The sequence below is a fragment of the Pantoea sp. RIT413 genome (genome assembly GCF_003057675.2).
GTDB classification, from domain to species: domain Bacteria; phylum Pseudomonadota; class Gammaproteobacteria; order Enterobacterales; family Enterobacteriaceae; genus Pantoea; species Pantoea eucrina.
This window is the reverse complement of sequence record NZ_QBJB02000008.1, coordinates 1-115,343: the sequence shown is the minus strand read 5'-3', so window position 1 is coordinate 115,343 and position 115,343 is coordinate 1. Positions and strand designations below refer to the sequence as shown.

Annotated in this window: 99 protein-coding genes, 1 other RNA gene and 1 pseudogene (1 of these 101 running past the window's edge); 46 read left to right on the top strand and 55 right to left on the bottom strand. The window is 56.1% G+C overall.

Annotated elements, in window-relative coordinates; genetic code table 11:
* Positions 1-565, bottom strand: partial view of a DUF3750 domain-containing protein gene (locus DBY66_RS12115; protein ID WP_039379583.1) — the 5' portion only. Its footprint begins 212 nt before the window's first position; 565 of the gene's 777 nt are visible here — the first part of the coding sequence; it begins with the start codon at positions 563-565; the stop codon falls past the left edge of the window.
* A gap of 292 nt (positions 566-857) precedes the next feature.
* The gene (locus DBY66_RS12110; protein WP_108569449.1) at positions 858-4,193 is read right to left on the bottom strand and encodes a VPA1262 family protein; all 3,336 of its coding nucleotides are present in this window, start codon (positions 4,191-4,193) and stop codon (positions 858-860) included.
* A 410-nt stretch (positions 4,194-4,603) separates the two neighbouring features.
* Here DBY66_RS12110 and DBY66_RS12105 point away from each other — a divergent pair, with 410 nt between their 5' ends.
* Complete coding sequence (locus DBY66_RS12105) at positions 4,604-8,443, top strand: SIR2 family protein (RefSeq protein WP_158531832.1); 3,840 nt, start codon at positions 4,604-4,606, stop codon at positions 8,441-8,443.
* A 256-nt stretch (positions 8,444-8,699) separates the two neighbouring features.
* On the opposite strand, the gene guaA is transcribed toward DBY66_RS12105, so the two are convergent.
* Both guaA and guaB read right to left on the bottom strand, forming a co-directional pair.
* Positions 8,700-10,280 (bottom strand): glutamine-hydrolyzing GMP synthase, encoded by a 1,581-nt coding sequence (gene guaA, locus DBY66_RS12100; protein WP_108569447.1) that lies wholly within the window; start codon positions 10,278-10,280, stop codon positions 8,700-8,702.
* 72 nt (positions 10,281-10,352) lie between these two features.
* Positions 10,353-11,819, bottom strand: coding sequence for an IMP dehydrogenase (gene guaB, locus DBY66_RS12095; protein ID WP_071667901.1), 1,467 nt, complete (start codon positions 11,817-11,819; stop codon positions 10,353-10,355).
* 169 nt (positions 11,820-11,988) lie between these two features.
* On the opposite strand from guaB, the gene xseA reads away from it, so the two are divergent.
* The 3 genes from xseA to DBY66_RS12080 all read left to right on the top strand — a co-directional run bounded on the left by xseA (position 11,989) and on the right by DBY66_RS12080 (position 14,796).
* A complete protein-coding gene (gene xseA, locus DBY66_RS12090; protein WP_104085285.1) occupies positions 11,989-13,362 on the top strand; it encodes an exodeoxyribonuclease VII large subunit in 1,374 nt (457 codons plus the stop codon).
* A gap of 97 nt (positions 13,363-13,459) precedes the next feature.
* A complete protein-coding gene (locus DBY66_RS12085; protein WP_039379600.1) occupies positions 13,460-14,473 on the top strand; it encodes a M4 family metallopeptidase in 1,014 nt (337 codons plus the stop codon).
* On the top strand, positions 14,470-14,796 hold the full coding sequence (locus DBY66_RS12080; RefSeq protein ID WP_104085286.1) for a protealysin inhibitor emfourin: 327 nt from the start codon (positions 14,470-14,472) through the stop codon (positions 14,794-14,796). The genes DBY66_RS12085 and DBY66_RS12080 overlap by 4 nt, the downstream gene beginning before the upstream one ends.
* 40 nt (positions 14,797-14,836) lie before the next feature.
* Here the strand turns inward: DBY66_RS12080 and DBY66_RS12075 are convergent, their stop codons facing one another.
* The 10 genes from DBY66_RS12075 to ndk all read right to left on the bottom strand — a co-directional run bounded on the left by DBY66_RS12075 (position 14,837) and on the right by ndk (position 27,242).
* A complete protein-coding gene (locus tag DBY66_RS12075; protein WP_108569446.1) occupies positions 14,837-17,281 on the bottom strand; it encodes a glucose/quinate/shikimate family membrane-bound PQQ-dependent dehydrogenase in 2,445 nt (814 codons plus the stop codon).
* A 295-nt stretch (positions 17,282-17,576) separates the two neighbouring features.
* Positions 17,577-19,061 (bottom strand): ribosome biogenesis GTPase Der, encoded by a 1,485-nt coding sequence (der, locus tag DBY66_RS12070; RefSeq protein WP_039379608.1) that lies wholly within the window; start codon positions 19,059-19,061, stop codon positions 17,577-17,579.
* Between the two features lie 174 nt (positions 19,062-19,235).
* A complete protein-coding gene (bamB, locus tag DBY66_RS12065; protein ID WP_071667898.1) occupies positions 19,236-20,417 on the bottom strand; it encodes an outer membrane protein assembly factor BamB in 1,182 nt (393 codons plus the stop codon).
* 19 nt (positions 20,418-20,436) lie between these two features.
* Complete coding sequence (locus tag DBY66_RS12060) at positions 20,437-21,054, bottom strand: YfgM family protein (protein WP_039379613.1); 618 nt, start codon at positions 21,052-21,054, stop codon at positions 20,437-20,439.
* A gap of 39 nt (positions 21,055-21,093) precedes the next feature.
* The gene (gene hisS / locus DBY66_RS12055) at positions 21,094-22,368 is read right to left on the bottom strand and encodes a histidine--tRNA ligase (protein WP_039379615.1); all 1,275 of its coding nucleotides are present in this window, start codon (positions 22,366-22,368) and stop codon (positions 21,094-21,096) included.
* 107 nt (positions 22,369-22,475) lie between these two features.
* Entirely contained in the window at positions 22,476-23,597 is a 1,122-nt protein-coding gene (gene ispG / locus DBY66_RS12050; protein ID WP_039379618.1) for a flavodoxin-dependent (E)-4-hydroxy-3-methylbut-2-enyl-diphosphate synthase, read from the bottom strand.
* A 38-nt stretch (positions 23,598-23,635) separates the two neighbouring features.
* Positions 23,636-24,658, bottom strand: a complete 1,023-nt coding sequence (gene rodZ / locus DBY66_RS12045) for a cytoskeleton protein RodZ (protein ID WP_108569445.1) — start codon at positions 24,656-24,658, stop codon at positions 23,636-23,638.
* Positions 24,648-25,382, bottom strand: a complete 735-nt coding sequence (pilW, locus tag DBY66_RS12040; protein WP_108569444.1) for a type IV pilus biogenesis/stability protein PilW — start codon at positions 25,380-25,382, stop codon at positions 24,648-24,650. The genes rodZ and pilW overlap by 11 nt, the downstream gene beginning before the upstream one ends.
* A 72-nt stretch (positions 25,383-25,454) precedes the next feature.
* A complete protein-coding gene (locus DBY66_RS12035) occupies positions 25,455-26,624 on the bottom strand; it encodes a bifunctional tRNA (adenosine(37)-C2)-methyltransferase TrmG/ribosomal RNA large subunit methyltransferase RlmN (protein WP_039379627.1) in 1,170 nt (389 codons plus the stop codon).
* Between the two features lie 186 nt (positions 26,625-26,810).
* Positions 26,811-27,242, bottom strand: coding sequence for a nucleoside-diphosphate kinase (ndk, locus tag DBY66_RS12030; RefSeq protein ID WP_039379630.1), 432 nt, complete (start codon positions 27,240-27,242; stop codon positions 26,811-26,813).
* 314 nt (positions 27,243-27,556) lie between these two features.
* Between ndk and sseA the strand changes: the two genes are divergently transcribed.
* Positions 27,557-28,399 carry a 3-mercaptopyruvate sulfurtransferase gene (gene sseA, locus DBY66_RS12025; RefSeq protein WP_108569603.1) on the top strand — a complete coding sequence of 281 codons (843 nt, stop codon included), beginning with the start codon at positions 27,557-27,559 and terminating at the stop codon, positions 28,397-28,399.
* A gap of 143 nt (positions 28,400-28,542) precedes the next feature.
* Here the strand turns inward: sseA and sseB are convergent, their stop codons facing one another.
* The 5 genes from sseB to trmJ all read right to left on the bottom strand — a co-directional run bounded on the left by sseB (position 28,543) and on the right by trmJ (position 33,438).
* Positions 28,543-29,310, bottom strand: coding sequence for an enhanced serine sensitivity protein SseB (sseB, locus tag DBY66_RS12020; protein ID WP_039379633.1), 768 nt, complete (start codon positions 29,308-29,310; stop codon positions 28,543-28,545).
* A gap of 51 nt (positions 29,311-29,361) precedes the next feature.
* Positions 29,362-30,648 (bottom strand): aminopeptidase PepB, encoded by a 1,287-nt coding sequence (gene pepB / locus DBY66_RS12015; protein ID WP_108569443.1) that lies wholly within the window; start codon positions 30,646-30,648, stop codon positions 29,362-29,364.
* A gap of 60 nt (positions 30,649-30,708) precedes the next feature.
* Positions 30,709-31,878, bottom strand: a complete 1,170-nt coding sequence (locus DBY66_RS12010) for an IscS subfamily cysteine desulfurase (protein WP_108569442.1) — start codon at positions 31,876-31,878, stop codon at positions 30,709-30,711.
* A gap of 178 nt (positions 31,879-32,056) precedes the next feature.
* On the bottom strand, positions 32,057-32,554 hold the full coding sequence (iscR, locus tag DBY66_RS12005; RefSeq protein ID WP_039379638.1) for a Fe-S cluster assembly transcriptional regulator IscR: 498 nt from the start codon (positions 32,552-32,554) through the stop codon (positions 32,057-32,059).
* A gap of 140 nt (positions 32,555-32,694) precedes the next feature.
* The gene (trmJ, locus tag DBY66_RS12000) at positions 32,695-33,438 is read right to left on the bottom strand and encodes a tRNA (cytosine(32)/uridine(32)-2'-O)-methyltransferase TrmJ (RefSeq protein WP_039385614.1); all 744 of its coding nucleotides are present in this window, start codon (positions 33,436-33,438) and stop codon (positions 32,695-32,697) included.
* 121 nt (positions 33,439-33,559) lie between these two features.
* Here trmJ and suhB point away from each other — a divergent pair, with 121 nt between their 5' ends.
* On the top strand, positions 33,560-34,363 hold the full coding sequence (gene suhB, locus DBY66_RS11995; RefSeq protein ID WP_039379640.1) for an inositol-1-monophosphatase: 804 nt from the start codon (positions 33,560-33,562) through the stop codon (positions 34,361-34,363).
* Between the two features lie 45 nt (positions 34,364-34,408).
* On the opposite strand, the gene DBY66_RS11990 is transcribed toward suhB, so the two are convergent.
* The 3 genes from DBY66_RS11990 to DBY66_RS11980 all read right to left on the bottom strand — a co-directional run bounded on the left by DBY66_RS11990 (position 34,409) and on the right by DBY66_RS11980 (position 37,206).
* Positions 34,409-35,422 carry a TIGR04086 family membrane protein gene (locus DBY66_RS11990; RefSeq protein ID WP_108569441.1) on the bottom strand — a complete coding sequence of 338 codons (1,014 nt, stop codon included), beginning with the start codon at positions 35,420-35,422 and terminating at the stop codon, positions 34,409-34,411.
* Between the two features lie 192 nt (positions 35,423-35,614).
* Complete coding sequence (locus DBY66_RS11985) at positions 35,615-36,589, bottom strand: nickel/cobalt transporter (protein ID WP_108569440.1); 975 nt, start codon at positions 36,587-36,589, stop codon at positions 35,615-35,617.
* Positions 36,580-37,206: a DUF1007 family protein gene (locus DBY66_RS11980; protein WP_094112081.1), complete on the bottom strand. Its 627-nt coding sequence runs from the start codon at positions 37,204-37,206 to the stop codon at positions 36,580-36,582. The genes DBY66_RS11985 and DBY66_RS11980 overlap by 10 nt, the downstream gene beginning before the upstream one ends.
* Before the next feature lie 158 nt (positions 37,207-37,364).
* Between DBY66_RS11980 and csiE the strand changes: the two genes are divergently transcribed.
* Positions 37,365-38,633 carry a stationary phase inducible protein CsiE gene (gene csiE, locus DBY66_RS11975; RefSeq protein WP_071667892.1) on the top strand — a complete coding sequence of 423 codons (1,269 nt, stop codon included), beginning with the start codon at positions 37,365-37,367 and terminating at the stop codon, positions 38,631-38,633.
* Here the strand turns inward: csiE and DBY66_RS11970 are convergent.
* Positions 38,615-39,763, bottom strand: coding sequence for a 3-phenylpropionate MFS transporter (locus DBY66_RS11970; protein ID WP_108569439.1), 1,149 nt, complete (start codon positions 39,761-39,763; stop codon positions 38,615-38,617). The two genes, csiE and DBY66_RS11970, sit on opposite strands and share 19 nt — an antisense overlap.
* A gap of 166 nt (positions 39,764-39,929) precedes the next feature.
* A complete protein-coding gene (glyA, locus tag DBY66_RS11965) occupies positions 39,930-41,183 on the bottom strand; it encodes a serine hydroxymethyltransferase (RefSeq protein WP_039379655.1) in 1,254 nt (417 codons plus the stop codon).
* Between the two features lie 323 nt (positions 41,184-41,506).
* On the opposite strand from glyA, the gene hmpA reads away from it, so the two are divergent.
* Positions 41,507-42,691, top strand: a complete 1,185-nt coding sequence (hmpA, locus tag DBY66_RS11960; protein WP_071667890.1) for an NO-inducible flavohemoprotein — start codon at positions 41,507-41,509, stop codon at positions 42,689-42,691.
* A 58-nt stretch (positions 42,692-42,749) separates the two neighbouring features.
* Here hmpA and glnB read toward each other — a convergent pair whose 3' ends face one another.
* The 5 genes from glnB to purL all read right to left on the bottom strand — a co-directional run bounded on the left by glnB (position 42,750) and on the right by purL (position 51,062).
* Positions 42,750-43,088 carry a nitrogen regulatory protein P-II gene (gene glnB, locus DBY66_RS11955; protein ID WP_007886217.1) on the bottom strand — a complete coding sequence of 113 codons (339 nt, stop codon included), beginning with the start codon at positions 43,086-43,088 and terminating at the stop codon, positions 42,750-42,752.
* Between the two features lie 81 nt (positions 43,089-43,169).
* Positions 43,170-44,501 carry a two-component system response regulator GlrR gene (gene glrR / locus DBY66_RS11950; protein ID WP_108569438.1) on the bottom strand — a complete coding sequence of 444 codons (1,332 nt, stop codon included), beginning with the start codon at positions 44,499-44,501 and terminating at the stop codon, positions 43,170-43,172.
* On the bottom strand, positions 44,498-45,169 hold the full coding sequence (qseG, locus tag DBY66_RS11945; RefSeq protein ID WP_039379666.1) for a two-component system QseEF-associated lipoprotein QseG: 672 nt from the start codon (positions 45,167-45,169) through the stop codon (positions 44,498-44,500). Before qseG ends, glrR begins: the two co-directional genes overlap by 4 nt.
* Entirely contained in the window at positions 45,166-46,596 is a 1,431-nt protein-coding gene (locus DBY66_RS11940) for a HAMP domain-containing sensor histidine kinase (protein ID WP_108569437.1), read from the bottom strand. Before DBY66_RS11940 ends, qseG begins: the two co-directional genes overlap by 4 nt.
* Positions 46,597-47,171: 575 nt before the next feature.
* Complete coding sequence (purL, locus tag DBY66_RS11935; RefSeq protein ID WP_108569436.1) at positions 47,172-51,062, bottom strand: phosphoribosylformylglycinamidine synthase; 3,891 nt, start codon at positions 51,060-51,062, stop codon at positions 47,172-47,174.
* A 270-nt stretch (positions 51,063-51,332) separates the two neighbouring features.
* Between purL and mltF the strand changes: the two genes are divergently transcribed.
* Positions 51,333-52,790, top strand: coding sequence for a membrane-bound lytic murein transglycosylase MltF (gene mltF, locus DBY66_RS11930; RefSeq protein WP_039379675.1), 1,458 nt, complete (start codon positions 51,333-51,335; stop codon positions 52,788-52,790).
* On the opposite strand, the gene tadA is transcribed toward mltF, so the two are convergent.
* On the bottom strand, positions 52,787-53,281 hold the full coding sequence (gene tadA, locus DBY66_RS11925; RefSeq protein WP_071667886.1) for a tRNA adenosine(34) deaminase TadA: 495 nt from the start codon (positions 53,279-53,281) through the stop codon (positions 52,787-52,789). The two genes, mltF and tadA, sit on opposite strands and share 4 nt — an antisense overlap.
* Positions 53,282-53,338: 57 nt before the next feature.
* Complete coding sequence (yfhb, locus tag DBY66_RS11920; RefSeq protein ID WP_094112077.1) at positions 53,339-53,977, bottom strand: phosphatidylglycerophosphatase C; 639 nt, start codon at positions 53,975-53,977, stop codon at positions 53,339-53,341.
* 200 nt (positions 53,978-54,177) lie between these two features.
* On the opposite strand from yfhb, the gene DBY66_RS11915 reads away from it, so the two are divergent.
* Complete coding sequence (locus DBY66_RS11915) at positions 54,178-55,017, top strand: MurR/RpiR family transcriptional regulator (RefSeq protein WP_071667885.1); 840 nt, start codon at positions 54,178-54,180, stop codon at positions 55,015-55,017.
* A 56-nt stretch (positions 55,018-55,073) separates the two neighbouring features.
* Positions 55,074-55,325 (top strand): YfhL family 4Fe-4S dicluster ferredoxin, encoded by a 252-nt coding sequence (locus DBY66_RS11910; protein WP_071667884.1) that lies wholly within the window; start codon positions 55,074-55,076, stop codon positions 55,323-55,325.
* An 11-nt stretch (positions 55,326-55,336) separates the two neighbouring features.
* Here the strand turns inward: DBY66_RS11910 and acpS are convergent, their stop codons facing one another.
* The 12 genes from acpS to DBY66_RS11850 all read right to left on the bottom strand — a co-directional run bounded on the left by acpS (position 55,337) and on the right by DBY66_RS11850 (position 65,790).
* The gene (gene acpS / locus DBY66_RS11905; protein WP_039379688.1) at positions 55,337-55,717 is read right to left on the bottom strand and encodes a holo-ACP synthase; all 381 of its coding nucleotides are present in this window, start codon (positions 55,715-55,717) and stop codon (positions 55,337-55,339) included.
* Positions 55,717-56,448, bottom strand: a complete 732-nt coding sequence (gene pdxJ / locus DBY66_RS11900) for a pyridoxine 5'-phosphate synthase (RefSeq protein ID WP_108569435.1) — start codon at positions 56,446-56,448, stop codon at positions 55,717-55,719. Before pdxJ ends, acpS begins: the two co-directional genes overlap by 1 nt.
* 70 nt (positions 56,449-56,518) lie before the next feature.
* The gene (recO, locus tag DBY66_RS11895) at positions 56,519-57,247 is read right to left on the bottom strand and encodes a DNA repair protein RecO (RefSeq protein WP_039379693.1); all 729 of its coding nucleotides are present in this window, start codon (positions 57,245-57,247) and stop codon (positions 56,519-56,521) included.
* Between the two features lie 3 nt (positions 57,248-57,250).
* Positions 57,251-58,156 carry a GTPase Era gene (gene era, locus DBY66_RS11890; protein WP_039379695.1) on the bottom strand — a complete coding sequence of 302 codons (906 nt, stop codon included), beginning with the start codon at positions 58,154-58,156 and terminating at the stop codon, positions 57,251-57,253.
* Positions 58,157-58,204: 48 nt separating this feature from the next.
* A complete protein-coding gene (gene rnc / locus DBY66_RS11885; protein ID WP_039379698.1) occupies positions 58,205-58,885 on the bottom strand; it encodes a ribonuclease III in 681 nt (226 codons plus the stop codon).
* 111 nt (positions 58,886-58,996) lie between these two features.
* The gene (lepB, locus tag DBY66_RS11880) at positions 58,997-59,968 is read right to left on the bottom strand and encodes a signal peptidase I (RefSeq protein WP_104085297.1); all 972 of its coding nucleotides are present in this window, start codon (positions 59,966-59,968) and stop codon (positions 58,997-58,999) included.
* Between the two features lie 9 nt (positions 59,969-59,977).
* Positions 59,978-61,777, bottom strand: a complete 1,800-nt coding sequence (gene lepA / locus DBY66_RS11875) for a translation elongation factor 4 (RefSeq protein WP_108569434.1) — start codon at positions 61,775-61,777, stop codon at positions 59,978-59,980.
* A 217-nt stretch (positions 61,778-61,994) separates the two neighbouring features.
* Positions 61,995-62,459 carry a SoxR-reducing system protein RseC gene (rseC, locus tag DBY66_RS11870; RefSeq protein ID WP_108569433.1) on the bottom strand — a complete coding sequence of 155 codons (465 nt, stop codon included), beginning with the start codon at positions 62,457-62,459 and terminating at the stop codon, positions 61,995-61,997.
* On the bottom strand, positions 62,456-63,412 hold the full coding sequence (rseB, locus tag DBY66_RS11865) for a sigma-E factor regulatory protein RseB (protein ID WP_071667883.1): 957 nt from the start codon (positions 63,410-63,412) through the stop codon (positions 62,456-62,458). Before rseB ends, rseC begins: the two co-directional genes overlap by 4 nt.
* Complete coding sequence (gene rseA / locus DBY66_RS11860; RefSeq protein WP_108569432.1) at positions 63,412-64,071, bottom strand: anti-sigma-E factor RseA; 660 nt, start codon at positions 64,069-64,071, stop codon at positions 63,412-63,414. The genes rseB and rseA overlap by 1 nt, the downstream gene beginning before the upstream one ends.
* Before the next feature lie 30 nt (positions 64,072-64,101).
* Positions 64,102-64,677, bottom strand: a complete 576-nt coding sequence (gene rpoE, locus DBY66_RS11855; RefSeq protein ID WP_039379714.1) for an RNA polymerase sigma factor RpoE — start codon at positions 64,675-64,677, stop codon at positions 64,102-64,104.
* A 363-nt stretch (positions 64,678-65,040) separates the two neighbouring features.
* Positions 65,041-65,790, bottom strand: coding sequence for a tRNA1(Val) (adenine(37)-N6)-methyltransferase (locus DBY66_RS11850; RefSeq protein ID WP_108569602.1), 750 nt, complete (start codon positions 65,788-65,790; stop codon positions 65,041-65,043).
* Positions 65,791-65,926: 136 nt separating this feature from the next.
* On the opposite strand from DBY66_RS11850, the gene srmB reads away from it, so the two are divergent.
* On the top strand, positions 65,927-67,255 hold the full coding sequence (gene srmB, locus DBY66_RS11845) for an ATP-dependent RNA helicase SrmB (RefSeq protein WP_039379716.1): 1,329 nt from the start codon (positions 65,927-65,929) through the stop codon (positions 67,253-67,255).
* Positions 67,256-67,439: 184 nt separating this feature from the next.
* On the opposite strand, the gene grcA is transcribed toward srmB, so the two are convergent.
* Positions 67,440-67,823 carry an autonomous glycyl radical cofactor GrcA gene (gene grcA, locus DBY66_RS11840; protein ID WP_108569431.1) on the bottom strand — a complete coding sequence of 128 codons (384 nt, stop codon included), beginning with the start codon at positions 67,821-67,823 and terminating at the stop codon, positions 67,440-67,442.
* 177 nt (positions 67,824-68,000) lie between these two features.
* Here grcA and ung point away from each other — a divergent pair, with 177 nt between their 5' ends.
* Positions 68,001-68,678: a uracil-DNA glycosylase gene (ung, locus tag DBY66_RS11835; RefSeq protein ID WP_071667882.1), complete on the top strand. Its 678-nt coding sequence runs from the start codon at positions 68,001-68,003 to the stop codon at positions 68,676-68,678.
* A 46-nt stretch (positions 68,679-68,724) separates the two neighbouring features.
* Here ung and grpE read toward each other — a convergent pair whose 3' ends face one another.
* A complete protein-coding gene (grpE, locus tag DBY66_RS11830) occupies positions 68,725-69,303 on the bottom strand; it encodes a nucleotide exchange factor GrpE (RefSeq protein WP_071667881.1) in 579 nt (192 codons plus the stop codon).
* 122 nt (positions 69,304-69,425) lie between these two features.
* Here grpE and nadK point away from each other — a divergent pair, with 122 nt between their 5' ends.
* The 3 genes from nadK to bamE all read left to right on the top strand — a co-directional run bounded on the left by nadK (position 69,426) and on the right by bamE (position 72,587).
* Entirely contained in the window at positions 69,426-70,304 is an 879-nt protein-coding gene (gene nadK / locus DBY66_RS11820; RefSeq protein WP_065648649.1) for an NAD(+) kinase, read from the top strand.
* Between the two features lie 85 nt (positions 70,305-70,389).
* The gene (recN, locus tag DBY66_RS11815) at positions 70,390-72,051 is read left to right on the top strand and encodes a DNA repair protein RecN (protein ID WP_108569430.1); all 1,662 of its coding nucleotides are present in this window, start codon (positions 70,390-70,392) and stop codon (positions 72,049-72,051) included.
* 185 nt (positions 72,052-72,236) lie between these two features.
* Positions 72,237-72,587, top strand: coding sequence for an outer membrane protein assembly factor BamE (bamE, locus tag DBY66_RS11810; protein ID WP_094111713.1), 351 nt, complete (start codon positions 72,237-72,239; stop codon positions 72,585-72,587).
* Positions 72,588-72,641: 54 nt separating this feature from the next.
* Here the strand turns inward: bamE and DBY66_RS11805 are convergent, their stop codons facing one another.
* Both DBY66_RS11805 and DBY66_RS11800 read right to left on the bottom strand, forming a co-directional pair.
* On the bottom strand, positions 72,642-72,935 hold the full coding sequence (locus DBY66_RS11805) for an RnfH family protein (RefSeq protein ID WP_190315027.1): 294 nt from the start codon (positions 72,933-72,935) through the stop codon (positions 72,642-72,644).
* The gene (locus DBY66_RS11800; protein WP_039379733.1) at positions 72,925-73,359 is read right to left on the bottom strand and encodes a type II toxin-antitoxin system RatA family toxin; all 435 of its coding nucleotides are present in this window, start codon (positions 73,357-73,359) and stop codon (positions 72,925-72,927) included. Before DBY66_RS11800 ends, DBY66_RS11805 begins: the two co-directional genes overlap by 11 nt.
* Before the next feature lie 160 nt (positions 73,360-73,519).
* On the opposite strand from DBY66_RS11800, the gene smpB reads away from it, so the two are divergent.
* The 7 genes and pseudogenes from smpB to DBY66_RS11760 all read left to right on the top strand — a co-directional run bounded on the left by smpB (position 73,520) and on the right by DBY66_RS11760 (position 79,682).
* On the top strand, positions 73,520-74,002 hold the full coding sequence (gene smpB, locus DBY66_RS11795) for an SsrA-binding protein SmpB (protein ID WP_065648644.1): 483 nt from the start codon (positions 73,520-73,522) through the stop codon (positions 74,000-74,002).
* A 43-nt stretch (positions 74,003-74,045) separates the two neighbouring features.
* Positions 74,046-74,408, top strand: a transfer-messenger RNA (tmRNA) gene (gene ssrA / locus DBY66_RS11790).
* A 286-nt stretch (positions 74,409-74,694) separates the two neighbouring features.
* A pseudogene (locus DBY66_RS17940) lies at positions 74,695-75,362 on the top strand (primase-like DNA-binding domain-containing protein); the annotation flags it as partial.
* Between the two features lie 215 nt (positions 75,363-75,577).
* Positions 75,578-77,131: an HD domain-containing protein gene (locus tag DBY66_RS11775; RefSeq protein WP_108569428.1), complete on the top strand. Its 1,554-nt coding sequence runs from the start codon at positions 75,578-75,580 to the stop codon at positions 77,129-77,131.
* A 156-nt stretch (positions 77,132-77,287) separates the two neighbouring features.
* Entirely contained in the window at positions 77,288-78,049 is a 762-nt protein-coding gene (locus DBY66_RS11770; protein ID WP_233499586.1) for a hypothetical protein, read from the top strand.
* A 495-nt stretch (positions 78,050-78,544) separates the two neighbouring features.
* Positions 78,545-78,901 (top strand): hypothetical protein, encoded by a 357-nt coding sequence (locus DBY66_RS11765; protein WP_108569600.1) that lies wholly within the window; start codon positions 78,545-78,547, stop codon positions 78,899-78,901.
* Between the two features lie 121 nt (positions 78,902-79,022).
* The gene (locus DBY66_RS11760; RefSeq protein WP_065648639.1) at positions 79,023-79,682 is read left to right on the top strand and encodes an epoxyqueuosine reductase QueH; all 660 of its coding nucleotides are present in this window, start codon (positions 79,023-79,025) and stop codon (positions 79,680-79,682) included.
* A gap of 14 nt (positions 79,683-79,696) precedes the next feature.
* On the opposite strand, the gene DBY66_RS11755 is transcribed toward DBY66_RS11760, so the two are convergent.
* Positions 79,697-80,374: an SDR family oxidoreductase gene (locus DBY66_RS11755; protein WP_108569427.1), complete on the bottom strand. Its 678-nt coding sequence runs from the start codon at positions 80,372-80,374 to the stop codon at positions 79,697-79,699.
* 155 nt (positions 80,375-80,529) lie between these two features.
* Positions 80,530-83,241, bottom strand: coding sequence for a magnesium-translocating P-type ATPase (gene mgtA / locus DBY66_RS11750; RefSeq protein ID WP_108569426.1), 2,712 nt, complete (start codon positions 83,239-83,241; stop codon positions 80,530-80,532).
* A 799-nt stretch (positions 83,242-84,040) separates the two neighbouring features.
* Between mgtA and DBY66_RS11745 the strand changes: the two genes are divergently transcribed.
* From DBY66_RS11745 to speG, 6 genes are all read left to right on the top strand, one after another.
* A complete protein-coding gene (locus tag DBY66_RS11745) occupies positions 84,041-85,609 on the top strand; it encodes an ABC transporter substrate-binding protein (protein WP_108569425.1) in 1,569 nt (522 codons plus the stop codon).
* Positions 85,609-86,661: an ABC transporter permease gene (locus DBY66_RS11740; RefSeq protein WP_065648635.1), complete on the top strand. Its 1,053-nt coding sequence runs from the start codon at positions 85,609-85,611 to the stop codon at positions 86,659-86,661. The genes DBY66_RS11745 and DBY66_RS11740 overlap by 1 nt, the downstream gene beginning before the upstream one ends.
* Positions 86,658-87,515, top strand: coding sequence for an ABC transporter permease (locus DBY66_RS11735; RefSeq protein ID WP_039379748.1), 858 nt, complete (start codon positions 86,658-86,660; stop codon positions 87,513-87,515). Before DBY66_RS11740 ends, DBY66_RS11735 begins: the two co-directional genes overlap by 4 nt.
* Positions 87,505-88,338: an ABC transporter ATP-binding protein gene (locus tag DBY66_RS11730; protein WP_108569424.1), complete on the top strand. Its 834-nt coding sequence runs from the start codon at positions 87,505-87,507 to the stop codon at positions 88,336-88,338. The genes DBY66_RS11735 and DBY66_RS11730 overlap by 11 nt, the downstream gene beginning before the upstream one ends.
* Positions 88,331-88,996 carry an ABC transporter ATP-binding protein gene (locus DBY66_RS11725; RefSeq protein ID WP_071668506.1) on the top strand — a complete coding sequence of 222 codons (666 nt, stop codon included), beginning with the start codon at positions 88,331-88,333 and terminating at the stop codon, positions 88,994-88,996. The genes DBY66_RS11730 and DBY66_RS11725 overlap by 8 nt, the downstream gene beginning before the upstream one ends.
* A gap of 105 nt (positions 88,997-89,101) precedes the next feature.
* Complete coding sequence (gene speG / locus DBY66_RS11720; protein ID WP_039379754.1) at positions 89,102-89,647, top strand: spermidine N1-acetyltransferase; 546 nt, start codon at positions 89,102-89,104, stop codon at positions 89,645-89,647.
* Positions 89,648-89,991: 344 nt separating this feature from the next.
* On the opposite strand, the gene DBY66_RS11715 is transcribed toward speG, so the two are convergent.
* The 4 genes from DBY66_RS11715 to DBY66_RS11700 all read right to left on the bottom strand — a co-directional run bounded on the left by DBY66_RS11715 (position 89,992) and on the right by DBY66_RS11700 (position 93,319).
* Complete coding sequence (locus tag DBY66_RS11715) at positions 89,992-90,414, bottom strand: hypothetical protein (protein ID WP_094111732.1); 423 nt, start codon at positions 90,412-90,414, stop codon at positions 89,992-89,994.
* Between the two features lie 99 nt (positions 90,415-90,513).
* On the bottom strand, positions 90,514-91,446 hold the full coding sequence (gene mmuM, locus DBY66_RS11710; RefSeq protein ID WP_108570362.1) for a homocysteine S-methyltransferase: 933 nt from the start codon (positions 91,444-91,446) through the stop codon (positions 90,514-90,516).
* Positions 91,436-92,848, bottom strand: a complete 1,413-nt coding sequence (gene mmuP, locus DBY66_RS11705) for an S-methylmethionine permease (RefSeq protein WP_039379760.1) — start codon at positions 92,846-92,848, stop codon at positions 91,436-91,438. The genes mmuM and mmuP overlap by 11 nt, the downstream gene beginning before the upstream one ends.
* 132 nt (positions 92,849-92,980) lie before the next feature.
* A complete protein-coding gene (locus DBY66_RS11700; protein WP_039379762.1) occupies positions 92,981-93,319 on the bottom strand; it encodes a DUF2002 family protein in 339 nt (112 codons plus the stop codon).
* 148 nt (positions 93,320-93,467) lie between these two features.
* Here DBY66_RS11700 and DBY66_RS11695 point away from each other — a divergent pair, with 148 nt between their 5' ends.
* The 12 genes from DBY66_RS11695 (at position 93,468) to emrB (ending at position 106,605) form a co-directional block, all read left to right on the top strand.
* A complete protein-coding gene (locus tag DBY66_RS11695) occupies positions 93,468-93,782 on the top strand; it encodes a DUF883 family protein (protein ID WP_039379764.1) in 315 nt (104 codons plus the stop codon).
* A gap of 262 nt (positions 93,783-94,044) precedes the next feature.
* On the top strand, positions 94,045-94,287 hold the full coding sequence (nrdH, locus tag DBY66_RS11690; protein ID WP_094111733.1) for a glutaredoxin-like protein NrdH: 243 nt from the start codon (positions 94,045-94,047) through the stop codon (positions 94,285-94,287).
* A 4-nt stretch (positions 94,288-94,291) separates the two neighbouring features.
* The gene (nrdI, locus tag DBY66_RS11685; RefSeq protein WP_039379768.1) at positions 94,292-94,696 is read left to right on the top strand and encodes a class Ib ribonucleoside-diphosphate reductase assembly flavoprotein NrdI; all 405 of its coding nucleotides are present in this window, start codon (positions 94,292-94,294) and stop codon (positions 94,694-94,696) included.
* Positions 94,675-96,813, top strand: a complete 2,139-nt coding sequence (gene nrdE, locus DBY66_RS11680; RefSeq protein ID WP_104085320.1) for a class 1b ribonucleoside-diphosphate reductase subunit alpha — start codon at positions 94,675-94,677, stop codon at positions 96,811-96,813. The genes nrdI and nrdE overlap by 22 nt, the downstream gene beginning before the upstream one ends.
* A 4-nt stretch (positions 96,814-96,817) precedes the next feature.
* Positions 96,818-97,780, top strand: coding sequence for a class 1b ribonucleoside-diphosphate reductase subunit beta (nrdF, locus tag DBY66_RS11675; protein WP_071668501.1), 963 nt, complete (start codon positions 96,818-96,820; stop codon positions 97,778-97,780).
* Between the two features lie 473 nt (positions 97,781-98,253).
* Positions 98,254-99,450: a glycine betaine/L-proline ABC transporter ATP-binding protein ProV gene (gene proV, locus DBY66_RS11670; RefSeq protein WP_108570363.1), complete on the top strand. Its 1,197-nt coding sequence runs from the start codon at positions 98,254-98,256 to the stop codon at positions 99,448-99,450.
* The gene (gene proW, locus DBY66_RS11665) at positions 99,447-100,613 is read left to right on the top strand and encodes a glycine betaine/L-proline ABC transporter permease ProW (protein WP_108570364.1); all 1,167 of its coding nucleotides are present in this window, start codon (positions 99,447-99,449) and stop codon (positions 100,611-100,613) included. Before proV ends, proW begins: the two co-directional genes overlap by 4 nt.
* Positions 100,614-100,676: 63 nt before the next feature.
* Entirely contained in the window at positions 100,677-101,672 is a 996-nt protein-coding gene (proX, locus tag DBY66_RS11660; protein WP_094111736.1) for a glycine betaine/L-proline ABC transporter substrate-binding protein ProX, read from the top strand.
* Between the two features lie 176 nt (positions 101,673-101,848).
* Entirely contained in the window at positions 101,849-103,027 is a 1,179-nt protein-coding gene (locus DBY66_RS11655) for an MFS transporter (protein WP_094111737.1), read from the top strand.
* Positions 103,028-103,201: 174 nt separating this feature from the next.
* Positions 103,202-103,732 (top strand): transcriptional repressor MprA, encoded by a 531-nt coding sequence (gene mprA / locus DBY66_RS11650; RefSeq protein WP_039379772.1) that lies wholly within the window; start codon positions 103,202-103,204, stop codon positions 103,730-103,732.
* A gap of 148 nt (positions 103,733-103,880) precedes the next feature.
* Complete coding sequence (gene emrA, locus DBY66_RS11645) at positions 103,881-105,053, top strand: multidrug efflux MFS transporter periplasmic adaptor subunit EmrA (RefSeq protein WP_094111738.1); 1,173 nt, start codon at positions 103,881-103,883, stop codon at positions 105,051-105,053.
* 16 nt (positions 105,054-105,069) lie between these two features.
* Positions 105,070-106,605, top strand: coding sequence for a multidrug efflux MFS transporter permease subunit EmrB (gene emrB, locus DBY66_RS11640; protein WP_039379775.1), 1,536 nt, complete (start codon positions 105,070-105,072; stop codon positions 106,603-106,605).
* A 39-nt stretch (positions 106,606-106,644) separates the two neighbouring features.
* Here the strand turns inward: emrB and DBY66_RS11635 are convergent, their stop codons facing one another.
* Positions 106,645-107,838, bottom strand: coding sequence for a tRNA/rRNA methyltransferase (locus tag DBY66_RS11635; protein WP_108570369.1), 1,194 nt, complete (start codon positions 107,836-107,838; stop codon positions 106,645-106,647).
* A gap of 156 nt (positions 107,839-107,994) precedes the next feature.
* On the opposite strand from DBY66_RS11635, the gene trxC reads away from it, so the two are divergent.
* From trxC to DBY66_RS11610, 5 genes are all read left to right on the top strand, one after another.
* Positions 107,995-108,414, top strand: a complete 420-nt coding sequence (trxC, locus tag DBY66_RS11630) for a thioredoxin TrxC (protein ID WP_039385620.1) — start codon at positions 107,995-107,997, stop codon at positions 108,412-108,414.
* Positions 108,415-108,490: 76 nt separating this feature from the next.
* Positions 108,491-109,195, top strand: a complete 705-nt coding sequence (locus DBY66_RS11625) for a tRNA-uridine aminocarboxypropyltransferase (RefSeq protein ID WP_108570365.1) — start codon at positions 108,491-108,493, stop codon at positions 109,193-109,195.
* Between the two features lie 86 nt (positions 109,196-109,281).
* On the top strand, positions 109,282-111,984 hold the full coding sequence (locus tag DBY66_RS11620) for a bifunctional acetate--CoA ligase family protein/GNAT family N-acetyltransferase (RefSeq protein WP_108570366.1): 2,703 nt from the start codon (positions 109,282-109,284) through the stop codon (positions 111,982-111,984).
* Positions 111,985-112,059: 75 nt separating this feature from the next.
* Positions 112,060-113,415, top strand: a complete 1,356-nt coding sequence (pssA, locus tag DBY66_RS11615; RefSeq protein ID WP_071668497.1) for a CDP-diacylglycerol--serine O-phosphatidyltransferase — start codon at positions 112,060-112,062, stop codon at positions 113,413-113,415.
* 4 nt (positions 113,416-113,419) lie between these two features.
* Entirely contained in the window at positions 113,420-113,740 is a 321-nt protein-coding gene (locus DBY66_RS11610; RefSeq protein WP_108570367.1) for a YfiM family lipoprotein, read from the top strand.
* Here DBY66_RS11610 and DBY66_RS11605 read toward each other — a convergent pair whose 3' ends face one another.
* Complete coding sequence (locus tag DBY66_RS11605) at positions 113,741-115,045, bottom strand: MFS family transporter (protein ID WP_108570368.1); 1,305 nt, start codon at positions 115,043-115,045, stop codon at positions 113,741-113,743. It lies immediately after the preceding gene.
* Positions 115,046-115,343: the final 298 nt, after the last annotated feature.

Below are 115,343 nucleotides of genomic sequence, written 5' to 3'. Positions count from 1 at the left end.
GGTAATCCTTGCCAACCGCGTTTGCCGGCAGGTCGAGCTTCAGCGCCGGCACTTCGCGACCAATGTGCGCCAGAAAGGTATTGCTGTTTGGCCCCGGCCAGGCGCGATAGGTGGCGGGCCACGGGTAAGAGCGGATTGCCGCCTCAATCTGCGGGATCATCGCCTGCGCTGCGGCCCCGCGGTGATCCACCAGCAGACGCGGACGGGCGCCATACCAGTAGCCATCCGGCAGGTTACGGTTACGCCGCACCTTGTCACCGCTGCCCCAGCTGATCACCTCATAGCGATTATATTGCGTCTCGCCGGCGCGCTTAAAGATGATCCACGGATGCACCGCCACCGCGCCTTTCCAGCCGTAAGTGGGAGCCGCATAGACCTGCACCACCGCTTCGCTGGCGTAGCGCTGCGGATCGGGCGCCAGTCCGGCGGAGTCGCGCCGCGCGGTGGCCCAGCCGCCCTGCCCGGTCTGCAGGTCGCCGCTGCGCGTCGCCTGCGCCAGGCTCGCCGCCAGCGACAGGATCACGGCACAAAGAAAAGTCAGCAGGATAAGTTTCACAGGCAGCATTCAGGGTATCCGGGGCAGAAAAAGAAGTGCGTTATTATGCAGCAAAACGGCGCCTGTTTATTCACCAACTATGCGCTGGCACGCAACGCGACGGCAGACCCATCATCGTGCGCTGCGGCTGCGGTTCAGCCATAAAAAAAGCCCGCATGCGGCGGGCTTTGCGTCAGGATGGGGTTATTCCCACTCGATTATAAATATAAAAAAAGTCAATTATTAACAATAATATACTGATTTTTATAGGTTGAGTGCCATAAAAATACCATTTAAATAATCATTCGGCCTTTGATCTAGCTTATTGAGAATCGCTTTTCAGCCTGCCGCCTTCAATCAAAAGCCTCTCGCCCTGCTCTAGGAACTTAATGAGTTCGCTCTGTATACCAACACCTTCAGATTGCCATTCTTCTTTCGATCTAACCATAGCAAGCCCATGTGCATCTCCTGTTAACCGTTCTAAGTTTTGATCGAACATACCTAGCGCACTTAGATAGAGCTCACTCCATTTAGCAAAAGCAAGTATCCATAATGACACTCTCAGCGCATCGTCCCATTGGCTCCAGTTCGACGTACTGGCGAGTGGTTGTTGTATGATTCGTCGCTGTCGCTTCAAGATTTGATTCATCATCTTCAAACTTAACTCTCGCTGAGAGGTGTTACTATTCGCGAAAAGAAACGAAGCAATGTTAGTCGCCTGCCCTTCACGGGTTCGTTCAAACAAGTGAGACTGATTGTTCAGTCTCGGCCCAAGCATGCTCACCAACTCCTGAACCCATATTTCACAAGCATCCTCAATGGAGGCACGGGCATTCTGCAATAATGGTAAGATCACATCTTGGAACAACCAAGGCTCAGCCCACGCTAATTGTTTCATATGCCCTCGCATGGAATCGACCAAGTATTGCAACTCCTGCGTAGGTATTTTCTCTGGTAGTTCCTCATTCAGAGCTTCTACCAAATCTTTATAAGTTTTCTCTTTATTAGGATCCCTGGCTGCATGGTTAATCATCCAACCTAAGGCGAGCACTCGTTCCTGGTGAGTAAGGGTTTCCAGACACGATAAGACTGACGTTAGTCCTGCAGGTATATCTAACTGTCGTTCTAGTGCATTAAATCCCAGCCATTTCAGTAATCCTTGGTTGCGATGGATAAGACTATCTCGCTGAATGATGCTGATATTGAACTGTATCGATAGGGAAACTTCGCTGACTATCTGGCTCAACAGAGACAACCGCATGACCTCCGACACTTCGTGCTCAATTTGCAGCCTAGAGATCTGTGCTTCGGCGATCGTCAACAAGCAATCCGGGGCATGACTCCATAAGATTTTGATGGCAAAATATTCTGACCAAGTGAGGGCTGCGTATTTTGTAGAATGGAATAGCTGTTCCGAGCGATAAGGGCTGTGCAGTAAGACTTCTACAGTTTTTCGAAAGAACCATATATCAACTACAGCCAGTTCCTTATCTGTATTTTCATGTAGGCGATCGAACGACTCAACAACAAATTGACTCAATAAGTTGAGAAAATCTTTTTTTGATTCAATAACACCCCATCCTATGTCCCCAGCGGGAGAATGTGCTAGCACTTCTCCCAGCACTCCCCAAGTTACATTAAAGTTCTTAGAGTTAATAACTTGTTTGTTATTTATGAAGTTATGTAGCCCATCGTGCAAAATAAGCGAGTTATCATTTAGTAAACCTAACGTCATCATCTGCGCTCTTAACTGGTCACCACTTAAGCCCTGCAATGACATTTCGCCGAACCACACACTTAGTACTTTACCCACTCCAGACCTTTCAAGAAAGTTTAGAGACTCATACCGTCGCGGTACAGCTGAAGTCTTACTAGAATCGAAAAGCAGTTGCATCATAGGATTCTCAACCTCATTTCCAATCCTAGTAACCATAGTCTCCTGTACCAGCGCAGATTTATATTTTTCTATTTGGAGTAAAACATCCGGAGGAATTGGGGTAATCAGTAATGGGTAATTTTCGGCTGCACTTTGAAACGAATTAGACAGATGGAATCCGGCAACCGGGAGACGATCTGACCCCATAATTAAGATATAACGATCATGTAGCCGTCCTTCTTTTAGGCCATAGATACGGAACTTTAAGCGACCTAGTAAGTGACTATTATGCTCACAGCTCGCTATTAAATTGTTCACTCGCCCCGAAGAAGCTTTTTCTGATTTATCTTGTATATATTCAATTTCTTTCGATATCTTTGGCAGCGACGTAAAAATGATATAATCGGATTTAATTTCTGCATTAATCAATATGAGCCCTAAACCAGCAGTTTCGAAGTAAGGATCGAAAATAACTATTTGATGCTGTTGATACTTGTCCAATAGTGTTCTAAACCACTCCACAAATTGTAATCGCCCTTCTCCATCCCCCATGCTCCATCTCTGAAAAAACTGCCCTTCTGACTTAGGCGGATGAAGCCGTGCAAAAAGAGACAGAAGTTCACGATTCACCGGAACCCAAGGATCTGCCTGCCGCCCACCGACGCTATTACCAAATCCCAAATTGCCTCGATTAACCGTAAGAGCAGCTTTTACACGCTCTGACATAGCTGGCTTAGTTGCTTTTTCAAGCCAGTCGAACTTGACGGAACTTGTCCCTTGCCCAACCACATGACCCTGAAAATTTACTTCTCGGATATATCCTATCCGCCACCGGCAGCAGAGTACTCCCTCATTAGGACGATCGTTTGAGAAACCAAAGATCTGCAGTTCTGTACTATCTGTCTTCTCACGCATCTCCTCGTTCAGTTTAAACACATATTCAAACACTCCATCGCCTTTACGATTTGCTGAAGCAATAGACGAGGAAATGATTTGGCTATCGTTTGTAATGCTTAAGTGGAACTGAAATTTATCAAAGTGCGGCACTTGTGTCGAAGCAAAGCAAACGGATAGAGCAGGTGATGAATCAATCCATTTAACACTTAGCAAGTTCTGCTCTAGATCATTAAGTGTAGGAAAGACCAATAATTCTAGATCGCCAAATCGCGTGGCATCTGCTTTACCAAAATCTAAACCAGTTTCCGCATTGAGCTGTTCAACTAACGAAGTAGTTAAGGAAGCGCTGTATTCCTCACTCAATAGAAATAACGCTTCCTTATTCATTTGAGTAATTGAAGCACTGAAAGCCCCGGCTACACTATGTGGGCTAGAAATTGACTGATGATCATACGCATCTCGGTTGAGTAGATAAGCAACTGGGCGATAGACCAGATTATTGGCCATAAGAGCAGCAGCACCGAACAGTTTCGTTAATTTCTTCGAACACTCAATTTTCAATATATCATTGATTGCTGAGATTGAGCGACCAGCAATTAATTGCCTTAAAAAATCTGCACAATGGATACTGTCTATATACAAGTTAAGGCGGGTAAACTTTGCCTTAATGTTTCCGAAAATAAGATAGTCATCGTTGTCGCTGAAGGACCAACTGTTACTCGAATGGCTGTATGGGAGTAGACGACCGTAGACTACGCGCATTTCAGTCGACTGCTCAGATTTAATCTGCAAGACCCATAACTGAAGCGCACAAGCAAGGTTTTGGTTAGAAAAAAGGCGTGTCAGTCGTTCGTCGCCTAAGAGGTCATCTAATGTAGTAGCCATTGAATTCTGTAATTTCCTTTCTAAATTTATATTGCACGACATCACGTACAACTCTGATCGTCCTTCACATTTTACACGTCATTATTTAATAGAACACAATAAAAAACATGCAAACATAGATAAATCTAATCAGCTATGAAAAAACTTACCCCTGCCTCATCTTTAAGAATAGAATCGATCAAATCTAATGAATATCACTGTGCACTGCGATAAAAACCTTGTTAGCAACTGGTTGCATTAGATAAAATTCTAACTTTTATGTTTATTTATTTTTTTACTTTCAATTGGATATACAAAAAAATTTCAGATAATGGTAAAGGTCTAGGTAGTAAAGGAGCTAATCAAAACTTTAACACTAAGAGGCAGTTTTTGATAGTTTAGACATATACGTAGATTGCGGAGAAAAAGAATTGCGATTTTTAGCCGATGGACCGTCAATCCCTGATGATCTTCTACTTGCCAGAGATCAAGGCCGTGTAATCTTCTTTTGCGGGGCGGGCGTATCCCGAGCGCGTGCTCAATTGCCTGATTTCTTTGGCTTAGCAAGTCAAGTTGTTGCTAGGCTTGGTGTCGATCAAAATAGTCCTGCCTATAGACTAATCCTTGAAGCTAGAGAGATTGACCAGCGTGTTGGCATACCCGGCGTCATATCTGCTGACCGTGTTTTCGGGCTTCTAGAAAGAGACTTTGCCTCACGCGATATTGAGGAGGCGGTTGCCTCTGCATTAAAACCACCTGCGGATTGCGATCTAACCGCACACAGGGTTTTGCTAGACTTAGCGACAACGCCACAAGGCACTGTTCAATTAGTCACAACGAACTTCGACAGATTGTTTAATGATTGCGGGCGCAATCTTCGCGTATGGCAACCACCCAGGTTACCAAACCCCTCACTACCAAATGAGATCAACGGTATAGTTTATCTCCATGGCCGCTCAACGTCGACCTATACAGCTGCTGAGAATGATGGCTTTGTTCTCTCAAGTTCAGAATTTGGTCGTGCATATCTCTCGGACGGATGGGCAACAACCTTCATTCGTGAAATACTTGGAAAATATGTTGTTGTATTTGTGGGGTATACCGCCGACGATCCGCCAGTTCAATACCTTCTTGAAGCTTTACGTAAAACCTCAGGTAACCGCGAAAACGCTTATGCTTTCCAAGGTGGCGACCATGATGATGCCGTTGCACGATGGAGGCACAAAGGTGTTGAAGCCATCCCATATAGTCCGGAAGATGCACATGCTGCATTATGGAAATCTCTTGATGCATGGGCTGAGCGAGCACGAAATCCTGACGCTTGGTTCACAAAGGTTATTGACGCATCAAAAAAAGGACCGACAGCACTTCAACCTCATGAACGAGGTCAGGTGGCGCATGTTATTTCGACCTACGAAGGCGTAAAGAAGTTCTGCGAGGGGGAGGTTATTCCCCCTGCTGAATGGCTTTGTGTGTTCGATAAACACAGACGATTCGCAAGGCCGAGTAATTCAATCTCACGTAGTAACAAAGAACCATATGTTGATCCATTTGATCTATATGGCCTTGATTCAGACCCCCTGCCGACTAAAACAGATCCTGAAAATAATTATGCCAAGCGAGAAACACCATCCAATGCGTGGGATGCCTTCGAACTTAATCATCTTGATAAAGCAGCGATCCGCGATGAAAATCTTACTGCGTTTCGCGGACATTGGGCTAATCACTTCCCACGTATTGTTCCGCGCATAGATAAACTGGGCATATGGCTCTCAAAAGTTTGCGACCAGCCTGCCGCTGTATGGTGGGCATCCCATCAGTCGTCACTTAATCAGAACATTCAACAGCTCATCTCTTGTGAGCTAGAGCGAAGCATTCACCCAATACGTCAGAACATTCGTAACTCTTGGCGTTTGCTTTTTGAAACTTGGAGCCATGTCGAAGACTTTCATCATGAGTGGTATACCCTGCAAGATGTCATTAAGGTTGAGGGATGGAGTCACGCTATAGTTAGGCGTTTTGGAGAGGTGCTCCGGCCTCACTTTTCTGCAAGGCCTTCTTCCAGGAATACACCGAATCCGCACGTAACAGGGACCGTTCAGGAAGATGAAGAACACTTGCTGTGGGTGGACGTGAAATATCCTGAAACGCACGAAAAAATTACTGTCCCCGATGAATGGTGTTCAGCACTTGTTAAAGCCCTACGACAGAATCTTGAACTGGCTCTTACACTTGAACAAGAAGTTGGTGGATATGACCTTAGATGTATAAGTCCATTAATTAAGGATGATATTGAAGATACCGATAACTATCATCGAACGCATGGACTTTCAGCTTTAGTTATCCAATATTCCGAGCTATTCACACAACTAGTTAAAACTAATAAATCAGCCGCAAAACGAGAATTTTTATCATGGTCTACGGAAGATGACACTATATTTGCTCGGCTACGAATATGGGCGTCAGGAAAAAGAAGCATTGTTTCAGATAATGAATTCGGTCAATTCATATCGTCTTTAAGCGATACCTCCTTCTGGGATAGTTATCATCAACGAGACCTTTTACTGATCATCGCAGAGCGATGGAAGAAACTCGGTGGAGCATCGCGCAAGTTAATTGAACAAAAGCTGTTGATGGGACCAAAGCGATGGCAGCGAGAGAAGATTGCAGCTTTTGATAGCAGACGAGCTTGGTTGATTTTGGATCGCATTCAGTGGCTTCAAAACTCAGAATGCAAGCTTTCAGCCTGCACCCGTAAACAAGCCAAGCTGCTCCATGTTGTTGTGCCCGACTGGAAAGAAGATGATGGTCAGAGAGCTGCTCAATCGTTGGAAAGTCGGTCTGGATTGATAAGGACTGACACCAGTTATGAGGCACTAGCAGATACCCCCCTTTCACTAATACTGTTGCGAGCGAAAGAACGGAGTGGTCGCTCAGACGATTTCCTCGTCGAGAACGATCCTTTTTCCGGCCTCGCGGCTCAACGCCCTGTGCGCGCTTTTGCTGCGTTAACCCATGCTGCCAAACAAGGAGATTTTCCAGAGTGGGCATGGCAAAGTTTCCTTACTTCAGAGGCACGGAATAATGACAAGGCAAGATTATCTCGGTTGATTGCCGAACGACTAGCTCGTTATCCAAACGCGCAGCTTGAAATGATTCTCCGCCCCACGACCGATTGGCTGAAAGATGCCAGTGCAAAGCTAAGCAAATACGACTCTCCTATTTTTGACCGCATTTTGAGGAAGCTGGTTGGCGTCCTCCGTGAATCGCCTAATGAAGGACGCTCGGGTATTATTCGGGGTTCAAAGGAACCAGACTGGACGATGGAAGCGATTAATTCTCCCACTGGTAAAATAGCTCAGGCGCTTTTTAATGATCCCCGCACCGATAATCTCAACAACAATCAAGGTATTCCTTCCGAATGGCTTGTTCACGCTGAGGCTCTATTGGCGCTTCCAGGCGACTTGCGCAGACATGCGATTGTGATCTTTTCCCACAACCTCACTTGGTTTTTCGCTGTCGATCCAAAATGGACAGAGCATTACTTGTTGCCTGTGCTTCAGGATAACGACAGGGGGGACCGCGACGCAGCATGGTCGGGATTCCTATGGAGGGCAAGAACTCCAAATCAAGAGCTCTTTATGCGGTTGAAAAATCACATGCTGCAGTTCGCTGTTAACCCTCTCCCATCACGACGCTCGAATGGTGAAATCATCGCAGATATGATCCTTGCCGGGTGGGGAACTATTGACAACATCACCGGCGAGCGTTGTATCTCCGATGAAGAGATGCGCAGCTTACTTTTAAAAGTCGATGACGGTTTTCGATCACGAACATTATGGCAGGCTCAACGATGGTCTGACGAGATAAAAGAAAACTCAAACGAACGATGGAAAGGACAGCTTTCCGAACTGCTGCACATTTGGCCGCGCCAACTTTCAGCCAGAACACCCAACACGTCGGCTCGCCTTTGCGAATTGGCTTTCTCTAGTGGCGATGAATTTCCTACCATAGCTGCATTGGTTTTGCCGTTCTTGGGTAAAATTGAGCGTGACCGTTTGATGCTGCCAAAACTTAGTGGATCAGGAGGTGACATAGTAAACAGTTACCCAGAACATGCGCTGGCTTTACTTCATGCCGTTCTACCAGACAACGCGCTGGCATGGCCATATGGAACAGAAAAGATATTGAAGCTAATAGAGGAAGCGAACAGCTCGCTAAATAGCGACAATAGGCTAATTTATCTGAAGCGACGATGGGACGCCAGGTGATGTGATGCATGACATTCCAACAAGATCCGCGAGGTGGGTTGAGATTTTGATGCCACGAACACTAAAATCCCCATGCCTCATCAGGAGCGGCTGATACGCTTATCCGATACCATGCCAGCATCATTTGGCTAGTAATGATATCTGCAATTTTTTCATGGCATGCCTCACACATGCCATGAAAAATATTGTTGATGATAGTGATAGATAGTTATTGAATCGAAATTATCACAGCTAAATCAATGAACTATATACAACCTCATTCCCACTCAATCGTCGCCGGTGGCTTACCGGAGATGTCATACACCACGCGGGAAATACCGTTGACTTCATTGATGATGCGGTTGGAGACGCGGCCAAGGAAATCGTATGGCAGATGCGCCCAGTGTGCGGTCATGAAGTCGATGGTTTCCACCGCGCGCAGTGAGACCACCCAGTCATACTTGCGGCCGTCGCCCATTACGCCGACGGAACGCACCGGCAGGAACACGGTAAACGCCTGGCTCACTTTATTGTAGAGATCCGCTTTGCGCAGCTCCTCGATAAAGATGGCGTCGGCGCGGCGCAGCAGATCGCAGTACTCTTTCTTCACTTCGCCCAGCACGCGCACGCCAAGACCCGGTCCCGGGAACGGGTGACGGTAGAGCATGTCATATGGCAGGCCCAGCTCAAGACCGATCTTGCGCACTTCATCTTTGAACAGCTCTTTCAGCGGCTCAACCAGGCCCATCTTCATCTCTTTCGGCAGGCCGCCCACGTTATGGTGCGATTTGATCACGTGCGCTTTACCGGTGGCAGAAGCAGCGGACTCAATCACATCCGGATAGATGGTGCCCTGCGCCAGCCACTTCACTTCGGTCAGCTTCAGCGCTTCTTCGTCGAACACCTCAACAAACACGCGGCCGATGATTTTACGCTTGGCTTCCGGATCGTTTTCACCCGCCAGCGCATCGAGGAAGCGCGCTTCCGCCGGTACGTGGACAATGTTCAGACCGAAATGGTCGCCAAACATATCCATCACCTGCTCCGCTTCATTCAGGCGCAGCAGACCGTTATCAACAAATACGCAGGTCAGGCGATCGCCGATAGCGCGGTGCAGCAGCATGGCGGTTACCGAGGAGTCAACGCCGCCGGAGAGGCCGAGGATCACGCGGTCGCTGCCCACCTGCTGGCGGATACGCTCAACGGCGTCTTCAATGATTTTCGCCGGCGTCCAGAGCGCTTCACAGCCGCAGATATCGCGGATAAAGCGCTCCAGCATGCGCAGTCCCTGACGGGTGTGCGTCACTTCCGGATGGAACTGCACGCCGTAGAATTTCTTCTCTTCATTCGCCATGATGGCAAACGGACAGGTTTCCGTGCTGGCGACGGTGACGAAGTCAGCCGGAATTGCGGTGACTTTATCGCCGTGGCTCATCCAGACATCCAGCAGCGGCTTGCCGGCGGCGCTGATGGCATCTTCGATATCACGCACCAGCGCGCTCTGCGTGGTGACTTCCACCTGCGCATAGCCAAACTCGCGCTCATTTGAGCCTTCAACCTTGCCGCCCAGCTGCATCGCCATAGTCTGCATGCCGTAGCAGACGCCCAGTACCGGCACGCCAGCGTTAAAGACGTACTCAGGCGCACGCGGGCTGTCCAGCTCGGTGGTGCTCTCAGGGCCACCTGACAGGATAATTCCGTTCGGGTTGAACGCACGGATTTGCTCTTCGGTGACATCCCACGCCCAGAGTTCGCAGTAGACGCCCAGCTCACGCACGCGGCGCGCAACCAGCTGCGTATACTGCGAACCAAAATCGAGGATCAGGATACGATGTTTATGAATATTTTCAGTCGTCATTGAGGCATTTCCAGTGGGATGGACTTAACAATAAAAGCGCCCGGCCAGAGCCGGGCGGGAAATCTTCAGGGATCAGGAACCCATGCGGTAGTTCGGTGACTCTTTGGTGATGGTCACATCGTGTACGTGACTCTCATTGATGCCGGCGCCGCTGATGCGGACAAACTCCGCTTTGGTGCGCAGATCATCAATGGTCGGGCAGCCGGTCAGGCCCATGCAGGAGCGCAGGCCACCCATCTGCTGATGGACGATCTCTTTCAGACGGCCTTTATAGGCAACGCGGCCTTCGATGCCTTCCGGCACCAGCTTATCTGCGGCGTTATCGGTCTGGAAGTAACGGTCAGAAGAGCCTTTGGACATTGCGCCAAGCGAGCCCATGCCGCGGTACGATTTAAATGCGCGGCCCTGATAGAGTTCGATCTCACCCGGAGACTCTTCGGTGCCGGCCAGCATAGAACCAACCATCACTGCGGCTGCGCCTGCGGCGATCGCTTTAGCGATATCGCCGGAGAAGCGGATACCGCCATCTGCCACGACCGGAATACCGGTGCCTTCCAGCGCCGCAACGGCGTCAGAAACAGCGGTGATCTGCGGAACGCCCACGCCGGTGACGATACGAGTGGTACAGATAGAGCCGGGACCGATACCCACTTTCACCGCGCTGACGCCCGCTTCAGCCAGCGCCAGGGCACCGGCGCCGGTGGCAACGTTGCCGCCAATGATTTCAAGGTCGGGGTATTTGGCGCGGGTTTCACGAATGCGCTGCAGTACGCCTTCGGAGTGGCCGTGCGAAGAGTCAATCAGCAGCACGTCAACGCCAGCGGCAACCAGCGCATCCACGCGCTCTTCGTTACCGGCGCCGGCACCCACCGCCGCGCCCACGCGCAGACGACCCTGCGCATCTTTACAGGCGTTGGGTTTACGTTCAGCTTTCTGGAAATCTTTTACGGTAATCATGCCCAGCAGGTGGAAGCTCTCATCTACCACCAGCGCTTTTTCAACGCGCTTTTCATGCATCCTCTGCAGCACCACTTCGCGTGCCTCACCCTCTTTTACCGTAACCAGACGCTCTTTCGGCGTCATAACCGCGGTAACCGGCAGCGTCAGATCGGTTACAAAGCGCACATCGCGACCGGTGATGATCCCCACCAGCTCGTTACCGGCGTTGACGACCGGATAGCCGGCGAAGCCGTTGCGATCGGTAAGCTCTTTCACTTCCGCCAGCGTCGTGGTTGGCAGCACGGTCTGCGGCTCTGTTACCACGCCGCTTTCATGCTTTTTCACCTTACGCACTTCATCAGCCTGACGCTCAATCGACATATTTTTATGAATAAAGCCGAGGCCGCCCTCCTGTGCCAGCGCGATCGCCAGACCCGCTTCGGTCACGGTATCCATCGCAGCAGAGAGCATAGGAATGTTCAGACGGATGTTTTTGGTCAGTTGGGTGCTGAGGTCAGCGGTGTTAGGCAATACAGTGGAGTGAGCGGGAACGAGCAGGACGTCGTCAAATGTGAGGGCTTCTTTCGCGATTCTTAGCATTGCAATATCTCCACCTGGGGGCGTTGAAAACAGATAAAATATTGCCGCGGCATTATACAGGACGAAACCGATTGCCTCTACTGCTTTTTCAGAAAAAGTCTTGATCCTGCGCAGCAGCCCTGTAGTATCGATGAATTAACCCTCTGATTTAAAATTTGATCTTCATCACATGTCGCTACCTGCAACCGCCAATATTTTTACCGTCAGCCGCCTCAACACCACGGTGCGCACGCTGCTGGAAAATGAGATGGGCCTGGTGTGGCTCAGCGCTGAGATCTCCAATTTCACGCAGCCCGCGTCCGGCCACTGGTACTTCACGCTGAAAGATGATGGCGCCCAGGTGCGCTGCGCGATGTTCCGCAACAGCAACCGGCGCGTGACGTTCCGGCCGCAGCACGGGCAGCAGGTGCTGGTGCGGGCCAGCGTCACGCTGTATGAGCCGCGCGGCGACTATCAGTTAATCATTGAAAGCATGCATCCGGCGGGTGAAGGCCTGCTGCAGCAGCAGTTTGAGCAGCTGAAAGCGCAGCTCAGCGCAGAAGGGTTGTTCGATCAGCAGTTCAAACAGCCGCTGCCCGATCCGGCCCGCCAGGTCGGGGTGATCACCTCCGCAACCGGCGCCGCGCTGCATGATGTGCTGCGCGTGCTGCACCGCCGCGATCCCTCATTACCGGTGGTTATCTATCCCACCGTAGTGCAGGGGGCCGATGCGCCGGCTGCTATCGTGCGTGCCATCGAACTGGCCAACCAGCGCAACGAATGTGACGTGCTGATTGTCGGCCGCGGCGGCGGCTCGCTGGAAGATCTCTGGTGCTTCAACGATGAGCGCGTGGCGCGTGCGATTTTTGCCAGCCGCCTGCCGGTGGTCAGCGCCGTGGGGCATGAAACGGATGTCACTATCGCCGATTTTGTCGCCGATCTGCGCGCGCCCACGCCCTCTGCCGCCGCTGAGATTGTCAGCCGCAATCAGGTCGAGCTGCTGCGGCAGCTGCAGTCACAGCAGCAGCGTATGGAGATGGCGATGGACTACTATCTCGCCGGGCAGCAGCGTTACCTCACGCAGCTTCAGCATCGCCTGCAGCAGCAGCATCCGCAGCTGCGCCTGGCACGGCAGCAGACCGCCCTGTTTCAGCTGCAGCGTCGCTTAGGCGCGGCCGCCGATCGGCAGCTGCGCAGCGCGCAGCGCCAGCAGGATCGGCTGCTGCAGCGGCTCAGTGCGCAGCAGCCACAGGGGCGCATCCTGCGCGCGCAGCAGCAGCTCGCGCACTGGCACTACCGTCTGCAGCAGGGCATGCAGCAGCAGCTGGGGCAGGATCGCCAGCGCTTTGGTACGCTGATGGCGCAGCTGGAAGGGGTCAGTCCGCTGGCGACGCTGGCGCGCGGCTTCAGCGTTACCACCGATGCGCAGGGCGAAGTTGTAAAACAGATCGCGCCGCTGCAGCCGGGCGACAGGCTGCGCACCCGGCTGGAAGATGGCTGGGTGGAGAGCGAAGTCACCGCCCTCACGCCGCTGAAACGCCGCCGTAAACCCCGCCAATCCTGACCAGCACGCAGGGAGATCCCCTCCCTGCCTGCACGTTTCCTGCTCTGCCTGACCCCGGTCTATACTCTTTGCATACCCATCACTCAGGGAGTCCGGCATGTCATACAGCGTAATTCCCCCCTATATCCTGCGTAACATCATCGACAACTGTGCAGGGCCGCAACAGGAGTCGGCGCGCCGCACGCTTACTCACGTTCAGCAGCTAATGGCGGAGCCGCACCGCGTCATCGCACCGGCGGATATCGCCCGGCCAGGCCAGGTGCTGCGCGCCATTTTTGATGCCAGAGAGAGTCAGACGCTGCCCGGCACGCTGATACGTCAGGAAGGTCAGCCTGGCAACGGCGACGTGGCTGCGGATGAAGCCTGGGACTATCTGGGCGTTACTTATGATTTTTTCTGGAACGTTTATCAGCGAAACTCGCTCGACAACAAAGGGCTGAAGCTGGACGGTACCGTGCACTATGGCCAGAATTATCAGAACGCTTTCTGGAACGGCCAGCAGATGGTCTTTGGCGACGGTGACGGCGAGATTTTTAATCGCTTCACCATCGCGATTGACGTGGTCGCCCATGAACTGACGCACGGCGTCACGGAAAGCGAAGCGGGATTGATCTACTTTCAGCAGGCGGGCGCGCTGAATGAGTCGATGTCTGATGTCTTTGGCTCACTGGTAAAACAGTATCAGCGGCAGCAGCGCGCGGAGGAAGCGGACTGGATCATCGGCGAAGGATTGCTGGCTAAAGGCATTAACGGCAGCGGTCTGCGCTCCATGTCAGCCCCCGGCACCGCCTATGATGACCCGCTGCTGGGTAAAGATCCGCAGCCGGCGGATATGGCGCACTATATCGAAACGCGTGATGACAACGGCGGCGTGCATCTCAACTCCGGTATTCCTAACCGCGCGTTTTATCTTGCGGCCACCGCGCTGGGCGGTTTTGCATGGGAACGCGCCGGTCAGGCGTGGTATGACACGCTGTGTGACAAAACCCTGCCGCAGGATGCTGATTTCAGCACCTTTGCCCGCTTTACCGTTGAGCATGCGGCAAAACGCTTTGATCGGCAGGTCGCGGAGCAGATCCAGGCCGCCTGGCAAGAGGTGGGTGTGAAGTGAACATAGAACTGACGGATGACGCCATTGTAGAGCTGGCGCGGGAGGGCGGCTTCGCCTTTATTCCCAAACTGCGTAAAGAGCGGCGTTTTGCGCTGGCCCAGCTGCCGGAACCGCAGAAACAGCGGGTCTGTCAGGTGCTGGAGCAGGCTCTGCCGCTCGGCGAGCAGGCGGAACAGGCTGCCTCCGCAGGCAGTGGCGATCAGCACTATTTCCGCATCCAGATCACCTACGCCACCCACCATGAGGCGGGTGCTATCGTGATTTACGTAGCGGAAAAAGATGCGCCGCCAGCGCTACAGGCGCTGTGGCAGAACGGAGAGTAGGCAAAAAAAAGGCCGGCATCCTCTGCCGGCCCTGCTGCTCTTACTTGCTGTCTGGCAGCGCGTAAGCAATCACATAATCCCCGCGGTCCGGCGACTGGCGTGCGCCACCGGCAGAGATAAGGATGTACTGCTTGCCATTTTTGGGCGAGACATAGCTGATTGGGCCACCCTGGCTGCCGACCGGCAGGCGCGCTTTCCACACCTCTTTACCGGTTGAGCTGTCAAAGGCGCGCAGGTAGTAGTCCTGCGTACCGGCGATAAACACCAGTCCGCCCTGCGTCGCCAGCGTACCGCCCAGCGTTGGCATACCTACCGGCATCTGCGCATGCATTTTGATACCAAACGGGCCGGTATCCTGCACGGTACCCACCGGCACCTGCCAGACAATCTGACGCGTTTTCATGTCGATGGCTGAAAGCGTACCAAACGGCGGGGCCTGACAAGGAATGCCGAGCGGCGACATAAAGCGGTTTTTATTCACTGCATACGGCGTGCCCTTAAGCGGTACGGCGCCCATGCCGGTGTTAACCGATTCACCGCCGTTGCTGCCGCGAGCCACTTTGCTGGTGTCCTGCGGGATCATCTGTACCCACAGGCCGAGGCGCATATCGTTGACGAACATATACTGATTGTTGGGATCAAACGAGATGCTGCCCCAGTTCATACCACCCAGAGACCCCGGGAAGCTGAGCGATTTGTCCGTGTCCGGTACGGTGAACAGACCGTCATAGCGCATGCCTTTAAACGCGATACGGCACGCCAGCTGGTCAAACGGCGTCGCGCCCCACATATCAGATTCCGTCAGCGTCTGGTTACCGATATTGGGCATCTCAACCGAGTGCGGCTGGGTTTTGGTGTACTGCTCGTTCGGGATGTGACCCTGCGGCATCGGCCGCTCTTCCACTTTGGTCAGCGGCTTGCCGGTCAGGCGGTCCAGCACCCAGATCATGCCGGTTTTTGCCCCGATGACCACCGCCGGTTTGGTGGTGCCATCCTTCATCGGGAAGTCGACCAGGCTTGGCTGCATCGGCAGGTCAAAGTCCCACAGGTCGTTATGAACTGTCTGATAGACCCACTTCTGTTTGCCGGTGGTGGCATCCAGCGCGAGGATAGATGCACCGTAGGTGTGATCGAGCTTTGTGCGATTCGCGCCCCACAGATCCACTGACGAGCTGCCCATCGGCAGGAACACGGTGTTCATCGCCGGATCGTAGGAGAGCGGCGCCCAGGAGTTCGGCGTGCTGCGGGTATAATCCTGGCCCGGCATCAGTACCGCATTCGGATCGTCGTTGCCTGGATCGAACGCCCAGCGCATTTTACCGCTGATCACATCAAAGCCGCGCAGTACGCCGCCTGGCATATCGGTCTGCACATTGTCCGCCACGCGACCGCCGACTACCACGGTGGTACCGGCAACCTGCGGTGCGGAGGTCAGCTGATAGAGCGGATCGGGCGCCTTGCCCAGCCCCTGCTTCAGGTCAACCACGCCGTTGTTGCCAAAGCTGGCGCAGAACTCACCGTTGTCGGCGTTAATCGCGATAAGACGCGCATCGATCGTGTTCATCAGGATACGGCGCTGGCAGCTGTCGCCTGCGGCCAGAACCGGTGCCGGCACTGGCGTGGAGCCTGGCTGCGTGGGCTGCGTCACCGGTTTGGTGGCGTCAAAATAGGCCAGACCGCGGCAGCGGTTCCACACTTCCGCCTGCGCATTGATTTCACGCTTCCAGATCTGCTTACCGCTGTCCGCTTCTACCGCAATCACATTGTTGTGCGGCGTGCAGAGATAGAGCGTGTTGCCAACCTGCAGCGGCGTCTGCTGATCTTCAGCGCCATTGCCGGTCGGGCTGAGCGGTGTGTCGCCGGTACGGAAGGTCCAGGCAACCTGCAGTTCATTAACGTTGTCACGCGTGATCTGATCAATCGCCGCAAAACGGTCCCCTTCCGGCGTGCGGCCGTAGCTGCTCCAGTCCTGCTGCGGTTTGCTTTTATCCACCGGGATCAGCGGCAGCTGCGAACCGGTAAAGGCCACGGTAGGATGCGGCTGAAACATCTGCACCACGGTGGCGATCATGCCAACCGCAATCAGCGCTGACAGTGCGTAAGAGAGCGTTGCCAGCGGCGCTTTGCCTTCGCTTTTGCGCAGCGCAGGCCAGGTCAGAAATGCGAACAGCATCAGCCCCGCCGGCACCATCAGCCGGGAAACCAGCGGCCAGAAGTGCCAGCCGGCATCCATTACCGCCCAGATCAGGGTTCCGATAAACGCCAGGACCAGCAGCGTCACCGCTGACGCTTTACGCCGCATAAACTGGACCGCCGACGCTATCATAACGATACCGGCAATCAGAAAGTATTTACTGCCATCCAGCGCCGCCAGTTTACCGCCGCCAATAGCGAAAAACAGGCCGATCGCCAGCAGCACCAGCCCGAACAGCACGGACCAGACGCTGAGTCCCCTGCCGGGGCGAGTGGAATGTTCTGCCTTCACACAAACTCTCCTGAAAAATAGTGCATGCCGCCTGTCCGGCTTCGTCGCGGGACACAGCAGCACCCTGTTTAATGACGAACCGCAAAGCAGTCCGCAACCGCGCACTCATGCATGAGAACGCGGCATATCAGGGCGAGCTCACCATAAGGCGGCAGGATTGTACCAGATGGTACAATTGAAAGTGAACGATCATAACGCAGGGTTTACCGGCCAATAGCATTTTTGCTACATCTGCCGGGCTAAGCCGCTGTTAAATCACAGGCAAAAAAAAAGAGCCCGGCGGGCTCTTTTTTACTTAACGCTTATTCTTTTTCAGGTGCGCCAGCAGACGCTTGCGCTTGCGCTGCTGCGTCGGCGTCAGCAGATTGCGTTTGCCGGCATACGGGTTATCACCCTCTTTGAACTGGATACGGATTGGCGTACCCATAACGTTCAGCGAGCGACGGAAGTAGTTCATCAGATAACGCTTGTAGGAATCGGGCAGATCTTTTACCTGATTACCATGGATGACCACGATAGGCGGGTTGTATCCACCGGCGTGCGCATATTTCAGCTTAACGCGACGGCCCCGCACCAGCGGCGGCTGATGATCTTCTGCTGCCATATTCATAATCCGCGTCAGCATGGAGGTGTTTACGCGTTTGGTTGAGCAGTCGTACGCTTCCGTTACGGATTCAAACAGGTTACCTACGCCGCTGCCGTGCAGCGCCGAAATAAAGTGTACGCGGGCAAAATCGATAAAGCCGAGACGATAATCCAGCGTCTCTTTCACTTCATCTTTTACTTCCTGCGACAGGCCATCCCATTTGTTGACCACAATCACCAGCGAACGTCCGCTGTTGAGGATAAAGCCCAGCAGGGAGAGATCCTGGTCGGAGATACCGGCACGCGCGTCAATCACCAGCATCACGACGTTAGCATCTTCGATCGCCTGCAGGGTTTTGATCACCGAAAATTTCTCAACGGTATCGGTGATCTTGCCACGCTTGCGCACCCCGGCGGTGTCGATCAGGACATATTCGCGCTCGTCACGCTCCATCGGGATATAGATGCTGTCACGCGTCGTGCCTGGCATGTCATAGACCACCACGCGATCTTCACCAAGAATACGGTTAGTGAGCGTTGACTTACCTACGTTAGGACGACCCACGATAGCCAGCTTAATCGGCAGGCCGGTCGGATCAAACTCCTCTTCCTCTTCCGCCTCTTCGCCACTCTCTTCTGCGGCTAATGCGGCCCAGTAGGCTTCGTTTTCATCCTCTTCGCTGACTTCCTGCGGGTCTGCCACGTCCATCCACGGCAGCAGCGCGGTTTCCAGCAGCGAGGTAACGCCGCGACCGTGCGAGGCGGCAATCGGATGAATATCACCCAGACCTAGCGCGTAAAAGTCCAGCACGGCGGCATCGGCGTCCAGGCCATCCGTTTTGTTCGCTACGAGGAACGTCGCTTTTTCACGGGAGCGCAGATGGTTAGCGATCTGCTGATCCGCCGGCATAACGCCTGCGCGGGCATCAACCATGAACAGCACCACATCCGCTTCTTCAATCGCCAGCAGCGACTGCTCCGCCATGCGGTTCTCTACGCCCTCTTCGGTGCCATCAATACCGCCGGTATCGATAACAATAAATTCGCGCCCTTCCACTTCGGCGCGACCATATTTGCGATCGCGAGTCAGTCCAGGGAAATCGGCCACTAACGCATCACGGGTGCGCGTTAAGCGGTTAAACAGCGTGGATTTCCCCACATTGGGACGCCCAACCAGCGCGACCACAGGTACCATAACACTTGCCTCAGTTTAAAAATGAATCGCCCGAATGGCGTGAGTATAACGACATTTGCCGCCCGCTTCAGGCTTAAGGCGCCTAGAATATCACGCCTGACAAAAAACAGAACGGCTCCTGACGAATCAGGAGCCGTAATTACTGACGGAAATCCATTCCCGCGCGCTCAGGACTTAACGGCTGATGGCGTAAACCTCGCCGCCTTTCGCCTGAATCAGCAGTCTGTCACCGGCCACAACCGGCTCGGTCTGGAAGCCGTCGCTGTCCAGTTTCTGCTGCGCCACAAAGCGGCCATCCAGCGTGTTGATCCAGTGCACGTAACCTTCGCTGTCTGCCACAACCAGATAACCGTTAAACAGCACCGGTGCCGTCAGATTACGGTGCAGCAGATCGCTCTGACGCCACAGCGCTACGCCGCCATCGGCGTTAAGCGCTATCACGCGGTCGTCCTGATCCACCAGATAGATGCGTCCGGCGTCGACAATCAAATCTTTAACGCCGCCGATTTCACGCTTCCACATAATCTGACCGGAACGCAGGTCGAGTGCGGTCAGGTTACCGTTGTACGCCAGCGCATAGACCACGCCATTAACGATAACCGGCGTGGTATCGACGTCACTCAGACGATCGATCTCCGTCGCGCCGCTCGGCTGTGAAATGCGCTGCTGCCAGATCAGCTGACCCTGGTTCAGGATCACCGCGCTGACGCGACCGTTATCACCGCCAACGATAGCGCCGCCAAAGGCGACCGCAGGCGCAGACTCACCGCGCAGCGAAAGCGCCGGCATATCGAGGTTCACGGTCCATTTTACCGCACCGCTGCTCTGATCCAGTCCCTGCAGCATACCGTTACTGGTGTGAACCAGTACCAGGCCATCGCTGACCACCGGACGGGAGAGCGCTTCACCGGCGACTTTGGTCTGCCACGCCAGCGAGCCGTCGCTGCTGTTGAGTGCAAATACCTGCCCGCGCTCGCTGCCAATATAGATCCGATCGCCGCTGGCGGTGACGCCGCCGGAGAGCAGCGCAGAGATGTTTTTCGAGAAGAAACCAGTCTTCTCAGAGAGATCGACTTTCCACTTCTCTTTACCGTTGCTGGCATCCAGCGCCTTTACCACGCCAAAACGGTCGGCAGCGTAAACGGTGCCGTCCAGCCATGCCGGATGCAGGTTGGAGTAGAAATCGCCAATGCCGTCGCCTACTGACGTGCTCCAGACAGTTTCCGGCGTGAACTGATTTTCCACTTTCGGCAGCGGAGCCATCTTCACTACATCTTCTTCGCCGCTGAATAGCGAGCAACCGCTGAGCAGAGTGACGGAAATCAGCCCTGGCAGCAGGTATTTACGTAATTCCATGTGCGCTCTCTTGTCTGGCTTAACTTAAGTTATCTATTTTCATCTGCAGCATCTGCTTCAGTGCCGGAGAAGCCTGCGAACCCGCGCCTTTACTCCAGGCATCGCGCGCGCCCTGCTTGTCGCCTTTGCTCAGCAATGCTTCACCGCGAATATCTGCCACAATCGCGCTCCAGCCGTCACCCTTAACGTTATCCAGGGTAGCCAGCGCGGCATCAGCCTGCTTCTGCTGCAGCTGAATACGCGCCAGACGCAGGTTGATAACCGCCTGCAGATTGGCATCTTTGGTGTCGTTTAGTCCTTTCTGCAGCAGCGCAATGGCTTTATCAAGCTGGCTGGTCTCAACGTACTGCTTCGCCAGGTCCAGCGCGGCCAGTGCACCGTAGGTATTGCTGTTTTCGCTGGCGAAGCTGGCAACGGCCTCCAGGCTTTCCGGTTTATCCGCCTGCATCGCGCTGGTGAGCTGCTGATACTCCGCAGATGCCGCTTTGCCTGAATTTTCCTGATGCGAACTCCAGTAGCGCCAGCCGCCCAGCGCCGCGATCCCTACTACCACGCCAATCGCCAGCGCTTTGCCGTTATCGGCGAAAAAGCGGCGCAGCGCATCAACCTGTTCATTCTCGTTGCTGTAAACTTCCACGCAATCCCTCTCCTTAAAATGGCTGTTGCCGCGTGCTGCTTACTGCAGCAGCGTCTGCAACGTCGCAGCGGCGTCCTGCTGAGCCAGCGTCTGCTGGTCGCCGGTGCGCAGATCTTTAATCACCACCTGGCCCGCTTTCACTTCATCTTCGCCGAGCACCAGCGCAATGCGTGCGCCCCATTTATCTGCACGGGCAAACTGCTTTTTAAAGTTGCCGCCGCCGAAGTTGGTCATCAGCTTCAGCGCCGGGTTGGCATCACGCAGCGTTTCCGCCAGCTGCATAGCCGCAGACTGAACGCCCTGCCCTGAAGCGATAACATAGACATCAACAACCCGCGTCGGTTCAAATTCAGGATTCACCGCCTGCACCAGCAGCACCAGCCGCTCCAGACCCATGGCAAATCCTACCGCTGGCGTGGCTCGTCCGCCCAGCTGCTCAACCAGGCCATCGTAACGCCCGCCGCCGCATACGGTGCCCTGCGAGCCGAGGCTGCTGGTGACCCACTCAAAGACGGTGCGGTTGTAGTAGTCGAGGCCGCGCACCAGACGCTGGTTGACGCGATAACGAATACCGGCATCATCCAGCAGCGCGCAGAGTCCGGTGAAGTGGGCGCGCGACTCTTCATCCAGGAATTCGCCCAGCGTTGGCGCATCATTCAGCAGCGCCTGAATTTCCGGATTTTTGCTGTCCAGCACGCGCAGCGGATTGGTGTACATGCGGCGTTTGCAATCTTCATCCAGCACATCCTGATGCTGCTCCAGAAACGCCACCAGCGCACTGCGGTAGTCCGCGCGCGCCGCCAGAGAGCCGATGGAGTTCAGCTCCAGTTCAACGTGGTCAGCGATGCCCAGCGCTTTCCACCAGCGCGCGGTCATCATAATCAGCTCAGCATCAACATCCGGCCCCTGCAGGCCAAACACTTCGACGCCCATCTGATGAAACTGACGATAGCGCCCTTTCTGCGGACGCTCGTAGCGAAACATCGGACCGACATACCAGAGGCGCTGCTCCTGGTTATAGAGCAGACCATGTTCAATACCGGCACGTACGCAGCCCGCCGTGCCTTCCGGGCGCAGCGTCAGGCTTTCGCCGTTACGATCTTCAAAGGTGTACATCTCTTTTTCAACCACATCGGTCACTTCACCAATGGCACGGCTGAACAGTGGGGTATGCTCGACGATTGGCAGACGGATTTCACTGTAGCCATAGCTGGCCAGCACCTGCTTCAGGGTGCCCTCGATACGCTGCCAGATTGCGGTGTCGGCTGGCAGGAAGTCGTTCATCCCGCGAATCGCTTGAATATTCTTCGCCACGTTAAAATCTCTTAATACAAAAAAACCTGTCCGGCATCATACCTTATGAGGATGAAACCGCACAGGTTCATTCATAAACTGGTACGCGCCGGGCGCGCACCGCCTGGTTATTTTTCCAGCTGCTGCACGCTGATTCGACGACTCTCATCCAGCATGGATGCCTTGGCACGAATGCGCGCTTCCAGCTGATCGATCATGTCATCGTTGTCGAGACGATCGCGTTGACGAACGCCATCCTCGTAGAAACCGCTTTTCTTGCTGCCGCCGGTAACGCCGAGCGTCGAAACGGTAGCCTCGCCCGGACCGTTGACTACGCAGCCGATAATGGAGACATCCATCGGCGTAATAATATCTTCCAGCCGTTCTTCCAGCGCATTCACGGTACCGATCACATCAAACTCCTGACGTGAGCAGGTCGGACAGGCGATAAAGTTGATCCCGCGCGAACGGATGCGCAGTGATTTCAGGATGTCATAGCCAACTTTTACCTCTTCTACCGGATCGGCTGCGAGCGAAATACGCAGCGTATCGCCGATGCCCTCTGCCAGCAGCAGACCAAGGCCGATTGCCGACTTCACCGCACCCGCCCGCGCGCCGCCCGCTTCGGTGATCCCGAGATGCAGCGGCTGATCGATCGCTTTTGCCAGCAGGCGGTAAGACTCTACGGCCAGAAACACATCAGAGGCTTTAACGCTGACTTTGAACTGATCGAAGTTCAGACGATCGAGATGATCGACATGGCGCATAGCGGATTCCAGCAGCGCCTGCGGCGTGGGTTCGCCATACTTCTCCTGCAGATCTTTCTCCAGTGAACCGGCGTTCACCCCGATACGAATCGGAATGTTGTAGTGGCGGGCGCAGTCCACAACCTGACGAATACGTTCGTTGTTGCCGATGTTGCCCGGATTGATACGCAGGCAGTCGACGCCATACTCCGCCACTTTGAGAGCGATACGGTAGTCAAAGTGAATATCCGCTACCAGCGGCACGTTGACCTGTTGCTTAATCAGTTTAAAGGCTTCCGCCGCGTCCATGGTCGGCACCGAGACGCGCACGATATCCACACCCACACGCTCCAGCGCGCGGATCTGGTTAACCGTGGCTTCCACGTCGGTGGTGCGGGTATTGGTCATGGACTGAACGGCGATGGGAGCACCATCGCCGACTGGCACCTTGCCGACGTAAATACGCGTTGATTTGCGACGGATAATGGGTGCTTCGTTATGCATATTTTCTCTCCACAATTCCCCGGAAAGCGCGCTGCGCGTTATTGCGCACCCAGCGTCAGACGGGCAACCTGGTTATTACGGATAAAACGACTTAAATCAACGGGCTGATTCTGATATTGCACGTCAACCGCACGCGGTGCGCCAATTTTCAGACGATACGGAGGCGTGCCGGAGAGGCTGAGCTTGCCACCGCTGCGCTGTATACCGCTGAACAGTTTTTTGCCAGTTGCATCGCTGACTTCCAGCCAGCAGTCGGCCTTGAAATTCATGACAACAGCGTTGGGATCGCCTGCGGGCTGGCTGACAGCCGCGCTCGCGGTTGGCATGCTGCCAGCTGCGACACTGTTGGCCGGTGCCGGTGAGGTGGCCGCTGGCGGCGCGTTATCAACCGGCGCCTGCGAAGGAGAAACGACCGCGTTATCACCAGAGGTGGCCGAAGAGGCCACCGGCGCGCGGCTGCTGTTATCCGCGCTGCCAGCGGTGCTGCTCTGTGAGGTCACCGCGCCGGCACCGTTATCAACCGGCGTGCCGGCGGCATTGGTGTCGCTGTCACTGGTGCTGTCGGTGCTGGTATCGCCCAGCGGAATAGACTGACCGCCGTCGCTGCTGCCGTTCTGATCGGCCATTGAGACCAGATCGTCCTGCGAAGCCTTGTGATTCTGCCACCACCAGGCGCCGGTCAGGCCAATAACAACAAACGCCACCAGCCAGGTAAAGATCATCAGCCAGCCATCGCGCTTTTTGCGGCGCTTGCCCAGCGAGAAGCTCTGCATCGGCGCGATTTTGGCCGCGCGCACCGGCGCCTGCTTTGCCATCATCGGCAGCAGATCGTCTTCCGGTACATGAACCAGGCGGGCATAGGAGCGAATATAACCGCGCAGAAAGGTCGATGCGAGATCGGCCGGCGACTTATCCTCTTCAATGTCACGCACGGTAGAAAGTTTCAGGCACAGGCGCTCAGCGACGTTTTGCTGCGTCAGCCCCATCTGCTCACGGGCCAGACGCAGGCGTTCACCTGTGGAATGTACTGCAGATTTTTCTTGAGTGGCTTCAGTATTCATTAGCTAAATAACGCTGGTACTGTATCGATTGTGGAAAACTTCGCGCCAACCGGTCGCCATAACGTGTAACGTCAGCAGCGTTTCCCTGTTGCGCGGCGAAACGTATCTGTAACCACAGACTCTCTGCCGTTGCGGGCAGACGCTGATGGTAGAGTTCTAAAAGCACGGGAAGCATTTTTCCTGCCGGCTGCACCAGCTGCCGTTCGCCCTCCTCCAGCAGCCAGTTTCCCTGCTCAGGTGCGGCTTCCAGCGCCTGCAGCAGCCGTTTGCGCCCGGCGGCCTCGTCGCCCGCCTGCAGATAACAATAGCCTGAAATCAGAAGGAGATCCTGACGGGCATCGCTCTCCGGCGCCGCACTTGCCAGCTTAAACTGTTGATGCGCTTCGCCATACTGCCCTAATCTGCAGAGAAACGCACCGTAATTGTTAGCGACATAACCATTAGCGGGCGCTAACTGTTGTGCCCGCTGGTAGTACCGGCGCGTCTGTATACTATTCTTCTGCGCCTGAGCGACCCGCGCCAGCGCCAGGGGCACGCGGTAATCTTCAGGAGCCACGCGCTGCGCCTGCAGCAGATTGCGTTCAGCAGCCGCTAAATTATTTGCGGCTAAATAGTGCAGTCCCAGCTGCAGACGAATATCCGCCGCACGATGTGATGACGGGCCGGTGACACACCCGGTTACAACAAAGCCTGCCGCAACGGCAATACCTAATCCTTTTAGCATAGCGCTCTCCCTGCGAATAAACCGGGAGAGTGCCACGCTTTACGCCCGCAGCGAATCGGCGGGCGTGCGGTTTCAGATCGCCTTCACAGAGATAGCGTCACCCGCCATCTTTTTACGCAGCGTACGCTTGGTACGGTCGATCACATCGCCTGCCAGCTGGCCGCAGGCCGCATCGATATCATCGCCGCGGGTTTTACGCACGATAGTGGTAAAGCCATAGTCCATCAGCACTTTGGAGAAGCGATCGATACGGCTGTTGGAGCTGCGGCCATAAGGTGCACCCGGGAAGGGGTTCCATGGGATCAGGTTGATCTTGCAGGGCGTATCTTTCAGCAGCGCCGCCAGCTCATGCGCATTGTCGGTGCTGTCGTTGATATGGTCCAGCATCACATACTCAATGGTCACGCGGCCCTGATTGGCATTGGATTTGCCGATATAGCGCTTCACCGCCGCCAGGAAGGTTTCGATATTATATTTTTTGTTGATCGGGACAATTTCATCGCGAATGGTATCGTTTGGCGCGTGCAGCGAGATCGCCAGCGCTACGTCAATCATATCGCCAAGCTTATCCAGCGCGGGCACAACGCCTGAGGTGGAGAGCGTGACGCGGCGCTTGGAGAGGCCAAAGCCAAAATCATCCAGCATAATATCCATCGCCGGCACGACGTTGTTCAGGTTGAGCAGCGGCTCACCCATGCCCATCATCACCACGTTGGTGATAGGGCGCTGGCCGGTGACTTTCGCGGCGCCAATAATTTTGGCCGCGCGCCATACCTGACCAATAATTTCGGAAACGCGCAGGTTGCGGTTAAAACCCTGCTGCGCCGTAGAGCAAAATTTGCACTCCAGCGCGCAGCCTACCTGAGAAGAGACGCACAGCGTGGCGCGCTCCGCCTCCGGAATATAGACCGTCTCCACCAGCTGATCGCCTACGCGAATCGCCCATTTGATGGTGCCGTCGCTGGAGCGCATCTCCTCCGCTACTTCCGGCGCGCGGATCTCTGCGCGCTGCATCAGCTTGCCGCGCAGCACTTTGTTGATATCCGTCATCTGCTCGAAATCGTCGCAGCAGTAGTGGTAAATCCACTTCATGACCTGATCGGCACGGAACGGCTTCTCGCCCATTTCGATAAAAAATTCACGCATCTGCTGACGATTGAGATCGAGCAGGTTAATTTTTTCGTTTTTAGGAGAAACCACGGCGGGGGACGCGTCAGCTGGCGTCACAATCTGTTCGGACATAATAATCTCTGGCCTCGTTGTTACACGTTACGGCTCTGGTTAGGAAGAAGAAAAAACAGCGCCCCGGCTGAGTCAGGCTCAACAGGGGCGCATTATTGTACTATAACTGCGGCACGATGCCAGGGTAACCGTTTTACGCCAGCGTAAAAGGTGTAAACTCCCCTGTCCGCTTCAGCCGCAATGCACTTAGCGGGTGCGCGCGCAGACTTCGTTTTCAGCGAAGAAGTAAGCGATTTCACGGGCAGCTGACTCTGCAGAGTCAGAACCGTGGGTCGCGTTTTCGGTGAAGCTGTCTGCGTAATCTGCACGCAGGGTGCCTGCCAGTGCGTTGTCCGGGTTGGTCGCACCCATCAGATCACGGTGACGCTGAACGGCATTTTCGCCTTCCAGAACAGAAACCACTACCGGGCCAGAGGTCATGAACTCAACCAGACCATCAAAGAATGGACGGCCTTTGTGCTCAGCGTAGAAGCCTTCAGCCTGCTCTTTGGTCAGGTGCAGCATTTTTGCGCCAACAATTTTGAAGCCCGCGCTCTCAAAACGGTTGTAGATAGCACCGATAACGTTCTTAGCAACGGCGTTTGGTTTAATGATGGAGAAAGTACGTTCGATTGCCATGATTACCTCTGAATTAGCATCCTGAATAAACCGGGAACCCTCTCCCGGTAAGAAAAACGCGCCGATTATAGGGAGATCGACGCGTGTTGCCTATGAGTGATTGGTGGAATTATTGAAAATAATTACTTTTTGCGGTGCAGGCTGCACCGTGACGCACCCGCCACGGGTTTACGCTCTGTGCTGCAGGCCGGATATCTTCAGCAGAACAGATGCTGCATTTTCATCCCGTGGCGCTCACTTTAGCCATTGCGGGCTTGAGATAGCCTGCACATTCCCGGAGACTGACCTTTTCCGCAAGAAGAGAGAAGATGGCAATGACGGTTCCCCTGTTTGTATCTGCTGAGTGGCTGCATGAGCACTACGGTGATGAAGAAGTACAGGTGCTGGATGCGCGCATGGTTCCGCCGGGTCAGGATGCAGTGCGCGATGTCACCGCAGAGTATCTGGCCAGTCACCTGCCGCAGGCAGCTTTCTTTAATATTGAAGCGCTTTCCGATCACACCAGCCCTTACCCGCATATGATGCCCCGCCCGGAGAGTTTTGCTGTCGCAATGCGCGAGCTGGGGGTAGTGCAGGATAAGCATCTGATTGTGTATGACGAGGGTAATCTCTTCTCTGCCCCGCGCGCCTGGTGGATGCTGCGCACCTTTGGCTGTCAGCGCATCTCCATTCTGGCCGGCGGTCTGCAGGGCTGGAAAGCCGCAGGTTTGACTACCGCAGATGGCCCGGTGGCGCTGCCGGAAGGTGACTTCGCGGCACACTTCGACAGCAGTCAGGTGAAGCGACTGAACGATGTACTGCTGCTCAGCCATGAAGGAGGCGCGCAGATTGTGGACGCGCGCGCGGCAAACCGCTTTAACGCTGAGGTGGATGAGCCGCGTCCCGGCCTGCTGCGCGGACATATTCCGCACAGCCTGAATCTGCCATGGAACAGTCTGGTGGAGAATGGCGCGCTGAAACCCGCCGCCGAGCTGCGTCAGCAGTTTGCGCAGGCAGGCGTGGCGCTGGATAAGCCCATCGTTGCCAGCTGCGGCTCGGGCGTAACGGCGGTGGTGCTGATTCTGGCGCTGACGGCGCTGGGCGTCCGCGACGCAACGCTCTATGACGGCTCCTGGGGCGAATGGGGCAGCCGCGACGATTTACCGATTGAAAAATAGTCACCTGCCTGAAACCAGGGCGCCATGAATGGCGCCCCTACAGGATCCGCACCCGCCTGAAACCAGGGCGCCATTAATGGCGCCCCTACGGGGAATTCCCGCGTTATGCGCGGGCCAGGGCCATATGCATCAACATACGATGGTTAAATGATGCGCTGGCTGCCTTTAAAATCGCGCAGGAAACTGCCCCAGCGCCGCTCATAAAATGGCGTGATATGCGCGGTAAAAAAATGGCTGACGCCATGCTGTCCGGCATCCACTTCGCAGATATCAACAGGAGCATCATCGGTCAGCGTATCGGTCGCCACGCTGCCTGCGGCCTGAATAATTTCATCGATATCACTGTCAGCTTCTATACCAATCAGCAGATTAGGCGCTTCGTTCACGCTTTCACGCAGGCTGGCAATGTAGGCGCGGCGCACCTGTTTATATTTAGCAAACAGCTGGGTCAGGGAGTCGATCATCTGTGCCGGCGGCTCAGCTACCTCCGACAGCAGCAGCGCGTGGCCGCCCTCCAGCACTGTCTGCTGGCTCAGCGCACTTCCCTCCTCACCCAGCAGATGCGCGATTTCACCCGGCGTAAACTCTTTACCCGCTGGTAATTTCGGGTTCAGAAACAGCGCTTCCCCCAGCGTCATCTCAAACAGCGTACGCGCCGGCAGGCGCAGCCACGGCTGTTCATCCGTTATCGCTTCGCGCATAGCCGCCTCAGAGCTGAAGAACGGGATCACGCTACCGCCTCCCTCTTTCTCCCAGTGCTGTAACTCGACGGGCGAGGTCGCGTTAAACTGTTCAGCCGGGCTTTCGCCTGGCACCCAGACATCTGCGGCCAGCAACAGCTGAAAAAACTCCGGGCGATGCGCCGGCTCGGTGGCCGCCAGCTTCAGCACCTCTTCAAGACGATTACTCATGCGTGTTTCATTCCAAAAAAGCGGGCAGGAGCCAGCCTGCCCGAAGCGGGATTATTTCAGTAACAGGTTGGCAAGGGTACGCACGCCGAGTCCGGTTGCGCCTGCTGACCACTGATCCACCGCGCTTTTGCGGTAGGTGGCGGAGCAGTCGATATGCAGCCAGCCCTGCTGATATTTTTCAACAAACCACGAGAGGAATGCGGCCGCGCTGCTGGCGCCGGCGGCGTGAGCCGGGCTGGCGATGTTGTTGAGATCGGCAAAATTTGACGGCAGATGGCTGCGGTGGAACTCCGCCAGCGGCAGACGCCAGAACGCTTCATTTTCGCCGGTGGCGCTGCCCAGCAGCGACTCAGCCAGCACATCGTCGAAGGTAAACAGCGCATGATAGTCGTTGCCGAGCGCCGTTTTGGCTGCGCCGGTCAGCGTGGCAGCATCAATCAGCAGCTCCGGCTTCTGCTCGCTGGCGTCAATCAGGCCATCCGCCAGCACCAGACGCCCTTCCGCATCGGTGTTCATCACCTCAACGGTTTTACCGTTGCGGTAGCGGATGATATCGCCAAGACGGAATGCGTTGCCGCTGACCATGTTATCGGCACAGCAGAGATAGAGTTTTACGCGCTTCGTCAGCCCGCGGGCAATCGCCAGCGCCAGCGCGCCGGTGACGGTCGCCGCTCCGCCCATATCGGACTTCATAGAGTCCATAAATGCGCTCTGCTTCAGGCTGTAGCCGCCGGTATCAAAGGTGATCCCTTTACCGACCAGACAGGCGTAAACCGGCGCATCTGCGTCACCGGTCGGGTTGAAATCAAGCGCCAGCAGTACCGGCACGCGCGACGAGCCACGCCCAACGATATGGATACCGCTATACCCCTGCTCGCGCAGATCTTCGCCTTTAGTGATGCGATAGCTGACGGCATCGCCACCCGCGTCTCTGATCAGATCGATAGCGCTGTGCGCCAGCTGTTCCGGGCTCAGGTCTTCCGCGGGCAGGTTAATGGTATCGCGCACCCAGTCAATAATCTGCAGACGACGATCGAATTCAGCGCGATCGCTGTCGCTGAGCGTCGGCCATTCCACCTGGCGCGCGCCTTTCGGGCTGCGATAGCCCTGCCAGAATGCCCAGCACTTTTCCAGATCCCAGTCGTCACCGCACAGCGCAACGTGACGGATGCCCTGGCTGTCGAGCTTGCGCGCCGCGCGCTGAATCGTCAGCAGCGCATCACTGCCCGTAAGGTGCAGCGTCATACCACTCTCGCTGCTGCTCAGCAGGGCTTTTTCGCCCCAGCGCGCATCAGCAGGCTGCGTGCTGAGCGTAATATTCATCGGTTGTGTTGTCATCGCGTCGCTCCGTTTACGTTTGGTCTTATTCCACGCCAGACCGGCGCGGAGTGGCATGGATCAGCGGGCGGCTGCCGGGGCAACGGCCCGCATCCGGCTGACGGCTTTATTGACCAGCGCAATCGCGTAGTCAATCTCCTCCTGCGTAGTGAAACGCCCCAGCGAAAAGCGCAGCGAGCTGTAGGCCAGCTCCGGCTCAACGCCCATTGCGCGCAGCACATAGGAGGGTTCCAGACTCGCCGAGGTACAGGCTGAGCCGGATGAAAGCGCCAGATCTTTCAGCGCCATAATCAGCGTTTCACCCTCAACCTGCGCAAAGCTGATATTGAGGATATTTGGTGCGCTGTGCGCCAGCGAGCCGTTAAGCTGTACGCCGCTCAGCTGGCTGATGCCCTGCCAGAGCCGCTGACGCAGCGTGGCGAGTCGCGTCATCTCCTCTGCCATCACCTCGCCTGCCAGCGCATAGGCTTCACCCATACCGACAATCTGATGCACCGGCAGCGTTCCTGAACGCATACCGCGCTCGTGCCCGCCGCCATGCATCTGTGCGTCAATCTTCACCTGCGGCTTGCGGCGCACCCAGAGCGCACCGATGCCTTTCGGTCCGTAAAGCTTATGCGCCGAGAACGACATCAGATCCACCGGCAGCGTGCTGACGTCAAGCGGCAGCTTGCCCACGCTCTGCGTGGCATCCACGTGGAACAAAATGTCACGCGCGTGACAGAGCGCGCCCAGCGCCGCAATATCCTGGATGACACCCGTTTCGTTGTTCATGTGCATCAGCGACACCAGCACGGTATCGTCGCGCAGCGCGGCAGCCAGCATATCCGGCGTGACAATACCGTCGCTTCCGGGCGTCAGCCAGGTCACATCAAACCCTTCGCGCACCAGCTGCAGACAGCTATCGAGTACCGCTTTATGTTCCGTCTGGCTGGTAATAATATGCCGTCCGCGCGCCTGACGGGCGTGTGCTGCCCCTTTAATGGCGAGGTTATCCGCTTCGGTCGCGCCGGAAGTAAAGACTATTTCGCGCGGATCGGCGTTAACCAGCGCCGCAATCTGATTGCGGGCAACATCAACGACCTCTTCAGCCTGCCAGCCAAAGCGGTGGGAACGGGATGCGGGATTACCGAAGGTGCCATCCAGCGTCAGACACTGCATCATTCTGCTGGCGACCCGTGGATCCACAGGCGTGGTCGCTGCGTAATCCAGATAGATCGGTAATTTCATGGCGCTGTAACTCCGTAAAATAAAACACAGGTCTTTATAGCATGATTCAGCCTGCAGAGAGTAAACCGGTCATGCGGCCGGTGACGGGAGCGCTAACAGCACAAAGCCCCGGGGGCTTCATCGCTAAGCGCCCGGGGCTTTGTAAAAGTCAGTCTTCAGTCAGGCAATAGGATTGCGATCAGGCACGCAGATTAACGTTGATGGTTTCCTGCACGCGATGCTGCTGAAAACGACGGTTATCCACGCTGTTCTGACGATCGGCAACATCAAGGATTTCCTGATTATTCACCAGCTCAGCCAGCGTAATATTGTTCAGGAAATCGCTGATGCGCTCGCTGAGATCGCGCCACAGCACGTGAGTCAGGCAGCGTTCGCCACCCTGACAGCCCTCTTTACCCTGACATTTGGTCGCATCCACCGACTCATCTACCGCGGTGATCACCGCACCCACTGCGATAGCATTAGCATCTTTGCCCAGCAGATAACCGCCACCTGGCCCGCGCACGCTGGCAACCAGGCCGTGCTTACGCAGACGCGAGAACAGCTGTTCCAGATAGGAGAGTGAAATCCCCTGACGCTCGGAAATATCCGCCAGCGGTACCGGCCCCTCATGCGAATGCAGGGCTACGTCCAGCATAGCGGTAACGGCATAGCGTCCTTTGGATGTCAGTCTCATAGCGTAAAACCTCGTCGGCATCCGCCCTTACTCAGGCGGGTTATCGGTGGAATGTCAGTCAGCGCAGTCTGCCATTCCCGAGTATTTTGGTCAACTATTTAACCGAGTAATTTACTCAACTATTTAACCTGGCGTTTTACTCAACTATTACCCTTATCGCCTTTGGGTTTTTCAAAGGAGGAAAGCATGCCGCGCAGAATATTCAGCTCATCGCGTTCCGGACGGGCGCGCGTATAGAGGCGGCGCAGTTTGCTCATCACCTGGCTCGGCGTGCCGGTACGGATAAAGCCGCTTTCCAGCATCATCTGCTCGATATGCTGATAAAAGCGTTCCAGATCGTCCACCAGCGGATAAGGTGAGGCTTCATATTCCGGCTGCGGAGCCGCTTTTTCCTGCGCATCCAGCCACGCCATACGCACTTCATAAGCGATAATCTGCACTGCCATCGCCAGATTCAGCGAGCTGTACTCCGGGTTAGCCTGAATAGCTACGTGATAATGGCACTTCTGCAGTTCGTCGTTGGTCAGTCCGACGCGCTCACGGCCAAATACCAGCGCGACCGGTGCCTGCTGCCCCTCTTCCACGCTCTTAATGCCGCACTCGCGTGAATTCAGCATCGGCCATGGCAACGACCGTGAACGGGCGCTGGTGCCGACCACCAGGCTGCAGCCGGCAATCGCCTCATCCAGCGTATCAACAATGCGGGCGTTGCCGATAACGTCGCTGGCACCCGCCGCAAGAGAGATCGCCTGCGAGTCAGGTTTAACCAGCGGATTCACCAGATAAAGGTTGCTTAACCCCATGGTTTTCATGGCGCGGGCAACAGAACCCATGTTGCCGGTGTGGGACGTTTCAACCAGTACAATTCGGATATTTTGCAGCATAATTATGAGCGGGTGAGAAAATGATGACGCGCATCCTAACATAAATGCAGGACATTTGCTGAACACGCTGCTATACTCCGCGCCGTTTTCCCCGTTCTTTAACATCCAGCGAGAGATACCGATGCATCCGATGCTCAACATCGCCGTGCGCGCAGCGCGCAAGGCCGGAAATTTAATTGCCAAAAATTACGAAACCCCGGACGCTGTCGAAGCCAGCCAGAAAGGCAGCAACGACTTCGTGACCAATGTTGACCGTGACGCAGAAAGCCTGATTATCGAAGTCATTCGTAAATCTTACCCACAACACACCATCATCACCGAAGAGAGCGGTGAGCTGGCGGGTGAGGATCAGGATATTCAATGGGTAATCGATCCGCTGGATGGCACCACCAACTTCATCAAACGTCTGCCACACTTCTCCGTCTCTATTGCCGTGCGCATTAAAGGCCGCACTGAAGTGGCTGTGGTTTACGATCCAATGCGAAATGAACTCTTCACCGCCGTACGCGGTCAGGGCGCACAGCTGAATGGCTATCGTCTGCGCGGCAGCAACGCCCGCGATCTGGATGGCACCATCCTGGCGACCGGCTTCCCGTTCAAGGTTAAGCAGCACGCGACGCCATATATCAATATTGTTGGCAAACTGTTTACCCAGTGCGCAGACTTCCGTCGCAGCGGTTCAGCCGCGCTGGATCTGGCTTATGTCGCAGCCGGCCGCGTGGATGGCTATTTCGAAATTGGCCTGAAGCCGTGGGATTTTGCAGCGGGTGAGCTGCTGGTACGTGAGGCTGGCGGTCTGGTGACTGACTTCACCGGCAACCACGGTTATCTGCACTCAGGTAACATCGTAGCCGGCAATCCGCGCGTCGTAAAAGCCATGCTGGCTAATATGCGCGAAGAGCTGAGCGAAGCGCTGAAGCGCTAAGCAAAAAAAAGGCGGCCCGCGGGCCGCCTTTTTTAATGGTACTGATTAACGACGTTCGTGCGTTAACACCTGACGCGGCTGAGTACGGCGACCTACACCACCCAGAATCGCTGCCAGCACGGCTTCGATAATCAGCATGACGAAGGTGAACCAGCTCGCTTTCGCCGTAGCAGCGGCAGCCTGTTCTGCTGCTTCACGTGCTTTCTGCTCCGCTTCCTGCTTCAGCTGCTGATACTTCTGCATCGCCTGCTGATAGCTCTGCTCTGCCTGGTTAACAATCTGTTCTGCTTCCTCGTCACTCTTACCGGTACGCGCTTTGATAATATTTTTCAGCGCATCGCGGTCAGCAGCCTGCAGCGTATCAGAATGACGGCTCAGCACGCCTTTAAACCAGTTGCTCAAATCAGCATCCGCGTTCTGCGGATTTTGTGCCGTATTTTTTGCCTGATTCTCAGCGTTGTTCGCTTCGTTATTTGCATCCTGCTGCAGATTTTCTGGCTGTAATTCCGGCTTGCCGGTCTGGCGCAGCGTGGTCTCCAGCTCATTCTGCAGATCGTCGAGGTTAATATTATTTTCCTGCAGCTTCTCTTTCGCCATATTGGTCAGCGAAGGCGCAACAGAAGAAATACCATTACCCAGCGCATTTACACCTGAACCCAGAATATTAAAGGCGCCGCCAATAATACCGCTTGCCAGAGAGAAAGCCAGCCACAGAGTAATAAGCGTACTGACACCAAACATCAGTAAACCGTGCAGTGCGCCTTCGCGCTGTGCCAGACGGCCGGCGATATAGCTACCTACCGCCATCGCAATCAGCATGCTGGCACCGGTCCAGATCAGCGCGCCAGTACCAAGATGCTCCAGAGGATTTTGCTCCTGCTGTGGATCAATGGTCGTAGCACCAATTGCCGTACCCAATACTCCCAGTAATATATGAACAATCAGCGCAGCGATAACACCTGCAAATATTGCGCTCCATGAAATGCGTTTTAACGGCAGTCCCGCATGTGTATCGGTCACGGTCTCCGTGATGCCATTATGAGTCCGGATTTCAGGCATGGTATTCTCCTCGCAAAAAACGACGACTGATAAAAGTTTATTTTAAAAAAGTTAATTCTCAGCTGATGTCATTTAGCGTAGACAGAGAATGCTATTTACACCAGAGGTGCACAGCAGGATATTTTTCTCTGATAGCGGAAAATTAAACATCCGGCTGATTCCGCGCGGCCGGATGTTTATCCTGAGGCCCGGTTAAAAGGGGCGCAGGCCGTTGGCGGCGGGGAGTGCACTCTGCCACAGAAGTACTCCGGCCAGTATCAGCGCAATGGCTCCCAGCAGCATAAGCAGCGCCATCACTACCGCGGTCCGTTTTTGATCGGCTGCTGAACGGCTCAATCTCGCTGCCAGCACGCGCGAACGCTGAACCATGATGCCCAGCAGAGACACCGTCAGTGCGGTCCCCAGCGCCATCGCCAGCGCAGCGGCCACGCCCCAAAGATAAACATCAATCACTTTAGCGAATAGCAGCATCATCAGCGCCCCTGAACAGGGGCGCAGGCCCATGGAGAGGACCAGCAGCAGCTGAGTCCTGAAGCTCACCGCGTTCGCCAGCTGATGCGCATCCGGTACATGCGTATGGCCACATGCGCAGGCTGCGTCATGCTGATGCTGCGTATGTATTGCCCGGATCTGCCAGCCCGCTGCCAGACGCAGGGCTGCCCGCAGCGATTTCACGGCGCGACAGCCCAGCCAGCAGCCCAGCGCGATAACCAGCAGGTAGCTCCCCTTTTCCAGCCAGTAGCTGCTGAGATGGAGCTGGCGCGATGAGGTCTGCAGCACCACCAGCATCAGCGTCACCAGGGCAATGGCTACCCCGCCCTGCAGCAGCGCAGCCAGCAGAGTCAGACGAATGCTGGTGCGCAACTGCGCAGGGTGCGTCGCTAAAAAAGTGGCGATCACCACTTTGCCATGCCCCGGTCCCAGCGCGTGCAGGACGCCATACGCCAGGCTCAGCAGCAGCAGCGTTATCCCCGCCTGGCGCGGCTGTGCTGCGACCTGCTGCAGCAGCTGTGTCAGGGAATGGTTAAGCGCTTTCTGCCACAGCACGCTCTGTAACAGAATGTGCGGCCAGGCGTGCCAGAGCAGCATTGCGGTCAGCAGCAGCAACAGGCCGGCGGCGGGCAGTGGCCAGCGACGCCGCGTAGGGAGCGGAATATTCAGCGACATATCAGCGTCACCGTCTGGGCAAACTGGCGGCCCAAATCCATATCTTCCGGCGGCGCGTCAGCTTTATCCAGCGACAGTGCATACTGCTGCAGCGACGCGTCCGGCTGTGGGGTCGTAAGCTTCAGCTGGCAGTGCGCCTTTAGGTTCTCATCCATGGCAATATCCTGTGACGTCTCATACTGCATATCAACAAAATAGCTGGGATCAAACGTCAGCATACGGTAACGCTTCCCGGCCAACGGCTGCGGCTCGCCCAGCGGCACAATAAATTCGAGCACGGCCTTATGTCCGCTACGCGACAAATTGTACTCCTGCGGCAAATTAAGAAATTTTATCCGCGTTTTCTCCTGCCACAGCTCGGTAAAATAGTGCTGACCCAGTACGTTAGCCATCACCTGAGCCGCCAGCTTTTTCCATACCACATCACCCGGACTGGCCTGCCCGGCATCATAAAGCAGGTCGGCGGAGGTGATTTCGTCCATCGTCCAGACCATTTTTATGCCGGTCAGCCGATCGTTCTGGCTTTTCAGCTCTGCTTTCATCGCAATAAAACTGTGCGGATGGCATGCAGCCGCAGCGGAGAAAAACAGCGTAACCAGTAAAAGCGCAATTTTCATATGTTATAAAGTAACAATTTATAAGGTAAAGGTTTACGTGGCCCGAAAAAAACTGTGACCCGCCCTGAAGCTCTGAGTAAAAGTCTGCACCGATAGCGTAATTTCAGCGCGATATTGGCTATTCTTAGCTGAAAAATGAGCTGCGGATAAAATACGTGATGAGTTTTGCGCCTGCTACAGCACCGCTCTTCAGCCGTTCCCAGCGACGTTGCCATCTGTTACTGCTGTTATTTCTGCCCGCCCCCGCCCTGACGCTCGATAAACTGTGCCAGCTGAACGGCGTTGATCCTGCGGTTGCCCGTCAGGATATCGCGGATGTGGGCGATGAGATACAGCGCTTTCATCAGCTGGAACTGCATCAGATGGTGGATGGCAGCTTTCGCATTCACGGCACGGAACTGGACAGAAGACTCTGCCTGATCCACTGGCTGCGACGCGCGCTGCGCCTGTCGCAGGCGTTTGTCTGCGACCATTTTGTTCCCGCCCTGCGTCAGCGGCTCAAAGTTTTGCAGATCGAAAAAGCGCTGTGGGATGAGATCAACCTGCAGGCGCTGATCCAGCACTGCAGCCTGCGGCTGATGCGCAATTTCTCTCCCCGCGACCAGCTTTTTCTGCTTATTTTTATGAAGTATGCCCTTTGTCAGCGTCAGGCGGCGCTGTTCAGCGAGCGGCAGCGCAGCTGGCTGGCAGACAAAGCGGAGCGTGCCGCAGCAGACGATGTCATTCACCACTGGCAGAAACGCTGTCATCTGATGCCCGATGCCAGCGAAACCGATTTCTGGACGCTGCTCTTCAGTCTGATTCATGCGCCTGATGCCACCCAGCTGAGTGTGCCACAGGCGCACCGGTTGATGAGTGCCACCGAAGCGCTGATTGCGCGTTTTGAACAGCTGGCAAAAACGCGCATCCGCAACCAGCATGAGCTGAAGCTCCAGCTCTATACTCATCTGGCGCAGGCGCTGGACCGCAGCCATTTTTCTATTGGCATCGATAATAGCGTGGCGCTGGATGTGGCGCGGCTCTATCCGCGGCTGATGCGCACCACCGAGCGCGCGCTGTACCATTTCAGCAGCGACTTTGGCACGCAGTTCAGCGCGGAAGAGACCAGCCTGGTGGCGGTGCTGTTTGGTGCCTGGATGATGCAGGAGAGCGCGCTGCAGGAGAAGCAGGTACTGCTGCTCACCGGCGTCGACGCCGCGCTGGAGCAGCTGCTGGAGCAGCAGCTGCGCGACATGACGCTGCTGCCGATCAATATAACCTATCAGGATATGCTGCACTTCCAGCGCGAGGGCGCACCGCGCGATGTGGCGCTGGTGGTCACCCCCTATGCTATTTCGCTGCCGCTCTTTTCGCCGCCGCTGATCCACGCAGAACTGCCGTTAAGCGATCATCAGCAGCAGCGTATTCTTCAGCTGCTGGACGCCTGAGCCGCAGGACGCAGGAACAGCGCCGGCAGCGCTACCAGCGCCATGACCCAGAAGAGATGCCCCTGCAAATGGGCAAACAGGACGCCGCAGATCATGGTCATCACAGCAATCCCGCCCCCCATCGCCAGCGCCGAGTAGAGCGACTGCAGGCGAATCACTTCGGTGCCTTTGCGTGCAGCGATAAAGCGCATCGCCGCCAGGTGGCAGATGGTAAAACTGCCGCAGTGCAAAATCTGTGCGACAACCAGCAGCGGCAGCGCGGTCGTGGCACCGAGCAGCGTCCAGCGCAGCAACGCGCAGACGCCGGAAAGCAGCAGCAGATCGCGCGCGCTCCAGCGTCTGAACAGACGGTTACTGAGGGCAAAGACTACAATCTCCGCCACCACGCCGAGCGACCACAGATACCCCACCACGGAGGCGGAGTAGCCCGCCTGCTGCCACCAGATGGCACTGAAGCTGTAGTAGGCGGCATGCGCGCCCTGCAGCAGCGTAACGCAGATCATAAAACGCCAGACGCTCTTTTCCCGCAGCAGATCGCGCCACGCCGCCCAGCCGCCGCTGGCGCCCTGTCGCGCCTCACCCTGCGGACGCGTCTGCGGTGGCAGCAGCATCCCGCTCAGCATGGCCACGACGCCCAGACTCAGCAGCATCAAAACCGCCTGATAAGAATAAGCGCTGACCAGCATGCCGGTGAGCGCCGAGCTGATGACAAACGCCAGCGATCCCCACAGCCGCACCGGACCGTAGGCCAGCCCAATCTGGCGCGTCCAGGTTGCCGCCAGCGCATCACTCAGCGGCACCAGCGGAGAGAAAAAGAGATTGAACCCTGCCATGACCAGCAGCAGCCAGAGCCACTGGCCGCCGAACCAGAAGCCGAGAGCGAACAGTGCAGTCAGAAGCGCCAGCAGCCGCAGCGCGACAATCAGCTGAGCCGGATTTTTAACCTGTGAAGCGATAAGCAGGCTGCCGGCGAAGCGCGCGACCATGCCACAACCGAGCAGCAGGCCAATTTTTTCCGCATCGAGTCCGCTGCCCTGCAGCCAGACGCTCCAGAAAGGTAAATAGATGCCGTAGCAAAAAAAGTAGGTGAAATAGCTCAGTCCCAGCCATCTGGCTGATGCGATGGTCATGCTCTCTCCTGTGGCGCGCGCCACTGCCTGCGGTTTGGGCGCTACTTTGGCAAAGCACCGGCTAAAAAGAAACCCGCAGAGCGGATCAATCGTGCGCTAAGCAGTGGAAAATGCACCAATAAAAAAGGATGGCCGGAGCCATCCTTTTTTCATCCGTTAAAACCTGTCAGGCATAAACGGGCAGACGGGCACAGATATCGAGCACTTTCTGTTTGGTGCGTTCGATGGTGGCCTCGTCATTCACGTTATCCAGCACGTCGGCGATCCAGCCAGCCAGTTCACGCACGTCTGCTTCTTTGAAGCCGCGACGGGTTACCGCTGGTGTACCAATACGCACGCCAGAGGTCACAAACGGGCTTTTCGGATCGTTTGGCACGCTGTTTTTGTTCACGGTGATATTTGCACGTCCCAGAGCGGCATCCGCTTCTTTACCGGTCAGGCCTTTGCTCACCAGATCGATCAGGAACAGATGGTTATACGTACCGCCGGAAACGATGTTGTAACCGCGCTCCAGCAGGACTTCAACCATCGCTTTAGCGTTTTTAGCCACCTGCTGCTGATAGGTTTTGAACTCCGGCTCCATCGCCTCTTTGAAAGCTACAGCTTTACCGGCGATGACGTGCATCAGTGGGCCGCCCTGTCCGCCAGGGAAGACCGCAGAGTTGAGCTTCTTATACAGATCCTCATCTCCGCCCTGCGCCAGAATCAGGCCGCCACGCGGACCCGCCAGCGTTTTATGCGTAGTTGTGGTCACGATATGCGCGTGCGGAACCGGGTTAGGATAGACGTCAGCTGCCACCAGACCTGCCACGTGAGCCATATCCACAAACAGCCAGGCGCCGATGCTGTCAGCGATTTCACGCATTTTTGCCCAGTCGCAGACGCCGGAGTAGGCAGAAAAGCCGCCGATGATCATTTTTGGCTTATGCGTCTGCGCCAGCTCGGCCAGTTCGTCATAGTTGATTTTGCCGGTTTCATCGATGCCGTACGGGATAACGTTGTAGAGTTTTCCGGAAAGATTGACCGGTGAACCGTGGGTCAGGTGACCACCGTGCGCCAGATTCATACCAAGAATGGTATCACCCGGCTGCAGCAGCGCGGTGTAAACAGCGAAGTTTGCCTGCGAACCAGAGTGAGGCTGAACGTTGGCAAAATCTGCACCAAACAGGGCTTTTGCGCGGTCGATCGCCAGCTGCTCAACGATATCAACATATTCACAACCGCCGTAGTAGCGCTTGCCCGGATAGCCTTCCGCGTATTTATTGGTGAGCTGTGAACCTTGCGCCTGCATAACGCGCGGGCTGGTGTAGTTTTCTGAAGCGATCAGTTCAATGTGCTCTTCCTGACGCACTTTCTCCTGCTCCATAGCCTGCCACAAATCGGCATCATAATCGGCAATGTTCATATCACGCTTTAACATCCGCATCTCCTGACTCAGCAACTTTAACGGCAATTTAAGCCCCCGCTTAGGGGCGAAGGCCAACAGTGTAAACGGTTTTGCCAGGGGACGATAGCGCCAGGGTGCTCTTTTTACGCAAACGATTGGCATGCCGCTGGAACGCCTTTTTTACGCTTTAGCTGCACGCAGAAAAAGGGCATGGATAGACGGAAGATCAGCGTAACCCGCCCGGAATGCGTACCCGGCTCGCGCTAAAAGCCGCTGCTGCCGATTTACAGTCAGACGAGCGTGGCATAAGATGCATTTAAAATACATATTTTAAGTTATCCGCTGAGGAACACACCATGCTTGACGCTCAGACTATCGCGACCATTAAATCTTCCGTGCCCGCTATAGCAAAAATGGGACCCGCTCTTACCGGCTGTTTTTACCACAAACTGCTGAACGATCATCCTGAACTGAAAAACGTGTTTAACATGAACAATCAGCGCAGCGGCGATCAGCGTGAAGCTCTGTTTAATGCGATTTGCGCTTACGCCACCCATCTGGAGGATTTGCCAGCGCTGCTGCCGGCGGTCGAGAAAATTGCGCAGAAGCACGCCAGCCTGAATATCCGGCCTGAACAGTACGATCTGGTAGGCGCCACGCTGCTGGCCACCATGAAGGAGCAGCTCAATCCGGACGAGGAGGTACTTGCAGCCTGGGGCAAAGCGTATGCGCTGCTGGCGCAGGTCTTTATTCAGCGTGAAGAAGCTATCTATCAGGCATCTGAGCAGAAGAGTGGTGGCTGGCGCGGCCTGCGTGACTTTCGTATCCGCCGCATTACGCCGGAAAGCAGCGTGATTACCAGTCTGGAACTGGTTCCCAATGACGGGCAGCCGGTGGCCGATTTTCTGCCGGGACAATACCTGACGCTCAGCCTACGTCTGACAGAAAACGGGTTTATGCAGCATCGCCAGTATTCGCTGACGCACGCGCCTGACGGCAAAGCCTACCGTATTGCTGTCAAACGTGAAGCGCACGGCACCGTGTCGGGCTGGCTGCACGACTGCGCCCGGGTGGGAAATATTGTGCAGTGCAGCGCGCCGGCGGGTGACGTCGTGCTGCAGACAGAACCAGCGACGCCGGTGACGCTGATCTCAGCGGGCGTCGGTCAGACGCCGATGTTAGCGATGCTCGCGGTGCTGGCGCAGCAACAGCATCCGGCAGCCGTGACCTGGCTGCACGCGGCTGAAAATGGCGCGCAGCACGCCTTTGCGCGGGAAGTTGCCGCGCTGGGCGCCACCCTGCCGCACTTTCGCAGCCACGTCTGGTATCGCCAGCCTGCCAGCGACGATGCCGGCCGGTATGATGCAGAGGGCGTAATGGATCTGGCCTGCGTGTCAGCGGAGCTGAACCAGCCGGACCGCACGTTCTGGCTGTGCGGGCCGCTGCCGTTTATGCAGTTTGTCGCTCGCCAGCTGCTGGATGCAGGCGTCGATACCGCACGCATTCACTATGAGGTTTTCGGCCCGCACAAGGTGCTGTAATTGCAGCAATAAAAAAGCCTGCGGCAGGCAGGCTTTTACTGTGACGCCGGACAGAGGATCAGATTGCCTCTTCATCCTCTTCGCCGGTGCGGATACGCACCACGCGCGCCACGTCAAATACGAAAATTTTACCGTCGCCGATTTTGCCGGTCTGCGCCGTTTTCATGATGGTTTCCACGCAGGTATCGACAATGTCATCCCCGACCACCATCTCGATTTTTACCTTGGGCAGGAAATCGACCATATATTCGGCACCACGATAGAGTTCAGTGTGGCCTTTCTGACGTCCAAACCCTTTGACCTCGCTCACCGTCATCCCGGTGATGCCGACTTCCGCCAGCGCTTCACGCACGTCATCAAGTTTGAATGGTTTAATAATTGCATCGATCTTTTTCATCGCAGATCCCTTTTTCGCTCCCTCCATGACGGACGGATAACAGAAAGTATATATCGCTAACGGCGCCGGTGGCGCGGCTAACTACTCTTTAAAGTCGCTGGCGTCCAGCTCATGACGAGACAGCAGCTTATAGAACTCGGTACGGTTACGTCCAGCAAGACGCGCGGCGTGAGTAACGTTGCCTTTGGTCATCTGCAGCAGCTTGCGCAGATAGTTCAGCTCAAACTGGTTGCGCGCCTCCGCAAAGGTGGGCAGCGCGGTGTTCTCGCCCGACAGCGCCTGCTCCACCAGCGCTTCACCAATCACGGGTGCAACGGTCAGCGCAACGCACTGCTCAATAACGTTAACCAGCTGACGGACGTTACCCGGCCAGCTGGCGCTGACCAGCCGCTTCATTGCACCGGCAGAGAAGCTGCGGACAAATGGCTTGTGGCGCCCGGCGGCCTGACGCAGTAAATGGTTAGCCAGCAGCGGAATATCTTCAGCACGCTCGTGCAGCGCCGGAAGTTTAAGATTCACGACATTGAGCCGGTAGTAGAGATCTTCCCGAAAACTCTTTTTCTCCATCGCTTTTGGCAGGTCGCGATGGGTGGCAGAAAGGATACGTACGTTGATCTTCACATCCCGGTTACTGCCAAGCGGACGCACTTTGCGCTCCTGCAGCACGCGCAGCAGTTTGATCTGCAGCGCCGGAGGCATATCGCCAATCTCATCCAGAAACAGCGTGCCGCCCTCTGCGGCCTGAAATAATCCTTCGCGCGCGCTGACCGCGCCGGTAAATGCGCCCCGCGCGTGGCCAAACAGCTCTGACTCCAGCAGCTGCTCCGGCAGTGCGCCGCAGTTAATGGCGATAAAGGGTTTCGCCGCGCGCGGACTGGCAGCATGAATTGCCTGCGCCAGCACCTCTTTCCCGGTGCCGCTCTGACCGTTGATCAGTATGGAGACGTCCGACTGCGCCACCATGTGCGCCTGCTCCAGCAGCCGCTGCATCAGCGGATTCCGGGTGACAATCGCTTCGCGCCATCGGTCGTCACTGACCGGTGCACGCAGCGCCAGCGCCTCATCGATCGCTTTATACAGCGCGTCGCGATCAACGGGTTTGGTGAGAAAGCTGAATACCCCCTGCTGCGTGGCAGAAACCGCATCGGGTATGGAGCCGTGCGCGGTCAGGATAATGACCGGCAGCCCGGCGTGACGCCGCTGAATTTCGCCAAACAGCGCCAGCCCGTCCATCTCATCCATACGCAGATCGCTGATGACCACATCCGCGGGCTCTTTCTGCAGCTGACGCAGCGCCTCAGCCCCGCTGGCGGCGGTAGCGACCTGAAAACCCTCACTGCTGAGACGCATCCCGAGCAGCCTGAGCAGGCCCGGGTCATCATCTACCAGCAGTAAACGGGCACGTGCACTCATGGCTGCTCCTCCCGGATTTCATCCCCGGCGTGCGGGCTGTCGCTGCTGTCCGGCGCTTTACGCGATGAAAGCTGGCGCTCTATGTCAGTCAGCCGCTCCAGTTTGCGCTGGGTTTCGTTCAGCGCCTGATGCAGCCGGGCCTGCTGATGGCGCAGGGCATCCAGTTCGCTATCGTGACTCTGCTGCAGCGCGCTGTAGCGGCTGCGCGCCTCGCTCAGCTCCAGCTGTGCAGCCTGGTTACTGCGCCACAGCTGGATCAGCGGACGCACCGTTGCGGGAAAGTCTGCGCTGTAGCTGTCGAGCGTGGCGATATACTGACGGCGCTCAACCGGCGTGACGTTACCGTTCGCCAGCAGAATGCCCTGCTTGAAGGCGCGCGCCCAGCTCTGCACCGGCCAGCGGCGGGCCTCTGCGCGGGCTTCAGCCGCCGAAAACCGTTCGCTGCAGTCAATCGCTCGCTGCCAGTAAAGCGGATTGTTTACCGCCGCTGCGGTTTCAGCAGGCCATACGTTCTGACAGGCGGTAGTAAGGTAGTCCGGCAGCCGGGTATCGGGTTCAGTGACGCTTATATGCTCACGCTGGGGCACCGGCACCGCATGCGGCTGGCAGGCGCTCACGCCGCTTAAAATAAGTACGCTCAGAAGAGCTTGTCTGATAAGGCGTTTCATGGTTCAGGCTTCCTGGCACCGGCGGGTAAAATAATGCGGAAACAGACATCTGCCTCTTTGTGACTGACCAGCTGCAGGTCTCCCTGCATGCGCCGCAGACAATCTTTTGCAATGCTCAGGCCCAGGCCGCTGCCTTTTACGGGCCCCTGCCGCTGCTGGCTGCCCTGATAGAAAGGTTCGAAGATCATCGCCTGCTCCTCTGGCGGAATCGGAGTACCGCTATTCGCCACATCAATCCACACCCGGTCGCCTTTTTGCCGGCTGTGCAGCCAGATGTTACCGGATTCACGACCATAGTTCACGGCGTTCGAGTAGAGGTTATCGATAACGCGCTCCAGCAGCGTCGCTTCCGCCAGACAGCGGGTGGCCTGCAGATCAACGTGCGTTTTTATTCGCCGGGCGCTGGCAGGCAGCGAATGCACGCGGGTGACAGCCGCCACGATCGCATCCAGCGCGACCGGCTCCGGAGTAAGCGGCATCTCGTTCAGCTTGCGGTTGTAATCCAGCAGCTGCTCAATCAGGCGCTGCAGATGGCGACTGCTGCTGTCGAGAATAGCGACGATCTCCTGCTGCTCTGCGTTGAGCGGCCCGGCAACGCCATCGGCCAGCAGCTCTGTGCCTTCGCGCAGGCTGGCGAGCGGCGTTTTCAGCTCGTGTGAAAGATGACGTAAAAATTCATGTCGCTGCGCCTCCAGCCAGCTCAGCCGTTCGCTAAGCCAGGCAATACGCTGTCCCAGCGAGCGCAGCTCACGCGGTCCGCGAAAGCTGACGTTATTTTCCAGCGACTGCCCTTCCCCCAGCCGGTTGATCATCCGCTCCACGCGCTTTACCGGCCCGATAATCATGCCGGTAAACAGCAGCACCAGCATCAGCGTAACCAGGAACAGGATCAGCGCCTGCCAGCCAAAGAACTGACCGCGTTCGGCGATATCGCGCTGCAGCTGCAGCCCGCGGGAAAACACCACGTCGCGCGTCGCCTGCACCATACGCGCGTTAGCGTCAGAAAAGCGCTCCAGCGCGGCGGCACCGGATGCTGAAGGATTACCGTTTTCGCAGGCGGCCGTGGCGAGCTGCGGCAGCGTACTGCGCAGCAGGGTAAACGTGGGCAGTTCCGGCAGGCTGGCCGCATGGCTGTTCAGCATCTGCCCGTAGCGCGTCCACTGGGTGGTATAGAGTCTGGCCAGCGCAGCATCACCGAGCACGCAATATTGACGATAGCTGCGCTCAAGCTCCAGGGCGGTGCGGGCCATCGCCTCGCTGCGCCGCACGTCGGTAAAGGTGTTGCGATTGGTGTCTGCCGCCTGATTACTGAGCGCAGAGAGGCTTTCCCACGCCTGCCACGCCAGCACCAGCAGCGGCAGCAGCACCAGTAAAAAGGCCATTAGAACCAGTTGTCGCAGGGATCGGGGAAACGGACGCCATCTCATACTGCCGCGCTCTCGTAAAAAGTGTGCTGCAGGCATGCTAGCTAACTCTGGCGCGCTTAGAAAGCCGGAAATGCAAACAGCAGACCCGAAGGTCTGCCGCTCAGAAAAGGTGGAGCCTAACTCAACGTTACGTCCGGTGCTTGATAACGCTGCAATGCAGACGATTATCGGTCAGGTGGACGGCAGGCTCCGTTTGGTGCGTCATTCAGGGTTCTGTGAGCTCTGCCGTAAATTACGGGGCAATCACAGACAGGCGAATGAGCCACGTCCTGATTATAGCAACTATCGTGCCACTTTTTAAAACTCTTTATTTATCAGAGTGACGCCATAGCCGCGCTGCGCCCGGCAGGTAGCCGTGAGCTGCTGACCGCATAAAAGTGTCTCTGCTTAGCGACGCATTTAGCCTGGATTTTTCCGATTAATATAAATCAAAGAGTTAAGTGTCTCCAGAAAGAGACAGTGCGGCAGGCAATTTGTCAGAATTGAGCGACAGTCGTCTGCGTCAGATAAAAAAACCGCCCTTTACTGCGGCGGCTTTTTTTTACTGCTTACAGGCACCTGCTATAAAACGCAGATCAGCCCAGCTGCTTACGCGCATTACGGAAAATGCGCATCCACGGGCTGTCTTCGCCCCACTCTGCCGGATGCCAGGAGTTGCTGACGGTACGGAAGACGCGCTCCGGATGCGGCATCATGATCGTAACGCGACCGCTTTCGTTGGTGACCGCCGTGATACCGTTTGGCGAGCCGTTCGGGTTAGCCGGATAGCTTTCGGTCACTTTACCGAAGTTATCCGTGAAGCGCAGTGCCACCAGGCCTTTTGCTTCCAGCGCCGCCAGATGGGCGCCGTCGCGCACTTCAACAAAGCCTTCACCGTGTGATACCGCAATCGGCATGCGTGAACCTGCCATCCCCTCCAGCAGCAGCGACGGACTGGCCGCCACTTCCACCAGGCTGAAACGCGCTTCAAAGCGCTCAGACTGATTGCGGACAAAACGCGGCCACAGCTCGCTGCCGGGGATCACTTCGCGCAGGTTTGACATCATCTGGCAGCCGTTGCAGACACCCAGCGCCAGCGTCTGCGGACGATGGAAGAAGTTTTCAAACTCGTCGCGCACGCGCCCGTTAAACAGAATCGATTTTGCCCAGCCTTCGCCGGCACCCAGTACGTCGCCGTAAGAGAAACCGCCGCACGCCACCAGCGCATGGAACTCCTCCAGGCCGCGACGTCCCGCCAGCAGATCGCTCATGTGTACATCCACGGCGGTAAAGCCGGCGCGATGGAACGCTGCTGCCATCTCAACGTGTGAGTTAACGCCCTGCTCACGCAGCACGGCGATGCGCGGGCGCACGCCGGTGGCGATCATCGGCGCAGCCACATCTTCTTCCGGCCGGAAGGTCAGCTGAGCGTTCAGACCCGGATCGCTGTCGTTTTGCTTCGCCTCATGCTCCTGATCGGCACAGGCCGGATTATCACGCAGGCGCTGCATCTGCCAGGTGGTTTCGGCCCACCAGGTACGCAGCGTCGTGCGGCTTTCGCTGTAGACCGGATGCTCGCCGGCGCGGATCACAAAGCGGTCGCCCGGCAGCGCCTTGCCAATCACATGCAGCGCGCTGCGCAGACCGTGGTCAGCAAATACCTTCTCTACCGCTGCCAGATCGGCCGCGTTGATCTGCAGCACCGCGCCCAGCTCTTCGGTGAACAGCGCCGCCAGCGCATCGCTGCCCAGCGCGGCGATATCCGCCTCGATACCGCAGTGGCCGGTAAAGGCCATCTCCGCCAGCGTCACCAGCAGCCCGCCGTCGGAACGGTCGTGGTAGGCCAGCAGCTTCTGTTCGCTGACCAGCGTCTGGATAGCGTTGAAGAAGCCTGCCAGCTGTGCGGCATCGCGCACGTCAGCCGGCTTATCGCCCAGCTGACGATAGACCTGCGACAGCGCGGTTGCGCCCAGCGTATTGGCACCGTTGCCGAGGTCCACCAGCAGCAGCAGGTTATCCTGCTCCGCCTGCAGCTGCGGCGTTGCGGTACGCCGGACATCTTCCACGCGCGCAAACGCGGTGATCACCAGCGAGAGCGGCGACGTCATTTCACGCTCTTCATTGCCCTGCTGCCAGCGGGTTTTCATCGACATTGAGTCTTTGCCGACCGGGATAGTGATCCCCAGCGCCGGGCAGAGTTCTTCGCCAACGGCTTTTACCGCTTCGTAAAGGCCGGCATCCTCACCCGGATGTCCGGCTGCTGCCATCCAGTTCGCAGAAAGCTTCACGCGCTTCAGTGAACCAATCGCGGTAGCGGCCAGGTTAGTGAGCGCTTCGCCTACCGCCAGACGCCCGGAGGCGGCAAAATCGAGCAGCGCGACCGGGGCGCGTTCGCCCAGGGCGAAAGCCTCGCCGTGATAGCTGTCGAGGCTGGCCGTGGTCACGGCGCAGTTTGCCACCGGGATCTGCCACGGTCCCACCATCTGATCGCGCGCCACCATGCCGGTCACGGAACGGTCGCCGATGGTGATAAGAAACGTTTTCTCAGCCACCGCAGGCAGATGCAGCACGCGGTTAACCGCATCCGCAACCGTGATGCCGTTACGCTGCAGCGCGTCGCCTTTTGCCTGCTGCCGCGTGACGTCGCGCGTCATTTTTGGCGTTTTGCCCAGCAGAACATCCAGCGGCATGTCGATAGGCTTGTTGTCAAAATGGCTGTCGCTCAGCGAGAGGTGCTGCTCTTCAGTCGCCTCGCCAATTACCGCGTAAGGGGCGCGCTCGCGCTGGCACAGCTCATCAAACAGCGCCAGCTTCTCTGGCGCAACGGCCAGCACATAGCGCTCCTGCGACTCGTTACACCACACTTCCAGCGGGCTCATGCCCGGCTCATCGCTAAGAATGTCACGCAGATTGAAGTTACCACCGCGCCCGCCATCGCTGACCAGCTCAGGCATGGCGTTAGAGAGACCGCCTGCGCCGACGTCGTGAATAAACAGAATCGGGTTGGCTTCGCCCAGCTGCCAGCAGCGGTCGATCACTTCCTGGCAGCGGCGCTCCATTTCCGGGTTGTCGCGCTGCACTGAGGCAAAATCGAGGTCGGCATCGGACTGACCGGAGGCCATGGATGAGGCCGCACCGCCGCCGAGGCCGATATTCATCGCCGGCCCGCCCAGCACAATCAGTTTGGCGCCCACGACGATCTCGCCTTTCTGCACGTGATCCGCACGAATATTGCCAATACCGCCTGCCAGCATGATCGGCTTATGGTAGCCGCGCAGTTCAACGCCGTTGTGGCTGTTAACCTGCTCTTCATAGGTGCGGAAGTAACCGTTCAGCGCCGGACGGCCAAATTCATTGTTAAACGCTGCGCCGCCCAGCGGGCCTTCGGTCATGATATCCAGTGCGGTAACAATACGATCCGGCTTGCCGAAATCCTCTTCCCACGGCTGCTCAAAGCCCGGAATGCGCAGATTGGAAACGGAAAAGCCGGTCAGACCCGCTTTCGGTTTGGCGCCACGCCCGGTTGCGCCTTCATCGCGGATTTCACCACCTGAACCGGTGGCGGCACCCGGCCAGGGAGAGATAGCGGTTGGATGGTTATGCGTCTCTACCTTCATCAGAATATGCGCGGCTTCCTGATGAAAAGCGTACTCGCCCTGCTGCGCATCAGCGTAGAAGCGGCCAACTTCCGAGCCTTCCATCACGGCAGCGTTATCTTTATAGGCTGACAGTACGTGATCGGGATGCTGCTCAAACGTATTTTTGATCATCTTAAACAGCGATTTGGGCTGTTTTTCGCCATCGATGATCCAGTCAGCGTTGAAAATTTTGTGGCGACAGTGCTCTGAGTTCGCCTGCGCGAACATATAGAGTTCAATGTCGTTGGGGTTGCGACCCAGACGGGTAAAGGCATCCAGCAGGTAATCTATTTCGTCATCCGCCAGCGCCAGGCCCAGCGTGCTATTCGCCTGCTCCAGCGCCTGACGTCCGGTTCCCAGCACGTCAACGCTCTGCAGCGGCTGCGGCGCGTGATGAGCAAACAGCTGCTCTGCCGTCTGCAGATCGCTGAATACGCACTCCATCATGCGATCGTGCAGCAGGCCAGCCAGCTGCTGCCACTGCGTTTCTGTCAGCTGCGGCGCCTGAACATAGAACGCCAGGCCGCGCTCCAGGCGCTTAACCTGCGGCAGATCGCAGTTGTGAGCAATGTCCGTGGCTTTCGATGACCAGGGAGAGATAGTGCCGGGACGCGGCGTAACCAGCAGCAGACGCCCTTGAGGCGCATGTTCAGCGAGAGAAGGGCCATATTTCAGCAGACGCTGCAGGCGGGCGTGTTCATCCGCGCTGAGCGGTGCGGCAACATCAGCAAAATGGACATACTCGGCGTAAATATCACTCACCGGCAGATGAGCGTTCTGAAAGCGGGTCAGCAGTTTGTTTACACGAAATGCTGACAGAGCGGGCGAACCACGCAGAATTTCCATCATTAAAGATCTCTCGTCTTCGAAGCGCCGGGCGACGCTTCATTGGGCGCAACAGGGAAAACGGGCGGTATTATAGAGAAAGCGCGCGGGTAACGAAACCGTTTGCGCAGAAAAACTGCCATACGGGATTTGCCTGAATTTTGCGCAAAACTTGCTATATGAGTTGCCCTGTTTCGCTTTGTTGCGCAAAATGCCCCTCGCTCTGGGAGTAAAAAACAATACCAATACTGCCTTTAAAGGACAGAGGCCTGTGAGCCATTAAGAGACAACCATTTGAAACGCCTAAAATTAAATTATCTGTTTATCGGTCTGATCACCGTGCTGCTGGCGCTGGCGCTGTGGCCGGCAATCCCCTGGTACGGGGGCGATCGGGACGCGCTGACAGCGATCAAATCACGCGGTGTGTTGCGCATCAGCACCGTCAATTCGCCACTGACCTATTACACCGTCAATCAGGCACCGGCTGGCATGGATTACGAGCTGGCAAAGCGCTTTGCAGACTACCTCGGCGTCAGGCTGGAAGTCACTGTGCGACCCAGCCTGGGCGATCTGTTTGACGATCTCGATGACGGAAAAGCCGATCTGCTCGCCGCCGGGCTTATCTATAACAGTGAGCGTCTGGCGCACTATCAGGCCGGTCCCAGCTACTATTCGGTGTCGCAGCAGCTGGTTTACCGTATCGATAAGCCGCGTCCGCGCACGCTGGGCGACCTGAAAGGCCGTCTGGTGGTGCAGTCCGGCTCAGCCTATCTCTCCACGCTGCGGGCAGAAAAAGCCAACAGCTATCCCGATCTCGACTGGGCTATCGCCACCGATCAGGGACAGAAAGCGCTGCTGGAGGCGGTGGCTGACGGCAAGCTTGACTACACGGTAGGCGACTCGGTGACCGTGGGCCTGCTGCAGCGTATTCATCCGCAGCTGGCGGTAGCCTTTGATATTACCGATGAAGAGCCAGTGACCTGGTATCTGCCGCGCAATGCTGACAGCAGCCTCAACGCGGCCATGCTCGATTTCTACAGCCAGATGGGTGAAGAAGGCACCATGGCGCGGCTGGAGGAGAAGTATCTCGGTCACGTTGGCACGTTTGATTATGTTGATACCCGCACCTTCCTGCGCGCAATTGACAATACGCTGCCGGATATCAAACCGCTGTTTGAGAAATATGCGGCGAGCATGGACTGGCGCCTGCTGGCGGCGATCTCCTATCAGGAGTCGCACTGGAATCCGCAGGCGACCTCGCCCACCGGCGTGCGCGGCATGATGATGCTGACGCGCAACACGGCGGATAGTCTTAACGTTGATGACCGGCTCGATCCGGAGCAGAGCATTCGCGGCGGCAGTGAGTATCTGCAGCGCATGATGGATAAAGTGCCGGCGAGCGTGCCTGATGACGAGCGCATCTGGTTTGCGCTGGCAGCTTACAATATGGGATATGCGCACATGCTCGACGTGCGCCGGCTGACGGCAAAACAGGGCGGTAACCCTGACAGCTGGGCGGATGTAAAACTGCGTCTGCCGATGCTCAGCCAGAAGCGCTACTATGCGCAAACCGCCTACGGCTATGCGCGCGGGCATGAAGCGTATAACTACGTGGAGAATATCCGCAAGTATCAGCTAAGTCTGGTGGGCTATCTGCAGGAGCAGGAGCGCCGCCTGGCGCAGCGTTCAGCGCTGGAAGCGGAGCTGGGCGCCGGCTATCCGGCGGTTGAGCCTAAAATTGCCATGAACTAATCTGCGCGCTGTGCCTGACGCAGCGCGCGCTTCTGCTCGCGTCGCATACGAAAAAAGTCGCTCAGCATGCCGGCGCACTCCTCCGCCAGCACGCCGCAGGCGATCTCAATCTGATGATTCATCCCCGGGTGCCCCAGCACATCCAGCAGCGAACCGGCCGCGCCGGTTTTAATATCTTTCGCGCCGTAGACCAGGCGGGTAATGCGGCTGTGAACCATGGCGCCGGCGCACATGACGCACGGCTCCAGCGTGACATAGAGCGTGGTATCCAGCAGGCGATAGTTATCCAGCACTTTGCCGCCCTGGCGCAGCGCCATGATCTCCGCGTGTGCGGTGGGATCGCACTGGCCAATCGGCCGGTTCCAGCCCTCGCCTATGACTTTATCTCCCTGCACCAGCACGGCTCCGACCGGCACCTCACCCTGCTCCCGGGCACGCTGCGCCAGCTGCAGCGCATAACGCATCCAGTATTCATCAGTTTGTGGCTTCACCGGGTAACTCCTGCAGAATCAAAAGGCGGCGCATTATAGACAAAAACGCCGCGCGATTCACTCCAGCTGCTGCAGTTCACCGCGCGGCGTTACGCGCCAGCGATGCTGGCAGAAAAACAGCAGCGGGTTATCCTGCTTGCTGTCGCTATAGCCGCTGTAGAGCTGCAGCGGCGTGCCAATCTGCTCTTCCAGCTGCGCAACCTTTTCGTGGCCCAGGCAGCGCATCGCCAGCACGCGTCCGCCGCGTCCTGGCCGCATCTGGCTGGCAATCAGTTTCACACGCGGCAGAAAAGCGGAGTCAAAATAGACCTGCTCCACCAGCGACTGTGGTGAGCCGGTAATCAGCCACACATCGGCATCGTTGCTCTGCAGGTAATCGGTCAGGCGCTGCTGCACCACCGGAAACGCCACTACCCGCTCGCGGAACCACTGCGCAAACTCCGCTTCACGCGCGCGCAGGCGCGTTTCGCTGTGCCCGAACGTGATTGCCCAGAGCAGCAGACTCATTGGCCAGCGCGCTGCCCGGCCCTTAATCAGCAGCCCGAGGCCAATAACCGGCAGCAGCGGAACCACCAGCAGCAGATTCAGCGGCTGCCGGCGCAGTAAAAAGCGCATAAAGGTGCCAAACATATCCTGCTGATGCAGCGTGCCATCCAGGTCGAAAAATACGACGCGACGTTGCGAGTCCTGTGTCAAACCCCTCTCCTTTTTTAAATCAGTTGCTGCTCTACAGTGTAGCCAGCAACCGCGCTTAGCGAAGCTGTGATTTTTAATTCCGCTAGCTACAAAGCCCACTGAATAGTTTATTCTTGGTGTCATGGAATATTGACTATTGCTGCGCATGCTGCGGAGACGTTAGCCGCGCCATGCTATAAAACCGGGAGTAAGGATCGACCATGAGTTCACTGCTGCGAATCCGTCAGCTCTATCCCCGGCTGGCGCTGAATGAGCGCCGGCTGGCCGACTTTTTACTGTCACAGCCCGATCGGGCGCGCCATCTCAGCTCGCAGAAGCTGGCTGAAGAGGCGGGCGTCAGCCAGTCGAGCGTGGTGAAATTTGCGCAGAAGCTGGGTTATAAAGGCTTTCCTGCACTGAAGCTGGCGCTGAGTGAATCGCTGGCGGATCGCGATGCGATCACCGTGCATAATCATATCCTCAGTGACGATCCGCTGAAGATCGTGGGAGAGAAGCTGCTGACGGAGAAGATCTCCGCGATCCGCGCCACGCTGGATATTAACAGCGAAGAGAAGCTGATGGAGACGCTGCATCTGCTGAAGAATGCCAACCGCATTCTGCTGGTGGGTATCGGGGCATCCGGTCTGGTGGCGAAAGATTTCTCCTGGAAACTGATGAAAATCGGTATTAACGCGGTGGCAGAGCAGGATATGCACGCCCTGCTCGCCAGCGTTCAGGCGATGGCGCCGGGCGATGTCCTGCTGGCCATCTCCTACACCGGCGAACGACGCGAAATCAATCTGGCGGCACAGGAAGCAGCCGCTATCGGCGCGGATGTGGTGGCCTTTACCGGTTTTACGCCAAATGCGCTGCAGCAGTGCGCGTCAATCTGCCTTTATACCGTTGCAGAGGAGCAGAGCACGCGCAGCGCGGCAATCTCCTCAACCAGCGCCCAGCTGGCCCTGACAGATTTGCTGTTTATGGCGCTGGTGCAGCACGATCCGGAGCGGGCATCGAGCCACATTCGCCACAGCGAAGCGCTGGTGAAAAAGCTGATATAAGCGTTAAACCAGCTTATAATGACCGCGTTTTTAATGAGGATTAACGGACGTGAAGAATGGCGTTACTGATTACGGCGAAATGTATTAACTGCGACATGTGTGAGCCGGAGTGTCCCAATCAGGCTATCGCGCTGGGTGAGGCGATATATGAAATCGATCCGGCGCGCTGCACCGAGTGCGTGGGGCATTATGAAACGCCAACCTGTCAGAGCGTCTGTCCTATCGACAATACGATTATCAGCGACCCGCAGCGCGCCGAAAGCCGCGACGCGCTGTGGGAGAAATTCGTACAGCTCTGGCCGCACTGAGCGCGTAACGCTCAGTCCTCGATGATCACCGTGGCACAGGCGTAGTGGCGCTCATCAGCCAGCGTCACGTGCACGCGCTGCACGCCAAGCCGTTCAGCAATGATGCTCGCCTGCTCAAAAAAGCGCAGACCCGGTTTTCCCAGCGCATCGTTGAACACCTCAAACTGATTAAACGCCAGTCCGCCGCGGATCCCGGTGCCAAAGGCTTTGGCCGCCGCCTCTTTCACGGCGAAGCGCTTGGCAAGGAAACGCACCGGCTGCTGATGCGCCTGATACTGCTGCCACTCCGCGTCACTCAGTACGCGGCGCGCCAGGCGATCGCCGGAACGTTCGATAACGCCAGCGATGCGCTCAATTTCCACGATATCGCTGCCGAGGCCGAGAATCGCCATCAGCGCCGCGCTTCCCGCATCAGCTGCTTCATTTCGCTTACCGCATCCGCCAGCCCGCTGAAGAGCGCGCGGCCGATAATGGCATGGCCGATATTCAGCTCATGCATCTCCGGCAGCGCCGCAATTGGCTGCACATTGTGATAAGTCAGTCCGTGGCCGGCATTGACCTTCAGCCCGAGAGAGGCGGCGTAGCGCGCTGCTTCGCGAATACGCATCAGCTCGGCATCACGCGCCTGCCCTTCCGGCGCTTCGGCGTATGCGCCGGTATGAATTTCGATATAAGGCGCGCCGCTGGCAACCGCTGCGTCAATCTGCCGGCGGTCGGCATCGATAAACAGTGACACCAGTATGCCCGCCTCTGACAGCTGCTGTACCGCTGCGCTGACGCTCGCCTGCTGGCCCGCCACGTCCAGGCCGCCCTCCGTGGTGACCTCCTGACGCTTCTCCGGCACCAGGCAGACAAAGTGCGGCCGGATGTCACAGGCGATAGCGCTCATCTCATCCGTGACCGCCATCTCCAGGTTCATTCGCGTCTGAATGGTATCGCGCAGGATACGCACATCGCGATCGGTGATATGCCGGCGGTCTTCACGCAGATGCACGGTAATACCATCAGCGCCCGCCTGCTCGGCCACGAAGGCAGCCTGTACCGGATCGGGATAGTGGGTGCCACGCGCGTTACGTACGGTAGCGATATGATCAATATTGACGCCTAACAGCAACTCAGCCATAACTACGCTTCTCTTTATTTAATGTCAGTGCAGTGTATCGCGACGATACGTTCAGGTGGTCTGACCGCCGCTACGCCTGCGGCGCATCGGGTTTCTTCTTTGGAATAAACTGGCGAAACAGCTCCTGACTCTTCAGCGGTTTGCCGCCGAGATAGGGCTTTAGCGCAATGCGCGTAAAGCGCTTGGCGGCCCGCAGGCTATCGGCATCGGGGAAACTGCGCGCTTCAATGGCGCGCAGCTGGTGACCGGTAAAGCTGCGCTGATTCAGCACCAGGCTGGCGATAAAGCCCTTCTCTTCGCGGTAGCTGTAGGTCATGGCGTCATCGATCGCCTCGCCGCTGCCGGCGCAGTGCAGAAAATCGACGCCGTAGCCGAGATGCCCGAGCAGCGCCAGCTCAAAACGGCGCAGCGCCGGTTCCGGCGAGGCGGTGCCGGCGGCCAGCTCCTGAATACAGTTCAGGTAATCGAAGAAGAGTTCAGAAAAGGGGATCTCCTGCTCCAGCACGCGCGACAGCAGTTCATTGACATAAAGACCGCAGTAGAGCGTGATGCCGCTGAGCGGCAGCGCCAGCGAAACCGCTTCGGCATTACGCAGCGTTTTGACTTCACCGCGTCCGCCCCAGCGGACCAGCAGCGGCGTAAAAGGCTGCAGGGTGCCTTTCAGCTGAGAGCGACGCGAGCGCGCGCCTTTAGCCAGGACGCGAACGCGGCCCTGACTTTCTGTAAAGAGATCGAGCAGCAGGCTGGTTTCGCTGTAGGGGCGACTATGCAGCACAAACGCGCGTTGCCAGCCTTCCATCAGTTACAGATCGTCTGTGTAGCCCAGGCTGCGCAGCGCACGTTCGTCGTCTGCCCAGCCCGATTTAACTTTCACCCAGAGCTCAAGGTGCACTTTGGCTTCAAACATCTCTTCCATGTCACGCCGCGCTTCAATGCCGATGGTTTTGATTTTCGAGCCTTTATTGCCAATTACCATTTTCTTCTGGCCTTCACGCTCTACCAGAATCAGGCCATTGATGTCGTAGCCGCCGCGCTCATTGGCCACAAACTGTTCGATCTCAACGGTCACAGAGTAAGGCAGTTCGGCACCGAGGAAACGCATCAGCTTTTCGCGGATGATCTCCGAAGCCATAAAGCGCTGTGAGCGGTCGGTGATGTAATCTTCCGGGAAGTGGTGCTCCGCCAGCGGCAGACGCTTACGGGCAATCGCTGCGATGGTATCGACGTTTTTGCCATTCTCAGCAGAGATCGGCACGATATCGAGGAAATTCATCTGCTGGCTCAGGAACTGCAGGTGCGGCAGCAGGATACTTTTATCCTGAATGTTATCCACCTTGTTCACCGCCAGAACCACCGGGACTTTGCCGTCGCGCAGCTTGTTGAGCACCATCTCATCATCCGGCGTCCAGCGCGTGCCTTCCACGACGAAAATTACCAGCTCCACGTCGCCAATTGAGCTGCTGGCAGCACGGTTCATCAGGCGGTTGATCGCCCGCTTCTCTTCCATATGCAGCCCGGGTGTATCCACGTAGATCGCCTGATAAGCGCCCTCGGTGTGGATGCCCATAATACGGTGGCGCGTGGTTTGCGGTTTGCGTGAGGTGATCGAGACCTTCTGCCCCAGCAGCTGGTTCAGTAAGGTTGATTTACCGACGTTGGGCCGGCCTACAATCGCGACAAAGCCGCAATAAGTTTCGTGTTCGCTCATTCGGGTCCTGACTTAGTCAGCGCCGGGATGGCGCTGTCGTAAAACAATTTATTCGAGTCCAAGCTTAATTAAAGCCTGTTCGGCGGCAGCCTGTTCCGCTTTGCGGCGGCTGGAGCCTACGCCCACGACCGGATCGGCCATGCCACTCACCTGACAGTGAATGGTGAACTCCTGGTCGTGCGCTTCGCCCCGCACCTGCACCACCAGATAGGAAGGCAGCGGCAGATGGCGACCCTGCAGATACTCCTGCAGGCGCGTTTTGGGATCTTTCTGTTTATCGCCCGGGCTTATCTGCTCCAGACGGTTCAGATACCAGTCGAGAATCAGCTTCTCAACGGTCTGGATATTACTGTCGAGGAAGATGCCGCCAATCAGCGCCTCTACCGTATCCGCAAGGATCGACTCACGACGGAAACCGCCGCTTTTCAGTTCGCCTGGTCCAAGACGCAGGCACTCGCCCAGTTCAAACTCACGCGCCATCTCAGCCAGCGTATTGCCGCGCACCAGCGTGGCGCGCATGCGGCTCATATCGCCTTCGTCCACGCGCGGGAAGCGGTGATAAAGCGCGTTGGCAATTACATAGCTGAGAATTGAATCGCCAAGAAATTCAAGCCGCTCGTTATGCTTGCTGCTGGCGCTGCGGTGTGTCAGGGCCTGCTGCAAAAGTTCCGGATGAGTAAAAGTGTAGCCCAGTTTGCGCTGCAGCTTAGTAATGAGAATGGGGTTCATGCGATTCCAGTTGTTCTGTGCGTCTGTAACTCTGCATACGAAACAGGGCTGATAGCAGCGCGTTCTGTTTCGTGTGCAGTGGCTTCCTGTCAGACAGGAAGCCACCCGTATTTAGTGAATGCCGCCGATACGGCTCAGGCGTACGCCTGTCGGCCACTCACCTTCCTGTTTTTCAAAGCTCATCCAGATAGCGACCGCTTTACCGACCAGATTCTTCTCAGGCACAAAGCCCCAGTAGCGGCTGTCGGCGCTGTTGTCACGGTTATCGCCCATCATGAAATATTGACCCTGCGGCACCACCCAGGTCGCCTGCGGCTGGCCCGGCTGCTGATAGTACATGTTCGCCTGGCTCTGCGCCTCATTCACCAGCAGAATATTGTGCGTCACATCGCCCAGCGTCTCTTTGCGCGTCCCGAGACGCAGGCCACCGCGCAGCGTTTCACCCTGCGGTTTCCGGAAGAAGCCGTTGCCGGTCTCGTTGCCGTCAAAGCCGCTGAACGTCTGGATAAAGTCGCTTGGCTCAATATTGGTATAGGTGACCGGCAGCGCCGTATCACATTTACCGTTACCGCAGCCAGGATTGATAGTCAGCGTTTTACTGAACGGATCAAACACCACTTTATCGCCCGGCAGACCAATCACGCGCTTGATGTAGTCAACGCTGGGATCTTTCGGATATTTAAACACGGCGACATCGCCGCGCTTTGGATGTCCGGTCGGGATCAGCGTGGTCTGCGTAATGGGATCTTTAATACCGTAGGCAAACTTCTCCACCAGAATAAAGTCGCCAATCAGCAGCGTTGGCATCATTGAACCGGAGGGGATCTGAAAGGGTTCAAAAATAAATGAACGTACAATCAGTACCACCGCCAGCACCGGGAATACCGATGCTGCCGTTTCAATCCAGCCTGGCTGCGCAGCCACTTTCGCCAGCGTTTTGCTGTCGAGCGAGTTACCCGCCTGCGCCTGTGCAGCGGCCTGTTTTGCCCGACGCTCAGGTGCCCACTTCACGCGATCGATACACCAGATGATGCCGGTCAGCAGCGTAGCGATAACCAGAATCAGGGCGAACATGTTAGCCATTGTGGTTCCTTATTTGCTGTCTTTACCGACATGCAGAATGGCGAGGAAAGCTTCCTGCGGCAGCTCAACGTTGCCGACCTGCTTCATGCGCTTCTTACCATCTTTCTGTTTCTGCAACAGTTTTTTCTTACGGCTGACGTCACCGCCGTAGCATTTTGCCAGAACGTTTTTGCGCAGCTGCTTCACGGTGGAACGCGCAATGATATGGTTGCCAATCGCCGCCTGAATCGCGATATCAAACTGCTGGCGCGGGATCAGATCTTTCATCTTCTCTACCAGCTCGCGACCGCGGTACTGCGAGTTATCGCGGTGGGTGATCAGCGCCAGGGCATCAACGCGCTCTGCGTTAATTAATACATCCACGCGCACCATGTCTGACGCCTGGAAACGCTTGAAGTTGTAGTCCAGCGACGCATAGCCGCGCGACGTCGATTTCAGACGGTCGAAGAAGTCGAGTACCACTTCAGCCATCGGGATATCGTAGGTGAGCGCGACCTGGTTACCGTGGTAAACCATATTAGTCTGCACGCCACGCTTCTCCACGCACAGGGTAATCACGTTACCCAGATACTCCTGTGGCAGCAGCATGTGACACTCTGCAATCGGCTCACGCAGCTCTTCAATATTGTTGAGCGGCGGCAGCTTGGCCGGGCTGTCGACATATACCACTGCGCCATCGGTGGTTTGCACTTCATACACAACCGTTGGCGCAGTGGTGATCAGATCGAGATCGTACTCGCGCTCCAGGCGCTCCTGAATGATCTCCATATGCAGCAGACCCAGGAAGCCGCAGCGGAAACCAAAACCCAGCGCGGTTGAACTCTCTGGCTCATAGAACAGAGAGGCGTCGTTCAGGCTCAGCTTGCCCAGCGCGTCGCGGAATGACTCATAGTCATCTGAACTCACCGGGAAAAGACCGGCATAAACCTGCGGTTTAACCTTTTTAAAGCCAGGCAGCGCTTTGTCTGCCGGGTTGCGCTGCAGCGTCAGCGTATCGCCCACCGGCGCACCCAGAATGTCTTTGATGGCGCACACCAGCCAGCCCACTTCCCCGCACTTCAGCTCGGTGCGGTCAACCTGTTTGGGTGTGAAGATACCCAGGCGGTCAGCGTTATATACCTGACCGGTACTCATGACTTTGACCTTCTCGCCCTTGCGCAGCGTCCCGTTTTTAATACGGATCAGGGAAACAACGCCAAGGTAGTTATCGAACCAGGAATCGATAATCAGCGCCTGCAGCGGGCCATCCGGATCGCCTTCCGGTGCCGGGATATCGCGCACCAGGCGCTCCAGCACATCCGGTACGCCGATGCCGGTTTTAGCCGAGCAGCGCACGGCATCTACGGCATCGATACCCACGATATCTTCAATCTCTTCGGCTACGCGCTCAGGATCGGCAGCGGGCAGGTCGATCTTATTCAGTACCGGTACCACTTCCAGATCCATTTCCATGGCGGTATAGCAGTTCGCCAGCGTCTGTGCTTCAACGCCCTGTCCTGCATCGACCACCAGCAGCGCCCCTTCACAGGCCGCCAGCGAGCGGGAAACTTCATACGAGAAGTCTACGTGGCCCGGGGTGTCGATAAAATTGAGCTGGTAAGTTTCACCGTCTGGCGCTGTGTAATCGAGCGTGACGCTCTGCGCTTTAATCGTAATACCGCGCTCGCGCTCCAGATCCATGGAATCAAGAACCTGCGCCGCCATCTCACGATCGCTCAGGCCACCACAAATCTGAATCAGACGATCGGAGAGCGTTGATTTGCCGTGGTCAATGTGAGCAATAATAGAGAAATTTCGTATGTGCTTCATTTATATGAATATCTTCACGTAGAGAATCAGTTGAAAACGTGAGCACAGACACATTCAGGCAAGCGATCTTTACCCGGAACCCTGTCGGCCTCATTAATGACGTCGCATATTACACTGTTAACGCCGCGCGTTAAAGAATGGAACCTGTGGGATTTGCAACAGAATTCAGCGGGTAAGCGGAAATGAAAAGGCCGCACAGCAGGCGGCCCAGGCGGCATCAGCTGACATCTTCAACCCGCAGCGCATCAGGCGGAAGCGCAACGCTGAGGATCACCGGCTGAAAGGCTTCGCCTCCGGCGTAGCGGGATGAGACGCCTTTGGCAATGATAAAGCCTCCCACGCCGCCAAGCAGCGCCCCGCAGGCGGCCGCAAGGTCGCTGTGAAACAGCATCTGGAATATACCAGCCACAGCAAACAGGCCAAACAGCGGCGTCATATAGACCAGCAGCGCTGAGCCGAGCAGGCTGCTTTCGCGAATGCCTAACTCAATGCGCTGACCCGGCTGTAGCGGCTCAGCGCTGGGAATGGTCATGACGTGGGCGTTCTTTGGCCCCAGCTTGTTGAGCGCATGGCTGCCGCAGCCTTTACGCGCTGAACAGCTGTTGCAGGAAGTTTTCGCTTCAGAATGCAGCGTGGCAATGCCATCCTGCCATGCCACCACGGTGGCCCACTCTCTCATCATTTTTTTGCCCCTGCATCAATAGCGCTGGCGATTCGTTTCGCGGTTGCAGGCGGTAATTCGCCCACCACGGTGATCTCCTGATTATCGCGCACAACGGTCTGCACCGTACGACGTCCCGTGCGCAATTGCTGAGGCACGCTATTTTTATCGGCAGGCGCTATGTTGATGGCAAAACTAAACAGCCCGTCGCTGTAGAGACGCGATTCAACGGTTTTGTTCATAGCGGGTATCGCGCGACGGCTTTGCGAAATCAGCTTCATGCCCGCCGGTATCCAGCCAGGCTGCCAGCTGAGTTCCACTTTGTCGCCCGCCGGCAGTGAGAGCGACGGCGGCAGATTGGCTTTCTCAAGCCCCTGCATCAGATTGCGCACGCCCTCATCGACGGCAAAGCTGATAACGCGGAACTGCTCCAGCGTTTCACCATCGCGATCCAGCAAATCGATTCGCAGCGGCAGTTTGGTATCCACGTCCAGCCAGACTACATAGCTGTAGCGGGTACCGTCACGGGAGACGATACGCACAACTTCGCACATCTGGTCAGCCATACGCGACCGCCCTACCGGTACAAAGTCATACGCCTGACCGAGTCGGGAAAAATCAGCAAACATCAGCGAGGGCAGCGCGTCAATAATATGGTTGCCCGGCAGTGAAAACGGATCCAGCCCGGGTTCAAAATAGCTGATGTCGTTACCGCGCTGGATCACTTCACGGCGCGGACCATCCATCTGCAGCAGCTGCGCAAAGACGCGCTTATCCACCACGGCGTGACGATAGCGCAGAGACTCAATGCCCAGTCGTGAGACATTAATATACGCAAATTCATAATTGAGATTTTGAGTCGCCTGCTCCATCTGCTGTAACAACGCCCCGGAAGACGACGTCTGTGCCGGGGCGGTTGATGTCCAGAGCAGGCTGCCGGCCATAAGGCTAACGGCGCACCAGAGCTGCTTCATTACTGCTGTTGAGTTCCTAACGACTGCGTTCCGGGAACGATGGCCTGCGCCTGCTGCGGTACGCTGTTTTCAAACTGTACCTGATCGGCATGCAGACGGCGCTGCAGTTCATAATCCTGCAGCATGGCGTTAACGCGACGCCGCTGATCCTGAACCTGCTGATTTGAACTGTTGGTCTCAAAGGCATCAGACGGTACGCCCAGGCTTACCGGTGATGCTTTACCCATCATCGGCAGCGTATTAAACGCCGGAGCATCTGAGGATTCTGCTGCCCCACCGGCAGAAGAGCCGTTGTAATGCTGCACGCCAACAATGACCGCCAGTGATACGCAGGCGGCTACGCCAATTTGCGTGACTGATGCCACCCAGCTGCCACCGCGACGCCAGAACGGCATTTTTTGCCAGCGTGCCGGTTCCGGCTGCGCTTCAGGGATCAGCGGTGTTGCCGCAGGGCGCAGCGGTTCATTTTCGATGGCTGCGGCCACGCGGGCGGAGATATCAAAATGCAGCACTTCGCCTACATCCCCGCGAAGGGTGTCGCGAATAAGATGGTAGCTCTCCCAGCTTTTCTGAAGTTCGACATCCTTTGACAACGAGGACAACAGCTCGCTGTCTAACGTTTCACCATCCATTAAAGCGGAAAGTTTTTCTTTCTGCATGCCTTGGTACCCTTTCAGTAGCCGCTATCACTAACGTTGGATAAGCGGTTGAACTTTGTTATCAATGGCTTCCCGGGCACGAAATATGCGCGATCGGACAGTACCAACCGGGCAATCCATAATGGCAGCGATCTCTTCATAGCTCAGACCATCCAGCTCCCGGAGCGTGATAGCCATACGGAGATCTTCAGGAAGTGACTCAATTGTCCGAAAAACAATTTGTTTCAGTTCGTCAGACAACATTAAGTTCTCAGGGTTCGATATTTCTTTTAACGCGCCCGCACTTTCGAAGTTTTCTGCATCAATTGCATCTACGTCGCTGGAAGGCGGACGACGGCCCTGAGCCACCAGATAATTTTTTGCCGTGTTTACCGCGATGCGGTAAAGCCACGTGTAAAAAGCGCTATCCCCGCGGAACGACTCCAGCGCGCGATAGGCTTTGATAAATGATTCCTGTACCACATCGGGCACGTCACCCGAAGGGACATAGCGTGAAACCAGGCTCGCCACTTTATGCTGGTATCGGACTACCAGTAAGTTAAAGGACTTTTGATCTCCTTTCTGAACCCGCTCAACGAGAACCTGATCCGTTAACTGCTCGCTCATCCGAGGTAATGTCTCCCCAAAACTCTTTTATGCGTAAGTGGACTGCCAGCACATCTCATACCCGTGAGCAAGCATGCGCTTTGAGTTCTGTTCTGGCCTGAAGTTCACTACGACCTGTTTTTTCGTCGCGGCATTGCAACCCGTTATGACGTAGCGGCTGACCCGCTTTCAATGGCTTATGCAGTGCCGATCGGTGCTGGCAGAGTAGCGTAAGGCGATCTCTTTTTCATCTTTATTACTCTTCTTTTCAGCATAGCTGACGGCAGCGCGCAAAATTCGCTAAGTTGCAACACGATGCAGCAGGGATCCTGCGATCGTAACGGCAGATCGCGTCGGCGATTGCCGCGCTGTGCCGGAAAATAATCAGCGAAAAAGATAGAAGTCTGTTACCAGGCTCAGCCAGTCAGCGGAGTAGCTTTTGTCTTCATTACGGATCGCCAGCCGCTCCTGTATCAGCTCACCGGCAGAAGGTGAAAAGCCCAGTACCAGCCGGTTAGGCGGCCGATGTGCATAAGGCGCGACGTCGTAGCGCAGCCGCAGATGCCAGCCATCGGCGCGGGCGAGCTGCACCAGCGCCTCGCCGCTATCCACCGGCAGCACCACGCAAAACAGCCCCTCTTCTTCGATAAGCTGTGCCGCGCACTGCAGCAGTGTGGCATGATCGAGCGTAGCAGTACTGCGTGCCGCGTCTCGCGCGACGCTGGATGAGGCCATGCCGGGCACAAAAAAAGGCGGATTGCTGACGATCAGCGAGTAGCGCTTTTCGCACTGTTTACTCCAGTTAAGGATATCGGCCTGGTGCACGCTGATACGGACGCCCCACGGCGACGCCTGCACATTCTCCTGCGCCTGCGCGGCGGCTTCGCTATCAAGCTCGACCGCATCCAGCGTAACCTGTTGCGGCGTGCGCTGCGCCAGCATCAGGGCGATAAGCCCGCTGCCGCAGCCAATATCCAGAATACGCCGTGCCCCGGCCACCGGCGCCCACGCCCCCAGCAGCACGCCATCCGTGCCAACCTTCATTGCACAGCGATCGTGTGCGACAAAAAATTGTTTAAACGTAAACCCATCTTTTCTTAATGTCGCCCGTGCTGGCGGCTGGTACTGAGACATGCTTTCGGCCATTGAATTGTTATCTGGCGAGAGTGTAACGTGGTCGCACAATGAATTCATCTGCGCCTGATGAACACAAACAGATGAAGATTGCGGCCGATCTGTCTATAATCAGCGCCCCAAACTGAGGTAGAACATGACAGTAACCACATTCTCCGAACTCGAACTCGACGAAAGCCTGCTGGATGCCCTGCAGGAAAAAGGCTTCACGCGCCCGACGGCCATTCAGGCTGAAGCCATTCCTGCCGCGCTGGAAGGCCGTGACGTGTTAGGTTCGGCACCCACCGGAACGGGGAAAACCGCCGCCTATCTGCTGCCCGCATTACAGCATCTGCTGGACTTCCCGCGTAAGAAGTCGGGTCCGCCGCGTATCCTGATCCTCACCCCTACCCGCGAACTGGCGATGCAGGTGGCCGATCAGGCGCGTGAGCTGGCGAAGCATACCCATCTGGATATCGCCACCATCACCGGCGGCGTTGCCTATATGAACCACGCTGAAGTCTTCAGCGAAAATCAGGATATTGTGGTGGCGACCACCGGCCGCCTGCTGCAGTACATCAAAGAAGAGAACTTTGACTGCCGCGCGGTAGAAACACTGATTCTCGATGAGGCGGACCGCATGGTCGATATGGGCTTTGCCCAGGATATCGAGACCATCGCCGGTGAGACGCGCTGGCGCAAACAGACGCTGCTCTTCTCCGCCACGCTGGAAGGCGAGCACATCAAAGATTTTGCTGAACGCCTGCTCAACGATCCGGTCGCGATTGAAGCCGACCCGAGCAAAAGCGAACGCAAACGCATTCAGCAGTGGTACTACCGTGCTGATAACCTTGAGCACAAGACCAAACTGCTGGTGCACCTGTTAAAGCAGCCGGAAGTGAAGCGTGCGATTGTGTTTGTGCGCAAGCGTGAACGTCTGCACGAGCTGGTGACCTGGATGCATGAAGCGGGCCTGCGCAGCAGCTACCTCGAAGGGGAGATGGTACAGGCGAACCGTAATGAAGCGATTAAACGCATCAACGATGGTCGCGTCAATGTGCTGGTTGCCACTGACGTTGCGGCGCGCGGTATCGATATTGATGACGTGACTCACGTGATCAACTTTGACCTGCCGCGTACGGCAGATACCTATCTGCACCGCATTGGCCGTACCGGCCGCGCCGGACGCAAAGGGATCGCTATCTCGCTGGTTGAGGCGCACGATCACGTTCTGCTGGGTAAAATCAGCCGCTACGTTAATGAGCCGCTGAAATCGCGCGTGATTGATGAGCTGCGCCCTGAGTCGCGTGCGCCGAGTGCTAAAGTCACCGGAAAGCCGTCGAAAAAGGCGCTTGCCAAACGCAAAGAGAAGAAAGAGAAAGAAGACGAAAAGCCGCGCGTGAAAAAACGCCATCGTGACACCAAAAACGTGGGTAAACGCCGCAAGCCAAGCGGATCAACCACGCCGGAGTCAGGTGCGGAATAAAACGTCACTGCAGTAAAAAAAGCGCCTGAACCGGCGCTTTTTTTTTACATTCAGCTGGCCTTAAGGGCCACTGACAGGCGGGTCAGCGCGAACGCCGGTAAATGTCGCATTTTAATCAACGCATGCGTTCCGGACCGCTTCCGCACTGGCCTGCAGCATGAGCAACTTTTCATCGCTGCTTCAGTTACAGGCTCTCTGTAAAGGTACGGGTGATCACATCGCGCTGCTGCTCTGGCGTCAGGGCATTAAACCGTACGGCATAACCGGATACGCGAATGGTCAGCTGTGGATACTTTTCGGGATGCTTAACCGCATCTTCCAGCGTTTCCCGCTGCAGTACATTGACGTTAAGATGTTGTCCGCCCTCAATGCGCACCTGCGGTTTCTGCTCCAGGGGCACTTCACGGTATGCCATCTCGCCCAGCTCGCTCAGGGCAACCACCTGATCCTCCTCATAGAGGCCTCTGGCGCACAGACAGCGCGCCTGTCCCGCCTCTTCATCCAGCAGCCAGAATGAGTTCAGCAGTAGCGGGTTATGGGTTTGGGTAATTTGAATGCCGGTAATCATAGCGATCTCCAGAAAGGGGCGTTCTGTCTCTGAACGCCGTTGACAGATAGACAGGCTGGTATATCACCGGGACGCCGCCGGTGCCTTGACCTGCATCAAGCTGAAACGGCGGGGTTAATCCTTCTGCTCCCGCGCTGAAGCAGCTAAGCTAAGGAAAACTATCGTCAGGAGTTAACCATGAGTGACAAGCTGACCTGGCACGATGTGCTGGCAGATGAAAAAGAGAAGCCCTATTTCAAAGAGACGCTGCAGGCGGTTGCGCAGCAGCGGGCGGCGGGCGTGACCGTTTATCCGCCACAGAAAGATGTGTTTAACGCGTTTAAACTGACCGAACTGGGCGATATCAAAGTGGTGATCCTTGGTCAGGACCCTTATCACGGGCCGAATCAGGCTCACGGCCTGGCATTTTCAGTGCTGCCCGGCGTAGCCATCCCGCCCTCTCTGCTTAACATGTACAAAGAGCTGGAACAGGATATTGAGGGTTTTCAGCGGCCGCAGCACGGTTTTCTGGAGAGCTGGGCCACCCAGGGGGTAATGCTGCTGAATACGGTACTGACCGTTGAGGCGGGCAAAGCACACTCGCACGCGCGGCTTGGCTGGGAGACGTTTACTGACCGGGTGATCGATGCCATCAATACGCACCGTGAGGGCGTGGTTTTTCTGCTGTGGGGATCGCACGCGCAGAAGAAAGGCAGCATCATTGATGCGCAGCGTCATCATGTGCTGAAAGCTCCCCATCCTTCTCCGCTCTCAGCGCATCGCGGCTTTTTTGGCTGCCGGCACTTCTCGCAGACCAACGCACTGCTCAGCCAGGCGGGAGAAACGCCGATCGACTGGACGCCAGTCCTCCCCTGAAACAACAACGGCCGCGTCAGGCGGCCGTTGTGATGCACTACTCTGCTCAGGCTTTGGCTTTAGAGACCGCCACCATGGCCGGACGCAGCAGGCGACCATTCAGGGTATAGCCACGCTGCATTACCATCAGTACATGGTTCGGCTCAACCTCATCCGATTCCATCATCGACATCGCCTGATGCAGATCCGGGTTAAACGGCACGTGGGTGTCGCCCACCACTTCAACGCCAAACTTGCGCACCGCGCCCAGCAGGGATTTCAGCGTCAGCTCGATGCCTTCAATCATTGAGGCGAGCCCGGTGTTCTCTTTATCAGCCACTTCCAGCGCGCGTTCCAGGCTATCAATCACTGGCAGCAGCTCGTTTGCAAATTTTTCCAGCGCAAATTTATGCGCTTTTTCGACATCCATTTCTGCACGGCGACGGATGTTTTCAATTTCCGCCTGCGCACGCAGCTGCGCTTCGCGCACGCCGCCCTGCGCCTGGGTCAGCTCCGCTTCCAGTTGCGCAATGCGCTCATCACGCGGATCCACCTCAGTTGCTGTCTCCGCGTCCGCCGGCTGTTGATCCTGTTGAATTTCGTCTGAGACTTGCTCGTTTGGGGTGTTCTGTTCTTTACTACTCATGAATTTCTCCGCGTTTTGCACATTCATTTCGCTGGTTGGCTTATTATGGGGATCAGTTTGACGGTTTCAAGTGAACCCATCACATTGCCAGGCCGTTTTGGCTTATGAGGAATACCCGCCACATGAACACACACTTTAGCTGCATCGGAATCGTGGGTCATCCGCGCCATCCTACCGCGTTAACCACCCATGAGATGCTCTGGCGCTGGCTGACCGATAAGGGATATGAGGTGATTGTCGAACAGCAGATTGCGCGCGAGCTGAGCTTAACCGATGTAAAGACCGGCACGCTGGCGGAAATAGGCCAGCAGGCCGATCTGGCCGTGGTGGTTGGCGGCGATGGCAATATGCTGGGCGCGGCCAGGGTGCTGGCACGCTATGACATTAAAGTGATTGGCATCAACCGTGGCAATCTGGGCTTCCTGACCGACCTCGATCCGGATAACGCGCAGCAGCAGCTGGATGATGTTCTTCAGGGCGACTACTTTGTGGAGAGTCGCTTTCTGCTTGAGGCGCAGGTCTGCCGCGATACCTGCTCACCGCGCATTGGCAGCGCCATCAATGAAGTGGTGCTCCATCCTGGCAAAGTGGCGCATATGATTGAGTTTGAGGTCTATATTGACGAAGTGTTCGCCTTTTCGCAGCGTTCAGATGGCCTGATTATCTCCACCCCTACCGGCTCCACCGCCTACTCTCTCTCCGCAGGCGGACCTATTCTTACCCCTTCGCTTGATGCGATTGTGCTGGTGCCGATGTTCCCGCACACGCTGTCGTCGCGCCCGCTGGTTATCAACAGCAACAGTACGATTCGCCTGCGTTTCTCCTCGCTGCGCAGCGATCTGGAGATCAGCTGTGACAGCCAGATTGCCCTGCCGATTCAGGAGGGTGAAGATGTGCTGATCCGGCGCAGCAGCAGCCACCTTAATCTTATTCATCCTAAAAACTATAACTACTTCAACACATTAAGCTCAAAACTCGGCTGGTCGAAAAAATTGTTCTAGAAATCAGTGCTGGCTACTTTACTGGTTAAAAAACCAGTTTATACTGTACGAAAAACCATATCTGTTTTTCTATACAGGTGATTGTATGCTGGCACAACTGACCATCAGTAACTTCGCAATCGTTCGTGAGCTCGAGATCGACTTTCATCGCGGTATGACAGCGATCACCGGTGAGACCGGCGCAGGTAAATCTATTGCCATTGATGCGCTGGGCCTCTGCCTTGGCGGACGGGCGGAAGCGGATATGGTGCGTCAGGGCGCAAGCCGGGCTGATATCTGTGCCCGCTTTCAGCTGAAATTATCGCCGTCAGCGCAGCGCTGGCTGGTTGATAATCAGCTGGATGACGGTAATGAGTGCCTGCTGCGTCGCGTTATCAGCGCGGATGGTCGCTCGCGCGGCTTCATCAACGGCACGGCCGTACCGCTCTCACAGCTGCGCGAACTGGGCCAGCTGCTGATTCAGATCCACGGTCAGCACGCGCATCAGCTGCTGCTGAAAACCGATCATCAGAAGCATCTTCTCGATGCTTACGCGGCGCATGACGGGCTGCTGACGGAGATGCGTCAGCACTACCAGCGCTGGCATCACAGCTGCCGTGTGCTGGCGCAGCATCAGCAGCAGTCGCAGGAGCGTGAAGCGCGCCGCGAGCTGCTGCAGTATCAGCTGAAAGAGCTGAACGAGTTTGCTCCGCAGGCGGGTGAATATGAGCAGATTGATGAAGAGTACAAGCGTCTCGCTAACAGCGGACAGCTGCTCTCTACCAGTCAGCAGGCGCTGCATATCCTAGCCGACGGTGAAGATACCAACCTGCAGAGCCTGCTCTACAGCGCCCGCAACATGCTCAGCGAGCTGGTCTCGCTGGATGATAAAGTCAGCGGCGTATTTAACCTGCTGGAAGAAGCGGCGATTCAGCTGAGCGAAGCCAGCGACGAACTGCGTCACTACTGCGAACGTCTCGATCTTGACCCCAATCGCCTTTACGAGCTGGAGCAGCGGCTGTCGCGGCAGATTGCGCTGGCGCGCAAGCATCACGTTGCCCCTGAAGCGCTGCCGGCCCTGCATCAGCAGCTGCTGGAAGAAGCGGAGCTGCTGTCGCAGCAGGAGAGCGATCAGGAGAGCCTGCAGCACGACGTAGTGATGCATCACAAAGCCGCTATTACCTGCGCTGAAACGCTGCATCATCAGCGTGAAAAGTCTGCTCAGGAGCTGTGCGATCTCATTACGCAAAGCATGCGTACTCTGGCGATGCCGCACGGGCAGTTTGCGATTGTGCTGGAGTTCAATCCCGATCAGCTGACGGCCGAAGGTGCCAGCCGCATCGATTTCCGGGTGACAACCAACCCCGGCCAGCCGCTGCAGCCGCTGGGTAAAGTCGCCTCTGGCGGTGAGCTGTCGCGTATCGCGCTCGCTATTCAGGTGATCACCGCGCAGAAGATGGAAACCCCGGCCATGATTTTCGACGAAGTGGATGTCGGTATCAGCGGGCCTACTGCTGCTGTTGTAGGCAAGATGCTGCGTCAGCTGGGTGAGTCGACGCAGGTTATGTGTGTAACGCACCTGCCGCAGGTCGCAGGCTGCGGTCATCAGCACTTCTTTGTCAGCAAAGAGACCGACGGCGCGATGACGGAAACGCATATGCAGCCGCTGGATAAGCGGTCACGCCTGCAGGAGCTGGCACGTCTGCTGGGCGGCAGTGAAGTCACGCGTAATACGCTGGCGAACGCCAAAGAACTTTTAGCAGCCTGATACCGCACTTTTTTCCGGCCTGATGGTCATATGCATGCTCTGTAGAGGTTCCCAACCGGGAAAAGGTCTATTATCATCGGCAGTGATATCGCCATAATAAAAGCCTGCCGCGTGCAGAGTTCAGAATGTAATGGCAACAAAACTGCCTGCTGAAAGGCGTTTGGCCCGAAAAAAGGAATGTACAGATGCGCTTTAAGACGCTGACTGCTGCGGCAGTGGTAATGTTGATGACAACCGCCGGATGTTCCACGCTGGAGCGCGTTGTCTATCGTCCGGATATCAATCAGGGGAATTACCTGGCCGCCAACGATGTCGCCAAGATCCACACCGGCATGACGCAGCAGCAGGTAGCCTATACGCTGGGCACCCCGATGATGCACGATCCCTTTGGCAGCAACGTCTGGTATTACATTTTCCGCCAGGAGCCTGGTCACGAGCGCGTGAAGCAGCAGACGCTGACGCTGACGTTTGATCGCAGCGGTGTCCTGACGAATATTGATAACAAGCCGCGGCTCGCGGGTCAGAAAAACAGTTAAGCTGATGACAGCAAAAAAGGCGCCCGGGGCGCCTTTTTTAATGCTCAACGTCAGCTACTTTTTCGTGGCAGCACGCTCAGCACGCTGGCGGCGCAGCTCTTTCGGATCGGCAATCAGTGGCCGGTAGATCTCAACCCGATCGCCCTCTTCAACCGTGTCACCAAGCTTAACCGGCCGGCTGAAGATCCCGGTTTTATTCTGCGCCAGATCGATATCGCGGCGCAGCTGCAGCAGGCCCGATGCCTCTATCGCCTGCTCTACCGTGGCGCCCTGCTCCAGCGTAACCTCACGCAGATACTGCTTATCCGGAAGCGCATAAACCACCTCCACGCGGATCTTAGTCACGATAGACCTCTTTGGCACGCTGGGTAAACGCCTGCACCATGCTGTTTGCCAGCTCTTTAAACACGCGCCCGAATGCCATCTCAACCAGCATATTGGTGAACTCAAAGTCGAGGCTCAGCTCAACCTTGCAGGCGTCATCACCCAGCGAGATAAATTTCCAGCCGCCGGTGAGCTTACGGAACGGGCCATCAACCAGCTGCATATGAATGCTCTGGTTGTCAGTCAGCGTATTGCGCGTGGTGAAGGTTTTACTGATGCCCGCTTTTGAGACATCGACCGCAGCGGTCATCTGATGACCGCTGTTATCCAGCACGCGACTGCCGGTGCAGCCAGGAAGAAATTCAGGATAGGCATCCACGTCATTCACAAGCTGGTACATCTGTGCAGCGCTATAGGGGACCAGCGCTGAGCGGCTAATCTGAGCCATAAGGGTTCCTGTTGGTCACAAAACCATTGAATTGTACCATTTTAGGCCATTAAACAAAAATTCATGCTTTTGCCAGCTGTGCTAAAATAGGATGTTTTTTACCGCCCCGCAGGACATGGGGATGCGCCCACAAACTGAGTAATGTAGACTACGCCGCACTATGACAAAGAAAAAAGCTCACAAACCCGGTTCAGCCACCATTGCCCTCAACAAACGCGCGCGCCACGAATACTTCGTCGAAGAGGAGTTCGAAGCGGGTCTGTCGTTACAGGGATGGGAAGTTAAAGCACTGCGCGCCGGTAAAGCCAATATCAGCGAAAGCTATATCATGCTGCGCGACGGCGAAGCGTTTCTGTTCGGCGCCACGTTCCAGCCGCTGATCGGTGCTTCAACGCACGTGGTATGCGACCCTACGCGCACCCGCAAACTGCTGCTGAAAGAGCGCGAGCTCGCTTCACTGTTTGGCAGCGTTAACCGCGACGGTTATACCATCATACCGCTTTCGCTCTACTGGAAGAACGCCTGGGCCAAGCTCAAAATCGGCGTCGCACGCGGTAAGAAAGAGCACGATAAGCGCTCTGATATCAAAGATCGCGAGTGGAAGATGGATAAAGCACGAATTATGAAGAGCGCCAGCCGTTAAGCACTGGATTCTTTTATAGATTTGCGCTACAGTTTTAGAACTTGGGGCTGATTCTGGATTCGACGGGATTCGCGAAACCCAAGGTGCATGCCGAGGGGCGGTTTGCCTCGTAAAAAGCCGCAAAAAAATAGTCGCAAATAACGACGAATACGCAGTAGCAGCTTAATAACCTGCTTGCAGCCCTCTCTCCCTAGCCTCCGCTCTTAGGACGGGGATCAAGAGAGGTCAAACCCAAAAGAGATCGCGTGGATGCCCTGCCTGGGGTTGAAGCGTTAAAACTAATCAGGCTAGTCTGTCAGTGGCGTGTCTGTCCGCAGCTGCCAGGCGAATGTAAAGACCGACTAAGCATGTAGTACCGACGGTGTAGTAATTTCGGACGCGGGTTCAACTCCCGCCAGCTCCACCAAAATTCTCCATCGGTGATTACCAGAGTCATCCGATGAAGTCCTAAGAGCCCGCACGGCGCAAGCCCTGCGGGCTCTTTTGTGTTTGTAGTCTGCCAATTGAGTGTGTCTGGATTGAGTGATTACAGCTACGCGTTTTATTGTGGGTTAAACGCGTGGACGGATCGCACTCATGGAACAGATAAGACGCCCCTGCTCTCTGGCTGGAATAACACCATACTCGCCACGCCAGACTAATGGCAGGAACGCGTCGTCAGTTCTCGCTGATTATTCTGCCCGCTCAGTAGAGGCGACGGCGCAGGCATCAAGGCGATTACCGCCGGAGATGCGGTGTCCGTTGACCCTAAGTACCGCGATGCCTACTCAACCCACATTCCGGCGGCGATTCTGGCTGTGAACAACAACCTAATGCGCTTCACCGACCACAGCGGGGGCGTGTCTCACTGCCGGGTGATACTGCACTCTCCGGAAATTATCCCAGCAGACGAGCACGACCCGCAGCTGAAGGAAAAATCAGCGGTGAGCTGGCCGTTATAGTGCGCCAGCTGATGCAGCAGTTCAGCCCGCCGCAGTAGGCCCGGTCGTTGCTTCAGTCGCAGCACAACTCCGCCGAGGCGATGCGCATCAAGCGCGATGCGAATCCGATGGTGGATTTCTGCGGCTACCTGTTTACGACGCCCGAGCCAAACGCACTCTATATGGGTAACGCCAGCATCAGGTCGCTTCAGCCCAGGCGTTACCTTTACCATGCCTATCTGGCCTACATGGAGGCCAACGGCTACAAGAATCCGCTCAGCATGAAGATGTTCGGCCTGTCGCTGGAGAGCATCATGCGGGAATAAGGACAGCAGTATATGAAGCGGCGCACAAAGTTGGGGATGCAAACCAACCTCGATCTCACGGAGGAAAGCAGCAGCAACTGGCAGCCGAAATGTGATGTTCCCACCGCAATGTGACTAACCAGAACCGGCGAAAGCCGGTTTTTTTACCCAATATCTCTAGCATTGAGCTGGGTTTCATCCTCAAGAGAAAACAAAACATAACTTAATGATATTTAAGAAAATATTGCGAATCCTATTGAAAGCTACAATTCAGTCCCATCTGAATCTGTTGACTTTCAATTGCTTATATATTTTATTTATGAGGTTAACAAAAGGTAAATGGAGGAATTATGAATTTAATAGGCTCTTTTGATGAGAAACTTGTTGGTAAAATTCTTGACCCAATTCATGGGACGATTCGAATTACTGAAATTGAAAAAAAAATAATAAACCACCCTCTTTTTCAACGTTTACGAAATGTTAGACAGAACACTTTGCTTTATAAAGTATTTCCATCAGCAGTTCATTCAAGATTTGAGCACTCATTAGGAGTTATGCATTTATCATATGAATTATTAAAAAACCTAGCACTTAATGTTGAGCGATACAACAATAAGACATATGAAGAGGGCGCAATCTATAGTAAAATAAAAACATTACCTGAAAATCATATTGTAAACTTAAGGATTGCTGCTTTATTACATGATATAGGTCACGGCCCCCTAGCTCATCTATTTGATAAGTTCGCCATTAAGAAAAAGGATTTTCTTCATCATATTGAAGGCGAAAAAAACAAAGAAACCTATCTAAAAATTGCAGAGTTATGTAAAGGTGAAAGATTAGATCATGAATTAATTTCATGCATATTTGCAATAGAAATATTGAATGATGTAAAATTGAAAAAAGAAGATATTGATTGTGTAATTAAGTTAATTGAAAGTAAGTATAAGCATGCATACCCTGAAGTGGATGGTGTTAATGTTCACAATTTATTGACGTCCATCATATCATCTTGCCCTATCGATGCTGACAGAATGGATTATTTACTCAGAGACAGTTTTTTCTCAGGGGTCAAATATGGCATTTATGATTACAGCCGTTTAATGATGTCTTTAGTGCCTATCAATGATAATAAAACCGTATATCTAACTTTTAAAGAAAGCGGCATTGACTCATTATTAGAATTTATTAATGCACGAAGCAGCTTATTTGGGCAAGTCTACTTCCATAAAACTAATAGATTCCTATCTAAAGCTTTGTACACTGCATGTGAAAGAATAACATCTGATGTAATAGATTTATCGGGGAATGATAGTTTAGTTAACAAGCTAACTAATTTCTACAAGAAGAACACCGACAACTATTTTTTAGAAGAAAATATCTTAAGCAGGATATCCAGTGCATATAAAAGCAATGAAACCGAGTTCCGCGTCAATAACACGTTAATCAATGATATAATCGAAAGAAATATATGGAAGAAGGTTTTCGAAAAAAAGACCACATTTTCTAATATCGAAATGTCTATCGAAGGGATTAATGATTTCACTAGTGAACTTAATTCCATCCTTGAGACGCAGAAGGAAACAAATAGCAAATATGATATAATGATAGATATTGTAAGCGAAAATAACTTTAAGGATATCGGAAAGTCCAGCATTAAACTCCTCAAAAAACAAGTGGATGATAACTATAGTTTAATAGATTTTTCCGACTCAAACAAAACATTCCAACCTCATCACAGAATTAAAATCTTAGCGCGAGTTTATTTAAACCCCAAAGGTTTAGAACCCATATCTGTCCTCGATGTTAAAAACAGCTTTAAACAGGTCGATAAAGATATTGAAGATCTATATATGCGCTGTCTAACAAAGCTAAATCGTAGAGCGAGCGACCAACAGAAGTAAGAGTTTAAAATTGACATAAGGTTGTCATTAAAATTAATAGCAACCTTCCTTTTTTTAGGTCATTCTTCTTTAGAAGTAAATTGCACCCATCATCATTCACCAATCAAACACCACTTAACACTCTGTTTTTATTTTAAAAATCACAGGGTGAACAGTGTGAAGGATAAATTCGAAAAGAAACTTTTCACGTATGATGGAATGTTCATTTTTATAGAAGTGATTAAAATGGAAGCCACAAAAAAATTCATCTTAGATGGTTTAGCAGACTTTGGCTTAAGCGATCTGCCAGGAAGGCCTTACGACAGTGCCTTTGAACTTTTAGCATCTCCTCCAGATCGAAAGCGCGTGATCATGATGGGTTTTAATGGCTCCCTCGTAGACGCTCACATCACCAACGCGCAATCCATTGAGAAAGATTTCGAGTACCCTACCATCTCTAATGTTCAGAACGGAATCGAGGGGGCATGGGGAATAACTCACCTCGCGAAGCGATTGCAACAAATCCCGGTAGGGCTTGGTTATGATTGGCAGGACGTTGTTTACACTAATGCTCTTATGATGTGCTCCCAAAATGCAGCATCCATACAAAAAGAAGCATTGAAGCAGAATTTATCCGTTGAGCAACTGGTGAAAAATTCTACGGGCTTCTTCGAGAATGTAACGCTGCAGCTTTGCAATCCAGAGGTGATTATCGCTTATAGCAATGGGCTAACTTCGTTGTCCGCTGCCAGTTTGTTACTTAAACATTTTGGCGAGGCTGGTTCATTGAAGTATTCGCATCCTATAGGGTATTACACCACATACGCGTTTTATGCTAAATTCCACAGCCAGCGGGTTCCGGTTGTGTGTGTGCGGCATATGTCGAGGTTCAAACCCCATGAAGAGTATATTAAATCAGCTATTTCGCTGATGAGATAAGATGGCCCAATTTCGAGTTTTGACCTGTTACTTTCCTGAATTGGTATACGTTTAGGTATACGGCGAAAACTTGAATTGAATAAAACATTTTATTTTCATATGGTTACATTTCTTTTTCAGACTCCGCCAGCGCGTGATTACCATAGTCATTTAATGAAGCTTTAAAAAGGCCTCACAGCATTAAACCCTATGGACTTTTTGCCCCTACGGCTTATCAACCTAGGCTTACCATACAGCTCATTCACCTTCTTCCCTAACTTACTCCCCTCCATACATACAGCTCACCCATCCAAACAATAACTCAGCCCAAAACCCTGCATTCGCCATTTCAAAACCCACCTCTGAGCAACAATATCCTGCGGCTATTTTTCCAGCTGATGTAACCCCCTCAGCACGTTTTCATTCACTTACAGTTTTATCCTGGAGCGCAACGTTGCTCAGTGTGCCACTCTTAACTACGCTCATATCACCAAATACGTTAAATGAGGGACTATGATGAAAAAGACCATTATTGCTGTATCTGCTTTCCTGCTGGCTTCTTCCGCGTTTGCGGCTACCACACACGCAACTGACGATACGGTCGCTAACGCTCAGGCTGGCGCTAACACCGCAAAAGAGAAACTGCATCAGGCGCAGCATCAGGGCGAAGAGCAGCGTCTCAAAGCGAAGCACGCGGCACAGGGCGAGCGCGACAGCATGTCCAGCAAAGCCAGCGAAGGCACCCAGAAAACCTGGAACAAGACCAAAGAAGGGACTGAGAAAGGCTGGGATGCGACCAAAGAAGGCGCACAGAAAGGCTGGAACAAAACCAAAGAAGGTGCCAGCGATCTGAAACAGAAAGTCAGCGAGTAAGCTGCACTGCTGTGATAAAAAGGCCGCCCTGCGGCCTTTTTGTTTTTCCGCTGCCGCATTTTGCATCCGGCGCTGTAACTCCCTACACTACCCCCACTCTCTGCAAGCTTAACGGTTACTTATGTCTGAAACCTTTACACGTCAGCCGCTGCCGCTGCCCGGCGGACACAATAAAGTGCTGCTGCACTCCTGCTGTGCGCCCTGCTCCGGCGAAGTGATGGAAGCGATGCTCGCCTCCGGCATCGACTACACCATTTTCTTCTACAACCCGAATATTCATCCGCTGAAAGAGTATGAGCTGCGCAAAGAGGAGAATATCCGCTTTGCTGAGCAGTTTGGCGTGCCGTTTGTGGATGCTGATTACGACAAAGATAACTGGTTTGAGCGCGCGCGCGGCATGGAGTGGGAGCCGGAACGCGGCGTACGCTGCACCATGTGTTTCGATATGCGCTTTGAACGCACCGCGCTTTACGCGCACGAGCACGGCTTTCCGGTGATCACCAGTTCGCTCGGGATTTCACGCTGGAAAGATATGAAGCAGATCAACGACTGCGGCGTGCGGGCGGCGGCGCACTATCCGGATATGCTCTACTGGGAGTTTAACTGGCGTAAAGGCGGCGGCTCGTCGCGCATGATTGAGATCAGCAAGCGCGAGCGCTTCTATCAGCAGGAGTATTGCGGCTGCATCTATTCACTGCGCGATACCAACCGTCACCGCGTGGCCGGCGGCCGCGAACGCATTGAGATCGGGGTGCAGTATTACGCGCCTGACGACGCGTAAACCGGCCCGAAACATTACCAGGCGAGCGCGTCACCTTTGTAATCAAGGTAGTGATGACCGCCCTTGCCGCGATAGCGCTGCAGCTGCGTAACCAGCCCTGCCGCGCTCTCTTCCGCTGTGATATCGGCGTTCTCGCCACCCATATCGGTTTTTACCCAGCCCGGATGCAGCGACAGCAGCGTCGCTCCCTGCGGCCGCATCTCTTTCGCCAGCGCGCGGCTCAGCATATTGAGTGCCGCCTTGCTGGCCGAATAGAGCGGCATCGCGGCGACGCGGTTTTCATTCAGGCTCGCCAGCTGTGACGTGGTGATCCCTACCACGCTCTGCTTATCACGCAGCAGCGGCAGCAGGCTCTCCGCCAGCCGCACCGGGGCTACCGCATTAGTGAGAAACAGCTCGCTCAGCTCCGCATCCTCTGCCTGCTGCAGCTGCTGCGCATCCGGGCCAAAGATGCCGGCGTTGATCAGCACCGCATCAAACTGCTCACCCTGTAACTGCTGCTGCAGCGCCGCACGCGCCGCGCCGTCGGTGATATCCAGCGCCAGCCAGCGCAGCCGATCGTGCTGGTATGATACCGCCGTGCGGCGGAAGGTGGCGGTCACGTCCCAGCCCGCCTGTAAAAACTGCTGTACCACCGCAAGCCCGATCCCTTTTGAAGCACCGATAATTAACGCGCGTTGTGACTGGCTCATACCTTTCTCCCGGACAGATAGCGAAACGGGCAGCGTATGCTGCCCGCGATGAACTAACGTAACACTAACGTTAGCATGGTAATCACCGTCATCATTAACACCAGGTGGCAGACCACCTTTGTCAGTTCCGGCTTTTTCATCGCTCCTCCTGCAGATCAGAACCACTGACCAAAACGTTTGATGTAGAGGGTTTTCATGCCCTGCGCCACCAGGCAGTAACCACACAGGGTTGCCACCAGCCACGGAAAGTAGGACCACGGCAGCGGCGTCAGCCCGACGCTGGCTCCCAGCGATGAGAACGGCAGCAGGACGCCGGCGATCATGACGCAGGCGGTGGTCAGCAGCACCGGCAGCGCGGCGCGGCTCTGAATAAACGGGATTTTGCGGGTGCGCAGCATATGCACCACCAGCGTCTGTGACAGCAGCCCCTCGACAAACCAGCCCGACTGAAACAGCGACTGCATCTCTGGTGTATTCGCAGCAAACACATACCACATCAGCGCAAAGGTGGTGATGTCGAACAGGGAGGAGGTCGGCCCAATCCACAGCATAAACCGTTTGATATTACGCGCGTCCCACCTGCGCGGCTTCTGCAGAAACTCTTTGTCCAGTTTGTCCCACGGCATCGCCAGCTGCGAGATGTCATACATCAGGTTCTGAATCAGCAGGTGGATCGCCAGCATCGGCAGAAACGGAATAAACGCGCTGGCGACCAGCACCGAAAAGACGTTGCCAAAGTTAGAGCTGGCGGTCATGTTGAGGTACTTGATGATATTGCCGAAGGTCTCGCGCCCTTTGATGATCCCCTCCTCCAGCACCCGCAGATCTTTCTCCAGCAGAATGATATCGGAGGACTCTTTGGCGATATCCGCCGCGCTGTCTACGGAGATCCCGACATCGGCCGCGCGCAGCGCCGGGGCGTCATTGATGCCGTCGCCCAGAAAGCCGACGGTATGCCCCTGCTGCTGCAGCGCCGTCACAATGCGCGCCTTCTGCAGCGGCGTGAGTCTGGCAAACACCGCACTCTGCTGCACAGCCTGCGCCAGCTGCTCGTCGCTCATCTGCGCCAGCTGCTCACCGGTTACGATAGCGCCGCTGTCGATACCCACCTCTGCACAAATGCGCGCGGTCACCACCGGGTTATCTCCGGTCAGAACTTTTACCGCGACGCCGTTATCGCGCAGCGCGCTGACCGCCGGCGCGGCGCTGGCTTTAGGCGGGTCCAGAAACGTCAGCAGCCCTTCTATAATGAGGTTCTGCTCATCCGCAACGTTCAGCGCCTGCTGCAGACCCGGCTCTTTAAGTACGCGGCTTGCCACCAGCAGCACGCGAAAACCCTGCTGATTATACCCGTGCGCCAGCGCCAGCAGCTCCGCGCGCCGGGCCTCATCCAGCGGCTGAATCAGCCTGCCCTCACGCTCTGCGACCGCGATGCTGAGCATCTCATCAACGGCACCTTTGCAGATCAGCAGCTGCTGATTAAGCCGGCGGTTGTGTACCACGACCGACACGCGCCGCCGGACAAAATCAAACGGCAGCTCATCGATTTTGCTCCACGCGTCGCTGACCGCACTGCCCAGGCGCGCGCCGCCATAGTGCAGAATGGCGCGATCGATCGGATTCGCGGTACTGCTCTGATAAAGGCTGTTGAGCCAGCTCAGCATCAGCACGCGGCTGTTCTCCACCCCGGCGCAGTCGACGTGCTGTGCCAGCGTAATGTTGTCCTGCGTCAGCGTGCCGGTTTTGTCCGTACACAGCACATCCATCGCGCCCAGGTTCTGAATCGCGTTCAGGCGTTTCACAATCACCTTGCGCCGCGACATGGCGATAGCCCCTTTTGCCAGATTAGAGCTGACGATCATCGGCAGCATCTCCGGCGTCAGACCCACCGCGACCGCCAGCGCAAACAGAGAGGCTTCCAGCCAGTCGCCTTTAGTGAAGCCGTTAAGCAGCAGTACCACCGGCACCATAACCAGCATAAAGCGGATCAGCAGCCAGCTGACGCTGTTTACCCCGCGATCGAACGCCGTCTGGCTGCGTTTACCGGTAAGCGATTTTGCCAGACTGCCGAAATAGGTATCGCTGCCGGTGGCGACCACCACCCCTTTTGCGCAGCCGCTGGCCACGCTGGTGCCCATCAGGCAGATGCTGCCTGACTCAAGCAGCGACGCGCTCTGTTCGCATCCGCCCGCCGCTTTACTGGTGACATGGCCGGTGACGTCATATTTTTCTACCGGCAGCGACTCGCCGGTCAGGATCGCCTGACTGATAAACAGATCGCGCGACTCCAGCAGGCGGAGATCGGCCGGCACCAGATCGCCCGCGGAAAGACAGATGATGTCCCCCGGCACCAGATCCGCGATATCCACTTCCCTGCGTACCGGCGACGCCTGCAGCGACGTACGCCGTATCACCGTTGCGGTCGTGCGCACCATCGATTTCAGCGCCTGGGCTGCTTTACTGGTGCGAAACTCCTGCCAGAAACGCAGCAGTCCGCTCAGCGTTACCATAGTGATGATAATCGCGATCCCGGTCAGGTCGGTCTCCCCGCCCTGCCGCCGCGGGATCCAGTAGTCAGTAAAAAAACTCACCGCGGCCAGCGCCATCAGCACATAGATAAATGGATTGCTGAACGCCTGCAGCAGCTGCAGCAGCGCCGGTGGCGCGTCAATATGCCGGGCATCGTTAGGGCCATAGCGGCGCAGGCGTGCCGCAGCTTCTTCTTCGGTCAGGCCGGTAGCCTGACTGCACAGCCGTACCAGCGTTTCATCCGCAGTAAAGCCCGCTTCCTGTTCAATACGGTAACGCGGCGACTGCAGATCCTTTTTCCGGTTATTCCGCTGCAGATTATATTTCATATTGTTCATGTGACACCCCGATGGTGTTATTCAGGCAGGCGCTATCCTGCGCCAGACGCATAATAAACAGAGAGCCTGATAATTAATCAGCACGCTGAACCCGCAATTATCGGGCAAAAAGATGACGCGCTTTTAATTAATAAAAAGCGTGACGATCCCGCACCAGATAAAAGTGAGCCAGTGAATTTGTATGGCGTAATGTCTGACTGAAAATGCGAAGTCAGGTTTAACGCGCAGCAGACAGGTGCACGCTGAGGATCAGCGTGCGCATCGGGGCGGTGGAAATAGCGCGTTGTAAATCAGAGACATAATAACTCCCGCGAACCTGTATTGGTTATCAGCATTGAGTGTCCGGGAGCATTCTGCAGAAAACAGAACGTGCCGCCCGCCAGAGTGGCAAGCAGCAGGAAAAGGATCCGTGCTTCAGCTTGCCATGTATCGCCATCGATAAAGTTGACTGTTCAACGAGATCCTCCAGATAGTTAATTGCCGTTATTATATTTACGCAGTTAATGAAGTAAAGGTGAATATAGCGCATGAGCGTTTTATCTAAATTTTGTTGCCGTTTGGTTGAGCAGGCTATTAACGATCTGCGACAGTCGCCCCATTCATCGGGAGAAAAGCCGGGGCTGAAACATTTCTGAAAAAGCGTATCTGATGCGTACTATGCTGGTTATTAGCGGCCATAACCCTTATAACAGAACCTCCGGGCTTAGAACCTAAAAGCATATGCATAGCCATAAATAGACTATTCTTCACTGGTACGCTCTCGTAAACTCGCGTTACTTTTTTAAGGCAAGGAAACAACATGAAAAAAATTATTCCCTCACTGCTGGCGCTGTCGCTGGTGGCCGCCTTCTCTGCGCACGCTGTCACACCCAAAGATACGCTGGTGATTGCACAGTCTACCGATGATGCTGACAGCTTCGATCCGGCGCAGGGCTTTGAACTCACCACGGTACAGTCATTCACTAATATCTATCAGCGCCTGGTTCAGTCCGATCCGCAAAACCCGACCGACCTGAAACCGACCCTGGCGACCTCATGGCAGCCGGGCAGCGATAACCGCAGCCTGACGTTTGAGCTGCGTAAAGATGTGACCTTTGCCAGCGGCAACCCGCTGCGCCCGGAAGATGTGATCTTCTCGCTGGGTCGCGTGGTTAAACTCAATCTTGACCCCTCTTTTATCCTGACGCAGCTCGGCTGGAATAAAGATAACGTTGATAGCTTCCTGAAAAAGGTGGATGACCAGCACGTACAGATCAGCTGGAACGCTAACGTCAGCCCGGCCTATGTGCTGAGCCTGCTCTCGGCACCGGTCTCTTCTATCATCGATGAAAAAACGGCGCAGGCTAATGCGAAAAACGGTGATTTCGGTCATGCGTGGCTGGGCACTCACTCTGCCGGCAGCGGCCCGTATCAGATCCGCAAAGTCGTGCTGCATGAAGCGGTTCTGCTGACAGCAAACCCCTCTTCTCCCGCCGGCGCGCCGAAGCTGAAGAACATTCTGATCAAAAACGTACCGGAGCCTGCGGCGCGCCGCCTGCTGCTGGAACAGGGTGATGTGGATATCGCACGTAACCTGGGCGCTGACCAGATTGCCGCGCTAAAAGGCAAGGCGGGCGTCAAAACTGACGCGATCCCGATGGCGTCGCTCTACTACATTCAGTTTAACGTCGGCAAAGATCCGGTGCTGAAAAACCCGGCGCTGTGGGAAGCGGCACGCTACCTGTTCGATTATAAAGGCATTGCCGATAACTTGCTGAAAGGGCAGTTTGAAGTGCATCAGACCTTCCTGCCGAAAGGCTTCTTAGGCGCGCTGAATGAAACGCCATACAGCTACGATCCGGAAAAAGCCAAAGCGATTCTGAAGAAAGCGGGCCTGACCAATGTGAGCTTTACCCTCTCCACCAGCAACCAGCCGCCTTATCTTGATATCGCTCAGGCGCTGCAGGGCAGCTTTGCGAAGGGCGGCGTAAAAGTTGAGGTGCAGCCGGGCCTCAGCTCTGAAGTCTCAACGCGCGTTAAAGCGCATCAGTTTGAAGCGACGCTGAACGCCTGGGGTGCCGATTACTTCGATCCCAACACCAACGCCGCCTCATTTGCCTATAACCCGGAAGATGGCAGCAAAACCATCGCCTACCGCTCTGACTGGCACATTCCGGAGCTGAGCAAGCAGACGCTGGCTGCCACAGCGGAAGCGGACAGCAACAAACGCGCAGAGCTGTACCAGGCGATGCAGCGCGAAGTGCTGAAAAACTCCCCGTACGTGATTGGCCTGCAGGCGCGTAATCTGGTTGCGCTGCGCGACAATCTGAAAGGCTATGTGCAGGGTATTAACCCCGATATGGTCTATTACGCGCAGGTCTCTAAATAATGTCCGTATCTGCTTCACAGACCGGGTTCGCCCGGTCACTCTGGCAGCGCGGCAGCCGCCTTGTCACCAGCCTGCTCTCGCTGCTGGTGACGCTGCTCGGGCTGCTGGCGTTTACCTTTATGCTGTCGCACCTCTCACCGGTCGATCCGGTGCAGCAGATTGCCGGCGATCATGCCAGCGAAGCGACCTACGCGCAGGTGCGGCACGATCTCGGACTTGACCAGCCGGTGCTGGTGCAGTTCTGGCGCTATATCAGCCACCTCGCGCGCGGCGATTTGGGTCTCTCTCATCTGACGAATCAGCCGGTGAGCGCCGACCTGCTGCGTACCTTCCCGGCCACGATTGAGCTGGCCACCTGCGCGATGATCTTTGCCGCCGTGTTTGGCGTGGCGCTGGCGCTGCTGGCGGCGTGGAAGCCGGGCAGTGTTATCGACAACGTGGCGCGTTTTATTTCGCTGCTGGGCTATTCGGTGCCGGTGTTCTGGCTTGGGCTGCTGGGCCTGCTGCTGTTCTACGCGGTGCTGCACTGGTCAGCCGGACCGGGCCAGCTGGATGATATCTGGGTCTATACGCTGGAACCCAAAACCGGCTTTGTGCTGATCGACAGCTGGCTCTCCGGCGATCCGGAGATGTTCCGTAACGCGATTGCGCACCTCTGGCTGCCGGTCGTGATCCTCGGTCTGCTGGCGATGGCGGGCATTACCCGTCTGCTGCGTGCGGCGCTGCTCGAAGAGAGCAGCAAAGAGTATGTGGTACTGGCACGCGCAAAAGGTGCGGGCCGCACGCGCATCCTGCTGCGTCATATTTTGCCCAACGTCACCGGTACGCTGATCACCGTGATTGCGCTCTCCTATGCCACGCTGCTGGAAGGCTCGGTGCTGACAGAGACCGTATTCGCATGGCCGGGCGTGGGCCGCTATATGACCAACGCTCTGTTCTCAGCGGATGTGCCGGCTATCCTTGGCGCCACGCTGCTGATTGGCGGCTGCTTTATTCTGCTTAACGCCGTGGCTGACGCCCTGACCTGGTTAACCGATCCGAGAACCCGATGACTCAACAACTTCACGAACTGGAAAGCGTGCGTCCGCGTCGTCGTCGGGCGCGCGTGACTTCCCTCTCCATCGGCCTGACGCTGGTGGTCATTCTGATTGTGATGGCGCTGCTGGCACCCTGGCTGGCTCCGTTTGATCCGAATGTGCAGACCATTAACCAGCGCCTGCTGCCGCCCTCCGCGCTGCACTGGTTTGGCACCGACGGCTTTGGCCGCGATCTGCTGTCGCGCGTGATTTACGGCGCGCGCCCGACGCTGCTGCTGGTGTCGCTGATCCTGGTGCTGACGATCCCGGTGGGATTACTGATTGGTATTACCGCCGGTTACGTGGGCGGCTGGACCGAGCGCGTGCTGATGCGCATTACCGATATTTTCCTGTCGCTGCCGAACCTGGTGATTGCGCTGGCGCTGGTCGCCATGCTCGGTCCGGGCCTGATGAACGGCGCGCTGGCGCTGGCGCTGACCAGCTGGCCGCCGTTTGCCCGCCAGGCGCGTGCAGAGACGCTGGCGCTGCGCCGCAGCGACTATCTTGCCGCCGCGCGCATGCAGGGTATCACCGGCCTGCGGCTGATGTTCGGCCATATTCTGCCGCTCTGCCTGCCGACTGCCGTCGTGCGTGCTGCGCTCAGCCTCGGCGGTATTATTCTCTCCGCTGCCGGTCTCGGCTTCCTCGGTATGGGCGTACAGCCCCCTACTGCCGAGTGGGGCTCAATGGTTGCCGAAGGCAGTAAAGTTATTTTCGATCAGTGGTGGGTGGCGGCTGCGCCCGGCGCTGCGATTTTGTTCGCCAGCCTGGCGTTTAACCTGACAGGCGACGGCCTGCGCGATCGACTGGATACCCGCCATGCAAAATGATTTATTAATTGATGCCCGCGGGCTGAGCATCCGCAGCGGCGACTCGCTGCTGGTGGATAACATCAGCTTTCAGATTGGCCGCGAACGCGTGGCGCTGGTCGGTGAATCCGGCTCCGGCAAATCGCTTACCGCACGCTCGCTGATGGGCCTGCTCTCCCCTTCCCTGCAGCTGCAGGCTGAACGTCTGCAGATTGCCGGTGCTGATGCTCAGCGTCTGCAGGAGCGTGACTGGATCACGCTGCGCGGCGGAAAAGTAGCGATGGTGATGCAGGACCCGAAATATGCGCTTAACCCGACGCGCACCATCGGCTGGCAGGTAGAAGAGCCGCTGATTTTGCATCGCAAGCTGAGCCGCGCTGAGCGACGCGAGAAAGTGTGTGAGATGCTGGCCGCCGTTGGCCTGCCTGAACCGCGTCAGCTGATGAAGCGCTATCCGCACCAGCTCTCCGGCGGCATGGGTCAGCGCGTGATGCTGGCGATTGCGCTGATTACCGATCCGGAACTGCTGATTGCCGACGAGCCAACCTCCGCGCTCGATCACGCCATGCGCGATCAGGTGCTGGCGCTGATCCGCCGGCTGGTTGAGCAGCGTAATATGGGGCTGCTGCTGATCAGTCACGATCTGCAGCAGGTCTCAGAGCACTGCGAACGGGTGATGGTGATGTATAAGGGCCGGCTGCTTGATACGCTGCCTGCCGCACAGCTCTCTCATGCTACCCACCCCTATACCCGCACGCTGTGGGCCTGTCGTCCCGGTAAGGCGACGCACGGCGAACGTCTGCCGGTGCTGGATCGCGCCGCGCTGGAGAGAGAGAATGATTGAGTTATCAAACCTGAGCGTTGCCCATAAGCACGGCTATGAGCTGCGTACCGTGGTGCACGACGTCTCCCTGCAGGTCGCTGCCGGTGAGTGTTTTGGTCTGGTTGGCCCATCCGGCTGCGGCAAATCGTCGCTGCTGTGGGTGCTGGCCGGTCTGAATCCGCACTGGCAGGGCGAGATGACGCTGGCGCAGACGGCAGTCCAGCCGGGCAAAGCCTTTACCGGCCAGCTGCGACGCGATGTGCAGATGGTGTTTCAGGATCCGTATGCCTCGCTGCATCCGCGCCATCGCCTGCGCCGCACGCTGGCGGAGCCGCTGAAGTTGTTAAAGCGCGATAATATCGATGACCGCATCGACGCAGGTTTTCGTCACGTGGGTCTCGATCCGGCGCTGGCGAACCGCTATCCGCATCAGCTCTCGGGCGGACAGCGCCAGCGCGTGGCGATTGTGCGCGCGCTGCTGCTGGAACCTAAAATTCTGCTGCTGGATGAACCGACATCGGCGCTGGATATGTCAGTCCAGGCGGAGATCCTCAACCTGCTGAACGATCTTAAACAGAACGACGGGCTGACCATGGTGCTGGTCAGCCACGATCCGGACGTTATCGATCATATGTGCGACCGCGCGGCGCATATGGCGCAGGGACGGATCGTGAGCTAACGGCGCACGGGTTCCGGGTCGCATATGCCTGCATCACATCTGCAGGGTGCGCATTTATGCGCACCTCCTATTCAGGCGCACTCCACTAAACATTCAGGAACTGTTATGACGGTGAAATTACGCCCTCTGGAGCGGGAAGATCTGCATTTTGTTCATCAGCTGGATAACAATGCCAGCGTAATGCGCTACTGGTTTGAAGAGCCTTATGAGGCGTTTGTTGAGCTCTCCGACCTCTATGACAAGCATATTCACGATCAGACCGAACGACGCTTTGTGGTCGAGTATGAAGAGGAAAAAGCGGGACTGGTCGAGCTGGTGGAGATTAACCATGTGCACCGCCGCGCGGAGTTTCAGATCATCATCGCGCCGGGGCATCAGGGGAAAGGCTTAGCCAGCAAGGCGGCGCGGCTGGCAATGGATTACGGTTTTTCCGTGCTGAATCTCTACAAGCTCTATCTGATTGTTGATCAGGAGAATGAGAAAGCGATTCATATCTACAGTAAGCTGGGCTTCGAAGTCGAAGGCGTGCTGAAGCATGAATTTTTTATCAACGGTGAATACCGTAACACCATCCGCATGTGTATTTTTCAGCAGCAGTATCTCGCCCAGCATAAACCCGGCAACGCCATGGTCAAGCCCACCGCCCAGTAAGCAGCGAATTTTACAGGTTTGCAGGGGCGCATGAATGCGTCCCCTACGGCACCTGAACCCCTCGTAGGGGCGCCATTAATGGCGCCCTGGCCGACGTTGCCGGGAATCCGCCAGGGGCGCATTAATGCGCCCCCTACGGCACCTGAACCCTTCGTAGGGGCGCCATTAATGGCGCCCTGGCCAATGTTGCCGGGAATCCGCCAGGGGCGCATTAATGCGCCCCCTACGGCACCTGAAAATTCTGTAGGGGCGCCATTAATGGCACCCTGGCCGACGTTGCCGGGAATCTGCCAGGGGCGCATTAATGCGCCCCCTACGAACCCGTAAGGATTATTACGCGGGGGCTAGCGGCCGCGCGCGCCTGTTACGTTCAGTACCGGCTGCGGATGATCCGGCTTCAGGGTATACATCCCGCCATAGAACGGATCGACTAACAGCCAGCCCGGGAAGCCGAGCAGCGGAATATTTCCCAGCACGTACCAGAGATTGGCACTCGCCTCAATGGGCAGCGTCAGCGGGACATAGCCCGGGCTTTCCAGCATGACCTGATAATGTTTTTTGCCGAAGTAACTGCCGTTTGATTTTGCCAGGTCTACGGTCTGGGGCGTGTAGCCCTGCGCCACCGCGCGCCCGGTCTCATCCTGTACCGTAAAGCGGGCGCCTTGCGGAATGGAGTCAATTTTTACCGGCTGCGTGTCTGTACCGACAATAGTGGCGCAGCCGCTTAGCAGCAGCGCGCAGGCGGGAAGAGTGTGTCGCAGGTTCATAGCAGATCCGCATCAGAGTCAGAGAGCACAGTGTAAACCGTGCTCTCTGGCTTTTCACTGACGACAATCGCGCTATCAGTGTGCTTTTTTTGTGCTTATTCAGCGTTGACAACAGGCAGCAATTGCCCGGATATCCTCAGGCGACGTCCGGCAGCAGCCGCCAATCAGCTGCGCACCCGCCTGCTGCCATTCGCTAAACTTCTCCTGCAGCGTGCAGCCAGAGGGTGCCGAGTGCCAGCTTTTACTCTCTGCATCATACTGCTCGCCCGAGTTAGGGTAGACCAGCAGCGGCTTCTGCGTCAGCGCCTGCAGCGTCCGCAGCGCCGGCGTGACGCTCTCCAGCGCGATACAGTTGATCCCCACCGCCACCACCTGCGGTGCCGCGTTAATTACCTTCATCACGCTCTCAAGCGGCGTGCCGTCGCTGATATGCTCTGCATCACGCAGCGTAAACGAAAACCACGCGCTGCTGTGCGGAAATTCAGCCAGCAGCGCGATCAGCGCCTGCGCTTCACCAAACGACGGCAGCGTTTCACACGCCAGCAGGTCGACACCCGCTTCCAGCAGCGCCGCCACGCGCGGCCGGTGGAAATCTTTCATCTCTTCCGGCGGCAGCGCGTAATCGCCGCGATATTCGGCCCCGTTTGCCAGATAGGCGCCCCACGGCCCCACTGAACCGGCGACCAGCAGCGGCGCCGTGGTGCCGGAAGCGGCGCGATAATCATCGCGTGCACGCTGCGCCAGCGTCACGCTCAGGCGAATCAGCTCGCCCGCCTTGCCGCTCTCCAGACCGCGCGCGGCAAAACCGCGCGGCGTTGCCTGATAGCTGGCGGTGATCGCTACCTGCGCGCCGGCAGCAAAGTAGTCGCGGTGCACGGCATAAATCAGTTCCGGCTGCTCCATCAGCACCTTTGCTGACCAGAGGGAATCTGCCAGATCGCAGCCGCGCGCCTCCAGCTCGGTGGCCAGTGCGCCATCAAGGATCAGCGGACAGGTCTGGGTGAGTGCTTCAGCAATCGGGTTACGCGGCATGGTTGCTCTCCTGCGTCTTAAGGGGTTTACGTCGCCGGGTAACATAGTAAGCAGCATAACAGAGCAGTACAAACGGAATACCGCACCAGAGCGCAATGCGCTGCGACGGATCGAAGGCCAGGCCCACGCACGCCAGCAGGCAGAGCACAAACCCCAGCACCGGCACCACCGGATAGAATGGCGCGCGCCAGGCGAGCTGTCTGATATCTTTGCCGGCACGCACGTAGCGCCGGCGGAAAACGTAGTGCGAGGCGCAGATGCTGAGCCAGACGGCCACCACGGCAAAACCGGAGATCGCCGACAGCGCCACAAATACCGTATCCGGCGCGATCACGCTGGAGAAGAGCGCCAGCAGGCCCCCCAGCATGCTGATGGTGATCGCCAGCACCGGAATACCGCGCCGGTTCACGCGCGCAAAACAGCGCGGCAGCGTATTTTCATTCGCCAGCGACCAGAGCATGCGTCCGGAGGCATAGAGGCCGGAGTTAGCGGCGGAGAGGATCGCCGTGAGAATCACAAAATTGAAGATGTCAGCCGACCAGGGAATACCGATTTTTTCAAACACCAGAACAAACGGGCTTTTGACGATGCCCGCCTGGTCCATCGGGATAAGTGCCGCCAGCACAAACACCGTGCCGACAAAAAAGATAATCAGGCGCGCGACGGTAGTACGGATAGCCAGCGGCAGCGCTTTCTGCGGATCCTCGGTCTCCCCTGCTGCAATCCCAATCAGTTCAGTACCGGAAAACGCAAAGTTTACCGCCACCATGGTCATCAGAATCGGCAGCGTGCCGTGCGGTAGCCAGCCTGACGCCGTCAGGTTATGCAGGCCAGGCGCGGCAGAGCCATCTTTCAGCGGGATAAAGCCAAACATCGCGGCGCCGCCCAGCACAATAAAGGCGATGATGGTGACCACTTTAATGACTGAGAACCAGAACTCACCTTCGGCAAAAAAGCGCGTCGAGATGATATTCAGCAGATAGATAGCCAGGCAGAACACCAGGCACCAGAGCCAGACCGGCACCGTCGGGAACCAGTACTGCATACAGAAACCGGCCGCGGTCAGGCTCGACCCCAGCGCCACGGTCCAGGTGAGCCAGTAGAGCCAGGCGACGGTATAGCCCGTGGCCGGGCTCAGATAACGTGCGGCATAGACGTGAAACGCGCCGGTTTCCGGCATCGCTACCGCCAGCTCGCCCAGGCAGGCCATGACCAGCCAGACCACCAGCGCGCCAATCAGATAGGCCAGCAGCGTGCCCGCTGCACCGGTGGTTGAGATGATATAGCCGGTATTGAAAAACAGGCCGGTGCCGATGACGCCACCCAGCGACAGCATCACCAGGTGCCGCACTTTCATCGTGCGTTTGAAACTTTCCTGCGGAGGGGTATTCGCGCTTTGCATACTGATAATCCATATGGACGTCTAAACTTCTATATGGATACAGAGTTATACGCATCCGCGCTGCGTTTTGCAACGTGGCAGAAACCGGAGATGGTGCAGGCCAGGAGAGCCCCGCGTTAACGGGGCAAAAAATCAGGCGCCAAACACGCCCTGCAGATAGCGCTCCAGCGCAACACGGGAACTGAAACCGTGGGGAATACCGTAATGCTCCTGTGAATCACCCATCAGGTAGAGAGGGAATTGCGTGTAGTGATCGCAGGTTTTCATCTCTGAGGCGGGCTCAGCAAAGTGCTGGCTTTTCTCTTTCAGCGTAGGATGGATCACCAGCGCCGTGCGTCCCAGACGCGCCTCACGGTTAACATAGACGTAGTTTTCACCACGACGGTAACCATAGGTTTTTGGCGTCAGAACATCCATTTCGAATCCTGCTTTTTCCAGTACGCGCGCAACCTCATCCGGACGTAAATACATGCTTGCTCCTCTCTTCTCACAGCCCCGCAACCTTACAACAGACCTGGGGTACAGACATTCGGATTTTCCCTAAAGCCTGGCATAGCGCTGCGTTTAATCACGTATCGTCTACACTTAGTATTACGTTTTAAATCAAAGGGAGCGAAAAATGTTTAATCGAACCACTAAAAACGATGACATTGATATCAATCAGGATGTAAACGATCTGGCTGATTCGCTGGAAGCGTTGCTTAAGTCTTATGGCAGCGACGCCAAAGATGAAGTCGACAGCGCGCGCGACAAGGCGCAAAAATTGCTGAAGCAGACCCGCGCGAAAATGAACGGCAATAGTTCAGTTTCCCAGGCGGCGCGCGATGCAGGCTATCAGGTTGACGCCTACGTACGCGATAAGCCGTGGCATGGCGTAGGACTGGGTGCCGCCGTAGGCCTGGTTCTGGGTGCACTGCTGGTGTCCCGCCGCTAACCGGCACATGATTCTGAAAAAGCCCTGCTGATGCAGGGCTTTTTTTTGCCTTTCAGCGACCAGAAAAATTTTTTCCATTGCAAAAAGCGCAGCCTGCCTGGGTTGTTGTACCGTCAGAGCAATACCCCTTCAGTTATCGGGTTGACCGCCACAAATACCACATCTAGTATCTAATTATACAAAAGACGCTACATATTGATTTATGACCGGTTGCGCCTGGCAACAGCAGCTATCTTCATGTCACTAAAAGGAAATGCGAATCATGAGCATTATTATTTACACTAAGAGTAACTGTGTCCAGTGTGATACCACTAAAAATGCCCTGGACCGCTGCGGCATGACGTATCAGCTCATCAACCTTGATACCGCGCCGGAAGCGCTCGAAGAAATTAAAGCGCTGGGATATCGCCAGGTGCCGGTTGTTATGACGCCGGATGACAGCTGGAGCGGTTTCCGTCCGGATAAAATTGCTGCGCTGCGGCACTCCGCTGCGGTAAGTGAATAGCGCCATGTATCCGCTGGTCTATTTTTCCAGCCGGTCAGAAAACACCCACAGGTTTATTACACGCCTGGCGCTGCCGGCGCACCGCATTCCTGCAGAGGCTAACCAGCGGCTGCAGGTTGACCACCCCTATATTCTGGTGGTGCCGAGCTATGGCGGCGGCGGTGTGCAGGGTGCCGTCCCGCGCCAGGTGATTCAGTTTCTTAACGACAGCGCAAATCGTCGCGGCATCCGCGGCGTCATTGCCGCCGGCAACCGCAATTTCGGCAGCGGTTTCTGCCTGGCAGGCGACATCATTGCGCGTAAATGTCAGGTGCCCTGCCTTTATCGCTTTGAAATGATGGGCACGCCGGAAGACATTGCGCAGGTTAAAGCAGGAGTAACCCAATTTTGGCAACAGCAGACACCCTGAACAGCACGCAGCTCGATTACCACGCGCTGAACGCGATGCTGAATCTGTATGACACAGCGGGTCATATTCAGTTTGAAAAAGATCGCGAAGCGGCGCGGCAGTTTTTCCTGCAGCACGTTCAGCCCAATACGCTGACCTTCAGCTCCGCTGCTGAGCGGCTGCGCTATCTGGTTGAGGAAGGCTACTACGAAGCCAGCGTCCTGAATCAGTATGACTTTCGCTTTCTCTGCGCCCTGCATGATGAAGCGGATGCGCAGGATCACCGCTTTCACACCTTCCTCGGTGCCTGGAAGTTTTACACCAGCTATACGCTGAAAACCTTTGATGGCAAACGTTACCTGGAGACCTTCACCCAGCGCGCCTGCATGGTGGCGCTGACGCTGGCGCGTGGCGATGAGCAGCAGGCGCGAGCGCTGCTGACAGAGATCCTGAGCGGCCGTTTCCAGCCCGCCACACCTACGTTTCTGAACTGCGGCAAGCAGCAGCGCGGTGAGCTGGTCTCCTGCTTCCTGCTGCGTATTGAAGATAATATGGAGTCGATTGGCCGCGCGGTGAACTCTGCCCTGCAGCTCTCTAAACGCGGCGGCGGCGTGGCGTTTCTGCTTTCTAACCTGCGCGAAGCGGGAGCGCCGATCAAGCGTATCGAAAACCAGTCATCCGGCGTGATCCCGGTCATGAAGATGCTGGAGGATGCGTTCTCTTACGCTAATCAGCTGGGCGCGCGTCAGGGGGCCGGTGCGGTCTGGCTGAACGCCCATCATCCCGATATTCTGCGCTTCCTCGATACCAAACGTGAAAACGCGGATGAAAAAATCCGCATTAAAACGCTCTCGCTGGGCGTAACGATCCCGGATATCACTTTTCAGCTGGCAAAAGAGAACCGGGATATGGCGCTGTTTTCGCCGTATGACGTTGAGCGCATCTATGGCAAAGCGTTCGGCGATATCAGCATCAGCGAGCACTATGACGCGATGCTGGCGGACGAACGCATCCGCAAAACCTATATCAACCCGCGCGACTTTTTCCAGACGCTGGCAGAGATCCAGTTTGAGTCGGGCTACCCCTATATCATGTATGAGGATAGCGTTAACCGCAGTAATCCGATTGCCGGGCGCATTAATATGAGCAACCTCTGTTCAGAGATTTTGCAGGTCAACAGCGCCAGCGAACTGAATGAGGATCTCAGCTACCGGCGCACGGGCAAAGATATCTCCTGTAATCTCGGCTCGCTGAATATCGCACACGCGATGGATTCCCGTGACCTCCCCCGCACCGTGGCGGTGGCCGTGCGGGCGCTCACCGCCGTGTCAGAGATGAGTGAGATCGCTTCGGTGCCGTCCGTCGCCGAAGGCAATCGCCGTTCACACGCTATTGGCCTCGGGCAGATGAATCTGCACGGCTATCTGGCGCGGGAAGGTATCGCCTACGGTTCAGAAGAGGCGCTTGATTTCACCAACCTCTACTTTTACTGCGTCACGTTTCACGCACTGCGTACCTCAAACCAGCTGGCCCGGGAGCGTCAGCGCAGCTTTGACGGGTTTGAGCAGTCTCACTACGCCAGCGGAGAGTACTTCGATAAATATATTACGTGCAGCTGGCAGCCGCGCACCGCGCGCATTGCGCAGCTATTTGACGATGCCGGTCTTGTCCTGCCGACGCAGGCTGACTGGCAGGCGCTGCGGTCGGCGGTGATGCAGCACGGGCTGTTTAACCAGAACCTGCAGGCGATCCCGCCAACCGGTTCTATCTCCTACATCAACCACGCCACCTCAAGTATTCATCCGATTGTGTCACGCATTGAGATCCGTAAAGAGGGTAAAACCGGACGCGTCTATTATCCGGCGCCGTTTATGACCAATGAAAACCAGGCATTTTATCAGGATGCCTACCAGATTGGCCCTGAGGCGATTATCGATACCTATGCGGAAGCAACCCGGCATGTCGATCAGGGATTGTCGCTGACGCTGTTTTTCCGCGACGACGTTACCACGCGCGATATCAACAAAGCGCAGATTTACGCCTGGAAAAAGGGCATTAAAACGCTCTATTACATTCGCCTGCGTCAGATGGCGCTACAAGGCACGGAGGTTGAGGGCTGCGTCTCCTGCGCCCTGTAAAGTTATGATGAAACTTAATGCTATTCAGGCGATTAACTGGAATCGCCTGCAGGATGATAAAGATCTTGAGGTCTGGAACCGTCTCACCAGTAATTTCTGGCTGCCGGAAAAAGTGCCGCTTTCCAACGATCTGCCTGCGTGGCAGGCGCTGGCACCGGCGCAGCAGCAGCTGACTATCCGCGTATTTACCGGCCTGACGCTGCTCGATACGATTCAGAATGTCGTGGGCGCACCGGGCCTGATGCCGGACGCCGCCACGCCGCACGAAGAAGCGGTGCTGTCAAATATCAGCTTTATGGAGGCGGTACACGCCCGCTCCTACAGCTCGGTTTTCTCCACGCTATGCAACACGGCAGACGTTGACGCTGCCTACCGCTGGAGCGAAGAGAACGCCGCGCTGCAGAAAAAGGCGCAGATCATTCTGGCGCACTATCAGGCGGACGATCCGCTGAAGAAAAAGATCGCCAGCGTTTTCCTGGAGTCGTTTCTGTTTTATTCCGGCTTCTGGTTGCCGATGTACTGGTCCAGCCGGGGCAAGCTGACTAACACCGCCGATCTGATCCGCCTGATCATCCGCGATGAGGCGGTTCATGGTTACTATATTGGCTATAAATATCAGCAGGCGCTGCAGCACGCCGATGCCGCGCGGCGTGAAGCGCTGCAGCAGTTCGCTATCGATCTGCTGCTGGAGCTGTATGAAAACGAACTGGCTTATACCGATGCGCTGTATGGGGAATCGGGCTGGGCGGAAGAGGTAAAAGCCTTTCTGCACTACAACGCTAATAAAGCGCTGATGAATCTGGGCTATGAAGCGCTGTTTCCGGCGGAGATAGCAGCAGTCAACCCGGCAATACTGGCGGCATTGTCGCCGAACGCAGATGAAAACCACGACTTCTTCTCCGGCTCCGGCTCCTCCTATGTCATGGGCAAAGCCGTGGAAACGGAGGATGAGGACTGGGATTTCTAATCGGCTCTGGCGCCAGGTGGGTAGTCCTCTCTGGCGCTCCTGATGCAACGCAGTGGCGGCTCTGCGGATCGCCACTCCGCGTAATGGCCTCACGCGCCCTGCGGAACGTCCTTATGACAAACGCAATCTCCTGTTTCATCCTGCCTTACTTATCTATCAACGTACCGGAATATTTCCGACACTCAGCGTCCGCTATTTAATTAATATCAGTGTCGTTAAAGCGCGATTTATCCGCATTTCACGCAGCGATTTGACTAAAACCTGCCAAATTTCACAAAAAATTCAGAAAAAATTGATCCGCGCTCATCCCTCGTGGGCTCTGGAATTAGCGGCAATAGTCAGGATGCATTTGCCGGAAATATTCTGTGCAAGGGTTGTCAGACACTCTCACTATGTTAGGTTATAGGGCGCTTAAATTTAATCAGGGTACAACAAGAAATAGTCAGACATTTAACCAGGAATGTAATTATTGCATGGCAATTAAACTCGAAGTTAAAAATTTATATAAAGTATTTGGCGATCATCCGGAAAAGGCATTTAAGCTCATTGCGCAAGGCGCAAGCAAAGAGACAATTCTGGCGAAAACCGGTCTCTCAGTAGGCGTACAAAATGCCAGTCTGGCCATTGAAGAAGGCGAGATCTTCGTCATCATGGGGCTGTCAGGATCTGGAAAGTCCACCATGGTTCGCCTTCTCAATCGTCTGATAGAGCCCACGCAGGGCCAGGTGATTATCGATGGTGTCGATATTGCTAAAATATCAGATAGCGAACTGCGCGAAGTACGCAGAAATAAGATCAGTATGGTGTTTCAATCCTTCGCGCTTATGCCACATATGACGGTACTGAATAATACCGCCTTTGGAATGGAATTAGCTGGCACGCCGCTTCATGAACGTCAGGAAAAAGCGCTTGAGGCATTGCGTCAGGTAGGGCTGGAAAATTATGTCAATGCTTATCCGGATGAACTTTCCGGCGGTATGCGTCAGCGCGTGGGATTAGCGCGCGCGCTGGCAATTAATCCCGATATTTTACTGATGGATGAAGCGTTCTCCGCTCTGGATCCCTTAATTCGTACCGAAATGCAGGATGAGCTGGTAAAGCTGCAGGCAAAACATCAGCGCACCATTGTCTTTATTTCTCACGATCTTGACGAAGCCATGCGTATTGGCGATCGCATTGCCATTATGCAGGGCGGCGAAGTAGTTCAGGTTGGTACGCCTGATGAGATCCTCAATAATCCCGCGAATGATTATGTCCGCACCTTTTTCCGCGGTGTGGATATTAGTCATGTCTTTAGCGCTAAAGATATTGCGCGCCGCAGTGCCGGAGCGCTGATCCGTAAAGCGCCCGGCTTCGGTCCGCGCTCCGCCATTAAGCTGCTGCAGGATGAAGACCGCGAGTTTGGCTATGTGCTGGAAAAACAGAAGTTTGTTGGCGTGGTCTCCAGTGATTCGCTGAAAGCGGCACTGGCCGCCGGTGCCGGGCTGGATAGTGCGCTGCTGGAAGCCCCGCAGGCGGTGCCTGCTGATACCTCACTGAATGATTTGCTTTCCCATGTGGCGCAGGCGCCGTGCGCCGTACCGGTAGTCGGTGAAGATAATCAGTACGTCGGTATCATCTCCAAAAGCATGTTATTGCGTGCGTTAGACCGTGAAGGAGCCCAGCCATGAGTAAACACACCGCCAACCCATGGGATAGCGCCAGCCAGAGCGCAGCGCAAACAACCACGCCTGATGCCAGCGCCGCCGATCCCTGGTCAGGCGCCGCTTCAGCCACGCCTGCAGAGAGCAGCACCGGTGGCGCAGATGCGTGGGGGGATCCCGCAGCCACCAGCGGCGGTCATGACGCTGCCACTGGCACGGCCAGCGGCAGCGACTGGCTCAACAGTGCACCTGCACCAGCGCCGGAACATTTCACTATCATGGACCCGTTCCATAAAACCTGGATTCCGCTCGACAGCTGGGTGACCGAGGGCATCGACTGGGTCGTGAACCACTTCCGCCCGCTGTTTCAGGGTATCCGCGTTCCGGTGGATTACATCCTGAGCGCCTTCCAGCAGCTGCTGCTGGGCATGCCGGCACCGGTGGCGATTGTGCTGTTCGCGCTGATTGCCTGGCAGATTGCGACGCCGGCGATGGGCATTGCCACGCTGGTTTCACTAATTGTAATTGGCGCGATTGGCGCATGGTCGCAGGCCATGGTAACGCTGGCGCTGGTGCTCACCGCCCTGCTGTTCTGTATTGTCATTGGGCTGCCGCTGGGTATCTGGCTGGCGCGCAGCGAGCGTGCCGCGCGTATCGTCCGTCCGCTGCTGGATGCGATGCAGACCACGCCCGCCTTTGTTTATCTGGTGCCGATTGTGATGCTGTTTGGTATCGGCAACGTACCAGGCGTGGTGGTAACCATCATCTTTGCACTGCCGCCGATTGTGCGCCTCACAATTCTCGGTATTAAACAGGTGCCTGCTGACCTGATTGAAGCCAGCGAATCCTTCGGCGCCAGCCCGCGTCAGATGTTGTTTAAGGTCCAGCTGCCGCTGGCGATGCCAACTATCATGGCCGGGGTTAACCAAACGCTGATGCTGGCGCTATCAATGGTGGTTATCGCCTCCATGATCGCGGTCGGCGGACTGGGCCAGATGGTGCTGCGCGGCATTGGCCGCCTCGATATGGGGCTGGCCACCGTTGGCGGCGTCGGCATTGTGATCCTCGCCATTATCCTCGATCGCCTCACGCAGTCGGTTGGCCGCGATAGCCGCAGCCGGGGTAGTCGTCACTGGTACAGCACCGGTCCGGTTGGCCTGCTACTGCGTCCGTTCAGTAAAAAAGCCTGATTTTTTTGGGCGGTCCATCGTGGCCGCCCGTCTCCGACGTCACACGTAAAATAAGGAATGACTATGCGCAAGACAGCTCTGTTCGCTGCCGTCCTGACGACGTTCGCCGCGACGCACGTGTCCGCCGCCGACCTGCCGGGTAAAGGCATTACCGTTAAACCGCTGCAAAGCACCATTGCTGAAGAAACCTTCCAGACGCTGATTGTCAGCCGCGCGCTGGAGAAACTCGGCTATAGCGTGGAGAAACCGGGCGAAGTCGATTACAACGTGGCTTACACCACAATCGCTGCCGGTGACGCTACCTTTGTGGCCACTAACTGGCAGCCGCTGCACGACGATATGTATAAAGCCGCTGGCGGTGACAGCAAGTTTTACCGCGAAGGCACCTACGTTGGCGGTGCTGCCCAGGGCTATTTAATTGACAAAAAAACCGCTGAAAAATATCACATCACCAATATTGAACAGCTGAAAGATCCAAAAATTGCCAAACTGTTCGACAGTAACGGGGATGGTAAAGCGGACATGACCGGCTGTACGCCGGGCTGGGGCTGCGAAGCGGTGATTAATCACCAGAACAGCGCGTTTGGCCTGGCCGATACCGTTACCGCCAATATGGGTAACTATTCGGCAATGGTGGCCGATACGCTGGCGCGCTTCAAACAGGGTAAACCGATTCTCTACTACACCTGGACACCTTACTGGTTGAGCGATGTGCTGAAACCGGGCCGTGACGTAGTCTGGCTGCAGGTGCCGTTCTCCTCCCTGCCTGGCGAACAGAGCAAAGTGGATACCAAACTGGCAAATGGTGCGAATTACGGCTTTCCGGTGAACACCATGCATATCGTGGCGAACAGAGCCTGGGCAGAGAAAAACCCGGCCGCCGCAAAGCTGTTTGCGGAGATGAAGCTGCCGATTAAGGATATCAACGCGGAGAATGCCGCCATGCATGCGGGTCAGGCATCTGAAGCGGATATCAACCATCATGTGGATGGCTGGATTAAAGGTCATCAGGCGGAGTTTGATAAGTGGATCAATGACGCTCTGGCCGCCGCGAAATAAACGCCATCGTTTTATGTAGTCAGCGGGCGGCCTTCGGGTCGCCCGCACTGTTTCCGTCGCCGATAAGCGCAGCGTGCGCTATAACGCACTGGTACGTCCTGTTAATTATCACAACTATGAAATAATTTTTTCGGTTACTATTATCCCCATATGATTATTTCACTGTGTATCCGCTCATGAGCTCATCTCCGGCACGCCTCAGTGCCCCATTAGTGGCGCTGATGTCAGTCGCGACAGGGCTGGCGGTGGCCAGTAACTATTACGTGCAGCCGCTGCTCGATACGATTGCGCATCAGTTTGGTCTCTCTGTCAGCGTAGCGGGCTTTATCGTGACCACCGCGCAGCTTGGCTACGCCTGTGGATTGCTGCTGCTGGTGCCGCTGGGCGATATGCTGGAACGGCGTGCTCTGATTGTTTCAATGAGCCTGCTGGCGGCGGGCGGCATGATGCTGACCGCCCTCTCCTCTTCGCTGACGCTGATGCTGCTGGGTACGGTGGTAACCGGTCTCTTCTCAGTGGTGGCACAGCTTCTGGTGCCGCTGGCGGCCACGCTGGCTGCTCCGGAAAAGCGTGGCAAAGTGGTAGGCACGGTCATGAGTGGCCTGCTGCTGGGCATTTTACTGGCGCGTACCGTTGCCGGCGCGCTGGCTCAGGTTGCCGGGTGGCGCAGCGTTTACTGGTGCGCCAGCGTGCTGATGATCCTGATGGCGCTGGCGCTATGGCGCTATCTGCCGCGCTACCAGCAGCGCGTGCCGCTTAACTATCTGCAGCTGCTGCGCTCAATTTTCTCACTGTTCAGCGCCGATCGGGTGTTACGTACCCGGGCGCTGACCGGCTGCCTGAGTTTTGCAAACTTCAGCATGCTCTGGACTTCAATGGCCTTTTTACTCGCTGCACCGCCGTGGAATTTCAGCGAGGGCGAGATCGGCCTGCTGGGTCTGGCAGGGGCAGCAGGCGCGCTGGCGGCGCGTCAGGCGGGCGGACTGGCAGACCGGGGCAAAGCAAAACTCACCACCAGCGCCGGACTGGTGATCATGCTGATCTCCTGGGGCGTTACCGCACTCGGCAGCAGCAGCCTGCTGGCGCTGATTGCCGGCATTGTGCTGCTGGATCTGGCGGTTCAGGGCGTACATATCACCAACCAAAGCGTTATCTATCGCACTATGCCTGAAGCGCGTAATCGCCTGACATCCGGCTATATGACCAGCTATTTTACCGGTGGGGCGCTCGGCTCGGTGATCTCGGCCAACGCCTTTCATCTGTTTGGCTGGTATGGCGTCTGTGCGGCGGGTGCCCTGGCGACGCTGCTTAATCTGATAATCTGGTGGCGTAACGCCAGCGCAGAGCCTGCCTGAGCAAGAAAAACAGCGTAAATCGGTAAGCGGCGCTGTCCATTAACAGGTGAGTTTGATATCGTTAGCAGTGTACTTATTCACTGTAGTTATTTTTACTCTCGAAATTATTCCACAGCGAAGCGGTTAGCGCGCTGAATGTGATAATTCTACGTTGCAATCAAGAGGTTTTTTTAGATGGAAAGTTCGTTTACTCCCATTGAGCAGATGCTGAACGTCCGGGCAAATCGTCATAAAGATTTTCCGCTGCAGGAAATTATCCTGACCCGCCTGTGTATGCATATGCAGGGCAAGCTGCTGGATAATCGCAACAAGATGCTCAAGGCACAGGGAATTAACGAAACCTTATTTATGGCGCTGATCACGCTGGATGCGCAGGAAAACCAGAGCATTCAGCCATCAGAACTGAGTGCGGCACTGGGCTCTTCACGCACCAACGCCACGCGCATTGCGGATGAACTGGAAAAGCGCGGCTGGATCGAACGCCGTGAAAGCGACAACGATCGCCGCTGCCTGCATCTGCATCTGACGGAAAAAGGCAACGAGTTTCTGCGTCAGCTGCTGCCGCCCCAGCACCAGAGCCTGCAGTATCTCTGGTCGTCACTGAGCGCCACCGAGCAGGAGCAGCTGGAAGCCATCACGCGCAAGCTGCTTAACCGTCTGGACAAAATGGACGAAGATCAGGTTATCGCCTCACTCTCTCGCTAATAGCAAGAAGTGCGACACAACCCCCTGCCGAAATCGCTATTTTAATTTTCCTTTATCTGGCCAGCGCCTTTTGCGCTGGCTTTTTCGATTCGGGTTACCGTGTTGATGGATCAGCACACCCCGACTTATGGCAAACGTGGAGAACGACATGAGTGCGACAGCGGAAGCTCAAAGCCCGCAACAGCCTGCAAACAAGAAGAAGAAGCGTAAAATTGCGCTGATCCTGCTGGCTGTCGTGTTTATTGTGGCCGGTATTGGCTATCTGACTTACTGGTATCTGGTACTGCGTCATTTTCAGGAGACTGATGATGCCTATGTAGCAGGCAATCAGGTGCAGGTGATGGCGCAGGTTTCCGGCAGCGTTAACAAAGTATGGTTTGATGATACCGATCGCGTCAAAAAAGGCGACGTGCTGGTCTCACTGGATAAAACCGATGCGCAGCAGGCCTTTGAAAAAGCGCAGACCGCCCTGGCCACCAGCGTCCGCCAGACGCACCAGCTGATGATCAACGGCAGGCAGTATCAGGCCACGATCAAGCTGCAGCAGACGGCACTGGAACAGGCTGAAGCCGATCTGAAGCGCCGCGAACCGCTGGGCGCCTCAAATCTGATTGGCCGTGAAGAGCTGCAGCACGCGCGTGACGCCGTGGCGACCGCGAAAGCGCAGCTTGACGTCGCTGTGCAGCAATATAATGCCAACCAGGCGATGATTCTGAACACCAGTCTGGAAAACCAGCCTGCGGTGCAGCAGAGCGCCGCTGCCCTGCGCGACGCCTGGCTTAATCTGCAGCGTACCGATATACGCAGCCCGATTGATGGCTATGTTTCACGCCGCAGCGTGCAGGTAGGCTCGCAAATCTCCACCACCACCCCGCTGCTGGCCGTAGTGCCCGCCACCAACCTGTGGGTAGATGCCAACTTCAAAGAGACGCAGCTTGCCGGCGTCCGCATCGGCCAGTCTGCAACTGTAGTCAGCGATATCTATGGTGATGATGTGGTCTATCACGGCAAGGTCGCGGGACTCGATATGGGGACCGGCAGCGCCTTCTCGCTGCTGCCCGCGCAAAACGCTACCGGCAACTGGATCAAAGTCGTACAGCGCCTGCCGGTGCGTATTGAACTGAACCCGGATGAAGTGGCGGCGCATCCGCTGCGCATCGGACTCTCGACTCTGGTGAAGGTTGATACGCAGAACAAAGAGGGTGCAGTGCTGGCAGGCGCCGTTCGTCCGCAGGCCGCCTATGAGAGCAACGCGCTGGCGATTGATCTTGCGCCGGTCAACCAGATGATTACCGCTATCGTTCGTGCCAACGCGGGCTGATCCGCCGGAGACTGTTATGGCACAAAAACCGCTTGAGGGCGCGCCACTTGTTCTGATGACTATCGCCCTGTCGCTGGCGACATTTATGCAGGTGCTCGACTCAACTATCGCCAACGTGGCGATCCCGACCATTGCCGGTAATCTGGGCGCGTCGAATTCACAGGGCACCTGGGTTATCACCTCGTTCGGGGTGGCTAACGCCATCTCGATTCCGATTACCGGCTGGCTGGCAAAGCGCATCGGTGAAGTGAAGCTTTTCACCTGGGCAACCATTCTGTTTGCGCTCGCCTCCTGGGCGTGTGGCATGTCAGAAAGCCTGGAGATGCTGATCTTTTTCCGTATTCTGCAGGGAATTGTGGCCGGTCCGCTGATCCCGCTGTCGCAAAGCCTGCTGCTGAGTAACTACCCTCCGGCTAAACGCAGTATTGCCCTGTCGCTGTGGGCGATGACGGTGATCGTTGCGCCAATCTGCGGCCCGATCCTGGGCGGCTGGATCAGCGATAACTATCACTGGGGCTGGATCTTCTTTATCAACGTGCCGATTGGCATCGTGGTGGTGATGCTGACGCTGCAGACGCTGCGCGGTCGTGAAACCAAAACTGAGATCCGCCCGATCGATATTGTCGGTCTGGTGCTGCTGGTGGTGGGCATCGGCGCGCTGCAGGTGATGCTGGATCGCGGTAAGGAGCTCGACTGGTTCAGCTCGACAGAGATTATCGTGCTGGCGGTGGTCGCCGTGGTAGCGCTGGCGGTGCTGCTGGTGTGGGAGCTGACGGACGATCATCCGATCGTTGACCTGTCGCTGTTTAAAATGCGCAACTTCACCATTGGCTGTCTGTCGATAAGCCTGGCCTACATGCTCTACTTCGGCTCCATTGTGCTGTTGCCGCAGCTGCTGCAGGAGGTCTACGGCTATACCGCCACCTGGGCCGGACTCGCATCTGCCCCGGTCGGGATTATTCCGGTGATCCTCTCACCCATTATTGGCCGGTTCGCCCACAAGCTCGATATGCGCCGGCTGGTGACCTTTAGCTTTATTATGTACGCCGTCTGTTTCTACTGGCGCGCCTACACCTTTGAGCCCGGCATGGACTTCGGCGCATCCGCCTGGCCGCAGTTTATTCAGGGCTTTGCCGTGGCCTGTTTCTTTATGCCGCTGACCACCATTACGCTGTCGGGACTGCCGCCGGAGCGCCTCGCCGCAGCCTCCAGCCTCTCTAACTTTGTGCGTACGCTGGCAGGATCGATCGGAACCTCTATTACCACGACCCTGTGGACCAACCGCGAGTCGATGCATCACAGCTATCTGAGCGAATCCGTCAATCCTTACAACCAGAATTCGCAGGAGATGTATGCGCAGCTGGAAGGCATGGGCATGAGCCACCAGCAGGCGTCTGCGTGGATTGCGCGGGAGATCACTAATCAGGGCCTGATTATTTCAGCCAATGAGATTTTCTGGGCGTCTGCGGGGGTGTTTGTGATTCTGCTGGTGCTGGTATGGTTTGCCCGTCCGCCATTTGGTGCAGGCGGCGGAGGGGGTGGCGCACACTAGCCGCCACTATGCAAAACGGGCCGCTATGGCCCGTTTTTTTTATGCGTTCTGACGCCACCATTCGGCCAGCAGAATACCGGTTGCTACCGAGACGTTCAGGCTCTCGACGTTGCCGGTTCCGCCAATCGACAGGTTGAGTTCGCCCTGCCGGAAGGTGCTGTCTGAAAGCCCTTCCCGCTCCTGACCCAGCACCAGTACCATTTTCGCCGGCAGTTCGGCGCGCGCCAGCGGCGTGCCCTCATGGCTCGACGTGGTCACGATGGTGTAGCCCGCCTTGCGGAACGCATCAAGGCTTGCAGCGAAATCTTCGCCGTTGATCGCCTGTACGTGCTCAGCGCCGCCTTCAGCAGTACGTACGGCGGCACCCGACTCCAGCTGCGACGCGTCGTTCACCAGCAGCCCCTTCACGCCAAAATGCGCGCAGCTGCGCATAATGCCGCCCAGGTTATGTGGGTTGCTCACATCTTCCAGCGCCAGCACGCAATCTTTACGCTCTGCCTTTTTCAGCCACTCTGATACCGCCATGCCGCTGCGCTTTTTGATAATAAAGCAGACGCCGCCGTGATGTTCAGTACCGGACGCTTTCGCCAGCTCAGCCTCCTCAACCACGTGATACGCTTTGCGGTTTGCGGCCAGCCAGCGCAGTGTTTCGCGGAAGCGCGGCGTAACGCTCTGGACAAACCAGGCGCGCACGATGCTCTCCGGACGGCTCAGGAAGAGCGCCTGACAGGCGTTTTCGCCATAGACGCGCGTCTCTTCCTGACGCTGACGGCGGATCTGCTCGGAATCGATTACCGGCTTCGCGTCAGCGGCGTCATCCGCCGGGCTGCCAGCAGCGGCAACCGGCGGGCGGGATACGGTGCGCCACGGCGAATCACTGAAGCCGCGATCGTCGCGGTCGTTACGCTCAGGGCGGCTGCTGCGCTCGCTACGGTCATTACGATCCGTGCGGCGGCCGCGTCCGGCATCATCGCTGCTGCGCGGCGCGCGTGAGCGGCCAGCGTCGTCACGGCTGCGTGAGCGACCGGAATCGTCACCGCTGCGTGGCGCGCGCGCGCGATCGCTTTCGTCATTGTTGCGATTGCTGCGGGGAGCAGAGCGACGATTATCTTCCTGGCGCGCAGCAGGACGGCCGCCTTTGCCGGTACGCGGATTTGGCTTACTGCCGCCCTCCTCTTCACGTACATACATCACTTTTACCTTGCCGCTTTTGCCTTTAAATTCGTCGTTCATCTGTTCCTCCAGCATTGAGAGCGCGAAGATTACCTGATGTGCCAGCGCTTAGCTATCAACTATTGAACCTATTGGGTAATCCAGATTGAGCATAGCATCCAGCCTTTTCATAATACGACTCTATCATCAGATTTACAGGACCGGTTTGAGATGACAATGAATACTGTATGCGCCGGCTGTCAGGCAGTTAACCGCGTTCCCGAAGCGCGTCTGGCCGACGGTGCAAAGTGCGGTCGCTGCGGCGAAGCGCTTTTCAACGGCGAGGTGGTTAATGCCACGGCCGCTACGCTGGATAAATATCTGCAGGATGACCTGCCGGTCGTGATCGACTTCTGGGCGCCGTGGTGCGGCCCCTGCGTGAACTTTGCGCCCGTATTTAAAGAAGTTGCGGCCGAACGCAGCGGCAAAGTGCGTTTTATTAAAGTCAATACGGAAGCTGAGCAGGCGCTCAGCACGCGTTTTCGTATCCGCACGATCCCGACCATCATGATTTTTAAACGGGGCGAAATGGTCGATATGCTGAATGGCGCGATGCCGAAAACGCCGTTTAATGAGTGGCTCGACGAAACCCTGTAGTCACTGAAGGCCAGCAGATTGCTGGCCTTGCTTTCCCCCTTCTATTACACTGACGTTTTTCCTGCCCTGCCTGTCTATGTCTGAAAATGCTGTTCTGCGCTTACGGGCGCAACGTCTGGCCCGCGCTACGCGGCCCTTTCGCGCGCGCGGTAATCGCGTTGTGCGCTGTCAGCGCTGTCTGTTGCCGCACAGGCACTGCCTGTGTGCCACGCTGCAGCCGCAGCAGTCGCGCAGCCGCTTCTGCCTGGTGATGTTCGATACTGAACCGATGAAGCCCAGCAATACCGGACGCCTGATTGCCGATGTGCTGCCGGATACCCTCGCCTTCGGCTGGTCGCGAACAGAGCCTGACCCGGCGCTGCTGGCAGCAGTGCAGAGCAGCGACTATCAGCCGGTGGTGGTGTTCCCCGCCTCTTATGCCGATCCCGGACGTGAGGTGCTGACTGCGCCGCCGGTCAGCGGTAAACCGCCACTGTTTATTATGCTGGATGGCACCTGGTCTGAGGCGCGCAAAATGTTTCGTAAAAGCCCGTGGCTGGACCATTTTCCGGTGATGTCACTGAGCGTGAGCACCCCATCGCGCTACACCCTGCGGGAGGCGCACGGCAAAGGGCAGCACTGCACGGCAGAGGTCGCTGCGGCCCTGCTTGCTCAGGCGGGCGACAGCGCGGCCGCCAGCGCCCTGCAGCAGCACTTTGAACAGTTCCGTCACGCCTACCTTGCGGGCAAACCACACCATCCGGTTCATACACAGCAGGCGATAAACAGCAGCGAAAACTGAAGCTGGCTCGCAGCCTGACAGCAGCAAATCGGTTTTCGCTGTAAAAGCGTTTACAATCATGCCAATCCCGACAGCAGGAGTGGATGATGAGTCAACGTGGACTGGAAGCGCTGTTAAGACCTAAATCGATTGCGGTAATTGGCGCCTCGGTAACGCCGGGGCGTGCCGGCTATTTCCTGATGCGCAACCTGCTGGCGGGCGGCTTTAGCGGCCCGGTGCTGCCGGTTACGCCAAAATATAAGGCGGTACAGGGCGTGCTGGCATGGCCCGATATCGCCAGTCTGCCTTTTGCTCCCGATCTGGCCATTATCTGCACCCATGCAAAGCGCAATCCAGAGCTGCTGCAGCAGCTGGGCGAAAAAGGCTGCAGAGCCTGCATTATTCTCTCCTCACCCGCCAGCCAGCTTGAGACGCTGAAAACCTGCGCCAGCCAGTGGCAGATTCGCCTGCTCGGCCCTAACAGTCTTGGACTGCTGGCCCCGTGGCAGGGGCTGAACGCCAGCTTCTCGCCGGTGCCCATCGCTAAAGGGCGTATTGCTTTTGTTTCACAGTCTGCCGCGGTCTCAAATACCATCCTCGACTGGGCGCAGCAGCGGAATCTCGGCTTCTCCTGGTTTATCGCGCTGGGCGACAGCCTCGATATCGATGTCGATGACGTGCTCGATTTTCTGGCACGCGACCCGAAAACCAGCGCTATCCTGCTCTACCTGGAACACCTGAGCGATGCCCGGCGTTTTGTCTCCGCCTCGCGCAGCGCCTCACGCAATAAGCCTATTCTGGTCATCAAAAGCGGACGCAGCCGGGAGGCGCAGGCGATGATTGGCACCCTGAGCGGCCTGGATGCCGCCTGGGATGCCGCAATACAACGCGCCGGCCTGCTGCGCGTGCAGGATACGCATGAACTTTTCTCTGCGGTTGAATCACTCAGCCACATGCGTCCGCTGCGCGGCGAGCGACTGATGATCGTCAGCAACGGCGCTGCGCCGGCTGCTCTGGCGCTGGATGCGCTCTATGCGCGCAGCGGTAAGCTGGCTTCGCTGGATGAGGCGATGCGACAGAGAGTAGCCTCACTACTGCCGGAGGGCGCTGGCCGGGGAAACCCGCTGGATTTAAAAGATGACGCCACACCTGCCCGCTACGTTGCCTGCATTGAACTGCTGCTCGACAGTCATGATTTTGACGCCCTGATGATTATTCACTCCCCCAGCGCGGTTGCGCCAGCGACCGAGACGGCGGAGCAGATTATTGCTGCACTCGCGCGTCATCCGCGCGGCAGGCAGATCACGCTGCTGACTAACTGGTGCGGTGAATCCTCATCCCAGGCGGCGCGGCGCGCCTTTACCCAGGCCGGCATTCCGACCTGGCGCACCCCGGAAGGCACCGTGACCGCGTTTATGCATCAGGTCGAGTATCGCCGTAACCAGAAGCAGCTGCGGGAAACGCCGGCGCTGCCACCGGGGCTGCAGCAAAACAGCGCTAAAGCGCATCAGCTGCTGCAGCAGGCACTTGACCGCGGTGTGACCACGCTGGATACCCATGAGGTGCAGCCTGTTATGCAGGCTTATGGTCTGACAACGCTGCCCGGCTGGATCGCAAGCGACAGTCAGGAAGCGGTCACTATTGCTGAGCAGACGGGCTATCCGGTCGCCCTCAAACTGCGCTCGCCCGATATCGCCCATAAATCTGAGGTACAGGGTGTGATGCTCTATCTGCGCAGCGCTGCCGAGGTGAAACAGGCCGCACAGGCTATTTTTGAGCGCGTGCGCAGCACGCATCCACAGGCGCGCGTCGATGGCCTGCTGGTACAGAGTATGGCCAGCCGGGCTGGCGCTCAGGAGCTGCGCGTAGTGGTAGACCAGGATCCGCTGTTTGGCCCGATTATCCTGCTCGGCGAAGGGGGGGCTGAATGGCAGCCTGATAAGCAGGCCGCCGTAGCGCTGCCGCCGCTGAATATGACGCTGGCGCGCTATCTGGTGATTCAGGCGATAAAAAGCGGCAAGATCCGCAGCCGCAGCGCGCTGCATCCGCTCGATATCGCCGGGCTGAGCCAGTTGCTGGTACAGGTATCAAACCTGGTGGTGGATTGTCCGGAGATCCAGCGGCTTGATATTCATCCGCTGCTGGCATCGGCAGAAACCTTTACCCTTATTGACGTCATGCTGCAGTTGGCCCCTTTTAGCGGCGACAGCGAGGCGCGGCTGGTTATCCGCCCTTACCCACAGCATCTGGAGGAGCAGGTTGAGCTGAAAGATGGCCAGCACTGCCTGTTTCGCCCAATCCTGCCTGAGGATGAGCCGCAGCTGCGCGCTTTTATTGCGCAGGTGACTAAAGAGGATCTCTACTACCGCTATTTCAGTGAAATCAGCGAATTCACCCACGATGATTTAGCCAATATGACGCAGATAGATTACGACCGCGAAATGGCGATTGTGGCGGTACGCCAGCGGGAAGGCGCTGAAGAGGAGATTATCGGCGTTACCCGCGCGATATCTGACGCTGATAATGTCGATGCGGAGTTTTCAGTGCTGGTTCGTTCCGATCTCAAAGGGCTGGGTATGGGGCGACGGCTGCTGGAGAAGATGATTCGCTATACCCGCGATCACGGTCTGCAACAATTGAACGGTATAACCATGCCGCACAATAGCGGCATGATTACGCTGGCGCGCAAACTTAACTTTCGCGTGAATATTCAGCTTGATGATGGCATTGTCACGCTTAATTTACCGTTGATTGACGTCGTAACGCCGCCTGTAGAGAACGGTAAAAATCCTCCTCAACAGGTGAGTTGATGTTATTATTTGACGTTAGGATCATGATTTGATGGCAAAAGGCCATACAAATGAACAGAGAAGAAGTGCACTGTGATGTTGTCTAAATTTAAACGCAATAAACACCAACAACACCTCGCACAGCTGCCTAAACTGTCACAATCTGTGTCGGATGTGACCACGCTTTTTTCGCCCGCTGAGTTTCGCGAAACGCTGCTGGCAAAAATTGCAGCGGCAGAAAAACGCATCTGTATTGCTGCGCTCTATCTGGAAAATGATGATGGCGGCCGCAGTATTATGGAGGCGCTGTATGCGGCGCGTCAGGCTCGTCCGGAACTGGATATCGCCATTCTGGTAGACTGGCATCGTGCGCAGCGTGGACGTATCGGTGCGGCGCGTGGCCTGACCAATGCTGACTGGTACTGCGAGATGGCTACCCGGCATCCGGATATTGCTATTCCGGTTTATGGTATTCCGGTTAATACGCGGGAAGCGCTGGGCGTCCTGCATCTCAAAGGTTTTATCATCGACGATACGCTGCTTTACAGCGGAGCCAGCCTGAATGATGTCTATCTGCATCAGCATGAACGGTACCGCTACGATCGCTATCAGCTGATTCGTAATCCACAGTTAACGAATGCGATGTATGAGTGGATCGATGAAAACCTGAAACAGTCTGATGCGGTCAACCGCCTCGATCAGGCTGAGCGTCCTTCCAGCCCGGAAATCAAAAACGAGACGCGTCAGTTTCGCAGCGAGCTGCGCAGTTTTCATTATCATTTTACCGGCGATGCCGGTAACGATACGCTGGCGGTGACGCCGCTGGTGGGTCTGGGCAAGCGCAGCTTACTTAATAAAACTATTTTCCATCTGATGCCCTGCGCCGAGCAGAAGCTGACGCTCTGCACACCTTACTTTAATCTGCCTGCCATTCTGGTGCGTAACCTGATCCATCTGCTGCGTCAGGGCAAGGATGTCGAGATTATTGTCGGTGATAAAACGGCGAACGATTTCTATATTCCGCCGTCTGAGCCCTTCAAAGTGATCGGCGCCCTGCCCTACCTTTATGAGATCAACCTGCGCCGTTTTCTCAGCCGCCTGCAGTACTATGTTGATAACGGTCAGCTGACGGTACGCCTGTGGAAAGATGGTGAGAACAGCTATCACCTGAAAGGCATCTGGGTTGATGATGAGTGGATGATGATCACCGGCAACAACCTTAATCCGCGCGCGTGGCGTCTGGATCTGGAAAATGCCGTGTTGATTCACGATCCGCTTAATCAGCTGGCGGAACAGCGCGAGAAAGAGCTGACGCTAATCCGCGAACATACTACGGTGGTGACTCACTTTCGCGAGCTGGAAAGTATCTCTGACTACCCTGCCAAAGTGCGCAAGCTTATCCGTCGTCTGCGACGTATCCGCATCGACCGGCTGATCAGCAGGTTGCTGTAAAATCGTGCGGGCGTGCATCCTCTGTATAGCGTTGCTGTGTAGCGGATGTGCGCATCAGGCGCAGGATAGCTGGACCGGTAAAGATAAAGCGCAGCACTATGTCGCCTCCGCGCTGCTTGCTGCCGCCGGCAGCGAAATTGCCCATCACCAGCAGCAGGATACCGCCCAAAATATGGGTTTTGGCCTGATGTTTTCACTCAGTTTTGGCGCGGCAAAAGAGCTCTATGACAGCCGTGCGGCAGGAAGCGGCTGGAGCTGGAAAGATCTGGCATGGGATGCCGCCGGCGCTGCCAGCGGCATCATGCTCTGGAATATCCGTCACTGACTACAGCGCAATTCCTTTTCCCTTGCGATGCAGCATAAGTGAGACCAGGAAAGAGAGCGCGCCCATGGCTGAGACATACCAGAAGAAGCTGGTTTCGATACCTTCTCTTTTCATCAGCAAAGCGACATATTCAGCCGAGCCGCCAAAAATCGCGTTGGCCACCGCATAAGAGAGTCCTACGCCCAGCGCACGCACCTCTGGCGGAAACATCTCAGCCTTAAGGATTCCGCTGATGGCGGTATAGAAGCTGGTGATAATCAGCGCCAGCATAACCAGCAGGAATGCGACCCAGTGACTCTCAGTATGCTGCAGCAGCAGCAGAACAGGTACGGTACAGGTTGCGGCGCCCGCGCCAAATATCATCATGGAAGCCCGCCGTCCGATTTTATCTGATAGCGCACCGACAACAGGCTGGATCACCATAAAGACCAGTAACGCCCCCGTCATCAGACCGCTGGCACTGCGCGCGTCCATTCCGGCACTATTGACCAGATACTTCTGCATATAGGTGGTAAAGGTGTAGAAGCTCAGCGAGCCGCCGGCGGTAAAACCCAGCACCATAAAGAATGCGCGTGAGTGATTGCGCAACAGCCCGATCACGCTGCCCGCATCGCGATGCGTACGATGCGATTTCTCAGAGGTTTCATTGAGAGAGCGTCGCAGCCAGAGTGCGACGATGGCCAGTCCGGCACCGATGAAAAACGGAATACGCCAGCCCCAGCTGCGCAGCGCTTCATCATCCAGCAACTGTTGCAGTACGACTACGGTTAATACTGCCATTAGCTGACCGCCAATCAGCGTCACATACTGAAAAGAAGCATAAAAGCCTTTTCGCCCTTCCAGCGCGACTTCACTCATATAGGTTGCACTGGTGCCATACTCGCCACCCACTGACAGTCCCTGAAACATACGTGCCAGCAGGAGAATGATCGGCGCTGCTATGCCAATTTCGCCATAGCCCGGCAGGCACGCTATTACCAGAGAGCCCAGGCACATCATGCAGACCGAGATCAGCATGGAGGTTTTACGTCCATGTTTATCGGCAATGTAGCCAAACAGCCAGCCGCCAATCGGTCGCATCAGGAAACCTGCAGCGAATACCCCTGCTGTTTGCAGTAGCTGCGTGGTGGTATCGCCTGCCGGAAAAAAGACATGAGCAAAATAGAGGGAGAAAAAAGAGTAAACGTAAAAGTCAAACCACTCAACCAGGTTACCGGATGACGCACCGACAATTGCCCTGATCCTTTGCCGCGTTTCGGCTGCTGATACGGGCGGTCGGCTGTTTTGATGTTCCAGATGGGTCATGCTTTACCTCATTTCCTTGCGAAGAAAGAACGCGAAGCGGGTAGTAAAACATTAGTTTGCCCGGTAAGGGAATTGTCGCTGCTCCGGAATGAGACGCGATAATAAAGAATGAGGACAGGTGCCGCTGCTGGATATCAACCAGCCTGACCGCATCGCTGACTTTATCGCCAGCTGGCTGAAAAAAGCTTAAATTTTACTCATTTCTGCGTTTTCTGCAGACGTAAAAAAGCCCTGAACGTCTGTTCAGGGCTTTTTTACTTGATGGATGCCTGGCAGTTCCCTACTCTCGCATGGGGAG

Excerpts from the sequence above, each read along its gene's own strand:
- DBY66_RS12110 (WP_108569449.1), bottom strand. The coding sequence starts at position 4,193 with ATGGCTACTACATTAGATGACCTCTTAGGCGACGAACGACTGACACGC.
- guaA (WP_108569447.1), bottom strand. The coding sequence starts at position 10,280 with ATGACGACTGAAAATATTCATAAACATCGTATCCTGATCCTCGATTTT.
- guaB (WP_071667901.1), bottom strand. The coding sequence starts at position 11,819 with ATGCTAAGAATCGCGAAAGAAGCCCTCACATTTGACGACGTCCTGCTC.
- xseA (WP_104085285.1), top strand. The coding sequence starts at position 11,989 with ATGTCGCTACCTGCAACCGCCAATATTTTTACCGTCAGCCGCCTCAAC.
- DBY66_RS12085 (WP_039379600.1), top strand. The coding sequence starts at position 13,460 with ATGTCATACAGCGTAATTCCCCCCTATATCCTGCGTAACATCATCGAC.
- der (WP_039379608.1), bottom strand. The coding sequence starts at position 19,061 with ATGGTACCTGTGGTCGCGCTGGTTGGGCGTCCCAATGTGGGGAAATCC.
- bamB (WP_071667898.1), bottom strand. The coding sequence starts at position 20,417 with ATGGAATTACGTAAATACCTGCTGCCAGGGCTGATTTCCGTCACTCTG.
- ispG (WP_039379618.1), bottom strand. The coding sequence starts at position 23,597 with ATGCATAACGAAGCACCCATTATCCGTCGCAAATCAACGCGTATTTAC.
- rodZ (WP_108569445.1), bottom strand. The coding sequence starts at position 24,658 with ATGAATACTGAAGCCACTCAAGAAAAATCTGCAGTACATTCCACAGGT.
- pilW (WP_108569444.1), bottom strand. The coding sequence starts at position 25,382 with ATGCTAAAAGGATTAGGTATTGCCGTTGCGGCAGGCTTTGTTGTAACC.
- DBY66_RS12035 (WP_039379627.1), bottom strand. The coding sequence starts at position 26,624 with ATGTCCGAACAGATTGTGACGCCAGCTGACGCGTCCCCCGCCGTGGTT.
- ndk (WP_039379630.1), bottom strand. The coding sequence starts at position 27,242 with ATGGCAATCGAACGTACTTTCTCCATCATTAAACCAAACGCCGTTGCT.
- sseA (WP_108569603.1), top strand. The coding sequence starts at position 27,557 with ATGACGGTTCCCCTGTTTGTATCTGCTGAGTGGCTGCATGAGCACTAC.
- sseB (WP_039379633.1), bottom strand. The coding sequence starts at position 29,310 with ATGAGTAATCGTCTTGAAGAGGTGCTGAAGCTGGCGGCCACCGAGCCG.
- pepB (WP_108569443.1), bottom strand. The coding sequence starts at position 30,648 with ATGACAACACAACCGATGAATATTACGCTCAGCACGCAGCCTGCTGAT.
- DBY66_RS12010 (WP_108569442.1), bottom strand. The coding sequence starts at position 31,878 with ATGAAATTACCGATCTATCTGGATTACGCAGCGACCACGCCTGTGGAT.
- iscR (WP_039379638.1), bottom strand. The coding sequence starts at position 32,554 with ATGAGACTGACATCCAAAGGACGCTATGCCGTTACCGCTATGCTGGAC.
- trmJ (WP_039385614.1), bottom strand. The coding sequence starts at position 33,438 with ATGCTGCAAAATATCCGAATTGTACTGGTTGAAACGTCCCACACCGGC.
- suhB (WP_039379640.1), top strand. The coding sequence starts at position 33,560 with ATGCATCCGATGCTCAACATCGCCGTGCGCGCAGCGCGCAAGGCCGGA.
- DBY66_RS11990 (WP_108569441.1), bottom strand. The coding sequence starts at position 35,422 with ATGCCTGAAATCCGGACTCATAATGGCATCACGGAGACCGTGACCGAT.
- DBY66_RS11985 (WP_108569440.1), bottom strand. The coding sequence starts at position 36,589 with ATGTCGCTGAATATTCCGCTCCCTACGCGGCGTCGCTGGCCACTGCCC.
- DBY66_RS11980 (WP_094112081.1), bottom strand. The coding sequence starts at position 37,206 with ATGAAAATTGCGCTTTTACTGGTTACGCTGTTTTTCTCCGCTGCGGCT.
- csiE (WP_071667892.1), top strand. The coding sequence starts at position 37,365 with ATGAGTTTTGCGCCTGCTACAGCACCGCTCTTCAGCCGTTCCCAGCGA.
- DBY66_RS11970 (WP_108569439.1), bottom strand. The coding sequence starts at position 39,763 with ATGACCATCGCATCAGCCAGATGGCTGGGACTGAGCTATTTCACCTAC.
- glyA (WP_039379655.1), bottom strand. The coding sequence starts at position 41,183 with ATGTTAAAGCGTGATATGAACATTGCCGATTATGATGCCGATTTGTGG.
- hmpA (WP_071667890.1), top strand. The coding sequence starts at position 41,507 with ATGCTTGACGCTCAGACTATCGCGACCATTAAATCTTCCGTGCCCGCT.
- glnB (WP_007886217.1), bottom strand. The coding sequence starts at position 43,088 with ATGAAAAAGATCGATGCAATTATTAAACCATTCAAACTTGATGACGTG.
- glrR (WP_108569438.1), bottom strand. The coding sequence starts at position 44,501 with ATGAGTGCACGTGCCCGTTTACTGCTGGTAGATGATGACCCGGGCCTG.
- qseG (WP_039379666.1), bottom strand. The coding sequence starts at position 45,169 with ATGAAACGCCTTATCAGACAAGCTCTTCTGAGCGTACTTATTTTAAGC.
- DBY66_RS11940 (WP_108569437.1), bottom strand. The coding sequence starts at position 46,596 with ATGAGATGGCGTCCGTTTCCCCGATCCCTGCGACAACTGGTTCTAATG.
- purL (WP_108569436.1), bottom strand. The coding sequence starts at position 51,062 with ATGATGGAAATTCTGCGTGGTTCGCCCGCTCTGTCAGCATTTCGTGTA.
- DBY66_RS11915 (WP_071667885.1), top strand. The coding sequence starts at position 54,178 with ATGAGTTCACTGCTGCGAATCCGTCAGCTCTATCCCCGGCTGGCGCTG.
- DBY66_RS11910 (WP_071667884.1), top strand. The coding sequence starts at position 55,074 with ATGGCGTTACTGATTACGGCGAAATGTATTAACTGCGACATGTGTGAG.
- acpS (WP_039379688.1), bottom strand. The coding sequence starts at position 55,717 with ATGGCGATTCTCGGCCTCGGCAGCGATATCGTGGAAATTGAGCGCATC.
- pdxJ (WP_108569435.1), bottom strand. The coding sequence starts at position 56,448 with ATGGCTGAGTTGCTGTTAGGCGTCAATATTGATCATATCGCTACCGTA.
- recO (WP_039379693.1), bottom strand. The coding sequence starts at position 57,247 with ATGGAAGGCTGGCAACGCGCGTTTGTGCTGCATAGTCGCCCCTACAGC.
- era (WP_039379695.1), bottom strand. The coding sequence starts at position 58,156 with ATGAGCGAACACGAAACTTATTGCGGCTTTGTCGCGATTGTAGGCCGG.
- rnc (WP_039379698.1), bottom strand. The coding sequence starts at position 58,885 with ATGAACCCCATTCTCATTACTAAGCTGCAGCGCAAACTGGGCTACACT.
- lepB (WP_104085297.1), bottom strand. The coding sequence starts at position 59,968 with ATGGCTAACATGTTCGCCCTGATTCTGGTTATCGCTACGCTGCTGACC.
- lepA (WP_108569434.1), bottom strand. The coding sequence starts at position 61,777 with ATGAAGCACATACGAAATTTCTCTATTATTGCTCACATTGACCACGGC.
- rseC (WP_108569433.1), bottom strand. The coding sequence starts at position 62,459 with ATGATGAGAGAGTGGGCCACCGTGGTGGCATGGCAGGATGGCATTGCC.
- rseB (WP_071667883.1), bottom strand. The coding sequence starts at position 63,412 with ATGAAGCAGCTCTGGTGCGCCGTTAGCCTTATGGCCGGCAGCCTGCTC.
- rseA (WP_108569432.1), bottom strand. The coding sequence starts at position 64,071 with ATGCAGAAAGAAAAACTTTCCGCTTTAATGGATGGTGAAACGTTAGAC.
- rpoE (WP_039379714.1), bottom strand. The coding sequence starts at position 64,677 with ATGAGCGAGCAGTTAACGGATCAGGTTCTCGTTGAGCGGGTTCAGAAA.
- DBY66_RS11850 (WP_108569602.1), bottom strand. The coding sequence starts at position 65,790 with ATGTCTCAGTACCAGCCGCCAGCACGGGCGACATTAAGAAAAGATGGG.
- srmB (WP_039379716.1), top strand. The coding sequence starts at position 65,927 with ATGACAGTAACCACATTCTCCGAACTCGAACTCGACGAAAGCCTGCTG.
- grcA (WP_108569431.1), bottom strand. The coding sequence starts at position 67,823 with ATGATTACCGGCATTCAAATTACCCAAACCCATAACCCGCTACTGCTG.
- ung (WP_071667882.1), top strand. The coding sequence starts at position 68,001 with ATGAGTGACAAGCTGACCTGGCACGATGTGCTGGCAGATGAAAAAGAG.
- grpE (WP_071667881.1), bottom strand. The coding sequence starts at position 69,303 with ATGAGTAGTAAAGAACAGAACACCCCAAACGAGCAAGTCTCAGACGAA.
- nadK (WP_065648649.1), top strand. The coding sequence starts at position 69,426 with ATGAACACACACTTTAGCTGCATCGGAATCGTGGGTCATCCGCGCCAT.
- recN (WP_108569430.1), top strand. The coding sequence starts at position 70,390 with ATGCTGGCACAACTGACCATCAGTAACTTCGCAATCGTTCGTGAGCTC.
- bamE (WP_094111713.1), top strand. The coding sequence starts at position 72,237 with ATGCGCTTTAAGACGCTGACTGCTGCGGCAGTGGTAATGTTGATGACA.
- DBY66_RS11800 (WP_039379733.1), bottom strand. The coding sequence starts at position 73,359 with ATGGCTCAGATTAGCCGCTCAGCGCTGGTCCCCTATAGCGCTGCACAG.
- smpB (WP_065648644.1), top strand. The coding sequence starts at position 73,520 with ATGACAAAGAAAAAAGCTCACAAACCCGGTTCAGCCACCATTGCCCTC.
- DBY66_RS11775 (WP_108569428.1), top strand. The coding sequence starts at position 75,578 with ATGAATTTAATAGGCTCTTTTGATGAGAAACTTGTTGGTAAAATTCTT.
- DBY66_RS11765 (WP_108569600.1), top strand. The coding sequence starts at position 78,545 with ATGAAAAAGACCATTATTGCTGTATCTGCTTTCCTGCTGGCTTCTTCC.
- DBY66_RS11760 (WP_065648639.1), top strand. The coding sequence starts at position 79,023 with ATGTCTGAAACCTTTACACGTCAGCCGCTGCCGCTGCCCGGCGGACAC.
- DBY66_RS11755 (WP_108569427.1), bottom strand. The coding sequence starts at position 80,374 with ATGAGCCAGTCACAACGCGCGTTAATTATCGGTGCTTCAAAAGGGATC.
- mgtA (WP_108569426.1), bottom strand. The coding sequence starts at position 83,241 with ATGAACAATATGAAATATAATCTGCAGCGGAATAACCGGAAAAAGGAT.
- DBY66_RS11745 (WP_108569425.1), top strand. The coding sequence starts at position 84,041 with ATGAAAAAAATTATTCCCTCACTGCTGGCGCTGTCGCTGGTGGCCGCC.
- DBY66_RS11740 (WP_065648635.1), top strand. The coding sequence starts at position 85,609 with ATGTCCGTATCTGCTTCACAGACCGGGTTCGCCCGGTCACTCTGGCAG.
- DBY66_RS11735 (WP_039379748.1), top strand. The coding sequence starts at position 86,658 with ATGACTCAACAACTTCACGAACTGGAAAGCGTGCGTCCGCGTCGTCGT.
- DBY66_RS11730 (WP_108569424.1), top strand. The coding sequence starts at position 87,505 with ATGCAAAATGATTTATTAATTGATGCCCGCGGGCTGAGCATCCGCAGC.
- DBY66_RS11725 (WP_071668506.1), top strand. The coding sequence starts at position 88,331 with ATGATTGAGTTATCAAACCTGAGCGTTGCCCATAAGCACGGCTATGAG.
- speG (WP_039379754.1), top strand. The coding sequence starts at position 89,102 with ATGACGGTGAAATTACGCCCTCTGGAGCGGGAAGATCTGCATTTTGTT.
- DBY66_RS11715 (WP_094111732.1), bottom strand. The coding sequence starts at position 90,414 with ATGAACCTGCGACACACTCTTCCCGCCTGCGCGCTGCTGCTAAGCGGC.
- mmuM (WP_108570362.1), bottom strand. The coding sequence starts at position 91,446 with ATGCCGCGTAACCCGATTGCTGAAGCACTCACCCAGACCTGTCCGCTG.
- mmuP (WP_039379760.1), bottom strand. The coding sequence starts at position 92,848 with ATGCAAAGCGCGAATACCCCTCCGCAGGAAAGTTTCAAACGCACGATG.
- DBY66_RS11700 (WP_039379762.1), bottom strand. The coding sequence starts at position 93,319 with ATGTATTTACGTCCGGATGAGGTTGCGCGCGTACTGGAAAAAGCAGGA.
- DBY66_RS11695 (WP_039379764.1), top strand. The coding sequence starts at position 93,468 with ATGTTTAATCGAACCACTAAAAACGATGACATTGATATCAATCAGGAT.
- nrdH (WP_094111733.1), top strand. The coding sequence starts at position 94,045 with ATGAGCATTATTATTTACACTAAGAGTAACTGTGTCCAGTGTGATACC.
- nrdI (WP_039379768.1), top strand. The coding sequence starts at position 94,292 with ATGTATCCGCTGGTCTATTTTTCCAGCCGGTCAGAAAACACCCACAGG.
- nrdF (WP_071668501.1), top strand. The coding sequence starts at position 96,818 with ATGATGAAACTTAATGCTATTCAGGCGATTAACTGGAATCGCCTGCAG.
- proV (WP_108570363.1), top strand. The coding sequence starts at position 98,254 with ATGGCAATTAAACTCGAAGTTAAAAATTTATATAAAGTATTTGGCGAT.
- proW (WP_108570364.1), top strand. The coding sequence starts at position 99,447 with ATGAGTAAACACACCGCCAACCCATGGGATAGCGCCAGCCAGAGCGCA.
- proX (WP_094111736.1), top strand. The coding sequence starts at position 100,677 with ATGCGCAAGACAGCTCTGTTCGCTGCCGTCCTGACGACGTTCGCCGCG.
- DBY66_RS11655 (WP_094111737.1), top strand. The coding sequence starts at position 101,849 with ATGAGCTCATCTCCGGCACGCCTCAGTGCCCCATTAGTGGCGCTGATG.
- mprA (WP_039379772.1), top strand. The coding sequence starts at position 103,202 with ATGGAAAGTTCGTTTACTCCCATTGAGCAGATGCTGAACGTCCGGGCA.
- emrA (WP_094111738.1), top strand. The coding sequence starts at position 103,881 with ATGAGTGCGACAGCGGAAGCTCAAAGCCCGCAACAGCCTGCAAACAAG.
- emrB (WP_039379775.1), top strand. The coding sequence starts at position 105,070 with ATGGCACAAAAACCGCTTGAGGGCGCGCCACTTGTTCTGATGACTATC.
- DBY66_RS11635 (WP_108570369.1), bottom strand. The coding sequence starts at position 107,838 with ATGAACGACGAATTTAAAGGCAAAAGCGGCAAGGTAAAAGTGATGTAT.
- trxC (WP_039385620.1), top strand. The coding sequence starts at position 107,995 with ATGAATACTGTATGCGCCGGCTGTCAGGCAGTTAACCGCGTTCCCGAA.
- DBY66_RS11625 (WP_108570365.1), top strand. The coding sequence starts at position 108,491 with ATGTCTGAAAATGCTGTTCTGCGCTTACGGGCGCAACGTCTGGCCCGC.
- DBY66_RS11620 (WP_108570366.1), top strand. The coding sequence starts at position 109,282 with ATGAGTCAACGTGGACTGGAAGCGCTGTTAAGACCTAAATCGATTGCG.
- pssA (WP_071668497.1), top strand. The coding sequence starts at position 112,060 with ATGTTGTCTAAATTTAAACGCAATAAACACCAACAACACCTCGCACAG.
- DBY66_RS11605 (WP_108570368.1), bottom strand. The coding sequence starts at position 115,045 with ATGACCCATCTGGAACATCAAAACAGCCGACCGCCCGTATCAGCAGCC.